The sequence below is a fragment of the Paenibacillus sp. FSL H7-0918 genome, from assembly GCF_038007025.1.
Lineage (GTDB): Bacteria > Bacillota > Bacilli > Paenibacillales > Paenibacillaceae > Paenibacillus_AQ > Paenibacillus_AQ odorifer.
Window position 1 is genome coordinate 865,072 of sequence record NZ_JBBOWJ010000003.1, and the last position, 115,343, is coordinate 980,414.

Annotated in this window: 117 protein-coding genes, 1 pseudogene, 1 riboswitch and 1 other annotated feature (2 of these 120 only partly in view); of the genes and pseudogenes, 43 read left to right on the plus strand and 75 right to left on the minus strand. The window is 43.2% G+C overall.

What is annotated here, in order from left to right:
- The 4 genes in view from MHI15_RS23775 to MHI15_RS23790 are tightly spaced (at most 13 nt apart) and all read right to left on the minus strand, a layout consistent with a single transcriptional unit that may run on beyond the window.
- Window positions 1–249: the start of an ABC transporter ATP-binding protein gene (locus MHI15_RS23775; protein ID WP_076126093.1), read on the minus strand. It extends 453 nt beyond the left edge of the window; the window shows 249 of its 702 coding nt (coding positions 1–249); it begins with the start codon at window positions 247–249; the stop codon falls past the left edge of the window.
- A gap of 13 nt (window positions 250–262) precedes the next feature.
- A complete protein-coding gene (locus MHI15_RS23780; protein ID WP_076101764.1) occupies window positions 263–637 on the minus strand; it encodes a GntR family transcriptional regulator in 375 nt (124 codons plus the stop codon).
- A gap of 2 nt (window positions 638–639) precedes the next feature.
- Window positions 640–1,386, minus strand: a complete 747-nt coding sequence (locus MHI15_RS23785; protein WP_076126091.1) for an ABC transporter permease — start codon at window positions 1,384–1,386, stop codon at window positions 640–642.
- Window positions 1,379–2,335, minus strand: a complete 957-nt coding sequence (locus MHI15_RS23790) for an ABC transporter ATP-binding protein (RefSeq protein WP_341164956.1) — start codon at window positions 2,333–2,335, stop codon at window positions 1,379–1,381. The genes MHI15_RS23785 and MHI15_RS23790 overlap by 8 nt, the downstream gene beginning before the upstream one ends.
- 195 nt (window positions 2,336–2,530) lie before the next feature.
- On the opposite strand from MHI15_RS23790, the gene MHI15_RS23795 reads away from it, so the two are divergent.
- The 3 genes from MHI15_RS23795 to MHI15_RS23805 all read left to right on the plus strand — a co-directional run bounded on the left by MHI15_RS23795 (window position 2,531) and on the right by MHI15_RS23805 (window position 4,363).
- Window positions 2,531–2,902 (plus strand): hypothetical protein, encoded by a 372-nt coding sequence (locus MHI15_RS23795; RefSeq protein ID WP_076126089.1) that lies wholly within the window; start codon window positions 2,531–2,533, stop codon window positions 2,900–2,902.
- 151 nt (window positions 2,903–3,053) lie between these two features.
- Window positions 3,054–3,425, plus strand: a complete 372-nt coding sequence (locus tag MHI15_RS23800; RefSeq protein ID WP_076126088.1) for a hypothetical protein — start codon at window positions 3,054–3,056, stop codon at window positions 3,423–3,425.
- Between the two features lie 101 nt (window positions 3,426–3,526).
- Entirely contained in the window at window positions 3,527–4,363 is an 837-nt protein-coding gene (locus MHI15_RS23805; protein WP_341164957.1) for a sulfurtransferase, read from the plus strand.
- 209 nt (window positions 4,364–4,572) lie between these two features.
- Here MHI15_RS23805 and MHI15_RS23810 read toward each other — a convergent pair whose 3' ends face one another.
- Complete coding sequence (locus MHI15_RS23810) at window positions 4,573–5,265, minus strand: Crp/Fnr family transcriptional regulator (protein ID WP_076126085.1); 693 nt, start codon at window positions 5,263–5,265, stop codon at window positions 4,573–4,575.
- A gap of 171 nt (window positions 5,266–5,436) precedes the next feature.
- Here MHI15_RS23810 and MHI15_RS23815 point away from each other — a divergent pair, with 171 nt between their 5' ends.
- The 6 genes from MHI15_RS23815 to MHI15_RS23840 all read left to right on the plus strand — a co-directional run bounded on the left by MHI15_RS23815 (window position 5,437) and on the right by MHI15_RS23840 (window position 9,505).
- Window positions 5,437–5,775, plus strand: coding sequence for a cupin domain-containing protein (locus MHI15_RS23815; RefSeq protein WP_341164958.1), 339 nt, complete (start codon window positions 5,437–5,439; stop codon window positions 5,773–5,775).
- 16 nt (window positions 5,776–5,791) lie between these two features.
- Window positions 5,792–6,139 (plus strand): cupin domain-containing protein, encoded by a 348-nt coding sequence (locus tag MHI15_RS23820; protein ID WP_076189939.1) that lies wholly within the window; start codon window positions 5,792–5,794, stop codon window positions 6,137–6,139.
- A gap of 13 nt (window positions 6,140–6,152) precedes the next feature.
- Window positions 6,153–6,908, plus strand: coding sequence for a class I SAM-dependent methyltransferase (locus MHI15_RS23825; protein ID WP_076126079.1), 756 nt, complete (start codon window positions 6,153–6,155; stop codon window positions 6,906–6,908).
- Between the two features lie 125 nt (window positions 6,909–7,033).
- Window positions 7,034–8,053 (plus strand): ABC transporter substrate-binding protein, encoded by a 1,020-nt coding sequence (locus tag MHI15_RS23830; RefSeq protein WP_076189937.1) that lies wholly within the window; start codon window positions 7,034–7,036, stop codon window positions 8,051–8,053.
- Window positions 8,025–8,786, plus strand: a complete 762-nt coding sequence (locus tag MHI15_RS23835; RefSeq protein ID WP_341164959.1) for an ABC transporter permease — start codon at window positions 8,025–8,027, stop codon at window positions 8,784–8,786. Before MHI15_RS23830 ends, MHI15_RS23835 begins: the two co-directional genes overlap by 29 nt.
- A gap of 11 nt (window positions 8,787–8,797) precedes the next feature.
- Window positions 8,798–9,505: an ABC transporter ATP-binding protein gene (locus MHI15_RS23840; RefSeq protein ID WP_248548146.1), complete on the plus strand. Its 708-nt coding sequence runs from the start codon at window positions 8,798–8,800 to the stop codon at window positions 9,503–9,505.
- 116 nt (window positions 9,506–9,621) lie between these two features.
- On the opposite strand, the gene MHI15_RS23845 is transcribed toward MHI15_RS23840, so the two are convergent.
- Window positions 9,622–10,089 (minus strand): hypothetical protein, encoded by a 468-nt coding sequence (locus MHI15_RS23845; protein WP_340394158.1) that lies wholly within the window; start codon window positions 10,087–10,089, stop codon window positions 9,622–9,624.
- An 84-nt stretch (window positions 10,090–10,173) separates the two neighbouring features.
- Between MHI15_RS23845 and MHI15_RS23850 the strand changes: the two genes are divergently transcribed.
- Window positions 10,174–10,554, plus strand: a complete 381-nt coding sequence (locus MHI15_RS23850) for a hypothetical protein (protein ID WP_312147788.1) — start codon at window positions 10,174–10,176, stop codon at window positions 10,552–10,554.
- Here the strand turns inward: MHI15_RS23850 and MHI15_RS23855 are convergent, their stop codons facing one another.
- From MHI15_RS23855 to MHI15_RS23865, 3 genes are all read right to left on the minus strand, one after another.
- Window positions 10,555–11,013, minus strand: coding sequence for a hypothetical protein (locus MHI15_RS23855; protein ID WP_076126068.1), 459 nt, complete (start codon window positions 11,011–11,013; stop codon window positions 10,555–10,557). It abuts the gene before it with no gap.
- A 113-nt stretch (window positions 11,014–11,126) separates the two neighbouring features.
- Complete coding sequence (locus MHI15_RS23860; RefSeq protein ID WP_312147790.1) at window positions 11,127–11,312, minus strand: hypothetical protein; 186 nt, start codon at window positions 11,310–11,312, stop codon at window positions 11,127–11,129.
- A gap of 212 nt (window positions 11,313–11,524) precedes the next feature.
- Window positions 11,525–13,480, minus strand: coding sequence for an AraC family transcriptional regulator (locus MHI15_RS23865; RefSeq protein ID WP_341164960.1), 1,956 nt, complete (start codon window positions 13,478–13,480; stop codon window positions 11,525–11,527).
- Between the two features lie 374 nt (window positions 13,481–13,854).
- On the opposite strand from MHI15_RS23865, the gene MHI15_RS23870 reads away from it, so the two are divergent.
- Window positions 13,855–15,918 carry a methyl-accepting chemotaxis protein gene (locus MHI15_RS23870; RefSeq protein ID WP_076280766.1) on the plus strand — a complete coding sequence of 688 codons (2,064 nt, stop codon included), beginning with the start codon at window positions 13,855–13,857 and terminating at the stop codon, window positions 15,916–15,918.
- Window positions 15,919–16,083: 165 nt separating this feature from the next.
- Here the strand turns inward: MHI15_RS23870 and MHI15_RS23875 are convergent, their stop codons facing one another.
- Together MHI15_RS23875 and MHI15_RS23880 are read right to left on the minus strand one after the other, a co-directional pair.
- Window positions 16,084–18,303 carry a M56 family metallopeptidase gene (locus tag MHI15_RS23875; RefSeq protein WP_341164961.1) on the minus strand — a complete coding sequence of 740 codons (2,220 nt, stop codon included), beginning with the start codon at window positions 18,301–18,303 and terminating at the stop codon, window positions 16,084–16,086.
- Between the two features lie 5 nt (window positions 18,304–18,308).
- Window positions 18,309–18,686: a BlaI/MecI/CopY family transcriptional regulator gene (locus tag MHI15_RS23880; RefSeq protein WP_076126059.1), complete on the minus strand. Its 378-nt coding sequence runs from the start codon at window positions 18,684–18,686 to the stop codon at window positions 18,309–18,311.
- Window positions 18,687–18,889: 203 nt separating this feature from the next.
- Here MHI15_RS23880 and MHI15_RS23885 point away from each other — a divergent pair, with 203 nt between their 5' ends.
- The 5 genes from MHI15_RS23885 to MHI15_RS23905 all read left to right on the plus strand — a co-directional run bounded on the left by MHI15_RS23885 (window position 18,890) and on the right by MHI15_RS23905 (window position 23,954).
- Window positions 18,890–20,380: a 4-hydroxyphenylacetate 3-hydroxylase family protein gene (locus MHI15_RS23885; RefSeq protein WP_076280768.1), complete on the plus strand. Its 1,491-nt coding sequence runs from the start codon at window positions 18,890–18,892 to the stop codon at window positions 20,378–20,380.
- 214 nt (window positions 20,381–20,594) lie between these two features.
- Window positions 20,595–21,254, plus strand: coding sequence for a response regulator transcription factor (locus MHI15_RS23890; RefSeq protein WP_076135640.1), 660 nt, complete (start codon window positions 20,595–20,597; stop codon window positions 21,252–21,254).
- Window position 21,255: 1 nt separating this feature from the next.
- A complete protein-coding gene (locus tag MHI15_RS23895; protein ID WP_340394156.1) occupies window positions 21,256–22,629 on the plus strand; it encodes a sensor histidine kinase in 1,374 nt (457 codons plus the stop codon).
- A gap of 60 nt (window positions 22,630–22,689) precedes the next feature.
- Window positions 22,690–23,496 carry a hypothetical protein gene (locus MHI15_RS23900; protein ID WP_340394154.1) on the plus strand — a complete coding sequence of 269 codons (807 nt, stop codon included), beginning with the start codon at window positions 22,690–22,692 and terminating at the stop codon, window positions 23,494–23,496.
- Between the two features lie 80 nt (window positions 23,497–23,576).
- Window positions 23,577–23,954: a PilZ domain-containing protein gene (locus MHI15_RS23905; RefSeq protein WP_076126051.1), complete on the plus strand. Its 378-nt coding sequence runs from the start codon at window positions 23,577–23,579 to the stop codon at window positions 23,952–23,954.
- Window positions 23,955–24,087: 133 nt separating this feature from the next.
- Here the strand turns inward: MHI15_RS23905 and mnhG are convergent, their stop codons facing one another.
- The 7 genes from mnhG to MHI15_RS23940 all read right to left on the minus strand — a co-directional run bounded on the left by mnhG (window position 24,088) and on the right by MHI15_RS23940 (window position 30,672).
- Complete coding sequence (gene mnhG / locus MHI15_RS23910) at window positions 24,088–24,486, minus strand: monovalent cation/H(+) antiporter subunit G (RefSeq protein ID WP_076275808.1); 399 nt, start codon at window positions 24,484–24,486, stop codon at window positions 24,088–24,090.
- Window positions 24,461–24,754 carry a Na(+)/H(+) antiporter subunit F1 gene (locus tag MHI15_RS23915; RefSeq protein ID WP_036686407.1) on the minus strand — a complete coding sequence of 98 codons (294 nt, stop codon included), beginning with the start codon at window positions 24,752–24,754 and terminating at the stop codon, window positions 24,461–24,463. The genes mnhG and MHI15_RS23915 overlap by 26 nt, the downstream gene beginning before the upstream one ends.
- Window positions 24,754–25,227, minus strand: a complete 474-nt coding sequence (locus tag MHI15_RS23920; protein WP_076126047.1) for a Na+/H+ antiporter subunit E — start codon at window positions 25,225–25,227, stop codon at window positions 24,754–24,756. Before MHI15_RS23920 ends, MHI15_RS23915 begins: the two co-directional genes overlap by 1 nt.
- A gap of 4 nt (window positions 25,228–25,231) precedes the next feature.
- Window positions 25,232–26,710 carry a Na+/H+ antiporter subunit D gene (locus MHI15_RS23925; RefSeq protein WP_076189930.1) on the minus strand — a complete coding sequence of 493 codons (1,479 nt, stop codon included), beginning with the start codon at window positions 26,708–26,710 and terminating at the stop codon, window positions 25,232–25,234.
- Window positions 26,707–27,042, minus strand: a complete 336-nt coding sequence (locus MHI15_RS23930) for a Na(+)/H(+) antiporter subunit C (RefSeq protein ID WP_036686402.1) — start codon at window positions 27,040–27,042, stop codon at window positions 26,707–26,709. Before MHI15_RS23930 ends, MHI15_RS23925 begins: the two co-directional genes overlap by 4 nt.
- Window positions 27,042–29,906: a Na+/H+ antiporter subunit A gene (locus MHI15_RS23935; RefSeq protein ID WP_076126230.1), complete on the minus strand. Its 2,865-nt coding sequence runs from the start codon at window positions 29,904–29,906 to the stop codon at window positions 27,042–27,044. Before MHI15_RS23935 ends, MHI15_RS23930 begins: the two co-directional genes overlap by 1 nt.
- Before the next feature lie 127 nt (window positions 29,907–30,033).
- Window positions 30,034–30,672: a universal stress protein gene (locus MHI15_RS23940; RefSeq protein ID WP_232061321.1), complete on the minus strand. Its 639-nt coding sequence runs from the start codon at window positions 30,670–30,672 to the stop codon at window positions 30,034–30,036.
- 345 nt (window positions 30,673–31,017) lie between these two features.
- Here MHI15_RS23940 and MHI15_RS23945 point away from each other — a divergent pair, with 345 nt between their 5' ends.
- Complete coding sequence (locus tag MHI15_RS23945) at window positions 31,018–31,350, plus strand: ArsR/SmtB family transcription factor (protein WP_076280772.1); 333 nt, start codon at window positions 31,018–31,020, stop codon at window positions 31,348–31,350.
- Between the two features lie 51 nt (window positions 31,351–31,401).
- Window positions 31,402–31,938: an SRPBCC domain-containing protein gene (locus tag MHI15_RS23950; RefSeq protein ID WP_340394150.1), complete on the plus strand. Its 537-nt coding sequence runs from the start codon at window positions 31,402–31,404 to the stop codon at window positions 31,936–31,938.
- 63 nt (window positions 31,939–32,001) lie between these two features.
- Here MHI15_RS23950 and MHI15_RS23955 read toward each other — a convergent pair whose 3' ends face one another.
- The 7 genes from MHI15_RS23955 to MHI15_RS23985 all read right to left on the minus strand — a co-directional run bounded on the left by MHI15_RS23955 (window position 32,002) and on the right by MHI15_RS23985 (window position 37,701).
- On the minus strand, window positions 32,002–32,754 hold the full coding sequence (locus tag MHI15_RS23955; RefSeq protein ID WP_312147815.1) for an alpha/beta hydrolase: 753 nt from the start codon (window positions 32,752–32,754) through the stop codon (window positions 32,002–32,004).
- Window positions 32,755–32,765: 11 nt separating this feature from the next.
- Entirely contained in the window at window positions 32,766–33,566 is an 801-nt protein-coding gene (locus MHI15_RS23960; RefSeq protein ID WP_248548138.1) for an alpha/beta hydrolase, read from the minus strand.
- Window positions 33,567–33,585: 19 nt separating this feature from the next.
- The gene (locus MHI15_RS23965) at window positions 33,586–34,590 is read right to left on the minus strand and encodes a FecCD family ABC transporter permease (protein ID WP_076279113.1); all 1,005 of its coding nucleotides are present in this window, start codon (window positions 34,588–34,590) and stop codon (window positions 33,586–33,588) included.
- A 25-nt stretch (window positions 34,591–34,615) separates the two neighbouring features.
- Entirely contained in the window at window positions 34,616–35,623 is a 1,008-nt protein-coding gene (locus MHI15_RS23970; protein WP_438357164.1) for a FecCD family ABC transporter permease, read from the minus strand.
- 22 nt (window positions 35,624–35,645) lie between these two features.
- Window positions 35,646–36,662 carry an ABC transporter substrate-binding protein gene (locus MHI15_RS23975; RefSeq protein ID WP_076310428.1) on the minus strand — a complete coding sequence of 339 codons (1,017 nt, stop codon included), beginning with the start codon at window positions 36,660–36,662 and terminating at the stop codon, window positions 35,646–35,648.
- Between the two features lie 220 nt (window positions 36,663–36,882).
- Window positions 36,883–37,335 carry a hypothetical protein gene (locus MHI15_RS23980; RefSeq protein WP_081392446.1) on the minus strand — a complete coding sequence of 151 codons (453 nt, stop codon included), beginning with the start codon at window positions 37,333–37,335 and terminating at the stop codon, window positions 36,883–36,885.
- Between the two features lie 27 nt (window positions 37,336–37,362).
- The gene (locus MHI15_RS23985) at window positions 37,363–37,701 is read right to left on the minus strand and encodes a winged helix-turn-helix transcriptional regulator (protein WP_076126032.1); all 339 of its coding nucleotides are present in this window, start codon (window positions 37,699–37,701) and stop codon (window positions 37,363–37,365) included.
- A gap of 164 nt (window positions 37,702–37,865) precedes the next feature.
- Here MHI15_RS23985 and MHI15_RS23990 point away from each other — a divergent pair, with 164 nt between their 5' ends.
- Window positions 37,866–38,594: an SDR family oxidoreductase gene (locus MHI15_RS23990; protein WP_340394147.1), complete on the plus strand. Its 729-nt coding sequence runs from the start codon at window positions 37,866–37,868 to the stop codon at window positions 38,592–38,594.
- Between the two features lie 172 nt (window positions 38,595–38,766).
- Here MHI15_RS23990 and MHI15_RS23995 read toward each other — a convergent pair whose 3' ends face one another.
- From MHI15_RS23995 to MHI15_RS24025, 7 genes are all read right to left on the minus strand, one after another.
- Entirely contained in the window at window positions 38,767–40,158 is a 1,392-nt protein-coding gene (locus MHI15_RS23995; RefSeq protein WP_341164962.1) for an alpha/beta hydrolase, read from the minus strand.
- Window positions 40,159–40,672: 514 nt separating this feature from the next.
- Window positions 40,673–41,395, minus strand: coding sequence for a sensor domain-containing protein (locus MHI15_RS24000; protein ID WP_076217792.1), 723 nt, complete (start codon window positions 41,393–41,395; stop codon window positions 40,673–40,675).
- 155 nt (window positions 41,396–41,550) lie between these two features.
- Entirely contained in the window at window positions 41,551–42,690 is a 1,140-nt protein-coding gene (locus tag MHI15_RS24005) for a toxic anion resistance protein (RefSeq protein WP_076279087.1), read from the minus strand.
- Window positions 42,691–42,714: 24 nt separating this feature from the next.
- Window positions 42,715–44,403 carry a VWA domain-containing protein gene (locus MHI15_RS24010; protein ID WP_076279088.1) on the minus strand — a complete coding sequence of 563 codons (1,689 nt, stop codon included), beginning with the start codon at window positions 44,401–44,403 and terminating at the stop codon, window positions 42,715–42,717.
- Window positions 44,404–44,416: 13 nt separating this feature from the next.
- Window positions 44,417–45,160, minus strand: coding sequence for a hypothetical protein (locus MHI15_RS24015; protein WP_076217794.1), 744 nt, complete (start codon window positions 45,158–45,160; stop codon window positions 44,417–44,419).
- A 152-nt stretch (window positions 45,161–45,312) separates the two neighbouring features.
- On the minus strand, window positions 45,313–46,554 hold the full coding sequence (locus MHI15_RS24020) for a molybdopterin-dependent oxidoreductase (protein WP_339190749.1): 1,242 nt from the start codon (window positions 46,552–46,554) through the stop codon (window positions 45,313–45,315).
- 49 nt (window positions 46,555–46,603) lie between these two features.
- Window positions 46,604–47,482: a LysR family transcriptional regulator gene (locus MHI15_RS24025; protein ID WP_036686616.1), complete on the minus strand. Its 879-nt coding sequence runs from the start codon at window positions 47,480–47,482 to the stop codon at window positions 46,604–46,606.
- Window positions 47,483–47,597: 115 nt separating this feature from the next.
- Between MHI15_RS24025 and MHI15_RS24030 the strand changes: the two genes are divergently transcribed.
- Complete coding sequence (locus MHI15_RS24030) at window positions 47,598–48,887, plus strand: adenylosuccinate synthase (RefSeq protein ID WP_340394145.1); 1,290 nt, start codon at window positions 47,598–47,600, stop codon at window positions 48,885–48,887.
- Between the two features lie 142 nt (window positions 48,888–49,029).
- Here MHI15_RS24030 and MHI15_RS24035 read toward each other — a convergent pair whose 3' ends face one another.
- Window positions 49,030–49,218 carry a hypothetical protein gene (locus tag MHI15_RS24035; protein ID WP_036686376.1) on the minus strand — a complete coding sequence of 63 codons (189 nt, stop codon included), beginning with the start codon at window positions 49,216–49,218 and terminating at the stop codon, window positions 49,030–49,032.
- Window positions 49,219–49,337: 119 nt separating this feature from the next.
- Complete coding sequence (locus MHI15_RS24040; RefSeq protein WP_340394142.1) at window positions 49,338–50,579, minus strand: stalk domain-containing protein; 1,242 nt, start codon at window positions 50,577–50,579, stop codon at window positions 49,338–49,340.
- Window positions 50,580–50,746: 167 nt separating this feature from the next.
- On the opposite strand from MHI15_RS24040, the gene MHI15_RS24045 reads away from it, so the two are divergent.
- A complete protein-coding gene (locus MHI15_RS24045) occupies window positions 50,747–51,283 on the plus strand; it encodes a GNAT family N-acetyltransferase (RefSeq protein WP_076275817.1) in 537 nt (178 codons plus the stop codon).
- The gene (thyX, locus tag MHI15_RS24050; RefSeq protein WP_038570515.1) at window positions 51,280–51,996 is read left to right on the plus strand and encodes an FAD-dependent thymidylate synthase; all 717 of its coding nucleotides are present in this window, start codon (window positions 51,280–51,282) and stop codon (window positions 51,994–51,996) included. The genes MHI15_RS24045 and thyX overlap by 4 nt, the downstream gene beginning before the upstream one ends.
- Window positions 51,997–52,049: 53 nt before the next feature.
- Here thyX and MHI15_RS24055 read toward each other — a convergent pair whose 3' ends face one another.
- The 8 genes from MHI15_RS24055 to MHI15_RS24090 all read right to left on the minus strand — a co-directional run bounded on the left by MHI15_RS24055 (window position 52,050) and on the right by MHI15_RS24090 (window position 61,744).
- On the minus strand, window positions 52,050–53,456 hold the full coding sequence (locus tag MHI15_RS24055) for a GNAT family N-acetyltransferase (protein ID WP_081391841.1): 1,407 nt from the start codon (window positions 53,454–53,456) through the stop codon (window positions 52,050–52,052).
- A gap of 81 nt (window positions 53,457–53,537) precedes the next feature.
- Window positions 53,538–55,103, minus strand: coding sequence for an outer membrane protein assembly factor BamB family protein (locus MHI15_RS24060; RefSeq protein ID WP_341164963.1), 1,566 nt, complete (start codon window positions 55,101–55,103; stop codon window positions 53,538–53,540).
- Between the two features lie 700 nt (window positions 55,104–55,803).
- Window positions 55,804–56,787, minus strand: a complete 984-nt coding sequence (locus MHI15_RS24065; protein WP_339248450.1) for an ROK family protein — start codon at window positions 56,785–56,787, stop codon at window positions 55,804–55,806.
- Window positions 56,788–56,803: 16 nt separating this feature from the next.
- Entirely contained in the window at window positions 56,804–57,490 is a 687-nt protein-coding gene (locus MHI15_RS24070; RefSeq protein ID WP_038570497.1) for an N-acetylmannosamine-6-phosphate 2-epimerase, read from the minus strand.
- 8 nt (window positions 57,491–57,498) lie between these two features.
- Entirely contained in the window at window positions 57,499–58,416 is a 918-nt protein-coding gene (locus MHI15_RS24075; RefSeq protein WP_076304195.1) for a dihydrodipicolinate synthase family protein, read from the minus strand.
- Window positions 58,417–58,474: 58 nt separating this feature from the next.
- On the minus strand, window positions 58,475–59,362 hold the full coding sequence (locus MHI15_RS24080; protein ID WP_051491452.1) for a carbohydrate ABC transporter permease: 888 nt from the start codon (window positions 59,360–59,362) through the stop codon (window positions 58,475–58,477).
- Window positions 59,363–59,374: 12 nt separating this feature from the next.
- A complete protein-coding gene (locus MHI15_RS24085) occupies window positions 59,375–60,271 on the minus strand; it encodes a carbohydrate ABC transporter permease (protein ID WP_428323518.1) in 897 nt (298 codons plus the stop codon).
- A gap of 81 nt (window positions 60,272–60,352) precedes the next feature.
- Entirely contained in the window at window positions 60,353–61,744 is a 1,392-nt protein-coding gene (locus MHI15_RS24090; protein ID WP_076183515.1) for an ABC transporter substrate-binding protein, read from the minus strand.
- 262 nt (window positions 61,745–62,006) lie between these two features.
- Between MHI15_RS24090 and MHI15_RS24095 the strand changes: the two genes are divergently transcribed.
- Together MHI15_RS24095 and MHI15_RS24100 are read left to right on the plus strand one after the other, a co-directional pair.
- Window positions 62,007–63,635: a response regulator transcription factor gene (locus MHI15_RS24095; protein WP_340394135.1), complete on the plus strand. Its 1,629-nt coding sequence runs from the start codon at window positions 62,007–62,009 to the stop codon at window positions 63,633–63,635.
- 5 nt (window positions 63,636–63,640) lie between these two features.
- Window positions 63,641–65,446: a cache domain-containing sensor histidine kinase gene (locus MHI15_RS24100; protein WP_076304193.1), complete on the plus strand. Its 1,806-nt coding sequence runs from the start codon at window positions 63,641–63,643 to the stop codon at window positions 65,444–65,446.
- A 2-nt stretch (window positions 65,447–65,448) separates the two neighbouring features.
- On the opposite strand, the gene MHI15_RS24105 is transcribed toward MHI15_RS24100, so the two are convergent.
- Window positions 65,449–67,020 carry an ABC-F family ATP-binding cassette domain-containing protein gene (locus tag MHI15_RS24105; protein WP_341164964.1) on the minus strand — a complete coding sequence of 524 codons (1,572 nt, stop codon included), beginning with the start codon at window positions 67,018–67,020 and terminating at the stop codon, window positions 65,449–65,451.
- A gap of 209 nt (window positions 67,021–67,229) precedes the next feature.
- Between MHI15_RS24105 and MHI15_RS30800 the strand changes: the two are divergent.
- Both MHI15_RS30800 and MHI15_RS30805 read left to right on the plus strand, forming a co-directional pair.
- Window positions 67,230–67,781: pseudogene (locus MHI15_RS30800) on the plus strand (LamG-like jellyroll fold domain-containing protein); the annotation flags it as partial.
- 321 nt (window positions 67,782–68,102) lie between these two features.
- Window positions 68,103–69,479 (plus strand): pectate lyase family protein, encoded by a 1,377-nt coding sequence (locus tag MHI15_RS30805; protein ID WP_445668012.1) that lies wholly within the window; start codon window positions 68,103–68,105, stop codon window positions 69,477–69,479.
- Between the two features lie 1,192 nt (window positions 69,480–70,671).
- On the opposite strand, the gene MHI15_RS24115 is transcribed toward MHI15_RS30805, so the two are convergent.
- Together MHI15_RS24115 and MHI15_RS24120 are read right to left on the minus strand one after the other, a co-directional pair.
- Window positions 70,672–71,793 (minus strand): DUF4179 domain-containing protein, encoded by a 1,122-nt coding sequence (locus MHI15_RS24115; protein ID WP_340975821.1) that lies wholly within the window; start codon window positions 71,791–71,793, stop codon window positions 70,672–70,674.
- On the minus strand, window positions 71,786–72,322 hold the full coding sequence (locus MHI15_RS24120; protein WP_036686352.1) for a sigma-70 family RNA polymerase sigma factor: 537 nt from the start codon (window positions 72,320–72,322) through the stop codon (window positions 71,786–71,788). Before MHI15_RS24120 ends, MHI15_RS24115 begins: the two co-directional genes overlap by 8 nt.
- Window positions 72,323–72,546: 224 nt before the next feature.
- Between MHI15_RS24120 and MHI15_RS24125 the strand changes: the two genes are divergently transcribed.
- Complete coding sequence (locus MHI15_RS24125; RefSeq protein WP_076125996.1) at window positions 72,547–72,930, plus strand: winged helix-turn-helix transcriptional regulator; 384 nt, start codon at window positions 72,547–72,549, stop codon at window positions 72,928–72,930.
- A 150-nt stretch (window positions 72,931–73,080) separates the two neighbouring features.
- Here MHI15_RS24125 and MHI15_RS24130 read toward each other — a convergent pair whose 3' ends face one another.
- Window positions 73,081–73,506 carry a hypothetical protein gene (locus MHI15_RS24130; RefSeq protein ID WP_036686349.1) on the minus strand — a complete coding sequence of 142 codons (426 nt, stop codon included), beginning with the start codon at window positions 73,504–73,506 and terminating at the stop codon, window positions 73,081–73,083.
- Between the two features lie 197 nt (window positions 73,507–73,703).
- Window positions 73,704–73,986 (plus strand) — a binding site (T-box leader).
- A 102-nt stretch (window positions 73,987–74,088) separates the two neighbouring features.
- On the opposite strand from MHI15_RS24130, the gene trpS reads away from it, so the two are divergent.
- Window positions 74,089–75,084, plus strand: coding sequence for a tryptophan--tRNA ligase (gene trpS / locus MHI15_RS24135; RefSeq protein WP_340975818.1), 996 nt, complete (start codon window positions 74,089–74,091; stop codon window positions 75,082–75,084).
- Window positions 75,085–75,153: 69 nt separating this feature from the next.
- Here trpS and MHI15_RS24140 read toward each other — a convergent pair whose 3' ends face one another.
- The 3 genes from MHI15_RS24140 to MHI15_RS24150 form a co-directional block, all read right to left on the minus strand.
- Complete coding sequence (locus tag MHI15_RS24140; protein ID WP_076279805.1) at window positions 75,154–76,386, minus strand: aminopeptidase; 1,233 nt, start codon at window positions 76,384–76,386, stop codon at window positions 75,154–75,156.
- A 104-nt stretch (window positions 76,387–76,490) separates the two neighbouring features.
- Entirely contained in the window at window positions 76,491–76,949 is a 459-nt protein-coding gene (locus MHI15_RS24145; RefSeq protein ID WP_340975817.1) for a hypothetical protein, read from the minus strand.
- 103 nt (window positions 76,950–77,052) lie between these two features.
- Window positions 77,053–77,400: a hypothetical protein gene (locus tag MHI15_RS24150; protein ID WP_076219158.1), complete on the minus strand. Its 348-nt coding sequence runs from the start codon at window positions 77,398–77,400 to the stop codon at window positions 77,053–77,055.
- A gap of 191 nt (window positions 77,401–77,591) precedes the next feature.
- On the opposite strand from MHI15_RS24150, the gene MHI15_RS24155 reads away from it, so the two are divergent.
- Both MHI15_RS24155 and MHI15_RS24160 read left to right on the plus strand, forming a co-directional pair.
- Window positions 77,592–78,689 carry a VanZ family protein gene (locus MHI15_RS24155; RefSeq protein WP_248548119.1) on the plus strand — a complete coding sequence of 366 codons (1,098 nt, stop codon included), beginning with the start codon at window positions 77,592–77,594 and terminating at the stop codon, window positions 78,687–78,689.
- An 87-nt stretch (window positions 78,690–78,776) separates the two neighbouring features.
- Entirely contained in the window at window positions 78,777–80,216 is a 1,440-nt protein-coding gene (locus MHI15_RS24160; RefSeq protein ID WP_076279802.1) for a serine hydrolase domain-containing protein, read from the plus strand.
- A gap of 67 nt (window positions 80,217–80,283) precedes the next feature.
- Here the strand turns inward: MHI15_RS24160 and MHI15_RS24165 are convergent, their stop codons facing one another.
- Complete coding sequence (locus MHI15_RS24165) at window positions 80,284–81,048, minus strand: exodeoxyribonuclease III (protein WP_076279814.1); 765 nt, start codon at window positions 81,046–81,048, stop codon at window positions 80,284–80,286.
- Between the two features lie 191 nt (window positions 81,049–81,239).
- Between MHI15_RS24165 and MHI15_RS24170 the strand changes: the two genes are divergently transcribed.
- The gene (locus MHI15_RS24170) at window positions 81,240–82,385 is read left to right on the plus strand and encodes an MFS transporter (protein WP_076183499.1); all 1,146 of its coding nucleotides are present in this window, start codon (window positions 81,240–81,242) and stop codon (window positions 82,383–82,385) included.
- Window positions 82,386–82,547: 162 nt separating this feature from the next.
- The gene (locus tag MHI15_RS24175) at window positions 82,548–82,835 is read left to right on the plus strand and encodes a hypothetical protein (protein ID WP_076125983.1); all 288 of its coding nucleotides are present in this window, start codon (window positions 82,548–82,550) and stop codon (window positions 82,833–82,835) included.
- Window positions 82,836–82,895: 60 nt separating this feature from the next.
- Here MHI15_RS24175 and MHI15_RS24180 read toward each other — a convergent pair whose 3' ends face one another.
- The gene (locus MHI15_RS24180) at window positions 82,896–83,756 is read right to left on the minus strand and encodes a helix-turn-helix transcriptional regulator (protein ID WP_341164966.1); all 861 of its coding nucleotides are present in this window, start codon (window positions 83,754–83,756) and stop codon (window positions 82,896–82,898) included.
- 127 nt (window positions 83,757–83,883) lie between these two features.
- On the opposite strand from MHI15_RS24180, the gene fabF reads away from it, so the two are divergent.
- Window positions 83,884–85,122 (plus strand): beta-ketoacyl-ACP synthase II, encoded by a 1,239-nt coding sequence (gene fabF / locus MHI15_RS24185; RefSeq protein WP_340975812.1) that lies wholly within the window; start codon window positions 83,884–83,886, stop codon window positions 85,120–85,122.
- A gap of 84 nt (window positions 85,123–85,206) precedes the next feature.
- Here fabF and MHI15_RS24190 read toward each other — a convergent pair whose 3' ends face one another.
- The 4 genes from MHI15_RS24190 to MHI15_RS24205 form a co-directional block, all read right to left on the minus strand.
- Window positions 85,207–86,679 carry a family 43 glycosylhydrolase gene (locus MHI15_RS24190; RefSeq protein ID WP_445668013.1) on the minus strand — a complete coding sequence of 491 codons (1,473 nt, stop codon included), beginning with the start codon at window positions 86,677–86,679 and terminating at the stop codon, window positions 85,207–85,209.
- 184 nt (window positions 86,680–86,863) lie between these two features.
- Window positions 86,864–87,931: an ABC transporter ATP-binding protein gene (locus tag MHI15_RS24195; RefSeq protein ID WP_076135552.1), complete on the minus strand. Its 1,068-nt coding sequence runs from the start codon at window positions 87,929–87,931 to the stop codon at window positions 86,864–86,866.
- 139 nt (window positions 87,932–88,070) lie between these two features.
- On the minus strand, window positions 88,071–88,610 hold the full coding sequence (locus tag MHI15_RS24200; protein ID WP_076125975.1) for an HXXEE domain-containing protein: 540 nt from the start codon (window positions 88,608–88,610) through the stop codon (window positions 88,071–88,073).
- A 67-nt stretch (window positions 88,611–88,677) separates the two neighbouring features.
- A complete protein-coding gene (locus MHI15_RS24205) occupies window positions 88,678–89,640 on the minus strand; it encodes a phosphotransferase family protein (protein WP_076190157.1) in 963 nt (320 codons plus the stop codon).
- A 172-nt stretch (window positions 89,641–89,812) separates the two neighbouring features.
- On the opposite strand from MHI15_RS24205, the gene fabV reads away from it, so the two are divergent.
- The gene (fabV, locus tag MHI15_RS24210; protein ID WP_312147881.1) at window positions 89,813–91,003 is read left to right on the plus strand and encodes an enoyl-ACP reductase FabV; all 1,191 of its coding nucleotides are present in this window, start codon (window positions 89,813–89,815) and stop codon (window positions 91,001–91,003) included.
- Between the two features lie 19 nt (window positions 91,004–91,022).
- Here fabV and MHI15_RS24215 read toward each other — a convergent pair whose 3' ends face one another.
- From MHI15_RS24215 to MHI15_RS24240, 6 genes are all read right to left on the minus strand, one after another.
- Window positions 91,023–91,280 carry a DUF2164 domain-containing protein gene (locus tag MHI15_RS24215; RefSeq protein WP_076125970.1) on the minus strand — a complete coding sequence of 86 codons (258 nt, stop codon included), beginning with the start codon at window positions 91,278–91,280 and terminating at the stop codon, window positions 91,023–91,025.
- Between the two features lie 72 nt (window positions 91,281–91,352).
- A complete protein-coding gene (locus MHI15_RS24220) occupies window positions 91,353–92,339 on the minus strand; it encodes a phosphotransferase family protein (protein WP_341164968.1) in 987 nt (328 codons plus the stop codon).
- Window positions 92,330–93,298, minus strand: coding sequence for a sugar phosphate isomerase/epimerase family protein (locus MHI15_RS24225; RefSeq protein ID WP_076101695.1), 969 nt, complete (start codon window positions 93,296–93,298; stop codon window positions 92,330–92,332). Before MHI15_RS24225 ends, MHI15_RS24220 begins: the two co-directional genes overlap by 10 nt.
- Before the next feature lie 34 nt (window positions 93,299–93,332).
- Window positions 93,333–94,403 (minus strand): Gfo/Idh/MocA family protein, encoded by a 1,071-nt coding sequence (locus tag MHI15_RS24230; protein WP_339248411.1) that lies wholly within the window; start codon window positions 94,401–94,403, stop codon window positions 93,333–93,335.
- Window positions 94,404–94,425: 22 nt separating this feature from the next.
- Entirely contained in the window at window positions 94,426–95,523 is a 1,098-nt protein-coding gene (locus MHI15_RS24235; RefSeq protein WP_339248409.1) for a Gfo/Idh/MocA family protein, read from the minus strand.
- Window positions 95,516–96,283 carry a sugar phosphate isomerase/epimerase family protein gene (locus tag MHI15_RS24240; RefSeq protein ID WP_076125967.1) on the minus strand — a complete coding sequence of 256 codons (768 nt, stop codon included), beginning with the start codon at window positions 96,281–96,283 and terminating at the stop codon, window positions 95,516–95,518. Before MHI15_RS24240 ends, MHI15_RS24235 begins: the two co-directional genes overlap by 8 nt.
- Window positions 96,284–96,560: 277 nt before the next feature.
- On the opposite strand from MHI15_RS24240, the gene MHI15_RS24245 reads away from it, so the two are divergent.
- A complete protein-coding gene (locus tag MHI15_RS24245; RefSeq protein WP_076125965.1) occupies window positions 96,561–97,379 on the plus strand; it encodes an AraC family transcriptional regulator in 819 nt (272 codons plus the stop codon).
- A 105-nt stretch (window positions 97,380–97,484) separates the two neighbouring features.
- On the opposite strand, the gene MHI15_RS24250 is transcribed toward MHI15_RS24245, so the two are convergent.
- Window positions 97,485–98,216 carry a class I SAM-dependent methyltransferase gene (locus MHI15_RS24250; protein WP_339248404.1) on the minus strand — a complete coding sequence of 244 codons (732 nt, stop codon included), beginning with the start codon at window positions 98,214–98,216 and terminating at the stop codon, window positions 97,485–97,487.
- A 61-nt stretch (window positions 98,217–98,277) separates the two neighbouring features.
- Window positions 98,278–98,484 (minus strand): hypothetical protein, encoded by a 207-nt coding sequence (locus tag MHI15_RS24255; protein ID WP_076125962.1) that lies wholly within the window; start codon window positions 98,482–98,484, stop codon window positions 98,278–98,280.
- 162 nt (window positions 98,485–98,646) lie between these two features.
- Here MHI15_RS24255 and MHI15_RS24260 point away from each other — a divergent pair, with 162 nt between their 5' ends.
- Window positions 98,647–99,327, plus strand: coding sequence for a TIGR00266 family protein (locus MHI15_RS24260; RefSeq protein ID WP_036686316.1), 681 nt, complete (start codon window positions 98,647–98,649; stop codon window positions 99,325–99,327).
- Window positions 99,328–99,400: 73 nt separating this feature from the next.
- Here MHI15_RS24260 and MHI15_RS24265 read toward each other — a convergent pair whose 3' ends face one another.
- Complete coding sequence (locus MHI15_RS24265; RefSeq protein WP_036686314.1) at window positions 99,401–99,880, minus strand: Fur family transcriptional regulator; 480 nt, start codon at window positions 99,878–99,880, stop codon at window positions 99,401–99,403.
- Between the two features lie 318 nt (window positions 99,881–100,198).
- On the opposite strand from MHI15_RS24265, the gene MHI15_RS24270 reads away from it, so the two are divergent.
- A complete protein-coding gene (locus tag MHI15_RS24270) occupies window positions 100,199–100,855 on the plus strand; it encodes an S-layer homology domain-containing protein (protein ID WP_339248402.1) in 657 nt (218 codons plus the stop codon).
- Window positions 100,856–100,950: 95 nt separating this feature from the next.
- Here the strand turns inward: MHI15_RS24270 and MHI15_RS24275 are convergent, their stop codons facing one another.
- The 3 genes from MHI15_RS24275 to MHI15_RS24285 are packed head-to-tail and all read right to left on the minus strand — an operon-like array spanning window position 100,951 to window position 103,275.
- Window positions 100,951–101,703, minus strand: coding sequence for an amino acid ABC transporter ATP-binding protein (locus MHI15_RS24275; protein ID WP_076189904.1), 753 nt, complete (start codon window positions 101,701–101,703; stop codon window positions 100,951–100,953).
- 13 nt (window positions 101,704–101,716) lie between these two features.
- Window positions 101,717–102,385 (minus strand): amino acid ABC transporter permease, encoded by a 669-nt coding sequence (locus MHI15_RS24280; RefSeq protein ID WP_036686309.1) that lies wholly within the window; start codon window positions 102,383–102,385, stop codon window positions 101,717–101,719.
- A gap of 53 nt (window positions 102,386–102,438) precedes the next feature.
- The gene (locus tag MHI15_RS24285; RefSeq protein ID WP_076183478.1) at window positions 102,439–103,275 is read right to left on the minus strand and encodes an amino acid ABC transporter substrate-binding protein; all 837 of its coding nucleotides are present in this window, start codon (window positions 103,273–103,275) and stop codon (window positions 102,439–102,441) included.
- A gap of 222 nt (window positions 103,276–103,497) precedes the next feature.
- Window positions 103,498–103,601, plus strand: a riboswitch (TPP riboswitch).
- Window positions 103,602–103,799: 198 nt separating this feature from the next.
- Here MHI15_RS24285 and MHI15_RS24290 point away from each other — a divergent pair.
- Genes MHI15_RS24290 through thiE form a run of 6 tightly spaced genes read left to right on the plus strand, consistent with a single transcriptional unit; the run spans window position 103,800 to window position 108,622 of the window.
- Complete coding sequence (locus MHI15_RS24290; protein WP_175619994.1) at window positions 103,800–104,495, plus strand: ABC transporter ATP-binding protein; 696 nt, start codon at window positions 103,800–103,802, stop codon at window positions 104,493–104,495.
- A complete protein-coding gene (locus tag MHI15_RS24295) occupies window positions 104,476–105,252 on the plus strand; it encodes an ABC transporter permease (protein ID WP_081386295.1) in 777 nt (258 codons plus the stop codon). The genes MHI15_RS24290 and MHI15_RS24295 overlap by 20 nt, the downstream gene beginning before the upstream one ends.
- A complete protein-coding gene (locus tag MHI15_RS24300; protein ID WP_341164969.1) occupies window positions 105,249–106,286 on the plus strand; it encodes an ABC transporter substrate-binding protein in 1,038 nt (345 codons plus the stop codon). Before MHI15_RS24295 ends, MHI15_RS24300 begins: the two co-directional genes overlap by 4 nt.
- Window positions 106,287–106,327: 41 nt before the next feature.
- Complete coding sequence (gene thiM / locus MHI15_RS24305) at window positions 106,328–107,122, plus strand: hydroxyethylthiazole kinase (protein WP_076183472.1); 795 nt, start codon at window positions 106,328–106,330, stop codon at window positions 107,120–107,122.
- Window positions 107,123–107,145: 23 nt separating this feature from the next.
- Window positions 107,146–107,976: a bifunctional hydroxymethylpyrimidine kinase/phosphomethylpyrimidine kinase gene (thiD, locus tag MHI15_RS24310; RefSeq protein ID WP_175623539.1), complete on the plus strand. Its 831-nt coding sequence runs from the start codon at window positions 107,146–107,148 to the stop codon at window positions 107,974–107,976.
- Window positions 107,957–108,622, plus strand: a complete 666-nt coding sequence (gene thiE / locus MHI15_RS24315; RefSeq protein WP_341164970.1) for a thiamine phosphate synthase — start codon at window positions 107,957–107,959, stop codon at window positions 108,620–108,622. The genes thiD and thiE overlap by 20 nt, the downstream gene beginning before the upstream one ends.
- Here the strand turns inward: thiE and MHI15_RS24320 are convergent.
- The 8 genes from MHI15_RS24320 to MHI15_RS24355 all read right to left on the minus strand — a co-directional run.
- Entirely contained in the window at window positions 108,603–109,295 is a 693-nt protein-coding gene (locus tag MHI15_RS24320) for a pseudouridine synthase (protein ID WP_076218199.1), read from the minus strand. The two genes, thiE and MHI15_RS24320, sit on opposite strands and share 20 nt — an antisense overlap.
- A gap of 114 nt (window positions 109,296–109,409) precedes the next feature.
- Window positions 109,410–109,592 (minus strand): DUF3934 family protein, encoded by a 183-nt coding sequence (locus tag MHI15_RS24325; protein ID WP_076218200.1) that lies wholly within the window; start codon window positions 109,590–109,592, stop codon window positions 109,410–109,412.
- Window positions 109,593–109,708: 116 nt separating this feature from the next.
- Window positions 109,709–110,107 carry a hypothetical protein gene (locus MHI15_RS24330; RefSeq protein ID WP_340975798.1) on the minus strand — a complete coding sequence of 133 codons (399 nt, stop codon included), beginning with the start codon at window positions 110,105–110,107 and terminating at the stop codon, window positions 109,709–109,711.
- 123 nt (window positions 110,108–110,230) lie between these two features.
- On the minus strand, window positions 110,231–111,316 hold the full coding sequence (asd, locus tag MHI15_RS24335; protein WP_038570412.1) for an aspartate-semialdehyde dehydrogenase: 1,086 nt from the start codon (window positions 111,314–111,316) through the stop codon (window positions 110,231–110,233).
- 767 nt (window positions 111,317–112,083) lie between these two features.
- Entirely contained in the window at window positions 112,084–112,686 is a 603-nt protein-coding gene (locus MHI15_RS24340; RefSeq protein WP_036686291.1) for a response regulator transcription factor, read from the minus strand.
- Window positions 112,686–113,822, minus strand: coding sequence for a sensor histidine kinase (locus MHI15_RS24345; RefSeq protein WP_076279793.1), 1,137 nt, complete (start codon window positions 113,820–113,822; stop codon window positions 112,686–112,688). The genes MHI15_RS24340 and MHI15_RS24345 overlap by 1 nt, the downstream gene beginning before the upstream one ends.
- A gap of 158 nt (window positions 113,823–113,980) precedes the next feature.
- Complete coding sequence (locus tag MHI15_RS24350) at window positions 113,981–115,045, minus strand: fatty acid desaturase (RefSeq protein WP_076125939.1); 1,065 nt, start codon at window positions 115,043–115,045, stop codon at window positions 113,981–113,983.
- Between the two features lie 143 nt (window positions 115,046–115,188).
- Window positions 115,189–115,343, minus strand: the final stretch of a protein-coding gene (locus MHI15_RS24355) for a hypothetical protein (protein ID WP_341164971.1). It continues 1,042 nt past the right edge of the window; only the last 155 of its 1,197 coding nucleotides appear in the window; its start codon lies beyond the right edge, outside the window; its stop codon occupies window positions 115,189–115,191.

A 115,343-nucleotide genomic window follows, 5' to 3' on the forward strand; every position in this document is an offset into this window, starting at 1 on the left:
CGGCTTATCAGGCATAAACGACACCACCGCTTTACTTTCTGTTCCTACAGAACCCCCAATGACGGATACACGACCAGAGGTAGGTTGTGTCAGTCCAGCGATGATTTTCATAAGTGTACTTTTGCCGCTGCCGTTACTGCCCAGCAGTCCTGTGATCTTACCCGCACTCAGATTAAAAGATACCTTGTGGAGGGCATGCTTGGATCTATATTTTTTTGTAACTTCATGAACCTCAAGTATATTCCCCAACTTGTTTATCCCCCTATTCTTTATCCTTGTTACGGATATTCTCCGCAACCGCCGCTAAAATATCTTCGCCTTGAAAGCCAAGATCCTGCATACCACGAATGAAACGATCTAGCACATCTTTGGCCATTTCTTTTTTGATGGTCAGGATAGTACCTTCATTACTTGTGACGTATCTTCCCATTCCACGCCGGGTTTCCACGATTTCTTCACGCTCCAGTTCCTGAAAAGTTCTTTGCACCGTATTCGGATTAATCTGCAGTTCACTGGCAAGTTCTCGTACTGAGAGTATTTTATCTCCCGGTTTCAGCTTGCCTGTGACGATTTCACCTTTGATGTAATTCATGATCTGTATATAAATCGGCAGGTTGTTATCGAATTCGATTGTCATGATTAAGCAACATCCCTTCGTCTAAAGACGGAGAAACCTACGAGAAGAAAGACAGCTGTGTATAAGACAAGCATCACGATAGAAAAGGTCAGTGTCATTCCAGGCATAGGTGCTCCTCCACCTTCATAAGCAGATAAATTTAAGTTTGGAAACAGAACATATTTGTAAAAATCACGAGAAATAATCAATTTGTCTATCATTAACGCAAACATAGTAGCCCCTATCGTTACTCCCGTTGAAGTGGTCAATATCCCCAGCATAAAAGCAAGTGTTCCATACACAACCGTACTAACGAGATTATACAATAGGTTTGTAAGCATCTCACTCATACCCGCTTCTCCACCACTTAGTCCAAACCACAAAGCTCCTGTTCCAAAAACGGCTATACCTCCGATGACAGTCAAAGTCAAAGCATACAACAGTACAACCACATATTTGGATGCGAGGATTGCTGTACGGCTTCTGGCGCGGATAAGCAGGAACTTGATGGTTCCTTGACTATACTCTTTTGAGACAATACCTGCTGTTCCGATAATCGCAAGAATTGTAATCACTTGCCCAATCCCTTGGGAAAGCAGCATCATTGCTGAAAAATCATAAGCTGATTCAAACAGGCCAGGTGAGACAGAATGAACTATATAACCTAACAGCAGGGATAATAGAATTAATATCAGATATGGCATAAAAAATGTACGTTTTTTTGAGAGCTTGAGCCATTCATTCACAATCAGATTATTAAAGTTACGCAATGCGGTTTCCTCCTGTCCATTTCAAGAAATCTTCCTCAAGACTTTGTTTATTCTCCGTAATCCGAAAAATCCCCACACCTTCATCACTAAAAGTAGATACAAGCTCCGGTACTCTGCTATCAAGCAGACTTACTGTCACTTCAGATCGCGCGCTATCCATAGAGATCAATTCTGCATAATCCAAGCGCTCCAAGATATTTATAGCGGATTCGATTGATCCTACACGGATGGTGAGCTTCACTTGTGCGGTTGCTTCCTGCTCCTCACCAATCGCAGTTACGGTCACCAGCTTACCATTCTGGATCACAATAGCCCGATGGCATATTTGTTCAATTTCAGTAAGTAAATGGCTGGAAATCAGAATAGAAATGCCTTCCACTTCGGCGATGGTACGCATATAATCACGCATTTCCCGTATTCCGGCCGGATCAAGTCCGTTCGTAGGCTCATCTAAAATCAATAACTTCGGCCGATTGAGAAGCGCCTGAGCAATCCCAAGACGTTGGCGCATCCCCAGCGAATAAGCCTTTACTTTTTTATTCATCGCTTCTTGAAGTCCTACCAGTTCTACAACCTCATCTATTCTGCCAGCCTCAATGTTATCCGTCATTCTTTGATACTGCTTCAAATTATCAAGTCCAGTCATATAGGGATAAAACTCTGGATTTTCAATTATCGCACCGATATGGCCAATCGCCTGCTTAAAATCCTTTTTCACACTGTGGCCTTGGATAATCACATCGCCTTCGCTCATCCGTATTAAACCCGTCATCATTCGAATCGTTGTGGTCTTTCCTGCACCGTTTGGACCTAACAATCCAACAATTTCACCCTTACGGATATCAAATGTCAGCTTATCCACAATTGGTCTTCTTTTGATGATCTTACTTACCTCATTCATTTGCAGAACGATTGAATCTTGCATTTCTACACCACTCCCCTGTTTCATGCTAATCCTCCCTGCCAACTAATGTATTGTTCATTTTTTATATTGTGTCAGTGTCATAGTTAAATAGTACACTAATATATTGTTGGAGTAAAGCCCAAAATAATAAATTCATGCAAATAAGGGCTTTCTATTAGACTATCAGCCAAGCCAAAAAGTTATATGAACATAGATTAGATAACAAAGGAGGAATTACAAATGAAAAAAGAAGTTCACATTTCTCAGACTTTCCCTCGCTTGACCGTGTACGATGAAGAAAACTTCAATGGACGCCGTAGAGTATATACTGGCAACCTGGGTATTCGTAATACGGACAACATCCTCGATGGTATTGAGAGCCTTCGGTTCTTCTCTACTAGCAGCAATGCTACACTGGTACTCTTCACAAGAACCCGGTTTAGAGGAAATTTCCGTGTTCTTCGCGGGAACCGCAACATTAGGGATCTGGATGATTTCATTTCAGGTAATGACGTGGAATCCATTATTTCTACTAACCAACGCTTAACCCTCGAACAAATCCGTAATATCCGCAGCAGCGGTAACTTGCCTTCGGGATATCGTTTGATCTAGGAATTGCTTACAACAACAAAAAGGAGTAATCCGGAGCCTAGCGCCCAGGTCACTCCTTTTTCCAGTCGAAACTACCGCATTCATTTATGGTAAATCTGGCGGCGAGTTGTCGAAAACGACAGTTCGTCAATCGAACTTGGAGGGATTAACCATGATTACAAAAAAAGTAACATCTGTAATATATCCTAGGCTAAGAGTGTTTAGTGAGGAGAACTTTCGGGGGCTTCGCAGAACTCTTCGCGGCAACCTGGGCATTGCAGATATAGATTCAGTCCTTACAGGAATAGAAAGCTTGCGCTTCTTCTCCACAAATCCGAACGCTACGCTTGTGTTATTCGATCGTTCTGCCTTCCGCGATAATTTCGTCATTTTGCGTGGTAACCGCAGCATCCGCGAACTGGACGACTTTCTGCGAAGAGGAGATGTCGAATCGCTCATTTCAAGCAATCAACGGCTGACCCCGGCGCAGGTTCGCACCATTCAACGTACCGGCAGCTTGCCATCAGGATATCGTTTGATCTAATTCAATGAGGACGCAGTTTAAGCCATAAGCTTAAGGTGCGCCCTCTTTTATTTTCCGCTATAATGACTCCATACATATTAAACAGGAAAGAAGGCTACTTTATGGAACCGATCGTTTCTACTCGATGGCTGCTTGCTCGGTTATACGAGCCTGAACTTGTTATAGTCGATTGCCGTTTTTTACTTACTGACCCGGAAGCTGGACGTAAAGCCTATACAGAAGATCATATTCCCGGAGCAGTTTATCTACATCTGGAAGAACAGCTCTCCGCTCCAGTAAGCGCACACGGTGGACGCCACCCACTGCCTGAGATCTCGAAGCTAACCACCGTTCTTAGCAAGGTTGGCATTAACAGAGATAGCATTGTCGTTGCTTATGATGATCAAGGCGGTGCCTACGCTTCCCGTCTGTGGTGGATGCTTAAATATTTGGGGCATGAACGTGTGTTTGTAATGGATGAAGGCTACTCTGTTTGGAAAAATGGTAAGTTTCCCGTCAGTGATCATCAAGCCGTGAGAATTCCTAGCCAGTATGAAGCAGATGTTCAGAAGAAGATGCTTGTTAGCATGGAAGATGTGCAAAATGTAGTTAACGACGGTGGTGCACTATTGATGGATTCCCGCGAGTCCCGCCGCTATGAAGGACTTGAAGAACCCATTGATCCGAAGGCAGGTCATATTCCCGGAGCGATCAATAAGTTCTGGAAGGATGTACTGGATGAGCAAGGGCGCTGGAAATCAACTGAGGTGCTGAAAGAGCATTATGAAGGAATTGATCCTGAGCAAGAAATTATCGTGTACTGTGGTTCAGGCGTAAGTGCCTGCCCAAATGTGCTCGCGCTAGGCAAAACCGGGTACAAGAATGTGAAGCTGTATGCAGGAAGCTGGAGTGATTGGATTTCATATGAGGAGAATCCGGTGGCTACTGGAGGAGAGTAAAATACAAGAGCCCGCGTTCGACGCGGGCTCTTGTATTTATGAGTAACTACGATAGATAGCTAAAATCAACAAATCAAAACTCAAGTCAACAGTTAGCTAACTTTAACTACCTCTTTTATGCTGTTTAGATCGGTCAAATCCTTTCCCAATGCGCTTTCTAGCTGATTATTCCCTCTGTTTACTCCTTTACTATGTTTGGAGAAATTATTCTAAAAATCGCTGATCCGCAGCTGATTCTCCGCGTCCAACAGCTCGAATTGATTTCGATTAAACCGGATCAGCCCGTCCTGTGCCATTCGCTGCAGCTCTCTGGACAAGGCGCTGCGGTCAACAGTCAAATAATCAGCCAGGTCGCTGCGGGTAAACGGAATTTCAAAACAGGCGGAATTGTTTTTTTTGGTCTGGAGGGCCAAATAATGCAGGATACGGTCCCGCAGCGATTTGTGGGAGACCAGATCCAGCTTTTGATAGATAGACCGGTTGTTCTCAAGCAGCAGGGCCAACATATTCTCAATGATCCGTCCCCTTAAATGGCAAGTGTCCTGGCCGGGCCGGACGATTTTATTTATTTTGATAAACAGAATCCGGCATTCCGATCCCGCCACCGCTTCATAGCCGCTGTGCTCTTGGACAAGGCGAAGCGCCGTTTCGCCAAAGATTTCTCCATCCCCGAGTTCCGAGAAAATAAATCTCATGCCTGAGATATTATCTTTGCATAACAAAACATTTCCATGGATAATAATGCCCACCGAATCCAGAATATCGTCTTTTCTAAAAACAACCTCCTTCCGCGCAAAATCCTTGATTGTGCCCTGCAGACAGCTCAGTGCTTGCTGCACCTCCCGGTCCGCGAATCCCTTAAACAAAGTGGTGCTCTGTATCCTGCTCAGATATTTCTGCAATTTTCTCAGCCTCCTGTTGCCATGGCAACAGAGTCATGATGAATACTCTGCTACAATAAAATAAATGAGAATAATTCTCATTAGTCATTCTCATTATATCAAATTGCAGGAATCATTCAATCAAGCAATTTGGAAATAATCAAAACACTGTACTTTGAATAGGGGGATCGTATGAGTGGAATTACAGCAGGCAAGGTATTTTTCTTAACAGATATGATCAGCGTCAAGCCGCACCGGATTGCGAGCCGAACGCTGTCATTACCCGTAGCTGCAGCCGAAACAGCAGCACAACCGGAATGGGTATTGTATGCCATGGATCAGGAGGAGACTATCAGTTCGGAGACCTCCCCCAAATCTAAAATCATCCATGTGCTGGAAGGCGAGCTTCATCTGCTGGTGGCGGCAGAGCCCTATCAATTGACAGCCGGCGCATCTGTTATCGTCCCAGCGAGCACATGGCATGATTATTCCGCCCACAGCAGCTGCAAATTTTTGCAAATCAGTATATAAAACGGAGGTATTCAAAATGGAAACAGGTTTATTTATTAAAAAACTGCCGCAATCCGCAGTCATAGATTTGAAAGAAATCATCACAATAGAGGAACAGCAGGTTTCCAGTCTGACCCTTGTACAGCGGCCAAATCTGGCAATGACCTTACTTTCGCTGGATAAAGGCTCGTCGATTGGGGGCCATTCTTCCCCGGGCGATGCCATGGTCAACATATTGTCCGGGCAAGCGGAAATTACAATTGGAGAAGATAACTACACAGTTCATGCGGGGGAGACCCTAGTTATGCCGGCCAATATTCCGCATGCCCTATACGCAACAGAGGCGTTTCAGATGCTTCTGGTTGTAGTCAAGCCGGATAAGTAATGGGGTGAATGCGATGAAAAAAGAAGTAGGCCATAATTTTTTGGCGCGGTTGGGAAAAAAACGTTTGCGGCCCGGCGGCGTTGCAGCAACCAACTGGCTGATCCAGCAAGCCAATCTGAGTACGGACAGCCAGGTTTTGGAGGTAGCCTGCAATATGTGCACCACCTCCATTCAACTGGCCGGGAAATACCACTGTCAAATTACCGGCATTGATATGGACCCGCGGGCGCTGGAAAAAGCAAACCGAAATATTAAAAATGCCAATCTGGAAAACTATATCCATGTCCGGCAAGGCAATGCGATGAAGCTCCCTTTTGAGAATGAGAGCTTTGACGTTGTCATTAATGAAGCCATGCTCACGATGCTTAACCAGCCTGCGAAGGAAAAGGCAGTCGCCGAATACTATCGGGTACTAAAGCCTGGCGGCATTCTGCTAACACATGATATTACCTTTGCCAAGGAAAATATGGAAGAACATCTAGCCGAGCTTCGCCGCACCATTCACATCAATGTCGAGCCGCTGTCTGTTGGGCATTGGGCGGGATTGTTCCACTCCGCAGGCTTTAAGCAAGTAGACAATGCTACCGGTCCCATGTCCTTAATGAGTATCAATGGACTCATTCGCGATGAAGGGGTTATCGGGGCGCTGCGTATTGTGAAAAACGGGCTCAAGAAAGAGAACCGGGAACAGTTCAAAAAGATGTATACCTTTTTTAATACGACGGGTAAAGATCTGAATTATATTGCCGTTTGCAGCAGCAAAAAATAGTTGGGCGCAGGCCTATCATGTCTTATGATAGGTTTTTATTTTCACTGTAATTGAGAATAATTATCAATAGAATTCATCAACATTACCATCTAGCTGTCAAAATAACCGCTTGAAAGGAACTCACGATGAAAGCTAAATCTGTTTATGCCTTGTGCCTCAGTTTACTGTTAAGTTTATTTTTTATGTTAAGTGCCTGTTCGCAACAAAAAAATGAAAATTCGCCCAAATCCGCCGCTCCCTCCGCTGGCCCGGCAGAAACACTGAATATCACGGTCGGCGGCCCTCCTTCTCCGCCTTCTCTGCCTATTCTGAGGCTAATTGAATCCAAGGCATTGGGAGAATCGGTCAACATCGAGTTCAAAACCTGGGAGTCCATCGACACGCTGACCGCGCTGGCTAAGGACAATCAAGTAAGCTTCTTAGCTCTGCCGCTGAACAATGCCGTCGTGATGTATAACAAGGGAATGGATCTTTCCTTGATGAATGTGAATACCTGGTCAGTGATGAGCATGATTACAACAGATCCGTCCATCCAGAGCTGGGCGGATCTTAAAGGAAAAACGCTGTATGTGCCTATGAAATCCTCGCCTGTCGATTATATTACGCAGACCTTTTTGAAGCATAACGGACTGGAGCCAGGGAAAGACATCACATTGCATTACACCCAGCTGGCTGAGGGAGCTCAGCTGTTGTTATCCGGCAAGGCCTCCACAATTGTGAGCATTCAGCCGCAAATTACCGCGATACAAATGAAAAATGATCAGGTGCGCTCGATCGTGGATTACAAAAAGGAATGGCAGCAGGTTACCAAATTAAACACCGATCTGCCCAACGCCGGACTCGCAACCAAGCAGTCAGTAATTGCCAGCCAGCCGGAACTGGTCGCCCGCTTCCAGGAAGAATATCAAAAAGCGCTGCAATGGACGCTGGACAACCCCAAAGAGGCGGCTCAGTTGGCCAACAAGTATTTCAAGCTGGATGCCGGTGTGGTTGAGAAAGCGATTCCGCATATGGCGCTGGATTTCGCCTCCGCTTCCGAGAGCAAGGAGGTTCTGTCAACGTATTACCAGACGCTGATGAATTACAGCAAGGACAGCATTGGAGGCAAGCTTCCCGATGAACAGTTCTATTATCAGCCTAAGTAAAAAAGCCATATCCCTGTTGGGCATTGCCTTGCTGTGGCAGCTTGTAGCTATGCAGATGGACCCTTTTGTCCTGCCTGGCCCGCTGGAGACGATGCGCACGGTCCTGAGCTATTTCGGTGATCCGGAATTTTATTATGCAGTTTATCGCACGCTGCTCAAGCTGCTGATCGGCATGGTCTGCGTTCTGCTGCTGGGCGGCTGTCTGGGGCTGCTGCTTGGACTTTATCCGCGTTGGATGCCTTATCTGGAACCTGTCATCGATATAATGCAATCCGTGCCGCCGATCGCCTGGCTGGGCATCGCGATCATTTGGTTTGGGCTTACGGATCTGCCTGCAATTTTTATTATCGTGTTGTCCACTACACCGGTTTTGGTGGTCAATCTGTACGAGGGATTTGCGGCGATCGATGGCAAATTGATGCGGATGGCCAAGGTCTATCATGTGCCCGGTAATAAGATTCTCCGGCATATCATATTGCCTTCGCTCAAAAGTTATCTGAAATCAGGCATGATCACCTCAGCGGGACTGGGCTGGAAGCTGGCCGTAATGGCGGAGCTGTTGACCTCCGTCGACGGGATCGGCAGCCTGCTGTCCGATGCCAGAACAAATCTGGAGACCGATCGCGTGTTTGCCCTGGCATTGTTTATGGCTATTTTCTGGAATGTGATCAAATCTTGCATTACATTTCTGTTCCGCAGCAGGGTAAGCCTGCCGACGCATTTGAATAAATAAGGGTGGGGCTTATGCTTATTACACTACAAGAAGTTTCCAAGCACTATTCGGGAGTTCCTGTCCTGGAAAAAATCAGTTTTGAAATCCAGATGCCGAAAATCATTTGCATTCTAGGCCCTTCAGGTGCGGGAAAGACAACGTTGCTGAATATCCTGTCACAGTCCGAAAACGCCGATTCTGGCAGGGTCACTGTGCATCCAGAGCTGAAGCTGTCCTATGTCTTTCAAGAGAATTGTTTGCTGCCGTGGTCTACAGTTGGTGAGAACATCAGCTTTGTTAAGGAGGCTTCTCCGACCTCTGCGTCGGAAATCGAAGCATTTTTGGAAGAGGTCGGGCTTGCTGCCTACAAGAATCATTATCCTCATCAGCTGTCAGGAGGCATGCGGCAGCGCTGCTCCATTGCCCGCGCTTTTTATCACGGCGGAAATATGCTGCTGATGGACGAGCCTTTTCACTCCCTGGACTATCATCTGCGGTTTGATTTAGTTCAGAAATTAATCGCATTGTGGGAGCGCAAGAAATGTGCCATCGTTTTTGTGACACATGATATTGATGAAGCCCTGCTGTTGGGGGATGAAATTATGATCTTGTCCCGACATCCGGGCAGGATTGTAAAAATTATTGAAATTGATACTCCACAGCGCAGCCGTTCGCTGAAAGAGCTGAGCCTGCTGAAGATTCGCGCCGAAATTTTGGAGCAGCTGCTGACGGCACAGTAATTGCCTGAATGATGCAGAGCATTTCAAAAACAGGTATATAGAAAACGCGAGTCTGGGCGGCATTGCCCTGAACTCGCGTTTTTGTGCTAAGTGATTCGGTTATGTATTTCTAGCGCCTATTTTGCCGGGTATCGTTTCAACTGCTGCTCAAACACGGTATTATAGTAAAATTTTCGCGGATAGGTATCCTCCTTCAACAACTTGTAAAGCACGGATTGACCTTCTTCATAACGGACCGCAAATTCACATTCATCATAAAAACGCCGGGACAGCTCACGGATATTGTCTTTCTCGGACGAACAGCGCCATCCGAAATAAATCATGTCTAGCTGGTCCAGCGGATCACGGTAAGTGTCGAGGACAATACAAGCGTTTGGTTGCTCTGGATTGCTGTAAACGAGCACATGTCCGGTGTGAACAGGGTTGGCAAAAAAATGTTCATAAATCTCAGCAACGGGTACTGTAATACCCAATTGATCCATGATGATCTGAAAATTCGGGTGCGGAATATAGGTATCACTCTGCTCATCCGGGTACTCCACCAATTCTGTAATGGATGCCATGACCCCAAATTCATACTTCATATAAACATCCTTCCTGTTGATTGCTTGAAAAATATCCCTATGCTTGCTATGATAACAAAATTATTAGGATGAGAGGCGATTTTCATGAAAAAAAAGCTGCGTTCTATCACGCTCAGGGAACTGGAATACAGCTATATATTGGGCATGAGAATCCATGACGAACGGAGTCTGCTTGAATTAAAGATTTATCATAAAAATGTAAAGCTCCACCCCCTCCGCATCCAACTCCTAACATGGGATGATCCTATTGCCGGTTGTCCGCTAAATACAGGCTATCTGCTGCAAAACCATAAAAAGGGTTTTGAAGATGTCTATAATCTAAATCATCCACAGCGTATCCGCGAATGGATCGAATATGGAACGGCTAAAGGCTGGGACGGCACCCGGACAATAGAGATCATAGATGGATTGGATGCTATGCAGGAAATGGGCTATGATATTACTTCATTGCGCACCTCTATATAATCAGTCGAAAACCTGTTCCAGTGCTTGCGGATAATAAGGGCTGATAATTTTATAGGCATTCAAGTGAGGATTGCTTAAATCATTATCATAAATGATCATATGCTGTCTGCTTTTTAAAATAATATCAAATCGTTGCTTGCAGTCAGCCTGAACTATCGTAATATAATAGCTGAAGTTTTTGTCAGAACTGACATTTCGGGCCGATTTCATTAATTGAACATGAGAGAAATCAGCAAAAATCCGCTCAATAACAGCAGGATCAGTAATAATGATGTCTTTCTTTTCACCGGGAACTGAAGACAATCGCGAGATTTCTAGAGAGGCGATTTCTTCCAAACGGATGGTATTGGCTACGATTCGTTTAAACGAAGTATAGCGGCTTGCTGTATAGGCCATCAAAGAGACACCTACCCCTGTCAGAAGCGCACCGACAAGCATATATTTTCTATTTTTATCCATTTCCCCATTCCTCCCAGTAATACGATTAAGTAAACTACAATTATAAAACTATATAGACACCGGTGCAAATTCAGAAACATAAAGTTCAAACGGTACAAAAGGGCGGTGAGCTCCTAATCCTCAAGCTCGTCCAGCTTCGCTTCCAATTCAGCCAGCTTACGATTCGCTTGATCCAATATTTCTTGAAGCTTTGCAGCTTCTGCTCGTTTTATTTCTTTTTTAACGGCCTTAATCTGCTGCTCCAAATAAAGAATATCGGCTTCATTTCCTGAGTTGTTCCAGATCTGTGAGTAAGTCATAGTTAGCCTCCGTTTATCTATGTCGACGATTCAATCATAACCCGCATTCCACTTCTTCAGATTAATCGATGCTACTCTTGGAGTCTAGCTAATCAACAAAAAACAATGACCGATTACTATTCTATATTCAGCACTCTTTACTTTATAAACAAAATAAAGAAGCAGCGAGTTCCTCCTCTGCTTCTTTGTTGCGGATTAACCTGAGATCTCATTTATTTAGCCAGCAGTTTAGGGAACTCATCCAGCAGCATGCTGCTGGTCAACATATCGTCATAATTCCATTTAGTCTCCACAAAAGTAACTTTTCCGCTCTTTACAGCAGGGAGCGAGCTCCACAACGCAGTTTTCATTAACTCATTAAAGGAATTTTCCGCATCAGCATTGGCCGGATAGATGACAAACAAATGGTCACCAATAAGCATCTTATGTATTAGCTCAGGGGAGACCTCAATATAGGGTGCACCTTCTGCCGGCTCGATTTCCTTCACTGCCTCGGACATTTTGTAGCCCTGCGGCTGATACAGCAGTGCAGGAATACCACCAGTTTTCATCAAATACATTGTCTTGTTCCAATAATAAATCAGCACTACCGCTGTTTCTCCTTCGGCAAGTTTGCCTTCCTGACGCAATCCGCTCCACATATTCTCGGCCTTGCGATTATATTCGGACAACAGTTGCTCTGCTTCAGCCCTTTTACCCACTATCTCACCAATGACAGGCAGACGCTCAGACAAGGGTTTACTCTGGTCAAATACAACAGTAGGTGATATTTTGGACACTTCTTCATATTGTTTGTCCATCACATAACCCAGCATTGTCAAATCCGGTTCCAGATCCAAAACAAGTTCCAGATTTGTAGGAAATCCAATATCCTGTGCCGGGGTTGTCTCCTTATCCAAATAGACTGATTCTTCAATAAACCGGCGGTCGACACCGACCGGCTGAATCCCGAGTGCCAGCAGGTCTCCGATCGAATTACCTTGCAGCACAATCCGCTGTGGACGCTCTGGAATATCAACCTCATGCCCCTGACTGTCTTTATATACTCTTGTAGATTTTGAATTGGTGGCTGAGTCCGGTGGACTTGTCTCTGTTTGCACAGAGGATACCGGACTAGGGCCAGCATTCACAGAATTAACAGGACTGTTCCCTGAAGAACAAGCACTAAGCATTAAAACCAGACATAACAGCATCGCTGCTCCCATTGACATTTTTGTATTTCTAACCATCGGTAAATCCCCTTTTCTTCTATATTGATAATGATTATCATGATCATTAACAATATAACTTGGCTCAGCCCATCCTGCATTAGACAATCTTAGCCTGATTTTAGGACGATCTGATCCTTTGGCAGAGCCTAGGGCCAATGACTTAAAATTACCCGGAGTCACACCGGTTGTTTTCTTGAAAATACGGATGAAATAGGATAGGTCCGTGTACCCCACTCCGGCGGCAACCTCCTGCAATGATGCATCGGTATTTAGCAGCAGTTCCTGCGCCTTATCTATTCGCGTCCGAATAAGAAAATCAATCAGACTGGTACCCGTCTTGCTTTTAAACTGCTTCGCCACATAGGCCACACTATAATTAAGCTGCTCTGCAATAGAGGATAAGGTAATAGGCTGACTGTAATATTCTCGTATGTATCGAACTGCTTGCTCCACCAGATCCGGCTTGACGGGATAGACTCCATATGCCTGTCTCTGCCGCTCAACTTCGTAGACAAATTGATAAAGCATTGCTTTGATCTGAATCCGTTCAAGTGAACTTGAGTCCAGCCATTTCCAGTGCATCTCCTTTACTTGTGACAGCAAAGCCACTGGAGCATTCGGAGCAAATTCATATTGTTTTTGAAAAGGACTGTTTCTTTCAAAAAGTCTACGTACACCTGATCCGGACGTTAGCGAAAGTGAGGCTTTATAGAAAATAAAATAAAACTCCATTTCCTCCCTGACCCAATCAATATCCAGTTGCCCTCCTTTTCCGCTGTGTAGGATATGAAAACGTTCTGCAGCATGTTTATTTCCATTGAGCCGAAAAACCACGTTGCCGCGAACCATATATAAAAAACCTGCAGCCGGGAACCTATAGGAGTTCAGCTTGTCTCCTGCCTTAAACAACATATGGCGAATATCAATCAGCCGGATATGTGCATAATCCCAGAGCATCAAATTATCATCAGCGTTTAAAATCTTTACTCGCCTCCTTCCTATCGGAAGTATAATTGATAATCATTATCAACCGCAAGAGCTGGAAGCAATCTACAAACAAGAAGTCTGATAAAGGCAGTTAAGCATCACCTAAAAAAACAACAGTTCGCCTTGAATCAGTAGATGCAATGTGCCAAGCTACAGGCTAATTGTTAAGATCTCCCTCTCCCCCCACCATCTTGAAATCCCGCACCAGTCAAGGATTTATTCTGTGCATCATCCATTTTAATTTAATTTTTTCATTCTCAAAATTACTATTTCGAAAATCTCACTATCTTCCGATATGTTCTTATGAGCTATTTGCTCAGAGACAACTTGGGGGAGATGGTAGCATGTTACAACAACTAAAAAAAAGGCGGTTTGGTTCATCAAGCATAGCAAATACTTTGTCCATTGTACTTTTAGTTATTATTGTTGTCGTCTTCTCAATCTTGGGAACCTTTATGTTTTCCAGCACTCGCAGCATACTTGTGAAACAACAAGAATCTATGCTTCAGACCAAAACACAGGCACTTGTCAGTCAATTTGATGCACTATTTAAGGAAAAGGGTTCACTGGTCAAGCAAATGTCAACGAATAACTTATTCAAACAATACATCGAAACCACCGAAGCTCCTGAAATGGCCAAGACTTCTCCGCATGCCGCTGAAGTAGCAAAGACACTAGCTGACATAGTAAAGGTGGAACCCACTTTTGCAGATGCATGGATTGCGAGTACTGCCGGCAAAGGTTTTTATATCCTCAACAATGGTACGACATCAGATGCTGCTTTTAACATTAAAGAACGGCCGTATTATAAGCCAGCAGTCGAAGCAGACGGCCTGTACTACTCCGATCCTTATATTGACATCACTACAGGTGATATGCTGATGGGTATTTTCTATCCGATAAAAAATGACAACAATACATTAATCGGTTTTGTCGCGGTTGATATAGCGTCTAAAAATATCCCTGAGATAATGGAAAGCTATAAGCTAGGCAGCACAGGTTATTCCATTCTCGCCTCCAAAACAGGTGATATTCTGTATCACCCAGACCAGTCTAAGGTCACAAAGGAAAAGATTAATGAGCTGCCAGGTGATCTTGGGGGAATCGGCAAGAAAATGATCGCTGGTGAATCCGGCGTACATCTGATTAATGACAACGGAGAACGCCGTTACATCGGCTATGCTACAAGTAAAGATACCGGCTGGTCCGTAGGTTTAACTATTTCAGAGCGGGAAGTGCTCTCCGAATTAAAAAAGTTCACCTGGATTACGATTGGCGGGTTTGTTGCAGCGGCGATTCTGCTCGTTCTATTTTCGTATATCACGCTCCGTTATCTGCTCAGATCTATACCGAAGCTGCTTACCAAAATCAAACGGGTGGAAAATGGGGATTTGACGGTTCAATTTGATGCCTATTCCAACAACGAAATTGGACAAATCTCCAACGGAATATTCAACATGGTCCAGAAAATTCAAGGGATGCTCCAAATAGTGGGTACCTCCGCTCAGGTATTAAACCAGTCCTCAAAGGATCTGCAATCTATTTCTTCCCGTACAGCTATAACGATGAACGATACAGCCACAGCCATTAATGAGATTGCGAATGCAACCAACTATCAGTCGATCGAAACGGATACGATTTTGCAAAAAACCGGATCATTATCTGGTCAAATTGACGAAATCGCTAATGATGCCATAGCCATAGAGACGATGGTGCAGGCTTCTGCCGACCAGAGCGAACTGGGGTTGGGTGTGTTGGATCAGTTATCAAAATGGGCAGAAGAAAATCATAACTCCACTCATTCGATATCGTCTGCCATCCATGATATTGATCAAAGCCGTCATGAAATTTCGAGCATCGTGGACACGGTACATCAAATCGCTACGCAAACCAATCTGCTGGCACTAAATGCTTCCATAGAAGCAGCACGTGCGGGAGAACAGGGACGCGGATTTGCCGTTGTTGCCGGAGAGGTTCGCAAGTTGGCGGAGCAGACTGCACAGGCTACACAGGAGATTGGCAGAAAGGTTCATGAAATCGAAGAGAAAACTAGAGCATCTGTGGAATACACAGCCCAAGGACTTGAAATTGCCGAAGAAAATGCAAAATCCGTGCAGGCTACGAAACAGGTATTCTTTAGCATCAACAGCGATTTGGAGGCTTTAAGATTACGTATGATTCAAATCAGCAGCAACACCTCCAAAGTCCATAAACACAAAGATGAAATCCTACAGGCACTCGAAATCATTTCTTCAACTACAGAAGAGAATTCCGCTTCAACCGAAGAAGTTAGCGCAAGTACGCAGGAACAATTGGACAGCATTGAACAGGTTGCCGAACTGTCCCTGCAGCTCAATCAGTTGTCCAAAAAGCTTCAGGACGAATTAAACCAGTTCCAGGTCGAATAGTCCTTTAGTCATCCGTAATTTGCACAGTCGTAAGACTGTCCTCCCTTCTAGAAAAATTAAGCAGCCAGTGCATGCCGATAATCTATCGGCGCGTACTGGCTGCTTTTAGTTTCAATTCGCTAGTAATGGTCTCTTCAATAATACGGTACAGACCTTGAAACTTAACTATTGATACGGGTCAGGAATTTCCTCCCACTGACCAGTAAAGACATCTACTTTAATCGTGAATTCCCTGCTTCCTTGCCTAACATCACTGAACAAATAACCATCCCCGATAAAGCCTGAAATCAAGTCCGTATCTGTTGGCTTGAAACCCTCTGTATCAAAGATTGGTTGGAGTAACTTATACAGTTCCTTCTGGTATTCTGTACCGTTAGAGATGTTCCACAGATCTATCGCTTCTCGGTTTACAAGACTTCTCAGTGGACTGCCAGAAGTTACGTCATGAACCGTTCCGGTAAGCGGATTTATTTTATAGCTATTGCCTTCCCCTACGCCATTCAGTGGATCTATATCCACCCTATACTGATCTCCGTCTTTGCTAAAGGTCCAACCACTTGCCGGAAGCTGTTTTTCCATCATGGACTTGATATCCTGTTCACTGAGTGGTAGAGATATAAACGATCCATAGTACATCTGTGCGCTCTCAAGGGTCAGATTCTTCCCGTAAACGGCAATAACGTCGAGCGGAAACTCAGACATAGACGCCGCACCGGACATATGGGCTACAATTTGGTCATCTATCAGTTCGTATGAAACTATAGAGCCAAATCCGACCTTCTCTCCCCAAGCTCCCTCCGTGTAATCATACACTTTGGTCAAATGCTTTCCGTCCAGTTCAGCAGATACATAAGTGTGGTTATTTCGATGTGTAATGGATGATTTCAGCTTCTGATTCAACGTTTCGATCGGATCTTCGACCACAAGCTCTTCCAAGCTAGCAGGCTGGAGCACATGAATCTCACTCATAGAAAGTCCAGTACCCGTGCCGGTCGTAATGCGTATGAAAATTTCTTTCGTTCCATCTCCGTTCACATCTGCTTCTTCAATCAATGGAGGCCGAGTTTTATCTTCTCCTGCATTCCACAAGAACGTACGGCTTACTTCACCACGCACATCTACCGTGACTTTATGCAAAAGTGTATTCTCCCCAGTGGGATTAGCAAATACCGTGATTCCGTTTTTTTCCGCCAAAAGAGTGCCTTTAACCCCGGAAGCCGTGGTATTTTTATCCTGCACTTCTGCCTGAAAAGTAGCAGGAGCGCTCATTGCCGGAGCTGATGCAGAATTCAGCTTTGCTCCTGTAAGGGTACAGCCACTTAAGATCATAATTACAGCGAGGCCCAGCATTGAGCTTTTTGCCGTAAATTTTTTGTGCCTGGTGATCATAATAATCCTTCTTTCCATTTCCTTTTTACTGCTTGAAATGCCAGCTGTACCTGCCAACCGGATCGGATCGGGTAAGGTTTCTAACAATTTAAGAAGTGTCAAGGCATAACTTCTGTGGCAAGCTGGTTCAAGATGCTTCAAGGCCAGAGCATCACAGGCAACCTCTTGATCCTCTTTCATTTGGCGTACGGCATACCACAACAGAGGATTAAACCAATGCATGGCCAGCAGCAGACCTGTCAGCAGATTTAGCGAAATGTCATGGCGCTTCACATGTGCCAGCTCATGAAGGAATATATGACGGAGTCCGTTCGTCTCCAGAGTGTGTAAAGTAGAGGTGGGCAGCAGCAACTTGGGCCGCATAACGCCAAGTAGTGTCGGTACGGCAATCTGCTTCGTCCCGATCAGCTTGACTGGGCGACGCACCTGCATCTCCTGCTTACAGGATACGAACAACCGTTGGATTTGTGAGGAATGGATCTCCGTTTCCTGTCGAACCCGTGCGGTAAATCGCAGTTGCGCTCGAACCGACATGCCCAGCACCACCGCCGCTCCGCCAAACCACACCAAAACCAGTACATGTATCGGCTGCCATCCTGAATCGGTTTGCGGATTGACTTGTGCCATAACATCCGATGTCGATTCTCCCGGCAAAGGTCCAGTTTTTGCAATTCCAGTAACTGACGGCGGTTCCTTTTCCCCTCCGGTCAACTCTGGGACATAAGTAAAGCCAACTTCCGATTGCGCTGACGGAATAAAGGAACTCTGCGCCGTTTCTTTCTCCAGCGGCAACAGATTAAAAATACTAAATGTGCTTTCAGGTGCCCAAGGTATAGCCAGCCTCACGATCAATGGTATCCACAGAAGATACGTCCAGGTAGGTTTCAGACGATCCTTGAACAGAAAGCGGGTCAATAAGATCAGCAGAGCCAGCACGCTCGCCATGGCAGACAGCGACAATACCTTGACGAACAGATTGTATGCAGCTTCCAGCAAGCGGCTCAGTCCTTTCGTTCATCCAAAATTCTCTTCAGTTCTTCAATATCTTCCCGGGACAACTTTTCATCCTGCAAAAAATTGACCAACATCGGGCGCAGAGTTCCACCGTAGATCCGCTTCAGAAAGGATCTTGTCTCCGATTGGACACATTCCTCTTCCCGCACCAGCGGATAATAGGAATACACCCTACCTGTCTGGTTATAACCAATAGCCCGTTTCTCTGTCAGACGCTTAATCAACGTCCGTACCGTCTTTGGGTTCCAGTCCCTGCTGCCTTCTAGTGCTTCAACAATCTCACCTGCAGTGCGTGGGGCACTTGCCCACAGCACCTTCATCACTTCCCACTCGGCATCCGAGATCTTTGGAGTTTCCGTAGACATCATTCTATCCGCCTTTCTTTCCTCTGTATGACTACACTTGTAATCCAATATCCAAAATATACAAGTCAGCATCGTTTATGTCAACCCTAAACTCCCAGCTCACCACGGTTTATGGACAATGTACACGGAGATTCATGATTACGTACATTAATAGCAATAATACGGCTTTATTAGTCAAAGATGACTTCAAAGAGGTGGAACCTATGCCTATAAAAACAGGTAATCAATACATCGAACGAATCGACCGGCAAAAGATCAATATCTGGTACAAAGGAACACGTGTTGAAGGTCCTTTATCCAAACACCCTGCCTTTCAAGGTCTCTTACAAACACAAGCCGAAATGTATAACATGCAGTGTGATGAACGTTATTTGGCGCAGATGACCTATCCTTCACCTGATACTGGAGATCCGGTTGGTTTATCTTTTCTTCCACCCAAAAATGCTGAAGATTTAGAACGCCGGAGAAAAATGATTGAACTCTGGTCCAACAGACATCACGGATTTTTAGGACGTTCCCCCGATTATATGAATACGGCCATCATGTCTCTGTTCACAGCTGCTGATATCCTTGAGGATCATAATCCGAAATATGCTGAGAACCTCAGAAAATACTATGCCTACTGTCGAGATCATGATATTACCTTATCCCATGCTTTCATCCAGCCTCAAGCCAGCAAAATATCCGGCCAGATTGATGCTACAGAGGATTCTATCGCTGCAAAAGTCGTAGAAATCAATGATCAAGGGATGTTTGTTACCGGTGCTTTTATGATGGCAACACAGGGAGCTACATGCGATGAAATGCTTGTATTCCCAACTCCCTCACCCTCACTTGTGGATGATGATAATCCCTTTGCGTTTGCCTTTGCGGTGCCTAATGATCTGCCTGGGATGACTTTTTTTTGCCGTGAAAGCTACGCTGCCTCATCCACCTACGACCATCCGTTAAGTTCAAGATATGAAGAAATGGATACCCTTGTTATCTTTGACCGCGTACTGATCCCTCATGATCGTATATTTTATTATGGCGATGAGAGGTACTGTTCCCGATTATTCGGCGAGAGTAACTTTCATACGCATATGGCCCACCAAATTATCACCCGCTATATTGCAAAGACCGAGTTTTTTCTTGGTATGCTAGAGTCTTTGGCGGAAGAACAAAATGCTGTCCTTGAGGCCTACACGATTTTGCCTATTTCCAGAATATTAACCTATTTAGAAACTTTCAAAGCCTTAAGACTTGCAGCGGAAATAGGGGCTTCGCTCGACAAATTTGGATATCTCGTTCCAGATAAAGGTCCACTGTTGGCTTCAACCATTCACTTTTCAGAGTTTTATCCAGAGATGGTTGAAATGGTTCAAAACCTCAGTTCAAGCGGGCTCATCATGATCCCCTCTGAAGCCGACTTTACATCAAGCGCTGGTTCGTATCTTTATGAGTATTTGAAGGGAAATGTCTCGGATGCGTGGTATCGAAATGCCTTATTCCGGCTGGCTTGGGAACTAGGAGCGGGTGCATTCGGAGGTCGTCAAACCCAGTTTGAGCGGTTATTTTTCGGCAACTCCCAAACAGTGGCCTGGCGTATGTACAACAGCTATGATAATCACGAATATTTTCGTCAAATCGTTCACGAATTTATTGCCCCTGATGCCCACTTGTCTAAGTCAACAACAGATGGAATTTCCAATTAATCAAGAGTTGCGAAGGTTTATAATGATGTTTTTCAGGATTGATTAAGAGACTGCTTCCGCTCTCTTTTTCAGTCCTTTTTGAGCTTTATCAACAAACCAAATTAGGAAGAACTAGATGCTTTTCCATACCTGCACTGGACAATTCTGTAATAAGTTGTTTATAGTTTATTAGCATTAGGAAGTGATTTGCTAGCTTAGGAGGGAACAATGAACTATGGGCCATATCATAGTCGTAGAAGATGAACGTGCAATCAGTGACTTAATTACTATGAATCTAAAATTAGTCGGACATACCTATAGCAAGGCTTATCGCGGGCTGGAGGTTATTGAACTGCTGGAACGTGAAAAGGCTGATTTAATTCTGCTCGATATAATGCTGCCCGAACTGGACGGTTTTGAGATCATGCAGCGGATTGCTCACTTACAAATTCCGGTGATTCTGATCACCGCAAAAGATTCACTGGCTGATCGCATCAAAGGCTTTGAGCTGGGCGCCGATGATTATATCATTAAACCTTTTGAAATCCTTGAATTGTTGGCAAGAATCAATGTGGTGTTACGCAGGAGCGAAAAAGGCATTTCCAATTTTCTCTGTGAAAACGTTGAGGTACGTTATCTTGAGAGGCTTGTGATGGTGGATCAGATACCCGTAGATTTAACCGCTAGGGAATTTGAGCTGCTTGAGGTCCTTATCCGCAACAGAAATATTGCTTTATCAAGGGAAAAGTTGCTGGAATTAGCCTGGGGCTATGATTTTGAAGGAGATACCCGTACCGTAGATGTTCACATCAGACAGCTGCGCAAAAAACTAGGCTGGGAAGAACGAATTAAAACCGTATTTAAGCTTGGTTACCGCTTGGAAGTTCAGGTCTAGTATGAGATTCTGGCATAAAATTCTGCTGTCAGTCCTCGCTTTCTTCATCGTCGCCCTAGATGTGAGTGTAATCATGATTATGAAAAAAAGCTGGCAGCTGAACATGGACAGCGAAATGCAGCGTGCTTCAAGCGAACAGCTATTAATTGCAAACAACATTTATGAAAATCTTGAATCGATTCAGACCCGTGGGGCCACACTTACCTCTACTTTAATCTCAAGTGTGGCTCAATCCTATGGTGAATTTTATCATAAGCAGGGAATCGGACTACAGCTCTGGGAGAATGACCAGCTGGTTTATCCGAATGTCGGAGTCCCATCAGTCTCAACACCGGAGTCACATTCTATTCAACTCTCTACTGAGCTCCCTGCTCCCTATCAAGCTTTGTCGATCGTTTATCAACGTGATATCAGTGACCTGTATGCTAAGCAGCATGAGCTGAACCGTTTTTTTGTAATGATTAACTGGATTATCGGTCCAATTCTGCTCCTATTACTCTACTTGCTGATCCGGCAGTTGACCAAACCACTTAAACAGCTTTCAAAAACTACAAAAACGATCGCTGAAGGCAAATATACCGAGCGCGTGCAGTTGCGCAGTAAAGATGAATTTGGTGAGTTGGCCCTGAACTTTAACCGAATGGCAAACGCAGTGGAGCAGCACGTGATCGAACTGTCTAATATGGCCGATGAAAAGCAGAGAATGGTCGATAACCTCGCCCACGAACTGCGCACACCTTTAACCAGTATGCAGGGATTTGCTGAATTTCTGACTTCCGCGAATATAGGCCAGGAAGAACAGCAAATGGCTGGTCAATATATCCTTAGTGAAACCTTACGCCTGAAGAATTTAGCCTTCAAACTGCTGGATTTGTCCGTCCTACGGCATCATCCTCTGACTCTGAAACAAGTAGACATATCAGATTTGTTCAAATCGGTTAAACAGATTGAGCAGCTTAAATTGGACGAAGCAGGCATCAAACTAGAAATGGATTATTCCATCCCTGCGGTTTGGGGTGATCATGATCTGCTAACTTCCTTCTTGGTTAACCTTGTCGAAAATTCCATTCATGCCTCTCCGCAAGGGAGCACCATCCGCTTGCTTGCCTATGTATTACAAAATGAAGCCATATTGGAAGTATGTGATTCAGGATTTGGGATGACACCGGAACAGAGCGCGCGTGTTTTTGAACCCTTTTATCGAGGTGAAAAATCGCGCACACGCGAATACGGAGGTGCGGGTCTTGGTTTATCTTTATGCAAGCAAATCGCAGATGCGCATCAAACTAGAATTTCACTGAATTCTACTTTAGGTCAAGGAACAAGTATCCGCATCTTTTTACAACTCCATAACATCTGTTCACCTACTCTATAACATCTATAGTTTAAGGTTAGGAAGATTCAGCATCATCCGAAGCAAATGGAGGATATTCAAGTGAATAACAAATTCCCCACTACTTTAGCTATACTCCTGTTCTCGGGGAGTCTGCTAATCGTCAGTGCAGTCATTCAAAACACCACCCATTTAGCTTTAACCAGCACCAAAACCCCAGGGGTGAAGTTGGAAGCACCAACGCCGGTGTCCACAGTGAATGACGATCTGCAACCGCAGATGAGTCCTAAAGAAATACAAACCATTAACAATTTCATAGACATGGCGGGTCATGAGACTTCTGAATCCAAACGGACCACTGTCACACCGCCTGCTGCAGAGAATTTGAGTCAGACTGATGCCGTTATTCTGGCTGCTTCAAGCGTACGCAAATTATTCGATGTGGACATTGCCAAGCTGCAGATGCGGGTTATTCTGAGTGATACCCGAACCTCGCTGCCGTGGACATGGGCTGTACATTTCAGTCCATATAACGCCAAGACCCTAGAAGGGCAAGGTAAGGAATTCTGGGAATATGATGTACTAATTGATCCCATAAACGGTATGGTAGTGAACACGACCGCGATTAATATTGCTCTGAAAAGAACACCAATTAGCGCTTCTGCTGCCAGCACTATCTATAAAGATGCCCGTTGGATCAATGCGGCCATAACTATCCTTACAGATAAACAAAAAGAAAACCGGAAAATTGCTACAGCAACACTGATCAACACTGACACCAATGATAAACGCGGCATGGTCGCTGTTCAGATGATGCTGGAAGATGGCAGCAGCTACACGGCAGAAATGCGTTATCCTGATCAAAGTCTACGCTGCCTTACCTACGAGACTGCTCAAGTAGTGAAATAAATCAAAAATGGAATCAGCTCTTCACTAATCCTACTTTTATGTCGATAATTTATATTACATGGAAAAGTATGGAGGAGCATATGAACACTAATCGCAGAACCGAACCTTTTCGATATACCCTTAAAGAACCTGTAACATTTGATCTTCATATTCTTACTATTAACGGAATCCAGGTTCCTTCCAAGCCTGTAAGGGCTGTATTGTTCGACATCAGTCGATCGGGTTGCCACTTATCGTTACCCCTCAATATCAACCCAGAAAATAACCTAGTACGCATTGGCATGGAAATGAATCTTACGGATGAATCTATGTACATAGAAGGAATATTGAAATGGAACAAAGAACAACAAGGCAGTTTCCACTACGGCATTCAATTGGACATCCCTGAGAATGATGGTGATCGACTCCCAAGGGTACTTCGCATCCTTGCTGGAGAAGGCAAAATATTAGTTCGTTAAGATAACAAAAAAGAGTAGTTTTAATCTAAAAAAGCAACAACCCCGCGTTTTCATGCAGGGTTGTTGCTTTTTAGCTATTGCGATCCAAACTTATTGTTGTAATCCGAAATCGCAGATCACCATTTCATGGATTTTATTCTTGAGGCACATCCCGTTCAGGGGATGCTGCTACAGCTTTTTCTTTCTCCAGTACCTCTCTTAAATCATCTTGAATTCTGCGATTCCATAAGGGAACCCCTGAGCGATAAGCAGCTCTGCCCGTCAAATGCGCAGATAAAGGTGAGGTCATAAATACAAAGACAATCCCCAGTAGCAGCTTAGCACTTATATGATCTAGAAAAAATGCAAAATATAGAAAGGCCCCGCTCAGAACACATAAAACTCCAAGGGTGGCACTTTTGGCAGCGGCATGTGATCTCAGATAAACATCAGGCAGCCGAATCAGACCATAAGCACTTACAGCACTAAGCAATGCCCCCATCAGTATTAATAAGGCAAACAGCAATTCACCGACTATCTTGATCGTTTCCATGTTCAAGCACCACTCCCCTTTCGATGTATCTGGCAAATGCCGTCGTGCCGATAAAGGAAAGAATGCCTATTAACAAAATAATTTCGATAAAAGCCTGCGTTCGGAGTAAAACAGAAAGAACGGCTACCATGGCTAACAGATTAATTCCAATCGTATCCAGTGCCGCTACCCGGTCGGGCAAAGAAGGTCCCTTCAACAACCGCCAGGCACATACACCAATCGCCAGCGCCATAATCGTAAGCGAGAGCATAAGAATAAAATGGATCATTAACGGGTCACCTCCAATATCGCACGCTCAAAGGTGTCACGGATATTCGCTCTGAACTGTGCGGGATCCTCAACATCCATGGCATGAATATACAAAGTCCGGTTATCATCCGATACTTCAAGTACCACAGATCCGGGAGTAAGGCAGAGCAATGTGATCAACGTAGCCACTTCCCAATCCGATTTCAGCTCTGTAGTATATTTCAAGATTGCCGGACGTATATTAAGCTCCGGTCTCAGAACAGCTTTTACCACTACATAACTTGAAACGACCAGCTCCCGCAGCAGCAACAGGATTAGCTTAATAATTGCCCACACTTTTCCTAGATATAATCTGGGCCAAAAACGTCGCATTCCGAGCAGAATGAGGATACCGATCAAGAAACCAATGACGAAACGTGGCCCAGTCCAGTCATTGTGCAGGAACATCCACAGGAATGCTATCATGAAATTCAATAATAGTTGAAAAGCCATAGTATCACTCCTTCATGACAGCGTTAATGTATAGTGCTGGATCAGCCAGTACAGCTCCGGCTTGGCTGACAAGTCCGTTTACCGTCTCCGCACCCACACCCATCAGAATTACAATTGCGAACAGAACAGCTGCCGGTGCCATCATAGCTTTATAATGAAGTGGTTTGACTTGTTCTTCCCTTTTCTCGCCACCCCAGAACACTTGCTGGAATACCTTGATCAAGGAATATAACACTACGAAGCTGGATGCAAGTGCAATCAGCGCCAGAGCCACGTGATTCTCGCCAAATCCACTCCGCACCATCATCACTTTTCCAGCGAAACCACTAAGGGGCGGAACACCAACCAATGCCAAAGTCAGTACAAAAAACATCCAGCCGGTCCACGGATAACGTCGGATTAAACCACCCATTTCTTTTAAGCGGTCAGTGCCTGAAGCTGAGATAATCATCCCACCCAGAAAGAATAATAATGCTTTGGCAACCATGTCATGCATTAAATAAAACACTACACCATTTAACGAATCCTGAGTCGCGACAGAGATCCCAAAAGCAATAAATCCTACACTGATGATGATATTATAATTAAATATTCGGCCCAAATCGTTGTATGCCAATGCCCCGATTGCCCCAAGTATCATCGTCGCCCCCGCCATCCAGGCAATCAATGTATGGGTGAGTCCCGGTTCTTGAATAAAAATCAAAGTAAAGGTACGAGTAATTGCATACAATCCGACCTTGGTTAGCAAAGCCCCAAACAGGGCTCTAACAGCCAATGGTGGTGCACTATAAGAATCGGGAAGCCAGAAAAAGAGCAGTAAACCTGCCTTAATCGAAAATACAATTAGCAGCAGGACCGCAATGACGTTCATTACACCGCCTTGTCCCGCCTCTGCTACACGCATAGATAGATGCGCCATATTCAGTGTTCCTGTCGCGGCATATAAATAAGCAATCGTCGCCACAAACAAGGAAGAGGAAATCACATTAATTAATACATACTTTAATGTCTCTCGCAGTTGACCCTTGGACCCACCAAGTACGATCAAAGCGTAAGAGGCAACTAACAGCACCTCAAAGCAGACAAACAAGTTAAACAGGTCCCCAGTGAGGAAAGAGCCAAATACCCCGGTTAATAAAAAATGGAAAAACGGATAGTAATAAAACCGTTCCCTGTCTTCCCCAATGCTAGCGAAGGAAAAAAACAGACAAGCCGCGCCAACAATGGCCGCAGTCAAAACGAGCAATGCCGAAAACATATCGGCAACAAACACAATGCCATAAGGTGGACGCCATCCCCCCATATATAAGGTCTGGATACCGTTTGTATTTACCTGATACACAATGAATCCTGCAACAAAGATATTTACAAACACACTGACGGCACTTATGATTCGTTGCAGACGTACTCGTTCTTTCAAAAAAATGAGTATAACTGCCGTAATGGCCGGAATCAGCAGAGGCAGCACTAACAAGTTGTTCATCGTCTCTCCTCCTTGGTTCCTTCCACATCATCGGTACCCGTCGAGCGGTAAGTCCGGTATGCCAAAACAATAAAAAATGCTGTTACTCCAAAGCTAATTACAATAGAGGTCAAAATGAGCGCCTGCGGCAAAGGATCGACATAAGCTTCCGCTTCCTCACCCAGCAATGGTGCAGCACCTGTCTTGAGGCCAGACATTGTCAGTAACAACAAATGAACGCCGTGCGTTATTAAAGTGGTTCCCAGAAGGATGCGCAGCAAGCTTTTGGAAAGAACTAGATAAACACCTACGGAAAACAGTACACCGATCGCCAGGGCAATAATAAGCTCCATTAGCTATCCCTCCCGATCGTAAATATGATATTCATAGTGACACCAATAACAGCCAAGAAAACACCGAGATCAAAGAACATTGCTGTGGTCAGTTCTGTTTTGCCCATAAGTGGCAGTTGGAAATAGCCAAACGCTTGGCTCAGAAAAGGTACATCGAATAAAAACGAACCTATTCCTGTAAGAAAAGCTACAGATACCCCAACCGCGATTAACTTACGATAGTCGATAGGCAATACCTTCTCAACCATATCAATCCCAAAAGTAATGGCGAGCAGTACCAATGCGGCTGATGCCATCAATGCTCCAATAAATCCGCCTCCCGGATTATTATGTCCGGCGAAAAACAGATAAAGCGAAAATATTAGTATCATAACGAAGGCTACTTTAGCTACCGCTTGTAGTAACACATCATCACTTACAGAAGAACGTGGTTTATTATCCTTCACAGCCCGCTTCAGTGGGGCAATAGTTCCATCCGTATCCAACTGCAGTTTGATCATGGAATAAATAGCAAGTGAGGCAAGGCCAAGCACTGTAATTTCAAACATGGTATCAAAGCCGCGGAAATCAACGAGCAGAACATTAACAATATTTTTACCGCCACCCAAGGTATAGCTATTCTCCACATAATATTTCGAGATGGATTCGAACGGACTACTGCCTAAAGCAGCAAGTGCAACCAATGTCATAGTTATTCCCATCCCGATGGAAATAATTAGCTTAGGCAAGCGGGACCGAAGTTTGAGCGGCTCTTTCTCCAGCTTAGGCAAATGCCGAAAACATAGCAGGAACAATGTAACGGATACTACTTCGACAATCATCTGGGTAAGCGCCAGATCAGGTGCCCGGAACAGAACAAAGAGTAAAGTAACCATATAACCAACCATTCCTGTTAACAAAATGGCTGTGATTCTGGAACGAACAAAGGGGATAGCCAAAGCGCCCACAAGCATAACCATAACAACAATAACTTCAAACAAAGAAAACGGAGCATATTCAGTTGTCCCAAGCGTTATTCCATCGGTATACCACACGGCTCCACCAATGGCTACGATCAGAAAAGCGAAGATATACATCAAGTAATGGCGCATGGAACCTGTCATATAGGTGCCAGTCAACGCCCTAGACGATTTCTCGACCAGCCGGATTACTCCGTCATAGACTTGATTTAAAGTGTAGCCACTGCCCCATTCTTTATCGACCAGACTCCAGCGGCCATAGATTCGGTATACAATAATACCAAGAATCACAACACCAAGTGTCATCCATATTTCTGGTGTAAAGCCGTGCCAGAAATGAATATTCACAACAAAGGGTTCTCCGGTCTGCAAGATAGGGTGAATAGCATTCATTGCAGGGATAATAAGTGTTTTGGATAATATATTCGGGAAAAAACCGATAAATATAGACAGCACTGCTAGCAGGCACGGGGCAAGCAGAAGTCCAAATGGGGCTTCATGCGGTTTTTTGTCCAGCTTCTCAGGCTGATATTTTCCGAAAAAGGTGTGGAAAACCAAAATCATACTGTATGCAAAAGTAAACACGCTGGCAATCCAGGCCAAAACCGGGAAGAGCGTAAACAACGAGGGAATAGACAATATATCCAGGTTTCGGATATTCAGAACAGCCGTAAAAAACATCTCTTTACTTAAAAACCCGGAAAATGGCGGCAAACCAGCCATCGAGAAACTGCCGATCATCGCTACCGTAAAGGTAACCGGCATAATGGAAATCAATCCGCCCAGCTTTCGCAGGTCGCGGGTACCCGTCTCATGGTCAACTATACCGACCATCATAAACAAAGAGCCTTTAAAGATGGCATGGTTAATAAGGTGAAAGATAGCCGCTGTTGTTGCAGCAGTGTAAAAGACTGAATCTTCCCCTACATAAAATGCCGCTGCCGATCCCATTCCCAGCAATCCCATAATCAGTCCAAGTTGACTAATCGTTGAATAGGCTAATAGAGCCTTCAGGTCCGTCTGCTTCATCGCCTGGATGGAGCCATAAATCAAGGTGATCAAACCGACGCCTGACACAACCCAGAACCACTCATATTGCCCCGCAAAAACAGGGCTGAAACGGGCGACAAGATACAATCCAGCTTTAACCATCGTTGCCGAGTGCAGATAGGCGCTGACGGGTGTCGGTGCCTCCATGGCATCCGGCAGCCAGATATGAAACGGGAACTGAGCTGATTTGGTGAAGGCGCCTAAGAGAATTAGTAGCATCGCCGGAATAAATAAAGCATGCCCGCTAATATCGCCAACCTCACTCCAAATTTCCCGGATACTAAAGGTGCCTGTCATTACATAAAGCATTAAAAAGCCGGCAAACATCGCTAAACCACCAAATACGGTAATCAACATAGATTTGAGAGCACCATACCGCGATTTTTGCCGCCGATGCCAAAAGGCAATTAACAGAAATGACGAAACACTTGTTAATTCCCAAAAGCCGTATAACACCATCAAGTTATCCGAGAGCACAACGCCAAGCATCGCCCCCATAAACAACATTAGATAAATATAAAAAGGGGTTAACGCTTCTTTTCGCCGGTCCAGATAATAAATTGAATAGATAATTACAAGACTACCCATCCCAGTGATTAGCAAAGCAAACAACAAACTTAATCCATCCAGATGGAAAACCAAATCAATTCCTAGTGAAGGAATCCATGAAATGGTTTCATATCCCAAATCCCCACCTTTAATAACGGGAATCCGGGTTAAGAAATAAACAAACAAAACGAGTGAACCAGGGAAAACAAGCCATCCTCTATGAAGGTTGGGTGCTCTCTTGGACAAAAGTGCGATTACTAAGGCCATTAGAAACGGAACAAGTATGATTACATGCAGCAAAGGCAGTCCTCCTTTTCCACTTGAGCTTATCAAGTTGTGAACTTTAGTACTTACTTTTTTACCAAAAGCCAAAGATCATATGATTGGTAGGGCCTTTTATACAAGGCCCCAAAGTTGATAAGGGCAAGCCCGATTATAAAGAATCGGTCAATGTGCCATCACAAATATGCAGATATCTAGCCTTTCCATCTTCTTGCTCAATTCTGAATAAACCGTTCTCAAATTCTGTGTGTAGTTCGTGAAAGAACTTTCCCTTAAGCGAATACTCTCCCTGAGGTTCATCACTGAGCTGGTACTCAGCCCCGTTTTTGACCAGGTAAGCGATAACGCCTTCCTCATGGGTTTCTTCCAGCCCTGCACGCATCCGCTGCACAGCCACGACATGCAGATCCATCATTTTCATTTTACCAATGAGTTCATTGATGAAATTACGTTTGGTAAGCTCCTGCCACCGAGTTTGAGCAGATTGTCCAATGACGATCTGTGTAACCTCATTCTCTTCAGCAACTTCTACAATAATATCTGTTGTTTTTCGGCCTTCACGTTTCCGAATGATAAACTCTGCGCCAGCTTCATCGGCAAGACGTTTCCAGACCGTCATATACATTTCTTTGCTCTGATTATATTCATCAATATCCGAACTATCGACATTTAATACAAACAATGGCGCCCCTATAATTTCAGATAGTTGGACACCACGCCGGATTAAACGCTCCCCATGCGGACCATAATGAACACAAACCATAATCTTTTCATTGTGTATGACCTTCACCCTCCTGTAACATGGCCAAGAAATACAAAAGGAGCCCACTGGCGTTAGGCCCCTTGCGTAATTCTAAAACCCGATAAGTTATACTTAATTATATCTATTCCTATGTTTTTTGTAAAGTTTGTTGGTTATCATGGAACATATTTCTTTTTAATGCTTGTATCATGCCCTTCTCTAGCAGTTGTCATACAATCGTTATTATATATTCCTTTACAGGAATATTCCCTCCGTGGTATATTATCATCACAAACAGGAAATACCAAAAAGGAGGCGCTATAGAGCCGCTTAACCAGAGTATGTCATAATAGAGATACGAATGAATTTAATGAATCGAAGTGATCCTTGTTTATGAATACTAACGTTATGAGTGCCTTAGCTGAGCCCCACCGCATGCAGATCGTTGAACTATTACGCGAGAATCCTCTAACCGTTGGGGAGATTGCAGAAAGTCTTCAGCTACGGCAGCCTCAAGCGTCCAAGCATTTGCGCGTCCTTAGTGAAGCGGGCTTAATTGAAGTTCAAGCTGTTGCTAACAAGCGCATTTGCAAGCTCCGTCCTGATCCATTTAAGGAAATAGACGATTGGTTAGACTCCTACCGCCATATATGGGAAGAACGATACGATCGACTGGATGATTATTTACAAAAGCTACAGAGAAATGAAAACAATAATAAATCATAGCCTCAGGTCGAAATTGGCAGGAAGCAAACAAATTTGAGGAGGATCTATCCCATGACAAATTCTAACCCGTCCAACCAAGTGGTATCCAAAGTTGTTGATGGCAACACATTAGTATTAGAGCGCGTATTCCAAGCTCCACGTGAGCTAGTATTCAAGGCTTTTTCTGAGGCTGAGCATTTGAAGCACTGGTGGGGTCCAAAAGGTTGGACGCTTCCCGTATGTAATGTCGATTTCCGTCCAGGGGGTACTTGGCATTATTGCATGAAGTGCGTGGATAAGAATCAAGGGGATTTCTACGGTATGGAGTCATGGGGCAAGGCGTTGTATAAGGAAATTACAGTCCCAGAACAAGTCATTTATACAGATGGATTCTCAGATGCAGAAGGTAATATTTCAAAAGATTTGCCTGAAACGCTTGTCCAGCTAGATTTTATCCACCTGGAGGGTCAAACGAAGCTGGTGAATACCGGTAAATACACTTCTCCGGAAGCCTTGCAACAAGTGATTGATATGGGGATGTTAGAGGGGATTTCCCAAACCTTCGATAATTTGGACGCCCATCTTGAGAATTTACAGAAGAATAACTAGAGCAGCTATCACACGATAAGTAGGACGATGCAAGGATACTCTCTCCTGCTCGTCCTATTATGTTTATTTTGCAGGAAATAAGAACCTGATACTATTCGGAAAATATTGCAGGAAAAACGTGTCATTATGCGTGCCCAGCGGATCCGTCTCAAACTTCACTCGCTGATCCGTTCCAACAATCTTCTCTTTTAAAATATCATAAGCACGTTTGCTGTTAGGCACCATGTCCTTCTGGGCGTTTGTCTTGTGGATCCCTTCCTGTTCACCAACATACATATAAATTCTGCATTCCCTATCTAGTCTTGATGTCTCCATGAAATGAATGAAATCTTTAAACCATACAGACGCAGATATCAATATAAAATTTCCAACAGTAGCTTCAGTCTTGTACATCGCATACAGACTTATTAATCCACCTAGTGAAACACCACCCAAAGCCAATTTCTCCGGCTCGTTGGAGATGCGATAGGAGCTTTTGATATAGGGTACAAGATCCTGATAGACATAATTCAAATAATCATCGCCCTTGCCCCCAAAGGACCAATCCTTAAAAAGAGCAGGCATTTCCCAAGGTGTATATTCATCATTCCGCAACTGAGAATCAATCCCTATAAAAATAACCGGTTCTGTTACTCCCTCTTCCATATCTTTCTCTATAGCTGTAATCGCCTCTTTGAACAAAAAATCTCCATCCTGTAAGAAAACCGCTGGGAATAACCGCTCCGGGAATAAATGGTATTCTTTCGGTAAATACACGGTAATCTGACGATCCATATGTTCAAAAAGCACAAGCTCGCCTGCCCTCATTTGGGTCATATCCCCACTCCTTAACAGTTCAGTACTCGAAACGCTCTACTCATAATCGTTGGTACTACAGAAGCGTGATTTTCATTGGGTGCGACATAGTGCTTAACCTCTAAATTAGGCAAAGCATACTCATTCAATTTTGAAAATAATATTGCTGCGTCATCGACCATAAACGACTCTTCACTCCCTACGGTAATCAATAACTTTTGTTTATCGGCCGTCAACTCTTGACCCTTGCTATAGAACTGCTCCGCATACGTCAGGATTTCATGATCATTCCACCAAATGGATGGACTAGAGGCCAAATAATACTGGAATAGCTTCGTACGAGTGAATAACGTCCAGAGGACAAATAGACCGCTGAGAGAGTGACCAAACAAGGCTTGTTTATACTGATCCACATTATATTTCTTGTTGATTGCTGGCATTAACTCTAATTCTAAAAAAGCCAAAAAATTCTCAGCCCCACCATGTGGACCTATGTCAGCATTTTTCAATCGGTCCGGATATACATAATGCTTCGCTGGAGGTGTGAAATCATAAAATCTTCTTTTAGAGACCTCTTCATCTGAACCATAATGTCCAATGCCAATCACAATTGCTGGTGCAATAAAAGTTTTCGGGGCATTTCTTGACTGCAATTTCACAACATCCCGACCCAATTGAAAATATGAATTACCATCGAGCATGTAATACACGGGGAAGCCCTTTTCTGGTGCTGCTTCTCTGGGAAGAGAAACCTTTATATCGTACGTGTAACCCATATACTGAGATTCAAGTTTCCATGATTCTGTGTGTTCGAGCTCTACTTGTGTTGTCATTTTTTCTGTACACTCTCCCCTACACTCTTGACTTTGCTAATAAATATAAGAAATAAGGAATTCCAATAATCGAAACGACTATACCCACGGGTAACTCTGCCGGCTGAAATATTGTTTTGGCAAAATAATCCGAGATCACCAGCAAAAACATCCCTACCACTGCACTGGATAACATAATATAGCGGTGATTAATCCCTACTAATCTTCTGGCGATATGAGGAGCCATCAAGCCTATAAAACTTATAGAACCGGATACAGATACACAAACACTTACGATCCCCACACTGCATAACAGAAAGATCAGCTTTTCTTTTTCTACAGAGATCCCTAAGCTCTTTGTACTGGAATCCTCCAATTGAAAATAATTGAGTAAATAGCTTTTTCGATACATTATAAATCCTAAAATAAGCACCCAAGGTGCGATCGTAATGATATAAGTCCAGTTCGCGCTGTAAATACTTCCGACACTCCAAACCGCAGCCATCTCATAATCACTTGCATTCATTTTCAGAGAAATATACAACGACAACGCACCAAAACCACTGCTAATCGCGATCCCTGTCAAAATCAAGCGTTGCATATCGAGTGCACCATTCCGCCATGAAAAAATAAAGATAATGACAACTGCGGCAAGCCCACCTACAAAACCAAACAGCGGCATGGCTAGTATCGAGAACCAGCTTTCTTTAAAAAAAGTAACTCCCGACATCTGAAAGAAAAACATAAATGCAACGATGGCAGCTCCTGCGCCTGCATTAATCCCAAGGATACCTGGATCAGCCAGCCCGTTACGGGTAATCCCTTGAATGACAGTTCCCGCCATCCCCAGACCTATTCCTACTAATGAGGCAATAATGATCCGTGGTAACCGAAACTGAAAAATAACCAGGTCAAATTTAGCATTAGGATCTATTCGCAGCAGTGTTTTTATCACGTCCATTACAGACATATCAAACACGCCATTCGTAAGATGAAAATACCCGGCCACAAGGGTTAACAGGATAAAAACTAATAGTGTAAGCATATAGCGGCTAAACTGTACTTTACTTCTATCCACGCTGCTCTCCCCCTTTAACCCGAATTAAATAAAGGAAGAAAGGGATGCCAATAAAGGCTGTTACAACACCAATTGGCGTCTCAAACGGAAAGTTAATATAACGGCTTAAGACATCGCAAAACGCTAAAAAAACAGCTCCAATCACCGCTGAGCAAGGAATGATAAAGCGATAGTCTATACCTACGATAAAACGTGTAATATGAGGAATGATTAGACCCACAAAGGCTATCTTGCCGACTAAAGCTACTGCTGTCCCGGTCAGACATATAACAGATATAATACTGACAATTTTCACCCATTTTGTTCGTTGACCCAAGCTAATCGCGGTTTCATCCCCCAGGGAAGCAACCATTACTGACTTAGAAATACTAACCGCCAAGAGCAGTCCAACGATTATAAAAGGAACTGATAATATTAGCATATCTGGATTAACGGTATGTATTTTCGAGCTATACCAGACGCTAACATTTTGTGAGACTTGAAAAAACATCGCTACTGCTGAGGCGATACTACTTAAAAAAGTACCAATTACAGTCCCAATAATAGCTAACCTGACTGGTGATAAACCGTTTTTAACCAATGAACCAAATCCGAAAACCAAACCTGCTCCGATGGCTGAACCCACCATAGATAAAATAATCATCTGAACATTCGATAATCCCGGATAAAACACCATAGCCAACGTAATAACAAATGCCGATCCGTCATTTACTCCCATAATCGATGGTGATGCAAGATAGTTACGTGTAATCCCCTGCATTAACGCCCCTGAAACAGCCAGAGCCGCTCCAACTAATAAAGCGGCGATTACACGCGGAAATCTAGATGTCATAATAATGTTGTGGTCCACATTATTAGCATCGAAGTGTGTAATCGCCTGCCATATTGTCAATATTCCAATATCTTTAACACCATATAAGACGGATACAACCATTGCTAATACGATGAATAATGGAGAAGTTGATAGGATCAATATAACTTTCCAATTTTTTGTATTCATCTTATTCATCGCACCTTCGGTTTTACTTCAACAGGTTTTCAATTGCCGCATCCAGGAATCTTACTTTAGACCAAGCCGTTCCACCTTGTGCCAACGGATCAATTGCATTTACAAACACATGCTTATTTTTGACAGCAGTTACGCTTTTGAAGATCGGATTCTTGAGCAAATCATCAAGTGCTGTTGCATTATCAGTATTCTCACTAGTCTCAAACTGCAAGAAAATATAGTCCGGATTAATATCCGCCAAAGCTTCTAATGAAAGCTCTGCTTGTGCTTCTGTAGAGGAGATCACCTCAGGAATGGCAGCACCCAGATCTTCATAAATAACCGGATTCAAATAAACGCCAGCAGGATACACACACATACTGCCCTGACGAATACGAATGACTAGAATGGATTGATCTTTCAGCTTTTCTCCAATTTCAGCCTTTGCACCCGCAGCTTTAGATTCATAATCACTAATAATTTTTTCTGCATCTGTGGTCTTACCGGATAATTGGCCTAATAAGAGCAAGTTATCTTTCCAGTTTGTTGAAATATGTGAATAAGGAATCATCGTTTGAATTTTATTAAGTGCGCCGGCCACATCTTCCCCAAACTTGGAAGACCCTAAGATAACATCTGGATCCAGTTGCAGAATCGCTTCATTACTTGGAGCAAATTTATCTCCCACTAAGGATGCACCCGCTAGGTCAGTTGACAGATAACCTGGAATAGCATCAGCTATTGCAAGTACACCTACAGGTTTCACTCCCAGTATGGCAGCATCTTCCATAGATTCGAGACTTGCTGCTACAATATTATTAATCTTTGCAGGCACGACATAATCCTTGCCCAAATATGTAACGGTTTGTTCAGTGGCAACAGCCTCCTGAGCCGCATTTCCATTGTTATTTGCAGTTCCTTCTGCTGCTACTGCAGCATTATTTGTGCTTTTTTCTGAAGCTGTCTTATCCTTTTCATTGTTACCGCAAGCCGCCAAACTCAAAGCTAAAACTGCTGATACCCCAGCTAATAAATATTTTTTCTGATTCATAATCAATCTCCCCATCTATATTTTATTTATCATTCTTCAAACTAAAGTAATGATAATGAGAATCGTTATCATATTAAATCATATGAGAATAATTATCAATACTTTTCTTTGATTATATGAAATCTTGTAATTTAACAGTTGCGTTGAATGATTAGTGAACATGCAGAAGAACCCGCACCAAATGCGGGTTCTTCTGCACTATAAATATGAGTCCATTTTTTTAATCAGCGTTATAAAACTCAGATAAGTCACGGAACAATAATCCGCACGCCTCTAGTCTATTAAGTTCCTCATCCACATCAGTGAGCAAATTGCTTTCTCTCTCATGGGCTGTATTGATTAGCCACGGTTGTCCCTGTTTTAGAAAACAAAGATCATCAGGCAGCCTGGTCTGTACCCACGAGTACAAGCTGGTGGAATAGGATAAAAGAATATTGACCGCTTCAGGTGAACAATCAAAAAAATAAACATCTGCATAATGCCCCATAAGCCGAGTCCCCGGCCAATAGTCATCTTTTATGACCTTTTTGAGAAAAGGTTCCAGCTGTTCAAGCAGTTCATATCCTTCTGGCTCCAACTCCATCTGATCACGTTTTACTAGAATAAATTCATCACATACTTCCATAGCTACCTGTACCAGCGTCTTGTAGGTCTGACCCGTTGGTTCCTGCAAAATAGTATGAATAATAATGTACCCCCTCTACTTACTTGTATTATTCAAATATTCTTTATGCATCCTACCCCAGCCACACATGCTATCCAAAACTGTAATTAGGGATTTGCCATGTTCTGAAATACTATATTCCACCCTGAGTGGAAGCTCATGATAACTCACCCGGTCGATAAGCTGATCCTCTTCAAGCTCCCGTAATTGTTTAGCTAACGTACCTTGGGAGACATCTGGGATAATCCGTCTAAGTTCACCAAATCGTTTTGTGCCATCTATCAATAAAATAAATAAAATGAGCGGCTTCCACTTTCCACCGATCTTTTCAAGTGTTGTAAGAACCCCGGTTAATCTCGGCTCCAGCAAATCCATGCGATCCCCTCTTTCGATAGTTATATAACTGTATGTTCGAACCAGCTAGTACGAAAAATCGTACCTAGTACGAAAAAAGTGCGTACTGTGCAGGTTATATTTTATAGCTAATAATAAAAACAAAACTTAATAAGTCCAATTAACTATGAACGGAGAAGATAAATATGTCCACTATTTCATTAAAAAACCAGCGCATCGTCATTATCGGAGGAAGCTCCGGAATAGGGCTTGCGACTGCCAAACAAGCGATTGAACAAGGCGCAGCTGTCATAATCGCTGGGCGTTCACAAGATAAATTAGAGAAAGCTCAACACCTTCTGGGATTCGATTCTGTTGAAATTCATTCACTAGATAATCAAAATGAACAGGACTTGAAGGATTTCTTTGAAAAAATCGGCGTTTTTGACCATTTGTTCACTCCGGGAGCCTCCTATGTTAGAGGACCGATTACTTCTAGCTTGGAGATTGCACACAGTTGCTTTAATGCAAAGTTCTGGCCGCAATATAATGCTGTAAAGCATGCCATCCCTTCTATCAACCCAACAGGCTCCATTGTTCTTATGTCCGGCGCATTCAGCCAGCGTCCACTTGCAGACGGTGCCTCCTATGCAGCTTGTAACGGCGCGATTGAAAGTCTGGGAAAAGCATTAGCAGTAGAATTGGCTCCGATTCGGGTAAATGTCATCTCCCCTGGAACCATTCATACCAACTTTAATTGGGAAGGCGCAGAACAGGAAACTAGAGACAAGGCTTACGACGAATATACGAATATCAATATCCTTGGCAGGGTGGGTCATGCCGACGAAGCAGCGCATACAACGATTTATTTGATGACCAATAGCTATACAACAGGAAGTACTTTATTTCCGGATGGGGGATATATTTTGCGATAAAAAACAGCTGAGTCAATAAGTTGGAAACGCTACTTATTGACTCAGCTTCTTTTAGTTGAAAGAATCAGGGAGAAATTCCCTGATTATCAGCCAGAGAATCATTTCCCCTTAGTTACGATCATAGTAAATTCAAAAAAGGAGCATAATCTCAGTTGAATTTTAATTTCTATGACTACTTCGTATTAAAGATTATACTTATGGAATCCTCCTGAATCTCCTTAATTGTATATATACCGATTTTTTCAGCAGCGCTCACTAACGCTGAGATATACTCAGGAGTTGAATTTAATTTCCGAGCAGAAAGCTTCAGGTTAATGGAGAACTCATCCCCATGCTCGTCAACATCAAGAGATTTCACATAAACTTTAAATACCTTTACATAATGCTCATAGTTAACCAAATGCTCTTCAGTAACACCTTGAAATGAAACATTTACTTTCAAGGATTCCGGCTTCAGGAAGCTCACCTTACCTGCCTTGTCTACCTGCCCTACTTCAGGATTCAACACTTGATATTCAACTCCATCAAGGATTGTAAAATCCATCCCATTATCCATAGTGACTAGTAAATTAAGACGTATATCGATAGCTTCTGGTCCGATTAATGTCAGATAGTCACTTACTTCATGCTTGATCGTTTGTCCAGCCTCTTTCCCGGCGAACATAATCAATGGACTATGTACACGTCTATTCCATGACTTCTCTTCATGTGTACCCAAAGGGTCCATCTGAAAGAATAGATCCTTCCCTAATACAAATCCCTTCGACTTTAGTACAGTCACAAGCGGATCAATTGGCATTCCTTCGGTTACGCCCATGTCGAGCCAAATCTTCAATGCAGGCTTCCCGGACTCTTTCGCCAACTCATCCAATATACGTCCATTGCTTACCCAAGTGGCAGGGGATAAAGCCCCTATCGCTGAGAAGGTCTCCGGGTGCTGATACCCCATCCATAAAGCCTGAATAGCACCGAATGACGATCCCATTATCATCCGGTGATCCCGATCGGGAATGGTCCGGTAAGCACCATCAACATAGGGAATAACTGTATTGATAAAATATTGGGTAAATTCGGCTGCACTCGCTCCATCCGAAGGAATAGACTCATCCGGAAATGGAACATACTCCATTCCCCGTTCTGATCCATCACTTGAAGCGACTCCTATCACGATAACCTTCTCCATGGTTCCATCAGCAACGAGCTGATCAATAATCTCCTCAACTCTCCATTCTTTGCCTAAAGAGCTGGTATTTGTATTGAAAATATTCTGCCCATCGTGCATATACACAACAAGATAACGCTCACTGTCAGCTTCATAACCTGCAGGTAAATAAACAAATATTCTCCGCTCACCTATATTTTCTATGTGCACAGTACCTTTTGCCGCCCCCACATTGGTTGGGTTCTCCGATGCATTAGAAGTATTGCTTATCGTTGGATTGGGGGTTGGTGATGTAGCAACTTTTTCATTTACATTTTCGTAACTGGAACATCCCGAAAGCGCTAACAAAACTAATACTGCAAACCCCAAAAAGCTCCATCTAAATAATCCATTTGAATGCATAGAACCCCTCCTGATTTTTTGTTCAAACGTTTTCACAACTCTTATTATACAGGATTTATATGGGATTATGAACATTTTTTCACAAGTTGGGGAGCGTTATAAAGCGCTCAAGTTTAATTGTATTTCATACAACTATAATCAAACAGAAGGCTCGATCACTGGATATAAGTGTATTTCGTGCAGTTATTTTCTGAAATTACTCCCTTATAAGTAGATTCTCTAGTTTTTAGTTGTATAAAGTACAGTTAAAGTCAGGATTATTCTTTGGGCACTCGAAATAACTGCACATAGTACAGCTATTTCGCACATTCCATCAACATCCATCACCAGTAACCGACACTAAAAAAAATCAATGAAGCAATCAGGCAGCCTCCACTAGCTCATCATTTGCAAAAGCAAACCTCCCCGCAGACCAAAAACACCAGACAGTGATTCTCCACGAACTGAAGGATCATTGTCTGGTGTTTTATTCAGATTCAGTAAGGGTTGTTTGGAGACAATCTCTTCTTTTCAATTAGTACTGTTGTCTTTCCTCGTAGGATACGAACAGCATTCTACGTTGCACATCCATAAGCATACGAATTACCCAACTTGCTAACAAGGCAACAACAAATCCAGCTACTACATAGGAGATATATTGTTGGGATAATGTCCAGTCGATCTGGAACAAAGCAAACACACTATTCTCTAAAATGTTCAAATCCATGGTTTGCAAGAAAATCTGGTGCAGCACAGGTAGTGTAATCAGGCCCAATGCAGCCGCTACTACAGTTACTGTTATTGAAAAGAAAATAATGCTGGATACGAATCGACCCATAATCAGCATGACGTTACGGGCAAACTTCGCTCCATGAAAACCTAACTTCATTCGTTGCAGGAAGCCCGCTCCCTCTAGCTGCATATCCGATCTGGCCTCTTCACTAGGTCTAGGAATATCTAACAATGATCTGACCAGCTCTTGCTCAAATTGTACGATGTAATCCAATCCCTTAGCTACTGCAAAAAACAAAGGAATTCCGATAAATATTGGGGTTAACGCAATGGATAACGTCAGCCCTGTCACCATAAACACGAAATATACAATCGTAAGCGGCAAAGAGATTAAGAAGTATAAAATACTCCGATATGTCTTTGGACTTGCTCCACGTTTGCGCGTTTTAGATTGGGGTTGGGATTCTGCTGGAATATGCATGGAATCAAGAGCTCCCATCGGCATAGTGTATAACTTATCATTCATTTCTATTGTCCTTTCTCTCACGTTTTTCAATTAATCTCATTATACGTGGGAAAAAGAAGGCTCAAAACAGTCTTGGGACTGGAGTCATACCAGACTAAAGGCTAGGATTTGTTGCTTCAAAGCGCATAATTAACCAGATTTATGATTTTGCTAGGCTACAACCCCAACTTATTTCCCTTTTCCAGCCGCACAATCTGCTGTTCGCCATTATCTGCCAGCTCTCTGAACTGATTAATGGTTTCACGCATTTTGGGGAGAGCTTCCTGCTTATAAGTACTGATGGAATCGAGAGCGGATAGCACATCTGTAAAAGCTTGCTTTAATGTATCCACTGAAATACTTGATTCTAACGACTGTTTATGGATTTCCGCCCCTTGGTTTTTCAACATTTTTGAGGTACCGCTGATCAGGCTATCGGTGGTTTGATTTAAAAGTTCGATCTTTTTTAAAACAATTCGTTGATTATACAGCGCACTAGCTACCGTAACCGATATTTTCAAGGCAGACACGGTAACATTTCTAGCTCTGTCCACCCCTCTGATCAGCTCTTTATTATTTCGAATAACCACCTCTATGGCCATAATTCCTTGTTGATTCACTACAAGCATCTGTTGCAAATCCATGACACGCTGCCGCAACGGAAAAAGCACTTCTTCTGTAATGAACCGAACTTTCTCCTCATCCTCATCACGCAGCTTAGCCGCTTCCAGTTGCGTCTCTATCTCCTGATCCATCAGCATGCCGAGCTGAATTTCTTTTTGTAGCTTTTTTGTAAGTTCCCGAAGTGCCTGTTGCTCAAATTCCAGCGTAGTATTATCGTTCTTCAAAACGGTCTTACCCTTGTCTAAAGAAATTATAATATCTGAAATGACAGCATCCGCCTTTTGATATTTAGCAAAATAACTACGTAATGGATTAAAGAACTTCCCAAGAAAACCCGTCTTGGCAAAATCTACTGCACTGGGATCCAAATCCTTCAGCTGGAGATTAAGCTCCGTCAAACCTTTTGCTACTTGGCCGCCTTCATCCCCTGTCTTTGATAAATTCCCCACTGAAACCTGCAACAGGGAGTTTTTGTCCGAAGAGGATCTCATCGTTTCCATACCGAAGCTATCAATGGATTGCAGCACCGCTTTCCGCTTATCCAGTGACTCTAAATTCAGATCCAGAATGGCGGAGACATTGTTTACTGCCAGTGTTTTCAGTTGTGATACTTCCTCAGGCTCAGGTTTGACCTGCTCTTCAATTACTGATTTCAGCTTTTCCTGACTTACGACTTCCATGGTAAACGACATAGAACCCCTCCTATAAAAAATAGCTTACATTTGAACATTGAGCAGGTTGCCGATTTTATAGACTACATCATCTGTATCTGCATTGATGTTGGCCGCTTCATTTATACTCGAAATACTCTCAAGCGCCTTAATATTCGCATTGTAGCCAATCGTGTAAATCGGGATTTTGTAGGTCTCAATAAGACCTCTGATATCATTCAAGGAATGCCCTTCATTGGTCTCTCCATCACTTAATACAAAGATCAACGGCTTCAAATCCGGATTTAGCTGTAATTCCGTTTGAAGCATATGGATGGCTACCGCGATCCCGTCAAAAGTAGCCGTCCCCCCATTTGCTTGTAGACTGTCAATCGCACCAACAAACATGGACTGCTGGTTCGTGTCATATTTTCCAATCGGAAGATTGATTGTAACGTTATCAGAGTAAGAGACAAAACCAATGCTGTTATCCTTGCCCAAGTACTTCTGGCCTGTTAATAAAGATTGCTTTAAGCGGTTCAAGGGTTCCCCGTTCATACTTCCTGAGACATCTGCCACAAATACTGCGGCGATAGGTTTATTGCCATTTTTCTTCTCTTTCCACAGCTTCTGAGCTGAGGATATGAGACTGCCATCCACTGTACTAAGCTCTGATTGGTAATCATTAAGACCATTGAAGCCTTTTTTCTCACCCAGCTCCTGGTATTTATCCTGTTCAACAAACTCAGCAAACTTCTTAATAATATCGAGTTTTTCCTGAGGAAGATCACCTAAAGCATAAAGCGGGCTGTCATGTCTTACACCAAAAGGAGTGAATACATACCCCCCTTTCAAATCTGTTGCATTCAAAAAGATCTGGTATTCTAAGACAAAAGCATCAAGCTTACCGGTTTTTGCAGCCTCTCGCATCTGTAAAGTGGTTGAGGCAATAAAGGGAACATTTGCTTGGAATTTCTCAAAGCCCTGCACCGCTTGCTCACCAAGTAAGTCTGAACCGCCAAACGTCCCAAGCGCTGTTACCAGAAAGTTTAAACCCGTAGAACTGGCAAAAGGGTCGGTATAGCCCATTGATAATTCATTATTTGCTATGGCATCTGTAACCGTCTTGACGTTTAAAGAACCGTATTTCTCTATTAGTTCATCATATTTCGCCTTACTGGTAACAATACCAGCTACATTACCTACAAGACGTTTAGTGATTAGCTGAGTGTTCATCCCGTTTGCTTTTACCATTTCGCCCCACAGCTCATTTGAAGGGGTAAAGGCATCTGGCACATACTTCCCAGATCTTATGTAATCTGTCGCTGTACCTGAAGCAATATTACGGATTTTCACAGAAACATGACTCCCGTTCACCTCAATATTAGAGTTGTTAAAATCTGTAGCAACTTCATTTAGCCAACCATCATTACCCGTTCCTGATTTCTCTGTAGAAGAAAATATCTCTACAAAGCTATCTGTTGTATTGTCTACGGATACAGGAAACTTTGAGATATCTGGTAGTGAATCCCCAATCGCGACAGGATCCAGATCAATCTGGCCTTTGATTTGCTCAGCAGTGGTCACGTTTATGTTCTTATATAGCTTCTCAAGCTGCTTCCCCGCATCTTCGGAAGAAATCTGGGTTTTGGTTTTTCCTATATTAGAAGTCAAGGTGATTCCAAAATACACGAGAGCAAAAACTACCACCGTAATGGTCCCTAAAACTGCTACTGTTTTTCCTTTATTAGCCATACACATCTCCCCTTCATTGCTTATAGAATTTCGTCTGCTTGATCAGCTCATCGATTTCCTTCATACAAGGCATCTCTTCAACATCTGTATAATCTGTACTGTCAAGTAGCGATATTTCCAGCAGCAGCTTATCCAGCTTCAGCAGAATCTCTTCATTTGCCCCAAGATACCCTGTTACGTAGGCTAAATATTCATTGTACAAAGCTGTCTTTTTTTGCACCAGTTTATCTGAGAACTGCGAGGGTCTATGCTGGCTGGAGAAAAGGGTGAACTCTGAGGCATCAAATACACTGAGTTTATTCAGAATCCCTCGAATGTTCAGGTAAAAAAGCTTTGCTACTTCATAACTGACTGCATTAAATTTTTTGAAGCTAAGTTCAGTGGATTCGAATCTCTGACCTAAAACATCTAACAAGGTACTTCTCTTCTTTTCCATCCGGGATATCTGATCTAGAGCAAGCGCAATGTCTTTTTTCAGCACTTTGACATTTTTGTATTGAGTAAGCGCGGCTATATAATCCTCATAAGATTTCAGTGTTTTCACAGCAGGGATAGATGAAGGTTTAAACAATAAAATATAACTTCCGTAAAGAACAACAAGTAGACTAACAAACAACAATGTCACACCTAAAGCTATTTCAAATACACTGGTTCCTCCGATTTCCACCCCTAATAAACCTGGTGACAACACGATAATGTTCAGTAGTACCACACCGAGAATAAGTCCCAACAGCTTTATGGCTCTAACCCCGTTCATCACAACCACCTCCTGCATCCCAGTCACTTCTATTGTATGGAGCAATTTCTGTTATTACGTCTCTTCATTTGCTATATGCTAAAAAAATAAGGAATTAATCAACAAAAAAACCTTAACAGGCAATAAGCCCATTAAGGTTAACGATCCCTATTTTATACCCACGCATCATTTGAATACCCGCGTTGCTCCCAATATCCCGTATGATCGCCTTCGATCAGCTCAATCCGGTTCAGCCACTTCACAGACTTGTATGCGAACATCTTCGGAACGATTAACCGTACAGGACCGCCGAGATCGCTAGGAATCGGCTTTCCATCATGCATTACCGCGACCAGCACATCATCCATGTCGGCTTGTTCCAATGTGAGCGTATCCGTGTATACACCATCACCCGAATAGAATTTCACAGTCTTAGCTGTGGGCTTCACACCGGCCTGACTCAAAAGATCTTTTAGCTTGATTCCTTCCCAGGTATTCTTATAGACTGACCAGCCTGTCACACAGTGAAAATCACTCACCTGAACGGTCCGCTTCAGCTTTACGAACTGTTCCCAGTTCCACTTGAAATTCTGCTCCACAAGCCCATCTATCGTAAAAGACCAATTGTTGTTCGTAAACTCTGGAATCGGAGTGACTGTGTAAACACGGAATTGTCCTTGCGCCCCTCCTCCGAGAGGGGGTGAGGATGCCGCCAGTGGCTGGGGTGCAGGCAACAACTGATTACGATCACTTTCGATCAGCTTATCAATTGTTTCGCTGCCTCCGATATTTCCAATTGAACTGCCGAGCCATTTTATAAACGATGGACCTATAGTTACCGCAAGCCCAACACCAATCGATCCGCGTATGAAAGCTCTACGTGTATAAACCGGCTGCGGGGTTTCCCGATGATTCGAAGGGCTGCCTGTCTCAATGCCACTTTTCACTATCCGCCGGCTCGGTTCTTTAAGCCATTTTACCCGAGTCAAAGAATGATAAATAATATAAGGAAGGCCTATCCAGGTCAATAAGTCATGGACGATCAGAGCAACGTTCGATACATGTGGACCCACCACGCGGAATTGCCAGAGTAGTACTCCTGAAACGAACCAGCCGAGCAGCAATGAAAGTACAACGATTACATTAAAACGTTGCCAAGGCCGCTCCTTCAGTTGTTTCCAATGTTTCCCTGCCAGCAGCAAATAATAAATAACCGGAATGATCGAAGCGACACCGACCACGATATGAAGCCCTTTGATCCATACTCTGCCTTCCCCTAAGAAGCCACGCCAGAAGCCACCTACAAGTACAAGTCCTGTGAGTGTGAGCAACACAACCAGCCAGCCATTCCAGGTATGAAGCGCCCGAAGCTTTTTCCCGTATCCCTTGCGCAGCCGAGCCAGTAAAGGATTCATTACCTTTCCTCCTCTTCACTATGTATGCTCTAATAGCTCTTTCCTGATTCTACTCTAATAATGTTAGAAAAGACTTTGAAGCAGCTGTAAGAGGAACTCCACGCAGGGTAGCAATTCCTATGTTACGTTCTGGCAAAGGTGGGTCCAGAGGAATCTCGACAAGCTCACCTTTCTTCAATTCTTCGGTTACGTAATCACGAATAACAAAAGCAAGGCCAAAACCACGTTTCGCAAACTGAACAAGCAAATCCACACTTCCCAGTTCAAATTCAGGTGTAATCGTCAGATGATTAGAAGCTAAAAACTGATCCATATACTTTCTGGTGCTGCCACCCGCTTCTAAGCATAACAACGGATACTGTTGAATGTCTGCAAGCGGCATGGTCTTGTCCGCCAAATGACGAAAACCTTTGCCCCCTACCAGGCAATCTTGAAGCTGAGTACTTTTGCGAAAATCAATCTGTTTATCAGATGTCGGCAAGCTGACGATACCAAAATCAATTTTCCCTTCTTTTAAAAGCGTAAGTGTTTCTGGTGTCGTACGATTCGTAATATGAATGCGGATATTGGGAAATTGTTCATGAAATTGCTCCAAAAAAGGTAACAGATAATATTTGCATAAGGTGTCACTTGCTCCGATATGAATCTCGCCGCTGTTCAGATTGTTCATATCTGCGATCGCTCTTTCGCCCATGTCTACATGATGAAAGGCTTGCTCAATAAAGCTTAGCAGTACTTTTCCTTCTGTTGTTAAATCGACCCCGCGAGAAGTGCGAAAAAATAACGGGCCGCCCATTTTTTCTTCCAATTGTTTAATCGTGTGACTTACTGCCGGTTGTGTAATATTGAGTCGTTCTGCCGCAGCAGTTAAACTCCCAGTATTCGCTACCCAATAAAAAGAGCGATACCACTCCAAATTAATGTCCATCCCCACGTCATTACTCCACCTTATAATAGATATAACTTATATCAATTTTTCTAATGATTTAACTAGCATTATACTTAGTCCTGTAGCCAAAAACAAGCTTGGGAGGCGAAAACGCGTGACCGTAATTGCAATTGTAGGAGCAAACTGGGGCGACGAAGGAAAAGGAAAAATGACGGATGTGCTAGCTGCACAATCTTCCTTTGTCGTTCGTTTTCAAGGTGGTAGTAATGCTGGGCATACCATCATAAACCAATATGGAAAATTTTCATTGCATATGCTGCCATCTGGGGTATTTTATCCTTCCGTTACAAACATTATTGGACCCGGAACAGCACTTGATACAGAAGTCTTAATAATAGAATTGAAAGCTTTAACGGATAGAGGTGTGCCAAAGCCTAGATTATTCGTATCCGAACGGGCGCAAATCGTGCTTCCAATCCATCGTTTGTTTGATGAACTAGAAGAGGAACGTCTGGGATCTCAAGGATTCGGTTCAACAAAACGGGGAATTGCACCATTTTACGCAGATAAATATGCAAAGCTAGGCATACAGGTAGCGGATTTATTTGATACCGCCCGACTTGAGAAACGTCTTGAACAATTACTCGCTTCCAAAAATATTTTACTTGAGCATTTATATAAGAAAGCGCCGATCCAAATCTCGGAATTAATGATTCAGCTGCAAGAAGAAGCTGCACAGCTAGCGCCTTATGTAGCCAATACAACAGACTTGCTGCAAGAGGCTTATGCTAAGGGAGAGACTATCTTACTTGAAGGTCAGCTTGGGGCTCTGCGTGATCCTGATCACGGTATTTATCCTTACTCCACCTCCTCTTCAACACTTGCCGGGTTTGCACCTGTCGGTGCCGGTCTTCCTGCAGCAGCTATCACGAATGTCATCGCTGTAACCAAGGCCTATTCCAGTTGTGTCGGCGCTGGACCTTTTGTTACGGAATTAGAAGGGCCCGTTGCGGATGAACTTCGTACAAGAGGTGGCGATGCCGGGGAATTCGGGGCTACGACTGGCCGTCCTAGACGTATGGGCTGGTTTGATGCTGTAGCTACTCGTTACGGTTGCCAAATGCAGGGTGCCACTGAAGTCGTGTTGACTAATCTTGACGTGCTTGGTTATTTGGATGAGATTCCAGTTTGTGTGGCTTATGAGCTTGAAAATGGAGAGATCACCGACAAGTTCCCGGCTACGAATAAACTGAACTCTGCAAAACCGATATTCACGCATTTATCTGGCTGGAACTGCGATATCTCTCAGATCACCGACTTCGAAGATCTGCCAGAACAAGCTAAGCTTTACATTGATTTTATTGAAACCTCTATTGGCACGCGTATTACTACGATTTCCGTGGGTCCTAGACGCGAACAGGTCATTAATCGGATAACGAAATAATCATATACGTACTAAATCTCTGTAGAATTTAAAAGAAGCGCCTCTCTTATTAGAGAAGCGCTTCTTTGTTTTATTCATGAGAAGGGCTGCCTCATACGTAGAAAAATCCACTTTTGAGACAGCCTCTTTTTGTGTACTCTTTTTAAATCAACACGGCATCCACTTTCGTCTGCGGAGCCTTGTCACAGCGTTTACAGACCTTAACGACTGCTCCATCCGTTTTTTTCTTGGGATAAAGCAGCTTAATACGGGTGTTCTGACAGATTGGGCAAGTGCCCCTGCCCCTTGATGGTAAATTCCAAAGTGCATGTCCACGTTTTGACTTTGCCATGAATAAACCCCTCATTTCGGCCAACAATAGTCAACACTTTAATTCTGAAAGTGCTTCTCCAAAATGATATGTCGCAAAGACAGGCTCTATGACTAAAGTAACGCAGAAGTTAGGAAGAATTAATTCGTATAAATCATGGAGACAACACCGTTCGTAAAGGTAACATAGTTATAATTACCATACTGCCAGGTCTCCACTTGAATGCCACTACCTGATAATGTGGATTTACTTATTGGCTTACCCCAACTAAACTCCACTTGCTGCTTGGTCATCCCAGTAGCAACTATGCTCTTTTTAATCTTACTCCAAATCGCATCTGACCACTTATAGGTCTTAAATGGATCCGTTGTTAAGAAATATTCTTTATTTCCTAATGTACGGATCAACTCATCCCCCGACATTGTATAAGAGTTAAGAATTTGCCCCGTTGATAAAACCTTAAATGAAATGGCGAATTCACCTTCATAATCAGGTAGAATATCTACAATAGTGACTTTTTGGAACTTATAATCGGAGTCGAATTGATTGAGCCAATATGTTTTTCCAATGAACTTAACGAGGTTTCCTTGTTCTTCCTTCTTAAAAATCTGCGCAGTTTGTTTCGTATAGGCGAACAACTCTGCTTTGCCGAAGTAGATCTCCATCGTCTGATAATTTCCATCCCAAATTAACTCTGCTGACAGTGCAGTTTTTAAAAGCGTGGCAGGAAAAACTGTAGATCCGTCGATCTTTTGCACTTTACCACTCATTTTGACCTTCGCACCATTCACCATTGCAATATCGCTTCCGAGTTGAAGCTGTATTGGCAAATCTCCTAGGCGAATGCTAAAGATTTTAGTTGCTGTATTAACTTGGACTGTTGCTCCCAACGTTTGAAAAACCGATTGAACCGGCAAATACATTGTTCCATTAACAAATGCACCTTGATCAATATCATGGTCCGCACTGATCGAAACTTTTATTGTTTTGGTATCTGATCCTGAAATGACCGTTACGTTCGTTTCTCCTACCGCTAAGGCTTTCATTGTGCCATCGGCTTGCTTTTGCAGCAAATAAGGTTTTTCAATTACGACATTTGCTTGAGCTAACGGAACGCGTTCAGATATGCCATCGGCATCTTTAGCATAGATTTGTACCGGAACATTGTCCCCAACAGTGATTTCGGTCGCATCCATCTGAAAAATCAAATCTTCAACCTGCGGATTGCCTTCATTGTATGATGACGAAACTGAACTGGCACTCCGTAAAATACTACCTTGATCGTAATCGACGTTACGCGTATCTGCCGCCTTCACTGTATGTATTGGACCCAACATAGATACTGCTAACGCTGCAGTGATGCTCCATTTAATAGCTTTCATTTTCCTTACATCCCCCTCTAAATATATAAACCTTAATTACTGTATCACAATTCCACAATTTTACTAGAGAAAAATTTACAGAAATATTTTTTTGTATTTCTAGTGAATTTACTCCGTGATAATTACAGAGTCTTCCATTATAATCATGGATTAGGAGGTATTAACTCATGGAAATAATAGCCGACAGATTGATATTAAGAGATTATACAAGCGATGATTTTTCTTTTTATGAAGAACTGGAACTTAATCCTTTGTCTCACAAATATGAAAACACCGCACCAGATGCAAAACAAATTAAAGAGAACTTCCTTTCGATTCTGACTCAGACTACCAGCGATCCGCGTGAGCATTATGATCTAGCAGTATGTACAAAGCAAAATAGAACCCCCATAGGCAACGTAAGTATAAAGTTAAATTGGGAAGAGATCAGAGAGTGGGAGATTGGCTGGGTCCTACTGCCGGAATACTGGAAAATGGGCTATGCGACAGAAGCCGTCAAAACACTGATAGGCTACGCCTTTAGCTCTCTTAATGCCCATAGAGTCGTTGCCTATGCCAATGCAGAGAATCTTCAATCTGAAAAAGTTATGATTAGAGCAGGAATGATTAGGGATGGAATCCTCAGAGAGACTAGATTTTGCAATCAACAATGGTGTGACGAACTCATTTACTCTGCTTTGGAAAAGGAGGCTACATTAAATTGACAACAATCAAAGTTTTAAATGAAGGTTATGTAAGATTAGTAGATCATATGGGCTCAGATTTAACGGTTGCTAACGCTGCGCGTGTTTCTTATGCAAAACAATCTTTTGAGCTTAGTGATCGGGATATTAAACTAATAAAATTCCTTGCCCGTGAAGGACATACCTCTCCTTTCCGCCATGCCATCACACAATTTGAGGTTTATGCCCCATTAATGGTTGCGAGACAGTGGTGGAAATACGTAGTCGGTTCTGCTCATTACGAAGGTACTGGAGATAGCTTGGAAGCCTGGAACGAATCCAGCCGCAGATACATAACAGAAGAACCCGTTTTTTATCAACCTGCTGCGGGAGAATGGAGATCCAAACCAGAGAATTCCAAACAAGGCAGTGGTGACATCATTGCATGGGAGCTTGGTGAAAAATACACCCGTGAGCTTCAAGAATACACCGAGTTAGGATTATCTAAGTATGAAGCAGCTTTAGCAGATGGTATATGTGCTGAACAAGCAAGACTGTTTCTACCTGCTTATGGATTATTCGTTCGTTGGTACTGGACAGCTTCAGTTCAATCTGTAGCCCATTTTTTAAATCAAAGACTGGAGCATGACGCTCAGAAAGAAATTCAGGAGTATGCAAAAGCAATTTTATCGCTAATTGAGCCACTATTCCCTGTCTCTTTTGATCAGCTGCTGACAACCGGCTCTGTAGATTAATTTATTTCCTAATATAAAAAAGAGCCGCCAAACCCTTGGCGGCTTTTCCCTTTTTACACTACCAACCCTCGTATAACTTCAAACTCGTCCCTACTGACTTCAACGAACCCGAGTGATGTATATAAATTCGTAGCACGTTCGTTTTCGATCCGATGGCCAATAACGATTTTGTCACAATGATGTTCTGCTTTAATATAACGAATTAAGGTATCCATACCCGTTCTGCCTAAACCCCTGTTCTGATATTTCTGGTCAATCATAAAAGCCATAATCCAATAACTTCCATCCTCAGGATCTACGCTATACACAGAGAAACCTACCAATTCTTCATCTGCGTATAAAGCGAGCGGGGTCATACCACAATAAGCTGCTTCTGCTAACCAATAGACCACTGGTACAGGAAAAATAGCCTTTTGCTCATCCGATACTTCTAATTGAGTACAAGCGTACCAGTTTTTTTCAGTGATATCCTTCAGCACTATATGTGCTTGAAAGCCGGTTCGTAATCGGTCACAAACTCTTTCTAATTTCAGTTTAAGCTGTTTCGCCCAATCCGGGAAAATAGAATCATCCGTATTCTCCATACACCGAAGTAATCTAGCAAAACTGTATAAGTCTGCAAATCTTTGAAATTCAGGTATCAACTTCATATACTCATCATCTAGCTGCTTAACCGATCTATATCCATTAATAAAATGGTCAATGTTTCTTCTACTCTCATTATCATCCGATTCCGTCAGGTCTCTTAACGCCGATGTAATATCCATCGCAAACCAGTGATACATAGAGTCATCAAAATCGATGGCACTGTAGCGGGATTCTTCTTGCATATAAAAGATATTATCCATCTCAAAATCATAATGTACGAGCCCAGTATGCCCTACTCCAAAAGGAAGCTCTGATAGCCAAGCTTCAATCCGCTCATATTCCTTAAGCGCCTTATGCTCCTCAGGATGCCTGCTCAATACGGAATAAATAAAATTCAATGAATCGACCCAGCTTTTGCGATAAGGTGTGCTCGGTGCATAGGTTTCCGAAAAATTATGCAGACGTGCAAGCGATTGGCCCCATTGATAAAAATGAGGTTCCTTCATCTCATCAAGTGAAACATATTCACCCTGGGCCTGTTCAAAAACTACCCCGTGGTATCGCCCGTGATCCGTTAACAACGTTTCAATCCAATTGCCAGACTTAGAACGCACTGGAGAGACAGTCTCATAACCTTGTTCTAATAAATACATCATAAAATCCAGCTCTGCCTGGATATTGTCTGGAGAATTATCCTCTTCATGAGTAAACCTTAAATAAAAGCGGTTACCATTCCACTGAAAGGTATAAATAAAATTGCTGCTGGCCCTTACCATCTTTAAGGTTCCAGGCTCATGATTCCAATACTTAATCATCTCTTTAGCAGGAAGATCGTTCTCCGTTCCCCGCACCATGTTCATTAAAGTCATCATTGTCCGATAGTGCCTCCTGCTTCATGACGGATTTGATTCTGGGTTCCCCCATTAACATTATCGGTAAATTATTCTATTAAATCAAGGGAATTTGATAGGCTCTATTATTTCTGAAAAAAGAAAAGTGTTCAGCTTAAACTTCAGTTTGTCATACTTGATTTCAAACTCAGCATGATCTCCGATAGCATGAGAAATCTGCACACTTATCCCCAGCGTATTCTCCGTCAAGTACCACCTTATATCCGCTTCACTAGTATCTGCGTGCTGAAGTGAAGTCAACAATTCCTCATCTGATCTTTCAGTAAGAATATTCTTTTGCTCAATAATATCGGATTGAAGTTCGCTTTGCTTCAGCTCCTTCAAGTTAGACAAAGATCTGGCGCTTTCACCAATCGTTTCCCAGTTGAATTTCTCCCCCAGTACTGTTGTCCAACCTTGGGACTGCCCGATGGAGATTTGCAAATGAAGTTCCCATTTAGGCTCCATCTTAGCCGTCCAATAGGAGGACAGGACGTAAATCACTTCATCATTTGCCAAAATCACCGAATGAATGGAACCTTTGATTGCGGTCTCTGCTAAATGCACTCCTTTTTGGAAAAAAATATCAACAACGGAGTAGCTTTCAATCGAGTTATCCATTAAGCGACTTTGAATAACGTTGCCGCATCGGCCGAGAATTGGCTGAGTTATTGCAAAACCTTTAGTTTCCGCTCTCCATAGCTGTTCACCGTTTCGCGTTAAACAAATGAATTCCCCGCCGGTCAAATTTACGTGTAAATTACCGTCTGCGCCCAGGGAAGGGCTGGTGTCAACGTAGCTTTCCTCCGGTTGGTATATCCATTTCACTTCGCCATCCGGAGCAATGGCATATAACTGGCTAGAAAGACACCCATACATAACCCCATCCTGATCTATGACAGGGGGACGGTGCCCTTCTCCTTGACCCATCGGTTTCTCCCACAACAACTCTCCATCAGGACTAAAAGCATAAAGTTTGGAATTCACATTTTGACCAATATATATGATTTCTTCACGGGAAATAACCGGATCGCACCAAAATATGGACGAGCACTTGTAAACCCATCTTATGGTTCCATCCGCATCAAAAGCATAGAGTCTCCCAATAATTTGTGACTCATCTTCATATGTACACAGGTAAATATACCCTTCGCTGTTTACCACCGGCCTGCCATACGGTACACCATCCACTGCAGTCTTCCAATTTATCTGGCCGTTTTCGTCAACCGAAATGAGCTGATTATCTCGAATGCTATTGGTCGCAACTAAAATGGAGGCTGGGCTGATCAGCAGGGGAGATATAAGGGATGCCTTAGTCTCCAATAGCAGCTCCACAGTGTCAGATTCAAAGCAAACCCGAAACAGTTTGCCGTATTGATGATTAAGCTCGAAATCACCCTGCCCCACAGCCAAAATGGCTCTCCTTTGTTCATTCACTGTAAACGAGCTTAATCCATATGAAAAATCCGGCCGCCCCGAGTCAACAACTCGCTTCAAAACTGAAAGCGATGTTGGAGCTCTGAATCGGGATTGTCTGGTCCAATTCGCCTCAATGGGATGAATGGCTAATGGACGATAGCTGCCTTGTTGAAAACCGCCTATTCCTTCGTTGTTATTATAATCGACCATAATTTTCCCATCCTTTGTTATATAAGTTAAGGGATACAAACTGGAAAATTTGTATCCCTTAAGCCTAATTAAAATCTTGCTAGGCTGGTTTGGTCAAACAAGTTATCCGAGCCGGACCAGTTAAGGTCGAATTTCCCCGAGTCTTTGGACACATTGAATTCGTCGTAGCGATATCGTGTGATATGCTCACATTAATGAATCATCATCATAAATTCAACGTAAAAAGCGAAAAACTGCTTCCCATAACATGGATTAGATGTGTTGATGGTTGAACGAAAGGTTTATTCGGCAGTGGGTACTGGGGCGGGCTATAACTAATAAAAGAAACCACATGGAGTATTATTCACATGTGGTTCTAACTAAATTATTTAAAAATTTAACCAATCCCAAAACACTAATCAATCTTCAATGGTTCAATTGTTTTTACCGCACTCAGGGGAATCTGAGAAATAGAATAAATGTATTCTATACAGTTATTTCGTAGGCGAATGCAATCATTTTGACTTTAGTTGCATTTTCTACAACTAAAAACACGAGAAGCCACCACTAAGGCTGTAAATCAAGAAAATAGCTGTACAAAATACACTTATACCCATCGGCTGGAGGGATTCGAGAAATATAGTTGTACGATGTACAATTAAACTCGCTTCTACGTATTGCTCCCCGTGATTTTCTATACAGATAGATGGTGAATAGCCCCTTATAACTCTGCTCTCTTTACTTTATCGGGACTATACTCCCACATCTGCAGCCCCGCACCGATCATTCCACATAAATTACCATGATAGGCTGCTTCAATACGAACATTTTCCAGCATCGATGGCATTACTCTGCCCTTTACTTCCCTTCTAATGCCTTCAAACAAAAGTTCGCCTGCTTCAGCAACTCCACCGCCAATGACGATGACTTTAGGGTTAAAAATATGGATTAATGAAGCAATCGCGGATCCGAGCGCAGCAATCGTGTCTTCCATTAACGCTGTAGCCAGAGAGTCACCTGCCCGCCATCTCGCTATCACTTCCCGTGAGTCTACATTCTCTGGGGACTGGTTATGTAATAAAAGCTTGTCGCGCATGCGACGTGCGATACTTGTGCCTGAAGCATACTGCTCTAAGCAGCCTGTTCCACCACAAACGCATGCAGGCCCTTTGAAATCTACGGACATATGGCCTAACTCTCCAGCCCCACCCCAAGAACCGTGGACAAGATGGCCGTCTACGACTATCGCTCCACCCACGCCCGTACCAAGGGCAAGACAGATAAAATCTTTTACCTCTTTGCCTGAACCTAAATATTTCTCTGTTATTGCTAATACATTCACGTCATTATCAACGATTACTGGAAGTTGAAATTGTGTTTGAAGCAACTCCTTCAAAGCTGTGCCAGCATAGCCAGGGATAAGCTCCGAAGCGGAGCGGATACGCCCCGCCTCCCAATCCATTTGCCCTGCCGATCCTACGCCAATTCCTTGGAGCTGAATTCCCGCTTGTTGTGCTGTTATTTCATCCATTAATGTCCGAATTGCTAGTATAATACGATCCATTGTTTTCGTCTGTCCAGCCAATGTGCTTAGGCTTACAGTATGTAAAACGTCCCCTTGTGAAGAGACGAGTCCGGCATTAATTTTCGTGCCGCCAATATCTACTCCGATCGCATATTCTATATGAGGATCATACCCTTCCATCGCGGACTCACCTCCGTCAGTCATTGAAATTGCTCACGGCCTTAACATATCTCGAAGTGATCAATTGCGGCCTAGTAATTGCACTTCCTACAACAACATAGGATGCCCCCGCATTCTTAGCTTTTGCTGCGTCTTCCGGTGTCCATATCCGTCCTTCCGCAACAACAGGAATGTTCACTAATTTGCTTAATTGTTGAATTAAGACAAGGTCCGGTCCTTCCTGCTGTGTACTGTATGGGGTGTAGCCTGAAAGCGTGGTACCGATGAAATCCACACCTAATTTCTCAGCGGCAAGCCCTTCCTCAAATGTCGAAATATCCGCCATAACCAGCACACCTCTCAGATGTGCATATTCTATTAATGGCTTTACTGACTCTAAGCGTTCTTCCCGATTCGTTACATCAAGCGCAACAATCTCTGCTTTTGCAGAAACAATCGCCTTCACTTCATCTAAGGTTGGTGTTATAAATATGGCTGATCCGGGAATATCCCGTTTAATAAGTCCAATGACCGGTACATTTACTTCTTTTTTGATAGCTACAATATCTGGAACACCATTTGTCCGGATTCCTATAGCTCCTGATTGAACCGCTGCTCTTGCCATTTTAGCCATTGTATCCCCACCATGAAGCGGCTCATGCTCAAGTGCCTGACAGGAAACAATCAGACCTTTCACCGGAAAGATATCACTTATTCGAGTCATTATTAACCCTATCCTTTCGCTTCAAGAATATAATCTAATATTCTATTGTTCAGAGCTTCCACCCGCTCCTGATCGGAATCCTTAATCGGTAAAAGCGGCATTCTTGGCTGACCTGTTTCAAATCCGCGCACACTAAGGATCGCTTTACACGCACCATATAATGAAGGAAAGGATAGCAATTCAACAATGAGATCATTGATGATAAACTGCCATTTCTGCGCCTCAGCCATCTCTCCTTGCACATAACATTGTTCCACTTTTAGGAATAACTCTGGCATCACCCCATAAGTTCCACCAATCCCGCCATCTGCCCCAATACTGCGGCCCGCCAAATACTGCTCATCAGGTCCATTTAAGACTAGAAAATCCTTCCCGCCTGCGGCTTTAAATTGCTGAAGCTCAAACGTGCTCTCCGCCGAAATTTTCACCCCGATCACTTTATCCTGAGCTGCCATCTTAATCAGCAAGCTTTTCGATAATTGAAAGCCTGTAGTTTGCGGGATGTGATAGATAATAAATGGAAGCGCTGTACTATTAATAATTGCCTGCCAATGACTTTCAACACTGTCCGGAGACAGACGATAATAGATCGCAGGAACAGCCGATACGGCATGTGCGCCAACTTTCTCAGCATGGATAGCTAGTTCAACACTGTCTCTTGTAGATGGAGCACCCACGTGAGCAATGATTGTAAGCTCTTTTCCAACCTCTGCTATAACTGCCTCGAGCATTTGTTTGCGTTCTTCTACAGATTGCAGCATACCTTCGCCAGAGCTTCCGCCAATATAAAGACCTTTTACTCCCGTAGAAGCATACTGACGAGCTAATTTTCGGGCTGCTTCTTTATCGATTTCCCCCTCAGCATCATAACTGGAGTACATAGCAATAATAATGCCTTTAAAGGATTCAAGATCATATGATTTCATAAATTACAGCCTCCATCGTTTAATTCATTACTATTAATTTTCGTTGTTATAAGAATAACTAGCCTTTTACAGCCCCCATAGTAATCCCTTGGGTAAAGGCTTTTTGGAACATTAGAAAAATTGCAATCATAGGAATAGAGGCTAACGCAGCACCCGCCATAAGCAATCCATAGTTTGTTGTGAATTCACCCCGAAGAGTCGCTACCCCAAGTGGTAATGTCATCATTGAAGTCGATCTGGTCATGATCAGCTGACTGAAATAATCATTCCAAGAAGTGATGAAAGTAAAGATTGCCAGTGCCCCTATTGCAGGCTTTAACAAAGGTAAAATGATGGTTCCGAACAAACGAATTTCAGAGCTGCCATCTATTTTGGCTGCTTCAATTAATTCTCCTGGAATCGTCTGCGCGAACTGCTTCATTAGGAAGACTCCAAATGGCCAGCCAATCGCCGGTAAAATAAGCCCTTTATACGTGTTGACCCACCCAAAATCTGCAAGCATCGTAAACAGCGGGACAAGAATAACTTGCTTAGGCAATGCCATAGCGGCAACAAACATCGTAAAGATAATGCCTCGGCCAGGAAAAGACTTTTTGGCTAGCACATATCCAGCACAGGAAGAAACGATACAAATCGCTGCCATTTCACAAAAAGCAATGATGAAACTGTTAAACATCCAGCGCTCAACGGGATTCTTAAATAACTCGGTCCAGTTTTGCAGAGTCGGCTTAGCCGGAAACCATTCCGGGGGGATCGTTGTTGCCACAGTCTGAAGCTTAAATGCCCCTGAAACCACCCAATAAAAAGGGAAGATAAAAAACAACGTTGCTAGAATCAACAGGATGGTCGCTAATATTTTTGGAATCGTCAATTCTTTTTTCCATTTGCTTACTTTCTTAGATTGGCCAATAGGTGCTCTCAGTTCTAACGGATTCGTAGAATTCATGATGTCCCCTCCTTAATACTCAACATCACTGCCAAAGTATTTGAATTGAATGATAGAAATGATCCCGATCACAATCGCAAGGATGACACCCATCGCCGAGGCATATCCAAAATGACCGAGCATAAAGGCTTGTTCGTAAACGCCATACATAACAGTCGATGTGCTATACACAGGTCCACCCGAGGTGAGCAACTGAATTAGTGCAAAACATTGAAAGGTGTTGATCGTGGTAATCACGATAATATATAAGTTCGTTGGCATTAGCATTGGCCATAATATTTTCCGGAAAATCTGCCAAGGCGTCGCTCGATCAATCTCAGCTGCTTCTATGTAAGAAGTAGGAATGTTCCCAATAGATGCCACATATAAAATGATCGGCTGCCCTACAGAGGTCGTTATCAGAACCACAATAATAGCAAGCAGTGCAGTCCTCGTATCTCCTAACCAGGATATAGGCTCCATTCCCAAAAAGCTGGTCAAATAATTTAGAATCCCATAGTTCGGATGATAGATCCAGCCCCAAACGACTGTGATGCTTACGACCGAGGATACAGCCGGCAAATAGAACACTCCGCGGAAAAACGATCTGGCAAACTCTTTTTTCTTATAAATATTCATAGAGATAAATAACGAGAAAATAATAACGATGGGTACGGTGATGAGTACAAGCAATAATGTATTTCCCATCGACTTCCTGAAGTTATCATCTTTTATTAAGGAGATATAATTATCGAGGCCAATAAAGCTGAAATCTCTCAAGGAGTAATCAAAGAAACTAATATAGACCCCTTTCACCATCGGATAAGCTACAAAAAGCAGGAAAAACCCAAATGCCGGCACTAAAAAGAGATAACTCATCATCCAGTCACGAATCACATAACCTTTTATTTTGCGAACCGTTGTCCCCACAGTCCTTCCCCATTTCTTCGATGATTTAAAAAGAAAAGAGTGCTTCCCGCACTCTATTCTTTTGGACACCATTCACTTTTTTTATTTCATTGCAGCCTTTGCTTTCGTAATCGCTTCGTTTGCTTTTGCAGCAAAGCTGTCCAAAGCTTCTTTACCGGTTGCTCCTCCAGTTAAAGCACGTTGTAATTCAGGGAACCAGAAGGTACGAATATCAGCATATCCATCGGCAATGGTAGGTGCATCTGTTGTGAATTTACGAGCATACTCAGCGTATTTGTACTCTGCATCATCATAGAGGCCTGTAATCGAATTACGAACAGACAAACCACCTGTTTGAATCAAGTTTTTCTTCCCCCATACAGGATCATTAGCAATAAAATCAATCAGCTTCTTAGAAGCTGCAATCTTAGCTTCATCACCATTATTGAATACAGCCATACCGCCGAGGTAAGGTTCAAGCTTAGGTTCCGATCCATCTAAAGTAGGGAATGGAAGCAGAACATCTTCGAATTCAACCATTTTTTTAGATACGTTCTGAGCTTTAAGTACTGCAGAATAGTTGAGTGTAAAGGCTAATTTCCCTTGTAAAAATAAGTCGTTCACGTCAGCAGCCGCAAGGGAAGCCGCACCAGAAACGCTAAGTTTATCTTTTGTAGCTTGAACGATCCAATCCAACGCTTTTGCAGCATTATCAGTATTGATAGCGACTGCGGAATTATCTTCATTTAGAAATCTGGATACACCTAAGTTAGCAAGATATGCACGAGTTCCTTGATCTCCAGCCTGGCTCTTCGCGAAGAATCCGGTAGGAATAACATCAGGTGCTTTTTCTTTAACAGCTTCCAGCGCTTTCTTATATTCTTCAAACGTCCAAGTTCGGTCTTCCTTATCCAGAGGAAGCAAATCTAGCGCGCCAATCTTCTCAAAAACGGTCTTGTTTACCGCCATCATAAAAGGAGCTGTATTGATCGGATACATAAAGATCTCTTCGCCAACACTAGACTGTTTCCAAAAGGCTTCCGAAATATCATTTTTCACTTCATCGGTCACCATATCATTAAGAGGTGCTAATAAGTCCTTTTTACCCCAGTCAATAATCCGTCCAGGAGCATCATAAATTACATCAGGTGCGGTATTCGAAGCAATTGCCACATTCAGTTTTTCAGGGCCGCCTTCAAAGGTGATCATCTCAAGGTTGACTTTAATTTCCGGATTCTTCTCATTAAAAGCTGCAATGATTTCCTTCTCATATTTGCCAACTTCACCATCTAAAGCTTGAAAGCTCGGAAAATTCCACCATGTTATTTCTACTGGTTTAGCAGCAGTCTCAGTGGCCGCGGGCTCACTCTTATCAGTATTATTACTTGGTTCATTAGCGGAATTCGCTGTATTCGTATTTCCGCATGCAACTAACTGTGTACCTAAAAGTGCGACACCAACAATGCTCATTAGCCCTTTTTTCATTGCTCTCATGTGCTACCCCCTATTATTTTTGTGGAATAGAATGCTTTCTCATTCCTTGCGCTAATCATAAATCAATTATAAATTCAGGAGAATCCCACTCCTTTTACATTTAGGGTCGTATTCTGACCTATACCTTCTTTCAGCCCCTCTTCAATGTTATAATACATTACATATTTCACCTATAATTATTTTAATTTTTAGCTTATAACTTACATTTGATGATATCGTTGTTGAAAAATCCACTATAAATCTAGTCTTCCGGAGGGATTTCATGTACAAGCTTATGATTGTAGAGGATGAACCGTTAATACGGACGGGATTAAAACATTACTTTTCGTGGCAGGAGCTTGGTGTTCAGAGTATTGTTGAAGCGGAGAATGGAAAAGAAGGCGTCGCTACCGCACTACGTGAGCAGCCAGATTTAGTGATCACTGATATTCGCATGCCCGAAATGGATGGTCTTCAGATGATAGAAGAGCTTCGCCAATTCCTTCCTGATACTTTGTTTATTATTTTGACAGGATTTAATGATTTCGAATACGCTCAACGAGCCATTAAACTTGGGAGTGTGCATGCTTTTTTGCTCAAACCTCTGGAATATGAAGAAAGCCTAACCGTGATTCAAGAATGCATGAACAAGCTGCAACTTAAACAACAAGAACAAAGGATACGTTCTACTCTGGAAGGCTCACAACTTATAAAGCTACTACTCGAAGAAGAACAACCTGCAATTGACACTAATTTGATCGCTGAATTATGTAATTTTAAAAGTAAACATTATCTGTATCTCCCTTTTGTTTTGGCAGGTTTCCCTATCAGAGAAACACCTTCACCATCCACAAGGTGGATGCGAGAACAGGCGACTAAGTTCATACATCTTGCAACGGAGGCCTATCTCCCGGCGAGTCTGCCACGATCTATTTTTACATATGCTGCTAAATCCAAACTCTACGGGCTAATAGTCATGGGATCACAGACTGCAACGAGCATTGTCCCTTTTGAGACCCAAGTACTTACTGAACTCGATCAGCATTTGAACAAGCTTACGTTAGAACGTCATCTTGCCCTTTATCTTGCCATAGGTACAGTGACGAACGAACTGTCTCAAATCACTTCATTACTTCACGAGTCTGAAAAGCTGTTATATCAACGCTTCTATCAGAATGAACAGAATATATTCCATATCTCTTCCATAAAGGCAGGCGCCACAGCTACTAAACCAATGCTTATCCAACTAGATGACAACGATAAGAAACGAATAATCTCCTGCATCGAAAATGCCAATAAACAAGAAATTCTACAATTAATGCAACGATTGGCACAAGATATTTTGCATAAAGCAGATTTCCCTTCACCTGATCTATGGCTTGCGTATGTACAAGAAATCATAAGTGTCATTATCCGCTTCGCTAATAAAAACCACATTCATAGGGATGGTGTGTACAGCGATAAACTATTAAACCTTACTTTTGTTGAGGATTTTCACTCCCTTGAGGTCATGTTCGAGTGGCTGGGGAATTGGATGGTTCATCTGGGGAACATATATACCGAAGGTCTGACGGATAACCATCAGCAGGATGTGATTATCTTTGAACATATTAAATCCTTCATTAGAGCTAATATTGATCAAGATATTACTCTACAAATGGTAGCGGATCGCTTTTTCTATAACCCTTCTTATTTAAGCCGTCTGTTCAAAAGAAAACTCGATAAGAACTATATGCGATTTGTAACCGAAATCCGTATGGAATACGCGCAGGAATGCTTAAAAAAACCGGAAATTCTAGTGACCGATGTCTGCACAATGTGTGGTTACAAGAGCTATAAGCATTTCGTTAAAACGTTCCGGCTCTTCACCAACATGACCCCATCAGACTATAGAAAACAATCGGGGTGGTAAGCAAAATGATGCAAATAAACCAGCCAAAAAAACGCTATCGGATGCGGCATGTCAATCGGCAGATTTTTGTGCTGATGATCCTGACCATTACTATTCCTTTGCTGATTATATCCGCGATTATCTATATTTTTTCAAATCAAGCCGTCAAAAATGAATATCAAAGCAGCTCTAATCTCATCCTTAATAATCTTTCTTTCAACATCGACCAGTATCTGCAAAGTATTGAAAAAGGGACCCTTAATGCCCAGGTAGATAGTCAATTACAAACCGCTCTCGAGCATTGGACTATCAACAAAGATAATATCGGGAATGATCTAAGTATTCAGTATGGAAACACGATTGAACAGTTCATCAGCGGGATTGAAATGACGATTAAAAATGTCGACAGTGTGCAGATTTTCGCGGGGTCACGTGTATTCTACTCCGCCAATTTCAATCGTGCGGATTATGATGTGAAGGACTACACCCAAGAGGATTGGTATTTACAGACGCAGCAAAAAAAGGGGGGCGTAATCCTGTTTGGAAGTCATCTCCCCTTCTATCGCACCAATTCCAAACAATCCGTCATCTCCATCGCCAGAGTCATTAATAAAAAAGGAAGCAAGCAGCCCTTAGGTGTCATGTTAATCGATATCCGGCTGGATTCATTACGGGAAATCTTAAAGCTGTCCGAGAATAGCAAGCGGAAATTTATTATTTTAGACGATAAGGGGGGCAACGTTTACAGCTCAGATTCATTGGAGACGAGTCCTTTAGAGCCAGTCCCTATCGACAAACAGGCGCTTAACACTTTTATGAACAATGACGCCGGGAGCTTATATGGTACTTTTGATGACAAGGATTCGTACATTAATTTTGTTACCTCTCCTTACTCCAACTGGAAGGTCATTCAATATATTGATGAAAAAGAGATGACTAAGCAGGCTTCTTTTCTTGGCAAAATCATTTTAACCTTGGCGCTCTTATCGCTTGTCACTGCACTCTTATTTATGTATATCCTCTCTGAACGCGTAACCAAACCTATTATTCTGTTAAGCCGGAAGGTGAAGCTGGTGGGGATGGGGAATTTCGATGTGGATTTGTACAGTAATCGTCAAGATGAATTTGGGGTTCTATATAATGGAATTCGTAAGATGGTTAAGGATTTGCAAAACTATATTGAGCGATCTTCGATGGCCAAGGCTCAACAAAAAGTAGCCCAGTATGGTGCGCTCAAAAGCCAAATCAATCCGCATTTTCTGGCAAATGTCCTTGAATCTATTCAAATGAAAGCCATCATCAATGGACAAAGAGAGATTGGCGAGATGGTGGGGATCGTGGGCAGATTGTTTCGGATTCATATCCAGACTGGGAAAATCACCGTTACCCTGCGCGAAGAACTTGAGCATGTCCGGCTATATGTGAAGATTCAGCAGTTGCGTTTTGGGGATAAATTACAGTACATGGAGCAGCTAGATCCGCAATGCGAGATCGTTAAGGTCATGCACTTCTCCTTGCAGCCCATCGTAGAGAATGCTATCGTACATGGCCTAGAAAGCCGCAGTGAACCAGGTCTGCTTGAGGTATCCTCGGTGATATCGGGGGAGGATATGCTGATTATCGTTAAAGATAACGGCATTGGCATCGAGGAAGAGAAACTTAAGCAGCTGCGTTTCCGTCTCTCTCAACCCTCAGATACCTTAGATGAAGAACATATTGGCATTAAAAATGTTCATGATCGCATTCAATTTCATTTTGGCGAAAAATATGGAATTGAAATTTCCAGTTACGTAGGTGAAGGAACGACAGTGATCATCCGACTTCCCGTGTAATCCTAGACATTTTGCTCAGTAATGCCTAATTCAGGATCAAAGGTGAGCATTTTCGTCGCTATTTTATCAATAAAAAACCGATCATGACTAACTGTTACTACAGCGCCAGGAAAATGAATCAACGCCTGCTCCATCACCTGAATACTGGTTAAATCCAAATGGTTAGTGGGCTCATCTAAAATAATGACAGCAGCTCCGGAGAGAAGGCATTTCGCTAAAGCCACTCTGGCCTGCTGTCCGCCTGAAAGGCTGCCAATCGTTTTACTCAGATCCATTTCCGAGAATTGCAGCATCGCTAGAAATTTATTCACCTTCTTCCGCGGTGCGTCCAGTCCCAGTCCATAAACATTTACGGCATGGCTGACGGTATCTTTATGATCCAGCTCATCCCACATCTGATTAAAGTACGCATAACCGCCCCCGCGTTCCCAAGTCACTTCCCCCGATTCCGGTGCTTCTTGTCCAGTCAGTACTTTGATTAGTGTCGATTTTCCGCTGCCGTTCGGACCTACGATAGCTATCCGGTCTTCCTTTTGAATATCGAAGCTAATGTTCTGGAAAATGGAGCGGCCATCATAACTTTGTCCAATCCGCTTCACTTCCCCCAGCTTGTCAGGAAAACGTAAATTACTATAAATATCAGTGATTAATACGTTAACTGGATGAGGTTCCACTCGTTTTTTCATATCCGTTAGCTTACGGGATAGACGGTCCTTAGAAGACTTCTTACTACCACGGTTTTCAATGGCCTCGGACTCCATAAGGAGAAGTTCTTCTTCCCACTCAAATTGCCGATCGAGCACTTTTTTACGCATCTTCTTTTTACGAACGTAATCGGTATAATTGCCTTCATATTCCTGAAAATGATAGTTCTCGATTTCTATCGTCCGCGTGACCACTCTGTCAATAAATTGCCGATCATGAGAAACCAGAAGCATCGCCCCATTGAAACGGTGCAGCCACTGCTCCAACCATACGATCCCTTCCATATCCAAAAAATTAGTAGGCTCATCGAGCAATACAACATCGGGCGCTTCAATTAAGACTTTAGCCAGTGCCGCGCGGTTCCTCCAGCCTCCGGATAACTCCTCTACAGGTTGATGCCGCGATCTCTCATCGAATCCTAATTTAGTCAGCACCGTATTGATTTCCACAGATACATTCCAGCCATCCAAATGCTCCATTTGTTCAAAAAGCTCAGCTTGGCGCTCTAAAAGTGCATTCATCTGGACATCATCCGACACCTGCCCAAGCTGTTCTCCTATTTGGTTAAGCTCCTGTTCAATGCGTGCTACCTCTTCGAAGCAAAGTTCTAACTCTTGTTGTACAGACAAAGACCCGGAAAGCTCCGAAAATTGAGAGAAGTAGCTGATCTTCACATTGGGATCTAATTCTACTTTTCCTGCCGTTGGCTCCTCTTTTCCCATGATTAGCTTAAAAACAGTAGATTTACCTGCTCCATTTCGTCCGATTAAGCCAATACGTTCGCCCTTGCTCACACGAAAATAAATATCTCGAAAGATCAATGTATTCTCATATTTCTTAGTTACGTTCTCCATTCGGATTACGCTCAAGTCTATCACTCCTAGTTCGTATAGATCAGAATTCATCGTTGAATACCCAAAAAGCTATTATAGCACTAATTAAAAAAAGGACTTTATAATCATATTATTACTTATATTTATTTCCGATATATGTATTTATATTAATATAAATTTATAAATACATAAGGAGGATTACAATGAGTTTGCTAAAATCATTCAAGAAAAATGCTAGTGTTATTATGTGCATTACCCTGCTCTTTTCTCTTTTTATTGTGTATCCGGCAAGTGCTTCTACCTTCTTCCAAGACCGCTTTGAAGAGGGCGATAATCTATGGACGTCCACTAGTGGGAATTGGACTATTGTTGAGGACGAAGGCAACAGCGTATATTACCAGTCTGCCACAAAAGAAGGACGTACTTCTGCAGGTGATCCAGCCTGGAGCGATTACACTGTGGAAGCGGATGTAAAAGTTGTTGATTTTAATGGCTCAAACAGAACTTATGTTGCGGGCAGATACATAGATGGAAATAATTTTTATGCAGCTTCTTTGTATAATAATAATGATGGCATGCTGGAAATCAGAAAGAAGGTTTCTGGATCTACTACAACTTTGACCAGCAAACCTTACGCTCTGCAAACAGGAGTTTGGTATAATGTAAAACTCGAAATGAGCGAAAATACCATCAACATGTATGTAAATGATACGCTGGAGCTCTCAGCTTCCGATTCCAAATTAAAAAAAGGTGCAGCAGGGCTCGTTACCTTTAAAACTATTACGATGTTCGACAACGTGACCGTTTCTGACACCATTGGCACTACACCGACACCAACACCTACTGCTACGCCGACTCCGACTGCTTCACCGACTCCGACTGTTACACCAACACCGACTGCTACGCCGACTCCGACTGTTACACCGATACCGACTGCTTCACCAACGCCTGCTGCTTCACCGACACCTACTGCTACGCCGATACCGACTGTTTCACCAACACCAACTGCTACGCCGATACCGACTGCTTCACCAACACCAACTGCTACGCCGATACCGACTGCTTCACCAACGCCTACTGCTACGCCATTACCGACTGCTTCACCAACGTCTACTGCTATACCGACACCGACTGCTTCACCAACGTCGACACCGGTTCAGGTTAGTGAATATGATTTGGCTGGGTTTGCCACAGGAACAACAGGTGGTGGAAATATCCAAGAAACCAGTCCACTCTATAAAAAGGTATATACCGCAGAAGATCTTGCCACTGCACTGAGAAAAGGATCCAAAATAAAGGTTATTGAAATTATGAACGACTTGGATCTGGGATGGAATGAAATTTCTGATGCAGCAAAGATCTCCCCATTTAGCGCTCATAACAATGCTTTAACACATCCCGTATTAATAGAGACTGGTGTCAGCAAAGTGTCTATGGACAACTTCGACGGTTTGACCATTTTCTCTGCTAAGGGTGCAACCATTAAACATGCCGCTTTTACCTTTAAAAGAAGCTCTAACGTCATCATCCGCAACCTTGAATTTGATGAGCTGTGGGAATGGGATGAAGCAACCAAAGGGAATTACGATAAAAACGACTGGGACTACATCACCATTGAAAACAGCAACAACGTATGGATCGACCACTGCACCTTCAATAAATCTTATGACGGAGTTGTCGATGTTAAAAAAGGCAGCAACGGCGTCACCATTTCATGGTCATCCTTCTTAGGGGATGATAGAAACGCAAACAGCTGGGTTACTCAGCAAATTAATGCTATGGAAGCCAACAAGGCTGCCTATCCCATGTACGCTTATTTAAGAAGCAGCTCAGTTGGCCTAAGTAAAGACGACATCATTGCGATTGCCGCTAGTCAAAAAAAGGGCCACTTAATAGGCGCAACAGAGTTTGCAGCTGATAATGCGCTTCTTTCTGTAACGCTCCATCACAACTACTATAAAGATATACAAGACCGCATGCCCCGCCTTCGTAGTGGTAATGCGCATGCCTATAACATTGTAATGGACAACGAAGATACCAGATTGGCTAAAAAACGTCTAACCTCCGCTATGGAAAAAGCGATCTCAAGCAAGGGGTATCAATTCGGGGTTACAAGTAACGGAGCCATCTCGACAGAAGGAGGAGCTGTATTACTTGAAAGTTCTGTAATCATTGATGTAGTGTATCCTCTTCGCAACAATCAAGCGGATGTAAATAATAGCAAATATACGGGTGCAATCGCAGCTTTAGATACGATCTATTCACTTGATGGAGCAACATTCAGAGGAGACAGTACAGCAAAGAACAGCCCTCTCTCCCCTGCACCCGCTGCCGTTAAAGCATTTGCATGGAACGGATTCACAACACTACCTTACAGCTACACTTCAGAGGACCCAGCTAGTCTAAAATCCAGACTTACCGCTGTTGACGGCTCAGGGGCAGGCAAATTGTCCTGGTCAAACGAGGAATGGTTGAAAACAAATTACAGCAACTAACTCGACTAACTAATTACTGAACACATATCCCATTACTACAACGAGAAAAGTTACTAACTTAGTTGTCACACTAGCGCCACCTTTGCAACAAATTAGCGACATATTAGTGCTACTAACGCCATATTAGTGCTACTACCGCCATATTAACGCCACATTAGCACCACATTAGCACCACATTAGCACCACTTTTGTACCGCCGAAATTGCTCAGACGCTCAGACAGTGATTTTACAGTTTAGAGTGTAATATTTACGAGGTCAGACGACGATTTTAGTTTACAGTGCAGTATTTACGAGGTCAGACGACGATTTTACAGTTTATAGTGCAGTATTTACGAGGTCAGATGGTTCGGACTCAGGAGCCCTTATTTCGAAGAATCCGGGCATTTCGCAGTGCTATCGGACTCAGATGCAGCTATTCAACCCGATATGCTCAATTTTGGTGTGGATTTAGACCAATAAGAGCTATGCAGTCCGAAAACTAAGCAAATTGGTCCAAAAAGCGAAAATAGCTGCAATACGGTCCGTTAGGAGTGTTAAGCGCCTGAGGAGCGTTATAAATTAGTTGCCACATTAGCAACTCTTTTGTACCGCACTAATGCCACATTAGCACCACTTTTGTACCGCCGAAATTGCTCAGACGCTTAGGCGGTGATTTTACCGTTTACAGTGCAGTATTTACGAGGTCAGATGGTTCGGACTCAGGAGCCCTTATTTCGAAGAATCCGGGCATTTCGCAGTGCTATCGGACTCAGATGCAGCTATTCAACCCAATATGCTCAATTTTGGTGTGGATTTAGACCAATAAGAGCTATGCAGTCCGAAAACTCAGCAAAATGCTCAAAAAAGCTAAAATAGCTGCAATACAGTCCGTTAGAAGTGTTACGCGCGTGAGGAACATGAGAAACCTGTGAAACGTGAGGAACATGAGAAACCTGTGAAACGTGAGAAGCCTGAGGAACATGAGAAGCCTGAGGAACATTAAGCGCCTATAGCCCCCGTGAGGAGCATTATGCACATACAGTCCCGATAGGAGCATCAGGAGTTTGTTCTCATTTAACAAGTGGCGTGTTTGGTGTTAAAAGGTAACTCGCAAAGTTAGTATAATGTCCCAACAATAACAAAAAGGCCGCAACCTGCGGCCTTTTTCTATATTACAACTCCCAACGCATATTCACTAATATCGCTTACCGCTCATTTTTTCAGAATATCAATATACTCTTCTTTCTCTCGATCTGCCCCCGCATTAAGTTTCAGTCGCAGTGACTTCGGGTGATCCAACACATTACTGCTGAAGTAACTTATAAATCCATCATCAGATCCACTACCAGAATTCGGATTAATTTTAATGTCGTGCTTCCCAACCTGCGCTGTTAATTCATAGGGGAGCTTTTGAAACAGTTCATTTCGGATGATCCAATCCGTTTTCAATTCCTCATTTATCGTAAATTTGAGCGCTATGCTTAACGGAGAAAGCTCGACTTCGGCTAGTTTTACTTCCTGTCCGTCAATTTTGAAGGGGTGGTCTACAACTAATGTCTCCGTCTTCAGCTCCCAAAACTTAGGATCAATAGAGAAGTTCACTTTTAAACGATCAGAATACCGCATGTCGGATAAAACCGTTCCTGTTTTCGGTTTACTTAACATTCCCGGGTCTACAGAGGCAATCTGAAAATCCGCCACTACGTCTGTTGGCCTTGGTTTATTTCGGTCCAGTGAGAATACAGTTTTACCGAGCCAAGTATATATGGTTCCCTCTGCGTGTGCTCCCATTCCGTCCCTATTCCCATTCTCCTCCATTACGTCTCGTCCAGTTTCAGCTTCTGTCAGCTTCACACTATTTACACTGTACACTTCCTGACCATCACTTGTTGTCCCTGTATACAGCAGCATGATTTTATTTTCATCAGCAAGCACAGCATTTAGAGTAATTTTATATCCATTTGATTCAGCACTCTTATTAACGATTTGTACATAATCATTCCGGATTGCAGACTCTAGTGTAAGAGCATCAATATCAGCTGCAGCCAATGTTTTAAAAGGCTCCAATACGCCCCAATCGAACGTATCAACACTCGAAGTCCCTTGCTGTGGCAACAGCTGGGTTGGATTGAAGAACAGCAAGCCCGCTATCATCACTGCAGCCGCCAGCACAGACATCGCGCTTTTTGTGAATATTAACCTTCTGCCACGTTTCTTGCCTAATTCCAAACCTGCTTGGATCGCATAGATCTGAGCGGCTGCATTCTCTATTTTTTGTTCTTGTGGGATACGTTCGGCATCGCTTAACATGGCAAGCTCCTCTTGACTACTCATTGTTCCATTCACCCCGATTCTTTATGATGGTTCGCAACTGCTTGAGCCCCTTATGCTGCCAAGTCTTAACCGTCCCCTCGGGTTTATTCATAATGTTAGCGATCTCAGTCAAGGTCATATCATTGTAGTATTTTAGCAGCAGCACATGGCGATACTTGGGCTTAACCTGCTCGAGTGCCCACAGCATTTCCATCCGATGATGGCCAATGTGTGTGACCTGTTCTCCTATTCTTTCATCTACCAGCGGCATGGAACGTTTTCTTCGTCTTTGTTCATCTATACAGACATAAATTAGAATTCGAATAATCCATGATTTGAATGCTTTGGGGTCCTTTAAAGTTTTTCTTTTAATCCAAGCCCGGCAAGTCATTTCCTGCATCGCTTCCAGCGCATCGTTTCGGTTCCGCAAGTAACTATAAGCAATACTGTACAATTGTTCTCTATGTACCAATATCGAATCGTAAAAATCCGTCTCGCTCCGAGTATCAAGAATCGTTACTTTTTTCATTTCTGCATTAGTCATCGTCATGTCCTTCCTTAGCCTCCTCTCTTCAACCTTTCATAGATTAAGACGGGGGAGGTATAGAAACGGTTTTTATTTCGTTTTGCTTTTTTTGCCCAAAGCTCTCTAAATTATAGCATTCTATAAAAATTGAACGAAAAATGTTATGATGAGTTAAATTGGACATAATTAATAGTACGCACTCAAAAGTGCCATAGGTGCTAAAAAGTACCCATACCTTGGAGGTTATCATGACAACAACATCTACAACAACTGTCAAGAAAAAATACAATATTTCTGTTGAAGCCACCCTAGAGGTCATCGGAGGGAAATGGAAATGCGTAATTCTATGTCATTTAACTCATGGCAAAAAACGCACCTCCGAGTTAAAACAGTTGATGCCCGGCATTACTCAAAAAATGTTAACCCAGCAGCTACGCGAGCTTGAGGCAGATGGAATCATCAACCGAATTGTTTATAATCAGGTTCCACCAAAAGTAGAATACGAGCTTAGTGAATATGGGGATAGTTTAAGCGATATTTTGACTGCATTATGTAATTGGGGAGAACAACATATCATTAAGCAATACGGTGATAAATACGCTGTTTTAGAGGATAACATCTTAAATAAATAAACCGCTATATCAAGGTAATGGTTGGAGATTTATGCTGCGAGAGTTGGACTTCAATTATACACCCACGAAAAAAGGACAGCTGAATCAGATCGATTCAACTGTCCAAAGCTTTGATTCACCCGTCCCTTAAATGGCGCACAGAGACATAACTTAAATTACGCCTTCTCCTCCTATAGCAGTTGCTGTGAATGATATGGGTCCAAATAGATTGATAGGCAAGTTGCTATCATTCTGAATTACCAATTCATAGTTGTGGACTCCAATATAAGCACCATCGACCCACTGAGCACTTAATTGAATATCAGTAATTGTAGTAAAACGATAAAAGGATCTATAAATATCGACTCCAGCTCGTCGGATGATAACAAGAAATTGGCTATTAGCAAGTGCAGTAAGACTAAAACTACCATTTAACTCGACTCTACTGGAGAAAGAAGCCGGATTAGCCGGACTAATATTTACTTGCGCTGTGGCTAGACCCGCTCCAGCTCCAGGAATCCCTGCAACCGTTATAGCAGTAGTAAACGGATCTAACGGGATTTTTGCCTGTGACCCATAACTTATTATTGTCGCCATTTATCATCACTCCATTTCAAGGTTATAGAGTAGTATATTGTGAATCCACAATGATAGATTGGACTTAATTCCTGATGATTATATACATTTAAGGTATACTTTGCTAGATCATATAAACCTAGATACCTCGTCAATCACCATACGATTTCTACTCATTGACAACACCCCTGTTCAGAATTACAATAATTCACATATCATGAACAACGATGACAAAGGGTAAGTAGACAGACGAACATGGTCTTCAGAGAGCCGGTGGTAGGTGCGAACCGGTGACCAGCGTATGCTCGAATGGCCTTTATAGTTGTTTTTCCGAACTATCTTAATGGATGCAGTAGGGAAAACCGGGGTTCCCGCCGTTATCAAGGGACCTGTATCGAGAATAAATTCAACCTCTCCGTACAGGTAAGAGAAGATCGAAAGCCAAGAATCGTAAGGTGACACGATCATTTAAGGTGGTACCACGACAACTTCGTCCTTATTGGATGAGGTTTTTTTGTCATTTAAAGGAGGTGATGGCCATGGATGATGGCTGGTGGTGGCGACTCGAGTGTAACCAAATGCTAAATAACAGGAGGAATTTATATGATGAACGAACGTGTCTTAACTGGAGATCGAGTGACTGGAAAGCTTCACCTTGGCCATTACGCCGGCAGCTTGCAGACCCGAGTAGCCCTTCAGGAGCAATATGAAACTTTTGTGTTTTTAGCGGATATTCAAGCCCTAACGACCCATTTTGATCGTCCACAGCTGCTGGGTCAACATCTGCATGAGATCACACTGGACTATTTATCTGCGGGTATAAATCCGGAGAAAACAACTATATTTATTCAATCGATGATCCCTGAAATCGCAGAGCTGACCCTCTTGTTCTCTATGTTTGTTACTGTGAATTCTTTACGGCATAATCCCACGATTAAAGCCGAATCGAAAAATTCGAGCTTAGATGAATTGTATTACGGTTTTCTTGGTTATCCAGTTAGTCAAACTGCTGACATAACATTTTGTAAAGCAACGATCATTCCTGTAGGGGAAGACCAACTCCCTCATCTGGAATTAACCCGCAAAATCGTCCGCAGATTCAACGAGATGTACAGCCCGATACTGGTGGAACCCAAAGCGCTGATCAGTGAGACGCCGAGGCTTGTGGGTACGGATGGCAACGCTAAAATGAGTAAAAGCCTTGGCAATGCCATCGAGCTGGACTCCACTAAGGAAGAGATTATCTTTAAGATACGAAAAGCCACAACCGATCCAGCGCGTGTGCATAAAAATGATCCTGGACATCCAGATATCTGTCCTATTTTTGCTTATCATGGTGCTTTTCGCTCAGCGGGGGTAACCGAAATTCGTGAAGGCTGTGAGCGGGGTACCATGGGTTGTTCTGCTTGCAAACAGTTGATTTCGACAGCTCTAGATCAGCTTATAGAACCGATGCGAGAGCGTCGTTCCTATTATGCTACTAAGCCCAAGCTTGTGCAGGAAATCTTAATCTCTGGAACACAGCATGCCCGCAGCATTGCTCAAGAAACAATGGCCGAAGTACGTGAGGCTATGAGTCTTAACTATTTTTCAATCTAAAAATGACCAATATAGGCACTCAAAAAAAGCCGGAATCTCATTGGAAGAGATCCGGCTTTTTTCTTCTCCTTACAACACCCAATTTCCCTTACGGAATACGGGTTCAATCGTGCCGTCCGCCAGCTCTCCGTCAATATCCAGCTCTGCTGAACCGATCATAAAATCGACATGAGTTAAGCTGACATTAGCTCCTCTAGCCACAAGCTCTTCGTTCGTAAGCTTTGTGCCGCCTTCAATATTTACAGGATAAGCACTTCCTAGCGCGAAATGGCAGGAGGCATTCTCATCAATCCCTGTATTGTAAAAAATACGGTTCAAGCGAGAGATTGGAGAATCATGCTGCACTAAGGCTACTTCTCCTAGATAAGATGCACCTTCATCCGTTGCCAGCAGTGAGGTTAAATGTTCGCGTCCGGATTCAGCTTCATAAGCTACGACTTTCCCTTTTTCAAAAGTGAATGAAATTCCTTCAACTAACCGTCCATTCAAATTAAGAGGGAGCGTGCTTCTAACTGTGCCATTAACGCCAGTCCGATGGGGCATGGAATAAATCTCTTCCGTTGGCATATTAGCTACAAAATATACGCCTTTATCATTCTCACCGCCACCCCCGCGCCATAAATGGCCTTCCGGAAGCTCTACATGCAGATCCGTTCCCGGAGCACGGTAATGCAAGCTTTTATAACGTTTAGCGTTCATTCTGTCCTGACTTTCTTTCAACTGACCAATATGCTCTCTCCAAGCAGCTACCGGATCATTGCTGCCCACACGATTCATCTGGAATACAGCTTCCCACATCGCCTCTACCCGCTCTTCTTCAGGAAGATCGGCAAAAACCTTGTTCGCCCAAGCACGTGTTGGCGCTTTGACCAGAGACCAGCTGATTTTGCTGTTCCGAGTATATTTGGAGTAGTTCTTGCGAGCAACAGCCGCTGCTTTGACTGCTCTAGATACCTTAGAAGAATCAATGCCATTAAACAGTTCAGGATCAGGTACTTTAATATGTAAGATGGCACCATTCTCTTCCGCGAATTTCTCCATCATCTCAGCCTGCCACTGTGGATAGTAATCGAAAGAATCCTCTGGGGCTTTTTCATAACGGATCCGTGTAGTTGCTTCATCGTCCCAGTCAACAATTACATATTTAGCTCCCGCTTCATAGGCTTTCGCTACAATCAAGCGAGTAAGTTCTGCGGTTTCTATCGGTGCATGTACCATAAGGACTTGTCCAGGCTGTACATTTACTCCTACTTTTACAACTAGGTTCGCATATTTCTCCAGCATTACTTCAAAATCTTTCATGAATTCTCTTCCTCCATCTCTAGGGTTGCTATAAGGACTCGGTCAGCTTCACTTCTTATTTTAACGCAAAACGAGGATAGTTGCGATTCGATTTAGATTCTCAGCTACTTCACTTCAGGTATTTCACCTGTATAGACACCTAGATCATTCTTATGAATCTCTACATTGGACGTTCCGATCTGCTTATCATTATGGTAAGCAATCACTGTGATCTTGGTATCCTGAGGTTCATCTATTTGCTTATTCCCCCCATCCATTGGACTCCAATAAATTTGATCTCCAGATTTGATTTTCAGCTCAAGACCTTTGTTATGCACCTTGTAGTCAGGGGGAGTCCATAACAATAAATTGCCGGATGTAGCCTGTATCTTAATAACATCCGCCCCTTCAGCAGTTATAAGCATAGGTAATCCTGGAGCACTACTATCAGTCACCCTGTATTCCGCTGTTGGGAACATAACATCCGGTTTTACCTCAAGTGATTGATTATTATGCCGCAAAATAAAGAAGAAAAAAAGTAAAATCGTTAAGCCCATGACGCCTGCGATGATTATTTTTTTCACTATTCAACCTCCCTTCCACCCTAATACTGTAACATATTTCCTTAATTTGGACAGTTATGAGCCAAATAAAGCGGCTCCCGCGAGGAACCGCTCACTTCAATCCCTATTTTTTATCCACCTGTAACAGTGTCACTGTCTTCAAAGCATAAGTATGCATGATTTTATCCTCTGAAATTACATTCAACTTGGTCAAGCTTGCCACCTTTGCCGGATCTGATTTGGAGAGCAAACGCCACACTTCGGGGTCTGATAAGGTCTCATATAACTTTGCATCATCATATTCTTTGCGGTTTTGCACGACCAGCTTCACTTTATAGCGGCCAATTTCAGTCTCGTTAGTTTCCTGCTCACTACAATAATTTAAAATATCCTGACGAAGCTCGGCCAATTCTTTTTCAATATCCTTTTGTTTTTGCTTGAGCCGATAATACTGCTGAACCTTTTTCTCCATCCACTTCACGCTCCTTCATAGACATATGTATGCCGGAAACGTTGGATAAATTAGTTGAGTTCCCTATCATAAAAACTTATAATGAGCCGGGGATAGCTAATTTCCAAGTAGAGTCAAATTTCTTATAAAAACAATTCCACGGCAGGTGACTTATGTTTCATTCGTACTTTTTTCCAATTTCGTATGCGTTCATGATGTTTCCAATAGCAGCGCTGGTCTTCACACTACCTTTTCTTATCGTACAATACCGCAGACATGGCTATATACATAAGCTTAGAGCTTTAATCCTATATCTGCTGCTGCTCTATCTGATGAACGCTTATTTTCTTGTCTTGCTTCCTTTTCCATCCTCCCGGCACAATGCTGCACCTTCTGGGAGTGTCGTCCAATTCATTCCCCTTCAGTTTATTCAGGATATTGTGGATGGATCGTCAATCATCCCTGAACAAATCTCGACCTACTGGTCATTACTGCGTGAGCCTGCATTTTTACAGGTCATTTTTAACGTTGCATTGACTGTACCGTTTGGAATGTTTTTGGGCTATTATTTTCGTACACGCTGGGTCGTGTGCATTCTACTATCCTTTGCCTTTTCCTTGTCCTTTGAGATCACGCAGATTACAGGAATTTATGGTTTCTTCGATCATCCTTACCGTCTTTTTGATGTCGATGATCTCATTACCAACACAATCGGAGGGATTTTTGGATTTCGAATTTCCATTTGGATCTCCGGGCTATTGCCACGTATAGAACAACTGGATACAAACATTGACCGCTCTGCCAAAAGAGTCTCCTATACCCGCAGAGGAATAGCTTTTCTAATCGATAGTATGGTGTGGAGCATCGGGTTTGGGGTACTCTTCGGATTCGATATAAAAGCTGCCTTCTGGATTGTAACTGGTATTTACTTCATGCTTGTTCCGGCTCTCACGGGCGGACGGACCTTAGGGAAATGGATGGTGCGGATTCGGGTGAAGAGCAGCGGGAATCATGCTTTTTTCTGGGCTCTGATGATCAGATATGGCCTGCTATATTGGGTGCTGCTTGGGATTCACGCTCTTTTGCTTGATTCCGCCCTTCTAGGGAATCTTTCCTCCGTATGGAATATGCTTATTCATCTGTTTGTTCTATTGATAGACTTGGCTTTCTTTATTCATTTAGTCATTAGTATATTCAAAAAAGAAACTCAGCTAATATATGAGAAACTAAGTCGAACTTCTCATGTTATTTCTTGGCCAGAGAAACGGCTCCAATCTGATGTATCCAGCAACAGCCCTGTAGAAAGCTAAACTAGTTATTTTTTAAATGGTATTTTTACATTGGAAATTATTATAGAATTAGGAGGTGAGCATTCTCAAAATTTAGGAGATGAGCGTATGGAAACTACAAGCAGCTTGCAGTTATCTAGAAGTCTTCCAGAAGAACAGGGGATTTCATCAACCGCAATATCCTGCTTTATTAGTGCAGTAGAAGAACAAAATTTAGGCCTGCACAGCTTTATGCTATTACGACATGGTTATGTGGTCTCTGAAGGCTGGTGGGCTCCTTACAGGTCCGTTCTTCCGCATATGTTATTTTCCCTTAGCAAAAGCTTCACCTCAACCGCAATCGGGTTTGCTGTTACTGAGAAACTTGTCACCCTCGATGATTCTGTCCTCTCCTTTTTCCCTGAAGAGGCTCCTTCGATTATCACGGAGAATCTATCCAATATGACAATCAGACATCTATTGATGATGGGTACCGGGCATGTCGTGGATACTATGGACACCCTTCGCAAAAGTACCGACGGGAATTGGGTGAAAGCTTTCTTCTCCGTCCCCGTCGAGAAACAACCGGGTACACATTTCCTATATAATACCGGTGCTACTTACATGCTGGCCGCGATCCTTCAACGGGTTACTGGCCAAACACTGCTAGAATATTTAGAACCGCGCCTCTTCGTTCCTCTGGGCATTCACGGTGCAACGTGGGAGTCTTGTCCACGTGGAATTAACACAGGGGGATTTGGCTTAAACATTACAACCGAGGATATCGCTAAATTCGGCCAGCTATACTTACAAAAAGGAATCTGGAATAATCAACGGGTTCTGCCTGAAAAGTGGATTAATGAGGCTACTTCCAAACATATTTCCAATGGCGAAGGTGATCATGACTGGGCAATGGGATATGGGTATCAGTTCTGGCAATGCCAGCACGGTGGCTACCGGGCAGATGGCGCCTTCGGTCAACTCTGTGTTGTGCTTCCGGAGCAAGATGCCGTAATTATTACTACTGCTGCATCAGACAGTATACAAGGAATGTTGAATGCTGTGTGGGAACATCTGCTTCCCGCGATGAAGCCAGCTCCCTTGCCATTAGAGCCGGCTGCTTCTGCCCACTTGGTTGAAAAATTAAAGAATTTATCTATCCAACCGCCACAACTGCAGCCCTCTTCATCACAAGAAGAACGAATAAACGGCTTAACCTATAAGCTCGATGACAACCAATTTGCCTTGGACACCTTCTCTATCTCTTTCAATAACAACGAAGCTGCAGTTACTTTACAATTTAAGACTGGAGAGGATTCTGTGATCTGTCTTGGTCGAGGGAAATGGCTCGAAAGCTTCGCACAGGTCATTGATGCTTCCTTGAACCGAATCATGTCCAGCTTTACTTGGGTTGCTGATGATCAGCTACAGCTTACTTTATTGTTTATTGAAATGCCTTTCTGCATAACTCTTGAAATAATCTTACTAGAGAATCAGCTAATTCTTAAACAAAAGTTTAATGTGAATATGGGACCGACTGAATTCCCTGAGATCATTGGCAGACTATAATTCTTAATGAATACAAAAGACCGCTTCGTCCTTTAAAGAGACTTAGCGGCCTTTTAAATATTCGATTCTAATCTGTGAAATCAGCAAGCTTGAGGATGACCGGACAATGATCGCTCCCCATAATGTGGCAATCGATTTGGGCATCCAGCAGATTAGGTGCAAGTCTAGAAGAAGCTAGGAAATAATCAATCCGCCAGCCTACATTCCGTTCTCTCACCTTGGGCATATAAGACCACCATGAATAAACACCTTCAAGCTCTGGATGAAAATATCTAAAGGTATCTATGAAGCCGGACTCCAGCAGCGTACTCATTTTTCCTCTTTCTTCATCGGTAAAGCCAGAGTTTCCGCGGTTAGCTTTAGCATTTTTGATATCAATATCCTGATGGGCTACGTTCATATCGCCGCATACAACGACTGGTTTTAGCTTGTCCAGTTCCAGAAGGTAATTGCGGAAACGGTCCTCCCATTCCATTCTGTAATCCAATCTAGCCAGATCTCGTTTGGCATTTGGTGTATACACATTCACTAGATAAAAATGTTCGAACTCCAGCGTAATAATCCGGCCTTCCGCTTCTTCATCCTCTTCCATTCCGTATCTCACAGAGATCGGCTTGATTTTGGTGAATATAGCTGTGCCTGAATACCCTTTTTTCACTGCATAATTCCAATATTGATAGTATTCTTCACCCTGTTCCAGAACAATCTGCCCTTCTTGCAGCTTCGTCTCCTGAACACAGAAAATATCTGCTTCTACTTCCTTAAAATAATCATCAAACCCTTTTTTAACACAGGCCCGAAGACCATTCACATTCCATGATACCAACTTTATCATTAACGTTTCTCCTTGCATTTTGCTTTAATAGTAACCAGTTTATCATATTACGGCCAGAAATTTATAGAGGGTTAGGGTCATCTTGAGCAGTTCCGCGAATAGATTTATATCCTAATCATTTATTATCCATGATACAATAGCAAAATTGACTCTATACAAATTTTCTAACACGTGAGGTAAAAAAACTTATGAATGCACCAAATCTTTTACGAGGGTTTAACTTTTTGTATTTTGCTCTGCTAGCCATGTTTATTCCCTTTCTGCCAGTCTATCTAAGTGAACAAGGTCTAAGCCCATCGCAAATCGGCTTCATTATTGGAACTGGTGGTTTTGTTACCATCGTTGCCCAGCCTTTATGGGGGATGATCAGTGATAAAACAAAAACCATCCGCAAAGTGCTGTTAGCTCTGCTGTTATGCTCAGCGGTAACCGGATACTTTTTGTTCGATTCCAGCAGTTACGTTGTTCTCATTCTTTTTGCTATGCTGCTGTATTTCTTCTTGATGCCCATTGATCCGCTGACAGAAAGCTTGAATTTCCGAGTCTCTGAGGCGGCTGGAATTAGCTATGGTTCTATCCGTACATATGGTGCGCTAGGTTATGGTGTAATGGCTCTGATTACTGGCTATGTGCTTGGTTTTTTCGGCTCTCATGGAATAGCTCTTCTGTTTGTTGCCATTTGCCTTATAAGCTTTATAGTAAGCTGGAACATGCCAGATGCCCCCGTCACAGGTAAGCCGGTCACGCTGGATAGCCTCAAGCACTTTTTTGGCAACAAAAAGACATTGATGTTTCTGGTGCTCATATTTATTAGCTCTGTACCCGCACGAATGAACGATACATTTATTGGAGTTTATATTCGTGAGCTTGGTGGCAGTCCTCAATTGGTAGGCCAATCATTTTTCCTCGCGGCAATAAGTGAAATCATTGTCTTTGCATTAAGCTTCTGGTGGTTGCGAAAAGGAAAAGAACTGATCATCATATCGATTTCCGGAGCCTTCTATTTCCTTCGTTTCTTGATTTCAGCTTGGATCATTGATCCACACTTGTTAGCGTATTTGCAGATTCTGCAAATTCTTACCTTCCCTGTGTTCTACTCGGCTGCTATTCAATACCTGTACAGCATTGTACCCGAGGAATGGCGTGCTACAGGGCAAACCGTCCTTGCACTATTGTTCTTCGGTGTATCAGGTATCCTGGCTTCTTATGCTGGTGGGGCATTATATGATGCCTTTGGGGGTAAAGCTCTTTACTTAACGATCTCCGCAATGTCGTTTGTCGGCATGCTATTCGGATTGATACTGTATCTGATTTATCGTAAAAAAACGGAATAAGCGTACGAAAATAAACCGGGGATGTCCCAGCCGCTTTCTAAGTGGCTATTGGACATCCCCGGTTTTTTCTATTAAAAAGTGCTAATTCACCATGGCATTCGCTCTAGCATTAATAGATTTTCAACATAGAATATCCTATCAAACGAAAAGGAGGTCGTTACTATGGCCATCGTATTACCGCTTCAATATTTCAATTTAGCCCCTGTCATTGGTAAATCTTATTATGAAAACCTTGCAGGTGGAATTAACGCTGCTGTTACTGTGAACAACAACTCCAACTTCCCAGTAGATTTAGTAATCACTCGTGTGAATGCTCCAGTTATCACATACACGATTCCAGCATTCAATAGCCTTACGCTTGCAGTTCATGCCCTTTTGGTAGCTGCACTCTTAAGTACTCCTGCTGGCACCACATTCGGAACTATTGAAATTTCAACATCAGATTTCTAATAGTGTAGCATTAAGCATCTCTAGCTGGAAGTTCAGCTAGGGATGCTTCTCTATGTGAATCTAGCTTAATCCTTCTATTGTATGCTGCTCCATAAGCTGCTTCAGCTTGGTTTCAGTATTCGAATCTCCCGCAGGAGTATAGATGCTGCAGCGTAAATCTGCACTGCCATGAACCTGCAAAGAGGTTAGATGAAATAACATTTTTCCCGCCTTGGCATGTCTGAATTCTAGTAACACATCCGGGGCCGAGCTAACCCGACTTTGCTCCCACATCTCATTAAAAGCCGGATGCAATTCTTTCAATTCCTCTATAAATTCATCATACCAATGATCCTCTACATACTGTCCGTAATACGCTCTGAAGATAGAAAGATAACCGCTGACGAATTGTTCCCAATTCACTGCTAAGCGCCTAAACTCCTTACGAACAAATAACAATCGGATCATATTCCGCTCTTCGATAGGCAGCTTTGAGAAATCAAGAAAAACATGGGCGGCAGCTTCATTCCAACCGACGATTCCGCAACGTCTATCAGAAATAATCGTAGGACAATATTTAAGTTCCTGTAAAATTTTCTGCAGCGAAGGACTAATTACGGAAGATTCATCTTGCGGATAGGGTGTGGTTCTGGTTCCAGTTTCTAAAGCCAGTGCAAAAAGATACTTCCGCTCATCTTTAGTCAGCCTAAGTGCAGTGGCAATACAGTCCAAAACAGAGGACGAGACTTTTATATCTCTGCCTTGTTCAAGCCACGTATACCAGGTACTGCTTACCCCTGCAAGCTGTGCAACCTCTTCCCTGCGGAGTCCTGGCGTTCTTCTGCGTGTGCCTTCTGGCAAGCCTACAGAGCTTGGTGAAATTGCCGCACGACGTGCTTTCAAAAAATCGGATAATGCTTGTAATCTTGTTTGATTAGCCATAAGCTACCTCCACTTTGGGATTTCTGTTCCTTTAGTATAGTACAAATTATACTAGGATAAACGATAACTTGTAATAGGATAAATAAAGTGGAAAAATACTAGTATACACTAGCTGAGGAGGTTCATTATGGAACGCGTAGTGATTACAGGCATGGGCTTAATCTCACCACTTGGAAATACAATCGAACAATTTTGGGATCGGCTAATTTCTGGTGAATCGGGTATATCCCCGATCACTTCATTTGATACAACAGGTTTTAAGACGAGAATTGCCGGCGAAGTACGTGATTTCGATGCAGAGGGCAGATTTGGGCGTAAAGAGGCACGGCGAATGGACAGATTCAGTCAGTTTGCCCTCGCAGCTACTGAAGAGGCTTGGAAACATTCTGGCCTCCAGCTTGATAAGATTGACAAGGAGAGACTTGGCGTTTATGTAGGATCTGGTGTTGGAGGAATTCAGACCTTGATGGATCAAGGTACGGTCCTGAAAGAGCGTGGACCTGATCGAGTCAGCCCTACCTTAATTCCCATGATGATCTCCAATATGGCTGCGGCGATGATCAGCATTAAATTTGGAGCTCTCGGCCCGACCATGTCTCCAGTAACAGCTTGTTCTATTGGAAATACTGCAATTGGCGAGGCCTTCCGTTTAATTCGTTATGGCGGTGCGGACATCGTTATAGCCGGGGGTTCTGAGGCTGCTATTACTGGAATCTCGCTGGCCAGCTTCGGGAATGCCACCTCTTTATCTACACGAAATGAAGAGCCTACTAAAGCGAGCCGCCCTTTCGATGGAGGACGGGATGGCTTTGTAATCGGTGAAGGTGGCGGCATAGTCATTCTTGAGTCACTCTCCCATGCTCAGCGTAGAAACGCCAAGATTCACGGTGAAGTGATCGGGTATGGTGCTAGCTCTGATGCTTATCATATGGTTGCCACTCATCCAGAGGGGATTGGTGCCTATCAAGCTATGAAGTTAGCGCTAAATGAAGCTAATCTCCAGCCCCACAACGTAGATGTAATCAGTGCGCATGCGACAAGTACAGTAGTAGGAGACCATTCTGAAACCCTAGCGATTAAAAAATTATTTGGCGAGCATGCCTACCACATCCCCGTAACCGCTAATAAGTCCATGACTGGACATGCTTTAGGGGCCGCTGGCGGCTTAGAAGCCATCGCTTTAGTTAAGAGTATCCAAGAAGGGATCATTCCTCCTACCATCAATCAGGACACGCCTGATTCCATCTGTGATTTAGATTACGTACCTAACAATGCACGAAAAGCTAATCTCGAAATAGGCATCTCTAATTCATTTGGCTTCGGCGGCCATAATGCTGTTATTGTGATCCGAAAGTTCGTAGACTAATCCTACATTATAAAAGGGGTTTCAACTTAGCCATTACACATGACTAGTTGAAACCCCTTCTGCTGTTAATCCTTTTAAACTATCTTATTCCGAAGGTGATACATGACTTCCCCAGATAGAGATCCCTTCATTAGAAACCGCGGTGAACGTCATAACATTACTGGCTGTAGCTTCATTCCACTCTTTCAGGAACACACCCTTATAAGTAGAACCACCTATCGTTAACTCTGCAGTATGATCGTCGATAAGCTTCCACTTGCCCTTTACTGCGCCTTTGATTTTACCACTCTTCGTCAATTGAATTAGCTCCGATTGCACGATATCTGCCGTAATTTCTTTATTATGATTCACATATTTGTATTCGCCTGCGATTTGCTCTTTCGTATATTTATCAATGGTCTCGCCACCATAACGGTGTGGTGCGACCACCGGCCAGCCATCAGCGTTCATGAACATCTGGTGTACTCTAACCTCATGCTTTTCACCACGATTCGGGAACCGTGTATGGAAGATCAAATAATACTTGCCAGTCTCTTCATCGTAAAATGCGGAGTTATGTCCTGGTGATACATATCCTTCCCCACTTACTGGGAGCTCATCGTCATTATTCAGGAATTCGAAATTCCCCATGAGTTTAACTCCGTAAGGAGCATAAGCAGGATCATCAAACAATACGCCAGCTGTGCCCTGTGAATCGATCATATCCTGGCCCTCAGAATCTTCAAATGGTCCATCAGGTGTCTTCGAGCGAGCTACACGGATGTTATATCCGCCATCAGCAGCCAGCCCCCCGTAGGATAGGAACAGGTAGTAGTAATCCGTCTCAGGACTGTACAGCATATAGGGAGCTTCTATCCGCGCATGATTTGCGCCTAGAAGCTTTTTGCCATAACCTTGATCTGGCAGTGGGAATCCTGTGCTTGTATCCAGTTCCATAATAAAAATACCACCGGAATAAGAACCATACACCATCCACAATCTTCCTTCTTTATCAAAGAACACATCCGGATCTACAACATTCGGCTTTTGTGTGGCATCATAAGTTTCTCCGTCATCGCCTACGCCCACCATACCTGACTTTAAGAAGATCCCTTTGTCCTTATAAGGTCCTTCAATATGGTCTGACACGGCTATACCAAGTGCTGATAATGGGGAATCACCTTTACACGCGTTGTAATACATATAATATTTACCATCCGCCAATTGAATGACATCCGGTGCCCATAAAGTGTCCGTCTTTCCCCAGGTTAAGGCCTCTTTTAATTCCTCTTTGACATTCGGGATGAGTACGTTTCCATCAACAACTCCAGAGGACAATTGAGTCCAGGACATCAGGTCGTCGGATTTAGCAGAAGCCAAATGCGAGCCAAACACATAGTACTTATTATCAGCCAAAATAATGGAAGGATCATGTACAGAAACATTCTTGAAGACAGGCTGAACAGGCTCAGGTCCGCTGTTTGTGTTGCCAGAATTAGCCGTGTCGTTGTTGCACGCGGTTACAGCTAATAATGAAACGCTAAGTAAAGTAGTAATAATTATCTTCTTCATCGTTATACCCCCTATGTATGCCTTTTCATTTTGAGATGAAAACGATAAATAGTCAACCCTTTTATTTAATTAAGTTCGTATTAATTCATATTTATTTAAATAATATTGAACATTGTAGAAAATAAAAAAAAACGCTAAGCCAACTAAATGGCCTAGCGTTTCCTCTTATTATTTAGTTAAAACAAGTTGCTTACTTAGCGCCTTCTTGCACTAAAACTGGCTCTGGATAAGCGTTCTTAAGTATACGTTGTCTATTCTTAACGACTGTTGGTGGTTCCACCTTAGGTGCCATCGGATGCATTAACCAAGACTTCACCATATGGGTATCCGAAACCTTATACATTGGAGGCTCTTTCTCCATATCGATTTGCATAGCATAGGTGCTGCGAAGTGCGAAGGCATCACCCTTAGGCGGTTTGATCAAATCTGGAGGGGTACCAGGAATAGCGGTAAGCAAAGAACCTTTGCTCTCTAAACTTGGCATGGATGCAAGCAATCCCCAAGTGTAAGGATGTCTTGGATCGTAGAAGATCTCTTCTGCAGTTCCCATTTCAACAATTTGTCCGGCATACATTACCGCTACACGATCCGCCATTCTTGCTACAACACCAAGATCATGGGTGATAAAAATAATCGCCGTATCAATCTTTTTCTGCAATTCCTTCATCAGGTCAAGAATCTGTGCCTGAATGGTAACGTCGAGCGCTGTAGTTGGCTCATCCGCAATCAGAAGCTTAGGGTTTGCTGCAAGTGCCATTGCGATAACGACACGTTGACGCATACCGCCACTGAACTCATGCGGATATTGATTGAAGCGGCGCTCTGGTGAAGGAATACCTACTAGCGTAAGCAGTTCAACCCCACGTTTATTGGCAGCTTCTTTGGAGATTTTCTCATGTTTGTGCAGTACTTCAGTAATTTGTCTGCCGACCTTCATCATCGGGTTCAAGGAAGTCATCGGATCCTGAAAAATCATACCGATCTCTTTACCACGAATCTTCTGCATTTGCTTCTCAGTCTTACCGATCAAATCTTGTCCATCAAATAAAATTTGTCCACGTTTATATTCTCCTGGCGGCGTTGGAACTAGCTTCATTACCGCTTGTGAAGTTACACTTTTACCGGAACCGGATTCCCCAACTATCGCTAGAGTTTCACCTTTATCTACATGGAAGCTAACACCACGGATCGCTTGTACTTCTCCACCGTGTGTTTTGAATGATATCGCTAGATCTTTTACCTCTAAAAGGCGCTCCATCTTGTCACCCTCTCATTTCCTCGTCAATTATGATAATGATTCTCACCAAGTTGTAAGCAATAAGTATTATTTTATCTAGTTCTAAGGGTTCTAGTCAAGATTTTTCTGAAAAAGATATGGCCAGCAGCAGCCTTATGTACTAGTTCTGTTTAATGCGAGTTCTATTCTTCACTAACAACCACAATATTGGCGGAAGCAGCAAAAGAACTAACAGCAGAGACCATCCGATATCTCCAAGGGATACCAAGTTGTCATTCAATAGTCGATAATACGCATAAAGAGAATAGGGAAGAACTACTAGTACTGCTGTAACTACCCCTGGTGTATATATCTTTAAATATATCGTCTGTCCTAGATGAGTAAATACATGTAAGAAAAATACCGCAAGCACTGCCAAGTACAATAAGTAATTAGAAAAGAATACTGCAATACAAGTTACCGTCACTATAAAAATATACACGAATAATACGTCCATTGCAAAATTACGTGTAGTCATTTGTAACATCGAATGATACGTCTTGCGCATAAACGAAGGAATTGCGTCCTCTAACCTGGTTCTATACTTTGCCCCCCATGCTTCAATCGTTAATATTTCTTCAAAATCATGAAACATAAATAGGATCGGCAACAGCCACAGCAAACTTACGATATCAATATGTACACTTAGCCACTCAAACATGAGAATCCTCTCCCTTCTCCTGCTCAGCCTCCTTACCTTCTTATGTTGTAATCTTGCTGAAAATGTCCTAACCCATGAAACGTTCCCAACCTTCCAGCAGATTATCCTGTGCCCACTGGAAATGGCCTTGGCTATCGTATTTACGCGAATAACACTCAATGAAATAAATTAAATCGATATATAAGTCGTAGAGCTTTTTGCGTGCACATTCATTAGGGCTATCAAAACTGTCCCCATAACCTCTACAGAAATGCTCAGAATCCTCAATATAGCGAAAATAATATTCCATAAGGTGATCGCCCCATAACGCCCGTTCCCAATCGATTAAGGCAACAATGCTTCCCTCTCGCACAAACACATTCCCATCCCATAGATCCCAGTGAACTAAACGTGGCTCAGTGACCACATCCATCACATGTATACGGCTGTTGATCTCCGCCTCAATCTTTTCTAAAGGAATGGGCATCTTTGCCTCTAAGCGCCGAGCATCATCAAGGAGGTTGCCAATCAAATTTTGAAAGGTTTCCCGCCAAGAAGTCCCCTTTATCTTCGAGGATACATTAAATAATCCGAAATGATCCCCTTGAATCTCATTGATAATCCGGCTATAACGACCTAATTCTTCCTCAATACAACTTCTTTGCTGCGGACTAAGCTCTTCCTTAATTTCATTATAGGGCTGGCCGATTATTTTCTCCATGAAAAAAAAGTCACTCGATATTAAATTTCTGCTGTTATCATAAGCGTATACCTCAGGCACAGGTACCGTTCCTTTAGACTTCATTAGCTGCATTGCCGCAACCTCTGTAGCCATGATATCGTGCTCGTAACTTAGCGTGTCTGTCTCATCGGATGGCGATATTTTAAGGATCGTAGCTCTGCCATCTGACAATAGGAGGTCATAAGCTGCGTTGAAATAACCTCCCGTCAATTCCGTACTTTGAATGATTTTCACATGGCTTCCAAAAGCAGCACCCACCAGGATGTCCTGCTGCTCAACCGTCAATTTTGTTTTAGTCTGACTTTCCAAGACTTCACCACCATACAGAGTTAAGTAAAAATCCAACCTCATAAAAGCCCGGGATTCATTGTATTTGATACAAGAAAGATAAACAATCCTTCTCCATTGGAATGAAAATTGTTAAAATTAGAAATAACACGTATCATTAGCTGCTTTTCATGAAAGAGAGGAAACTATTATTATGATCATAAAACCTAGAACACGTGGCTTTATATGTACAACCGCACATCCGCAAGGCTGCGCTCGTCAAGTCAAGCGGCAAATTGAGTATATTAAGGCACAACCCGCGATCAAAGGACCCCGGAAGGTGCTTGTCATTGGCGCATCCACAGGCTACGGCCTCGCCTCACGGGTTACAGCCGCCTTTGGGGCTGGAGCCAGCACAGTAGGCGTATATCGGCCGAGCAGCAGCAATGGAGCCCGTACAGCCTCTGCTGGGTGGTACAATTCCGCCGCCTTCGAACAACTTGCGGAGTCTGCAGGCCTGCAATCCTACAGCGTTACCGGAGATGCTTACTCCAAAGAGACCAAAGAAAGAACGATTCAGCTGATTCGCAGCGAATTAGGACAAGTCGATTTGGTCATCTACAGTGTTGCTTCTGGGCGCCGTACAGACCCGGAGACAGGTGAAGTATATAACTCTGTTCTCAAACCTATTGGCGACACCTTTACCAACAAAACTGTAAATTTTCATACGGGTGAAGTCACTCAAATCTCCATCGAACCCGCGACCGATAAGGAAGTTCATGATACCGTACGGGTGATGGGCGGTGATGATTGGCAGTTATGGATAGAAGCACTCCAGCAAGCCGGAGTATTAGCTGATCACGCAACCACTATTGCTTATTCGTATATCGGATCAGAGCTTACTCAAGCCGTATATCGCCAGGGAACGATTGGACTTGCTAAAGACCATCTCGAAGCTACGGCAAGAACACTTAACGAAGCGTTAGCTGTTACTCACGGTAGAGCTTATGTAGCGGTCACAAAAGGTCTTGTCACACAGTCCAGCTCGGCGATTCCTGTCGTGCCCCTCTATATTTCCGCCCTTTACAAAGTCATGAAAGAGCACGGTCTTCATGAAGGTTGTATTGAGCAAACCTATCGGTTGTTTGCTGAACATCTCTACGCAGCGAAAGGAACTCCTGTGGATGAAGAAGGGCGTATCCGTATAGATGATTGGGAATTGTCTCCGGCAGTCCAGCAAGAAGTAATAGAAATCTGGGACCAGCTTACTTCAGACAATATCTACGACCTAACGGATCTGCATAGCTATAAACAGGAATTCTTCCAGCTATTTGGATTCGAGACTGAAGGTGTAGATTACGAAGCTGATACTGATCCAGACGTAACTGTTATAAATCTGCGCTAAAATTAATCGTGTTTTTGGATTATCTTCTGCCTGAGGATAAGGGTTGTTCGAGAGCATAAATCTCCTCTTCCAGAGAAATCATCTTTTGCTCAATCATTTTTCGTGCATCTGCCAACGCTTGATTGTAAATATAAGGCGAAAGTTCTTTGAGCATAAAATCGAGAAGGTTCTCGCTGGCTAATTGCCCAATTTCACTGGACAGCTCTGTGTCAAAATATTCTTGAATACTAGCTGTAATCTGAAGCTTATGTTCTCTCGGTATTTTTAACGGCTGCATGGTAATCCTCCAATCTAGTTAGATACAGGAAAATGACGTGCTTTCGCACGTCATTTTTCACACCTATAACCTTCATTCACTGCTGCCTTTAAAACGGTTCCAACCCTCAGTCAAGTTATCATGCGTCCAACGGACATAACCTTCGTCTGCATATTTGCGTGAATAACATTCGATAGTAAGAATAAGATCAAGATAAAGATCATAAAGCTTCTTCCGCTGAATCTCGTTCGGACTGTCGTAGGTTGTTCCGTACCCCTTATAGAAACCGGCAGAATTCTCAAAATGCCTAAAATAATACTCCATCAGCACATCGCCCCATAGGGCTCTCTCCCAGTCAATCAGCGATACGATGACTCCATCCTTCACAAATACATTCCCATTCCATAAATCCCAATGCACCAGTCGTGGCTCGGTTACGGCATCTAATGCAGGGAGATACTTGGAAACCTCCTGCATAATCTCTTCACAGGACGCAGGTAGCTTTGCATTCAGCCTCTTGGCATCAGCAAGTACACTTTCCATCAGGCATGAAAAGGTCTCTCTCCACGAGGCTCTTGGCTCCTCTGAATCCGTTCCAAAAATGCCAAAACGTTCTCCGCGTATCTCATTGATTATGCGATTGTAACGCCCCAGCTCCGTTTCGATAGCGTCTCTCTCCGGAAGCGAAAGACTCTCCTTTACATCACTGTAGGGCTGGCCCTCCACCTTCTCCATAAAGAAATACGGAATAGGAATAAGCAGCAGACTTTCATCATAATGGTAGACGGCAGGCACGGGCACAACACCCTTATCTGCAACCATACGGAGAGCTTCCACTTCAGTTCGCATAATGTTCTTCTCGTAACTTAACGTATCTGTCTCTACAGCAGGGGCAACCTTTAGAATGACAGATTTCCCAGTGCTGAGTTCCAAATCATAGGCTGTATTAAAAAAGCCTCCCGTAAGTTCTGAACTAAGGTTAACCGCAGTTTCTGAACCGAAAACCGCTTTCACCAAAATATCCAGCTGTTCATCATTTAATTTAACTTTCGTGAAGCTCTCCATTTCGTTTAAACCCACCACATTTCTGTCAGTGGCTCCTCAATCAATACTTGTTGAAGGTTACTTACAGCTTTGGAGAAACCTTCTTCAATAGACATCAGCCCATCTTCATGCTCAATACTAACCACATAGTCATACCCAACCAAACGAAGTGCACTAATAATGTCAGCCCAAGTCTTAAGATCATGTCCAAAACCGACAGAACGGAACTGCCAAGCACGGTCAAGCATCTTGGTATACGACTGCATATCAGTTAATCCGTGCATATTGACATTCACAGGATCAATAACGGTATCCTTCGCATGGAAGTGATGGATTGCACCTTGGCGTCCCAAAATATGAATCGCTTGCACAGGATCAATTCCTTGCCACCACATGTGACTCGGATCAAGGTTCGCACCGATCACTTCACCTGCTGCTTCTCTCAGCCGCAGCAGAGTACCTGGTGTGTGTACAGAGAATCCGCCATGCAGCTCAAGACCTACCTTTACATCATGCTGAGCGGCAAAGGCACCCCATTCTTTCCAATAAGGAATAACCTTGTTCTCCCATTGCCAGTCCAGAATTTCTTGATAATCATTGGGCCATGGAGCTACAGGCCAGTTCGGATATTTAGCACCCTCATGATCTCCAGGACATCCAGAGAAGGTATTCACAACCGGAACCCCTAGCTTCTGCGCCAATTTGACCGAGTTTACGAAATCCTCATGATCCTTTTGAGCAAGTTCTTTTTGCGGGTGCAATGGGTTACCGTGGCAGCTCAAAGCACTGATTGTAAGTCCGCGAGATTCCACGGCATGTTTGAATTCTTGTAAGGCTGTTTCATTCTCCAGCAGCATTTTAGGGTCGCAGTGGCTGTTGCCAGGATTGCCTCCCGTACCGATTTCTACCGCCTTTAGCCCTTTGGATACTACGTAATCAAGAGCATCCTCCAGCTTACGACCTCCAAACAAGACCATAAATACTCCAAGTTTCATTGTAGGCCACCTCCTCTTGGAAATAGTTTACTTATTATTTATCGTAGATATCAAAATTCTTCACCACTTGATTACTCTCAGCAGCTTCAAAAATAACTTCTATCAAATTCTGTACCCGCATAACCTCAGCGTTCTTAACGATAGGTTCTGCAGTTCCCTCAATGACAGCAGCGAAATTATCATAAAAGCTAGAGCTTAACTCCGACGGCTGAGGTAATTCCTCAGTGATCGTTGCCCCCTCCGATGGAGGTGCCATAGTTTTAGTTAGTCCTACACCTGCACGAATCGGCTTCGGTTCGATTTTTTCACCTGCGTTATTTCTGGTCACCAATCTTCCAGTTAAAGACCAGTCTTCAATAATTCCAGTGCCTTCGATACCCTTCACATACCATCTTGGCAAAGTAATAAAGTTAGTCGTGCCAACCTCTACGATCGCTTTAATTCCATTCTCAAATTGCAGAATAGCTTCAAAACCGTCATCGACATCGTTTCCTAAAATAAAGCTTAAACTACTGCTCACACTGGTAATTTTGCTATCAATCATGAATAATAGCTGGTCCAATAAGTGAACGCCCCAATCCAGCAGCATCCCTCCGCCTTGTGCCTTAACATGACGCCAGTCTCCAGGAATTCCGTTCGCTCCGTGCACGCGGGATTCGATCTGGAATAGGGATCCAATCGTCTCCTCGTCGTACATTTTTTTGATAGTTAGAAAATCTTCATCCCAACGTCTGTTCTGATGCACCATAAACACACGTCCGGCTTCATCAGCCGCCGCCAGTATTTCTTGAAATTCAACCTTTGATAGAGCAACTGGCTTCTCACAAATGACATGTTTGCCAGCTTGTAATGCACGAATCGCAATTTCTTTGTGCACATCGTTCGGTGTGGCAATTAGAATAATTTCGACCGAAGAATCTGCCAATACTTCTTCATAACTTTGGTACGCCTTGTAGCCAGCGTCGTTGGAATTGGTACGACGTGCTTCAAGCACATCGTACGTTCCAACTACGATTAAGGTAGAGGTCTCTTTTATCAATCCTGCGTGATAACTTCCCATTCCTCCAAAACCAACAATGACTACAGAATGTCTGTTTGAACTCATGAACTTCACACCTGCTTCTCGTTTAGTTATCTGATGTTCCGTCAAAATACACAGCACGACCTGTACGGGAAGATTCGTAAATAGCCTCCAAAATTTGGGTAACGACAAGGGCTTGTTCAGGTTTAACTACTGGTTCTTTATCTTCCCGAACTACTTCAAGCCACAAGCGAGCTTCACGATCGGATTCACTCTCTTGTCCTCCGTTAAAGAAAGCTACTCCCCCTGCGGACAAGTCAATTTTAGTCTCGTATAGACGGCCACCACGGTCACCATTTAAGCGTAACCCGTCCTTCATATCTGCACCACCCTCTGTACCTGCTAGGAGCGTCTTCGCTTCTCCAAATTCAGATACATTAAGAGCCCAGCTTGATTCCAGTACAATTGTAGCACCATTTTCCATGGTAATAAATCCAAATGCTGAATCTTCTACTTTAAATTGTTCAGGGTCCCATGGACCAAAGGCATTTCCGCCGTTTTTACGGTTACCAAGCTTATGGAAAGTCGAGCCCATAACACTACGCGGTTTATAATTGTCCATCATCCATAATGTTAGATCAAGCGCATGCGTACCGATATCGATCAGTGGACCGCCGCCTTGCTTTTCTTCATCCAGGAATACGCCCCATGTAGGAACCGCACGACGACGAACGGCAATCGCTTTTGCATAATAGATCTCACCAAGCTCACCGTTTTCACAAACGTCTTTAAGATATTCACTATCCGCACGATAACGGTTCTGATAAGCTACAGACAATTTCATGCCTGTACGTTTGGCAGCCTCTAACATTTCCTGTGCTTGAGCTGTAGTCTTCGCCATTGGCTTCTCACACATTACATGATTGCCAGCTTCCAATGCTGCGATTGTGATCACGGAGTGACTGTCATTCGGTGTACATACATGCACGATATCGAATCCTCCGGCTTTCAAAAGCTCTTGATAATCTGTATATACAGCCGCGCCTTCAGCACCATAGGTTTTTGCTGCTTCCTGTGCACGTTCTTCGACGATATCACAAAAGGCTACCATTTCAGCGTTTGCTTGACGTGACAAACTTGGCATATGTTTTCCATTAGCAATTCCACCGCAACCGACAATAGCAATTCTCAACTTTTTAGACATGAACATTTCCCCCTTGATTAGCGTATGCTTTTACCCATTTCAAACTATCTTCTACACTTCCTAATGGTGAACGGCTGCAATAATCCTGCTCCACTACCGCCCACTCTACCTTTGCCTGTACAGCCGCATCAAGAATTGCTGTAAGGTTTACTTCTCCTTCGCCTAGAACAACCGTTTCCGGTGAACCATCCTCATGTTTCTTCAAATCTTTCAGATGGATGATTGGCAACCGGCCAGCGTATTTATTGATATACTCTACGGCATCATAACCTGCGTGATGTACCCAGCATGTATCCATTTCAACTTGCAGCAAATCAGCCGGCACCTCTTCAAACAAACCGTCAAACGCTGTACGGTCACCATATCGATCAGTTAACTCAAAGTCATGATTATGGTACAAAAGAACCGCTCCACGCGCCTTACACTTTTCTCCAATAATCTTCAGATTCGCAGCAACTTCTTCATAGTTACGTTGTTCTTCTGACAGATACGGCACAATTAGATGATGATTTCCAATCTCCAGGTTGTACGCGATCTCTGCCTCTGTATCATTCAACAACGCGTCATAGGGACGGTGTGCGCCCAGCGCTACTAGTCCAAGTTCATCAAGCAATTGTTTGACTTCTGCTGCGCTACGGCCGAAGTAATGGAAAAACTCCACACCTTTATAACCAAGGGCTGCTACTTTACGCAGTGTCCCTTCAAAATCCTGTTCCAGTTCTTCTCTGAGCGTATACAATTGCAGGCCTATCTTCAGCATTTTCGAATCACTCCAATTGGATTTAAAGTTAGCTTTCTGTAGTGACAATCACTTGAACAATAATGCTGTAACAGAATTGACTAATCTGATTCACATCAGTTTCCTTAAACTGTCATTCTTGTAAGCACAGCTAATACCGACTGTTTCTAGCGTTGATGGTCGATTTCTTTCTTTATTGCTTAGCTACATAGTAATATGAAAGCGTATATATTAAAATGAATAATATGATTAAAACATGAACAATCTGCTTATCATTTCAATACACCCAGGAGGACCTATGACTCATTCTGCTACCTGTCACGTATTATCAGCCGGATTTTCTTTTCATCGCAAGCCTTTTCATATGTCTCAAAGTCAAGGGAACCAGAACTTTCTTATACGTCTGCAAACAGAAGGAAGGAGCCGTGCATTGATCGATGGTGTAATGTCACCTGTGGAAAGCGGGGATATTATGTTATTCGCTCCAAATGATCCTTACTATTTGATCATAGATAAAGAAGAGTACCCTGTGGGCAAGCCACGAATTGAAAGCGGAGATTATCATATCTTTTGCGGAGGAACATGGATTGATGAATGGTGGCAACGTTCACAAAGACCCACTCGCCTAAGTGTGCCGCTTAGTGAGAGTTTTCTTGGCTTGTTTCGCCAATTGATTCTGGAGCACCGTCGACTTTCCGACTTCTCTCCAGAAATATCTGCCTGCTATCTGCAAATTCTATGTATGGAAATCGACCGGCTAATTACAGATCAGCCAGCAATTACTCCAAAAGGTTATCTGGCATACCGAATGAAGCAATATGTTGAGGAGCACGCAACCCTACCCTTTCTATTGGAAGATGTAGCAGGTTTTGTGGGTATATCCGTCTCGCGGGCCGTTCATTTATTTAAGGAAGCCTTTGGGACCAGTATTATTAAATATGTAAACGATGTCCGACTGGAAATGGCCAGAGAACGGATAACCTTCAGTCCCATGCCGCTGGAGCAAGTAGCAGAAACTTGTGGTTTTGCGAACTACACCTATTTTCACCGGGTCTTCCGAAGTCGTTTCGGGATGTCACCAAGAGAATATCGTGTGCACAGCAGAGAACAGGTGTAAATGAAGAAAACCCGTTTCATTGCAAAAGGGTTGTCCCTTAGTAGAAAAGGCTACTTTTAGGACAACCCCTGCCTCTATATTTGAACATAACTCGTGAGCATGAGATTATTCTTTTACAGCCGAAATGATCAGGAACATCGGTCTACGCTCCTCATCCTTCATCCATAGATCATTACTCATTTCTGCTGAAGGCTTTGGTTCTTTAACCGCTTTAATAGTAAAGCCAGCTTCAATCAGGTCATTGAAATAGGTGGAAATCGTGCGATGGTATTTAATCACATTTTCTGTTAAGAATTTCGTTTCACGAAGTCCTTCTGATTGATAATGATCTACGGGCCAATGCAGGCGGTTTCCTTGTTCATCGGCATACCAGTCTTGCTCTTCACGTGAAGTAAAGATTGGATGCTCCACTGAAAAAATAAAACTCCCGCCAGGCTTAAGAAACGAATGCACCTTTCGGCAGATGGCTGCAAAAGATTCAATATAGTGGAAAGCCAATGAACTGAGAACCACATCAAATTGCTCGCTCGCAAAATCAATGTCCTCAATCGGCAGCTGGATATAAGTTATAGCAGGATCGTTCGTTTTTTCACGCGCCTGTTGCAGCATTTTTTCAGAGATATCCACACCTATAACTGAACTCGCCTGCTGCTCACGGGCATATAGGCAATGCCAGCCAAAGCCGCAGCCCAGATCAAGCACACTTTTATTATGTAAGTCTGGAAGAAGCGCCTTTAATACATGCCATTCTCCTGCTGCTGCAAGCCCTCCAATAGAACGGGGCATTTGCTGGTAGGCAGAGAAGAAATTCGAATCGTCATATTTATTTTGTTTCATCAGGGATACATCTCCTATATATTATTTCTTCAATTACTATACGCTGAGCGATGTTCTCTTATCAAATAGCCAATAAAAAAGGAGCATCATCTTGGAAGATCTGCCCCTTATATCTATTCTTATTCAATTGTTCCTGCTTGCTTGGTGTTAATCGTACATGCTGTGAAATGGCTCCATAATCACTATTCAATCTACGACTCTGTGCTGCGCACCAGGCTCCGGAGCGCTCTGCCTTACGCAAGGCTTTTTGTGTCTTGGTTCGTGCCATGTGACACCACTCTCCTATTCATGGGTGAATGATTATTGATCTTACATCTATAAGACAACTTCATTTTAACATATTCCAGACTATGAGCGAAGCAAGAATTCCGTTACACTTAGAGCAAAGCTAGTATTCTATCTTATCTAAATAGATGCGGAGGTTTAAAGGATGAATTACCAGGTTTTGTATGAAGGTGCTTTTGCTATGTTAAAGGTCCAACTAAATCCCGGTGAAAGCGTAAAGGCTGAAATGGGCGCAATGGTCGCGATGTCACCTAACGTAGAATTAAAAGGAACCGTGGATGGTGGTTTAATGCGCGGTCTCGGGAGAATGCTGAGCGGTGAGAAATTCTTCTTTCAAGAACTTAGAGCGACCCGTGGTCAAAGTGAGGTATTGCTGTCACCTGGCTCACTCGGCGATATTCAGGCGATAGAATTAGACGGATCGTATAAACTGTTAGTTCAAAAAGACGGATTTCTCGCCGGAACTGAAGGCATTCAAGTAAATACCAAAATGCAGAATTTAACCAGAGGGCTCTTCTCCGGTGAAGGCTTCTTCATTGTAGAAATCAGTGGCAGAGGAACGGTGTTCCTGTCTTCCTTCGGTGCTATCCATGCAATAAATTTAGGACCTGGTGAAGAAATGATTATCGATAACGGACACCTCGTAGCATGGCCAGACTATATGGACTACAAGGTGGAAAAGGCAGCCTCTGGCTGGCTTAACAGCATAACCAGTGGTGAAGCACTTGTCTGCCGCTTCCGTGGAGAAGGTGTAATTCTCGTTCAGAGCCGTAACCCTGGCAGTTTCGGAACGTGGATCAAATCCTTTGTACCTACTCGAAGCTAGACTTCCTAGAACGCAGTAATCAAAAAAGACACAGGCTTAGAGAAAGCCTGTGTCTTTAGGTTAGAAAGCAATCTTACGAGACTGCTTTATCTGCTTCTGCTTTTGCTTTTTTGCAGCCAGTACGTTTACATGTTCCATAAGTACCCTTGAAATCAAGGCGGTGATCCGTGACGTTAAAGCCATATTCACGTTCCACTCTTCTCTCCAGCTCCACAAGCCAGTCGTCCTTAATTTCCTCCAACCGACCGCATACGCTGCATATCAAATGATGATGCATATGCGAATGATCGTTCCCGCGCAAATCGTAACGGGCAACTCCGTCTCCGAAGTTCATCTTCTCTACAATGTGTAGCTCACATAAAAGCTCAAGTGTACGGTATACCGTTGCCAGGCCCAGATGTGGATAGCTGTTCTTAACAAGCATATATACTTCTTCTACGCTTAAATGATCCTTCTCATTGTCGAGCAGAACGTTCACTATAGCTTCACGCTGAGGCGTTAATTTATATTTTTGCGCCGCAAACAATTGACTGATATTTGATATTTGATCCATTTGGTCTCCTACCTTCCCGGAACGATTTAACATCCGTACCCTCTGAGACGCTCCTATTTATGCAGTTAAGACAAACCATAAATAGTAATCGTTACGATATAATCATAACAAAATTAACCACGAATGAAAAGAGCCTGACATCATTATATCATTTCATGCCACTTATCCAAAGTACTACACCCCAATCTGGCCTATATTTCTATTAAAATCTACTTTTTCGTGAAATAATACAGATTAGACCGCAACCTTTCCATAATTTACAACGTTAAAGGAGTGACAAAGGCTAAGGAGCCTATCCATACAACGAGGTGAAAAGACATGAACATGAAAAAAAGCACACTAGCAGTAATCACAACCGTAGCCATTTTCTCCTTTTCTTTGGGTGGTCAGATGTTTGCAGCTGGGAACACCTTTAAGGATATTGATAACATAAACGGCAAAGAAAAAATCATTTCTTTAAAAAATCAAGGGTTAATTAAAGGTGTCAGCGAATCTCAATTTCTCCCTGGCTCTAAGGTAACTACAGCCCAAGGGATTCAGTTTATCTCCGGCGGTCTTCAGCTCAGCCTCGCAGCCATTGACTTTAACAAAGCTCCTGTTGCCAGCGGCTTGTTCACAAAAGTAAAAGACAAAGCCTGGTACGCTGAAGCCTTTATCAATGCTTATTACAATCAAGTTAAGCTACCAAAAGACATTGATCCTAGCCTAATTATGACCAAAGAGCAATTCACTAACTATCTAGTGCAAGCGATCGAAGGCGTAGGTAATCTGCCGATGATCAATATCGTTCCAGTAGATATCGCTGATGAAGCGTCACTGACCCCTGCATATCAAGGCAGTATTCAGCGCTCCCTGAAATACAAGATCAATACTCTAGACGCTAACGGAAAGTTTAATCCAAAAAGCGAACTCACCCGTGCCGAAGCTGCGATTATGCTCTACAACGCTTTGGAGTTCCTGAAAACTGGAGTATAAGCCAAATTTCAGTTACTCTTCTCATTTGAATAATCTACACACGAAAAAGCAGCTCCGGATGATTCCCGAGCTGCTTTTTCATATATATTGTCTTTCTACTCTTCTTCACCATTCAGTCTATTCAGAAATTGCAGAGCCCGGGGATTCTTCGGATGCTCCAGCACTTCTTGCGGAGTTCCTTGCTCTAAGATATGACCGCCATCCATCAAAATGATCCGGTCCGCTACATCGGCGGCAAATTTCATCTCGTGGGTCACAATCACCATAGTCATACCTTCTGCTGCTAATTGTTTGATGACCTTAAGCACTTCCCCTACCAGCTCGGGGTCGAGCGCCGAAGTGGGCTCATCAAACAACAGCACTTCTGGATCTACTGCCATAGCCCGGGCGATGGCCACTCTCTGCTGCTGTCCACCTGACAGCTGATGTGGATAGTTATCAGCTTTATCAGCCAAACCCACCTTAGCCAGCAGTTGAAGGCCCCGCTTACGCGCTTCTTCCTTGGTTCGTTTCAAGACAGTTACCTGTCCCTCCATCACATTGCCTAGCGCAGTCATATGCGGAAATAAATTATACGATTGAAAGACCATCCCTGTTTTCTGCCGAAGAGCTAATACGGAATTCTGAGGAATTTTCTTATGATCTGTAAAATTGATGGTGATATCCCCGAGTGACAGGCTGCCTTGATCCGGGATTTCCAACAGATTAAAACAGCGCAGCAGTGTAGTCTTTCCGGAGCCGGATGGCCCAATAATGACAAGTACCTTTCCATGCTCCATTTTCAGATCAATACCCTTTAACACTTGGAGTGCGCCGAAGGATTTATGCAAATTAATGATTTCAATCACAAGTATCTCTCCTTTAGGTCGCAGAGTAACGATCGAGTCGTTTCTCCAAGTAATTTTGCAGCGCCGACAGCACAGAACAGAACACTAAATAAAACAATCCTGCTTCGGAGTATACCAGCAGAGGCTCATAAGTGGTAGAGGCTACCTGCTGAGCAGTTCTAAACATCTCCGTATAGGTGATGATCGCTGCAAGCGATGTATCTTTGACCAAGCTAATAAAAGAATTGGATAACGGCGGTACAGAAACGCGTGCAGCTTGTGGCAGAATTACGCGGCGCAGAGCCTGCCCACGAGTCATCCCGACTGAGAAGGCAGCTTCCCACTGGCCTTTATGTATCGACAGGATAGCAGCGCGTACGATTTCCGATGAATAAGCCCCTACGCTAAGGGTAAATCCAATGGTGGCGGCAATGAAAGGGTCGAGTACAATACCAACAGCCGGCAAACCATAAAATATAATAAATAGCTGCACTAACAACGGGGTTCCCCGAATGACCCATACATAAAAACGGGCGATTAGCTTCGGAATTACCCACGGTGAAAGACGTGCCAACGCGGTTAGGATCGCCAAAATCAATCCAAGCACAAAGGAAAGTAGAGCCAACGGAATGGTAAAAGCCACCCCGGCTTTAAGCAGGGGTAGCAGTGTATCTAAGAAAATTTGTATTTTGCGGTCATCCATTATTCAGACATCCTTTTTAGCTTCTAGGCTTAATTAGCCTTGCTAGCCTTGTATTATTTTGAAACGTCAGCTCCAAAGTATTTCTCGGAAATTTTCAAGTACGTTCCATCACTTTTCATCTCTTTAATCGCATCACTGACCGCATTCACCAGCTCATCATTGCCTTTCAGGAATACCGCAGCACTTTGTGAGCCTTCAGGAATCTCATCAACCACTTTAATTTTTGCATCTGGTTTTTGTTTTTTCAGATCCAGATAAGACAAGCCATCATTCACAGTTGCATCAATACGTCCCGAAGTCAGCAGATCCATCGCTTGATTGAAACCGTCCGTAGCTACGATTTCAGCACCGTTCTCACGAGCGATGTCGGATAAGTTACTGGTCAGGGATTGTCCGGCTTTTTTACCCTTTAGATCAGCAAAGGTCTTAATATCCTCATTGTTTTCGCTCACGATCAATACTGCCTTGGATACAATATAGGGTTCAGAGAAATCATATTTCACTTTGCGATCTTCGTTAATGGAAACTTCATTAAAAATGACATCAAACCGTTTCGCATCCATCCCAGCAAAAATACCATCCCACTGAGTTTCAAAAAATTCAGCTTCAACACCTAAACGTTTGGCTACTTCTTCGGCAATTTCCACGTCAAAACCCGTCAATTTCCCCGCAGTGTCATGATAAGTAAAAGGTGCATAAGTCCCTTCTGTACCTATCCGCAATTTGCCGCTGGCCTTCACAGCCTCCAAACTGTTTTGCGCTGAAGATGCTGCTCCACCATTCGTTCCAGCTGTTGGTTCAGCAGCCGTATTGGTATTCGAATTATTGCCGCAAGCCGCTACAAGGACCACGGTTAACGCCAATATAATAGTTAAACTCCATTTTTTCATTATTAAATCCCCTCTCTCTATCCGGTTTTTTTCCGGTAAATTGAATAGTACACTGCCATCACATGATCGTCAATACTTTTTTCCGATTATATACATCGGAATTGTAATATTAACTAGATTTCTACTTATATCTTACCCAATCTTGGATTAATCCTTCACTTCTTTCTCTCTTTACTTCTCAGAAAGATATGGTATATTTATAAACAAATTAATATGGACCTGTTATTTCACTAGGGGAGTCGGCCGACTGAGACGGAGCTTCAAGCTCCGGACCCTTGGAACCTGATCTGGATCATACCAGCGGAGGGAAGTGGAGCAGAATTTTCATCAAGCATGTTAAGTGTTATTATGCAGAATGAACTTTTTGACCCATTCATTTCCTCTGGAAATGGATGGGTCTTTATTTGTTTAGGCGCTCCACAAAAATATTAGGAGGTTAGATCATCACGACCATTTTATCTATTCAAGGCCTAACCTACTCTTTTCCGGAAACTGAACAACCCCCTGTATTCGCAAATCTATCCATGGATATCAGGCAAGGGGAATTCGTCTCCGTAGTAGGTGCTAGCGGATGCGGGAAAAGCACATTTTTCAAAACGGTTGCCGGTTTACTCGAACCTACTCATGGAAAAATAAAACTCCCTACGCTCCCCTCAACCGCTAGTCGTTTAGGTCAGATCGCTTATATGCCTCAGCAGGATTTATTGCTGCCTTGGAGAACAGTGCTCGATAACTGCCTTTTGCCCTGGGAGATCAAGCCCAGATTTAGTAAACAGAAAACGATCACTCAGATTCGGGAAATGTTGGCCCGCTTCGGCTTAACAGATGTAGAGAAGGCTTATCCCCATGAACTTTCGGGAGGTATGAAACAGCGAGTAGCATTTCTGCGCACCTTAGTGGCTGGAGGCGGAAGTGGTCTTATGCTGCTGGATGAGCCCTTTGGCGCTCTCGATGCCATGACCAAACGTGAGATACACCGTTGGCTGTTGGAGTTATGGGGTGAACTGAATCAGACGATTATGCTCATCACTCATGATCTGGAAGAAGCCCTATTGCTCAGTGACCGGATTTATTTATTATCTGGCGGTGCGCACAGCGAATTACAGGAGATCGTTGTCGATCTACCAAAACCAAGACATTATAAGATGAACTATGAACCCCGGTTTATAGCACTACGGGCAGAGTTGGAGCGAAGATTGCATGCAACCTATACCTTTTAAAAAACATCTAGACAACTATGGTCCCTTCCTTCTTCTGGTACTGCTCATTCTTGTAATCTGGGAGTCAGCTGTTCGCCTTCACTTGATTCCAGCCTTTATTCTCCCTGCACCTTCATCTATTGGCATCGCATTGATCGAGCACAGGCAATTATTATTTGGACAGCATTTATTGGCGACGTTACAGGAGATACTGGTGGGTTTTGTCCTTTCTGTGATTTTTGGTGTATTGCTGGGCATTGGAATGTTCCTGTTTCGCCCCGTAGAAAAGGCCATCTATCCCTTCCTTATCATTAGCCAGACGGTCCCATTAATTGCGCTATCCCCCATTTTTATTATGTGGTTCGGATATACGCTGTGGAGCAAAGTGGCTGTGGTGTTTTTGACGGCTTTTTTTCCAGTCGTAGTGAGTACATATGATGGACTTCGTACAAGTGGCCAGACTTACAAGGACTTATTATTAACATTTGGTGCAAACCGCTGGCAGCTGCTTGTCAAAACCCAAATTCCACTGGCATTGCCTGCTTTTTTCTCTGGCTTAAAGCTGTCCATAGTATACTGCGTCATCGGAGCTACTATCGGGGAATGGCTCGGCGGCAGTAAAGGACTCGGTTACTTCAGCCGCAGAATGGCCGGAAATATGCAGAGCGATGAAATGTTCGCGGCTGTATTTCTGCTGTCCGCGCTTGGTGTTGTGCTTTTTCTGGCGATAGCTTTACTCGAACAATTATTTTTAAAGAAAAGAGGATCTAACCAATGAATCATTTAAAATCACCACAACGAGGACTTATTTCTGTATTTCTAGTATGCACACTTTTGCTCTTAAGCAGCTGCGGGAAGGCAGACAAGCTAAATAACAACTCCCAAACCGGTTCCTCCAATTCCGAAAATAAACAGTCACACAAGCTGACGATTATGCTTGATTGGTATCCCAATGCCGTTCATTCCTTTCTATACGCTGCGCAACAGCAAGGTTTTTTCCAAGAGGAAGGTTTGGATGTCGAGATCAAAATGCCTGCGGACAGCAATGACGCCCTAAAGCTTGTAGCAGCAAATCAAATTGATCTAGCGCTCAGCTATCAGCCTCAGGTACTTATGGCACGCGGCGAGAAAATTCCTGTACGTTCGATTGCAGCTATCGTGCGGCATCCACTGAATCATCTGATGGTTCCTCAGGCAGGCAGTATTCATAGTCCCAAAGAGCTCGCAGGAAAACAAATCGGCTATTCCTCCATTCCGCTCTATGAAGCAATGATTCGGACAATGATCCAGAGTGATGGAGGCGATCCTTCATCCGCCAAGCTGATTGACGTAGGTTTTGACCTTATCCCTGCGATCTCTACAGGACAAGTGGACGCAATAATGGGCGGGTTCATCAACCATGAACAACTGATCCTTGAAAAAGAGGGACATCCGGTCACCTCGCTTAATCCAACGGATTACGGAGTACCTGACTATTATGAGCTTGTGCTGGTGGTCAGCGAACAAGGATTGCAAAATTCTGAAGCCTACTTCAAAAAATTTCTAAATGCCATAACAAAAGGACAGATATTTGTGGAGCAGAATCCTAAACAAGCCCTGGATTTACTGATTGCACATGAAGATGCAACTTCACCGCTCGACAAGGAGATTGAGAAAAAAAGTCTTGAGATTCTACTGCCGCTGATGAATGCTGGCGATCAATCTTTTGGTTATCAAGACCCGACATCTTGGGAAAAGGTTCAGCTGTGGTTATCCACCAACGATCTTCTACCAGAAGATATTAAAGCACAGGAAGCTTTTATCAATCTGTAACGTTTAGTTAGTTATTCATACAAGCTTGAGGAGGAATTATGATGAGTTACTTAGCCAAAGTACGGGAATCCAACCCCTTGATCCACAACATCACTAATATTGTAGTAGCCAATTTCTCAGCCAACGGTCTGTTGGCGCTGGGTGCCTCTCCCTTTATGGCGGATGCCCACGAAGAAGTGATCGACATCGCCGCTATGTCGTCTGCTGTAGTTCTAAATATAGGCACACTCAATGACTACGCCATTCAATCTATGTTGCTCGCTGGTAAATCCGCTAATAAACACGGGGTTCCCCTAGTGCTTGACCCGGTAGGTGCAGGCGCAACTTCTTATCGGACCGCTGTCACTCAAAAGCTAGTGAATGAGATGCAAATCACCGCACTGCGGGGGAATGTAGCTGAAGTCGCTAATGTCATTGGAGAGAGTTGGTCCATTAAAGGGGTGGATGCTGGCGAAGGTGAAGGCGATGTAGTCCTTTTGGCTGAAGCTGCTGCGAGGAAGTTAAGCTGTGTGGTCATCATAACTGGAAAAGACGATGTGATCACGAATGGAAAAAACACTTATATTGCCAGCAACGGTCACCCTATTCTCACGAAGGTTACAGGAACTGGCTGCTTGCTCAGCGCTGTTGTGGGTGCATTTCTCGCGGTAAGTGGAGGTGCCTCGTTGGAGGCTGCAGTAGAAGCCCTCTCCTTCTATGGAGTAGCCGCTGAAATCGCCGCTGAACTAACAACTGGTCAAGGGCCGGGAAGCTTTCAGGTTGAGTTTCTAAATCAACTGACATGGGTCACGCCAGAAGTCTTCCTAGAAAGATCTAGTATCAAACAGCTCAGTTAATGACCCTCAAAGGAGTGAAATCGATGATTATATCCAAAGCTCTAACCATTGCCGGCTCCGATAGCGGCGGTGGAGCTGGCATTCAGGCCGATCTAAAAACCTTTCAAGAGCTTTCTGTCTATGGCATGTCCGTCCTCACAGCTGTGACAGCGCAGAATACGTTGGGTGTCCAAGGGGTTTATCCAGTGACTCTGGACGCCATAATTCAGCAGCTTGATTCTATAGGACTTGACCTGCAACCAGATGCCGTAAAGACCGGGATGTTATTTAACAGCGACATCATCCGCATTGTGGCAGATAAAATTAAGTATTACGGCTGGTCTAATCTTGTAATTGATCCTGTGATGGTCGCTAAAGGAGGGTCCACACTGCTGCTGCAGGAGGCGGTTCAATCCTTAATCAGCCATCTGCTGCCCTTAGCATTGGTGACGACACCCAATATTCCCGAAGCCGAAATGATCACAAAGATGACGATCTCCACCATCGAAGAACGCAAAAAAGCAGCCAAAATCATTCATGGCATGGGCTCCAAATATGTAGTGCTAAAAGGGGGGCATGATACCTCAACCACAGCCGTAACCGATCTTCTATTTGATGGTCACGAATATACCTTATTGGAGAGTAGCCGGATTCAGACCAGACATACGCATGGTACAGGCTGCACCTATTCAGCAGCAGTTACCGCCGAGCTAGCCAAAGGCAAATCCGTAGCTGAGGCCATTCAAACTGCCAAAGCATTTATACAAGCGGCGATTGAGGACGAGCTGGGCATAGGGGCTGGGCATGGACCAACCAATCATTTTGCTTATCAGAACAGACTGCGAGGGATAAACAATGCAACGAATGAACAGTGAACATCTGCGAGATCTATTAAAAGTCTATTTCATTATGGGTAGCGTAAATTGCCGTAAAGCTCCTGTTAAGGTGCTGCAGGAAGCGGTTGCTGGAGGCATAACCATGTTTCAATTCCGTGAAAAGGGTACCGGATCCTTAAGCGATAAGGCACGACTTAATCTTGGCAGACGACTTCAAAAGATCTGTCATGCCAATGGCGTGCCCTTTATCGTGAATGACGACATTGATTTAGCGATCGCGCTTGATGCGGACGGAATTCATGTAGGACAGGAGGATACACCTGCATTGGCGATCCGCCAGCTACTTGGAGAGAATAAAATCATTGGTGTATCCGCTCACTCCTTCGCTGAAGCTCAGCAGGCGATTGCCGATGGAGCCGACTATCTGGGTGTGGGTCCCATTTATCCTACGTCATCCAAGGAGGATGCCAAAGCTGTTCAAGGCACTGCGATGATTGAAGAACTAAGAAATAAAGGCATTACCATCCCATTGGTTGGCATTGGGGGAATCACGCTGCAAAATGTTGCACCAGTATTAACAGCTGGTGCGGATGGGATTTCTGTTATCTTAGCGATTGCCGGAGCTGAAGATATTACCACAACTGCCAGAGGCTTTGTTGACAAAGTCAGTTTAAGCGGGACATAAGCTCATACAGCTCTTCACTGCTTAAATGCCGCCATTGTCCCAGCTCCAAGCCGTCTAATGTAATATTCATAATTCTTATGCGCTCCAGCTTTAGTACTCTATATCCTAACTCCTTGCACATTCTGCGTATTTGCAGATTAAGACCTTGAGTTAGGATAATTCTAAACTGACATTCTGTGATCCGATAGACCTCACAAGGTTTCGTTGTGACTCCAAGAATGTTCACGCCGCTAGACATCTCTTGTAAGAATTCTGACGTAACCGGTTTGTCTACATGAACTACATATTCTTTTTCATGCCCATTCTCGGAACGCATCATTTTATTTACAATCTCTCCATCGTTGGTTAACAAAATGAGGCCTTCCGAGTTTTTGTCTAATCTGCCAATCGCAAAGATCCGTGAAGGATACCCTACAAAATCAATAATGTTCCCAGCCACATGTGGGGCTGCTGTACAGGTAATGCCTATCGGCTTATTCAAAGCGAGATACACTGGCTCCCCTTTACTGCTTGTTATCGGCTCCCCATCGATCCATACGATATCCTCTGGCTCTATAAGAATGTTCGCCTCACAGACAATACCGTTTACAGCGATTCGACCTGCTGCAATTAATCGTTTGGTTTCCCTTCTGGAACAAAAGCCTGTTTCGCTTATATATTTATCGATTCTCACTGCTGATCCTACTTTCATTCTATATACTTACCTTACCTCTAGTCATAAAAAAACACCTGATTTTAACGATCAAAATCAGATGTTAACCTTCAGGAATAACCCAGTTTAAGGGAGCTATTTGGTGCTTCCGCTTTTTTTCACGTTACTGCCCTTGCTTCCACTTGCACCTTTAGCACCTGGACCCGTCGTTGGATCACTTTTAGCAGGTTTAACTGGTTTTGCTGTTTTGTTCCAGCGTGTCCAGCCTTTACTCCCCGTACCTCTGCCTGTGCCGCCACCTTTACTTTTTGCACCCATCATATCACTCCGTCAGTCATTCAGAATTCGTATAGTTTATACACTTTACCTATCTTACCACACTCTCAACCTTTCTGTTTAAGTAATAACAAATGCTTCATCTAACTAGCCACTGTTTAGAATTTAGCATCTTTATTCATTTCATGAATATCAAAGGTATCCTGATGTATTTCGATGGCGATGACGGTGTCCTTTTTTTCAAAAAATAGCACATGCCCTAACCGCTTGTCCTCCAGCTCTATCCATCCAGCATCGTTTAATTTATTAAAATAGCCGTCAGGCCGATAAAGACCTTGTTCTCCTCCTATATTATCCAATTCGTACTTTACACCTATTTTTATATTGGGGTTACTTGAAGTTGTTGTCACTTCGATTTCTTTGGCATTCTTCGGAATAGGAATTTCGGCATTTATAGAGGACACTCCATACTCTTGTTCCTCTTGAGCTGATGATGTACATCCAGTTACAAAGATTGATAATGACAACAAAATAAAAGTAAATAAGTACTTCTTCAATTAAATTCCTCCTTCTCAGATGATAACTTATTTTACCAAATCAATCCATTAAAAAACACCCCACCAAAGACTAAGCTTTGATGAGGTGTCTATTCACATCAGCTTTGCAGCTCATGCATGGACTTATTTCGGTTGAATATAACCTTCTGCTTTCAGAAGCTCAGCGATCAACACAGCACCGCCAGCTGCTCCGCGCAGGGTGTTATGGGAGAGACCTACGAATTTGTAATCATAGAGGGCATCTTCCCGAAGTCTGCCCGTCGATACGCCCATTCCGTTCTCGATATCACGATCCAGCTTAGTCTGTGGACGATTGTCCTCTTCAAAATAGGTAATGAACTGTTTAGGTGCGCTAGGCAGTTCAAGCTCCTGAGGACGTCCTTTAAAGCTCTTCCAGAGATTCAGAATCTCTTCTTTGGACGGTTTCTTCTCAAAAGAAACAAATACAGCAGCCATATGTCCATCCGCTACAGGCACACGGATACACTGCGAAGTAATCGTTGGCGCTTCACTCTTTACGATACCCTCTTCTTCAACGCTTCCCCAGATCCGCAAAGGCTCTTGCTCGCTTTTCTCTTCTTCGCCACCGATATAAGGAATCACGTTGTCCAGCATTTCTGGCCAATCTGCAAAAGTCTTTCCTGCACCAGAAATGGCTTGGTAGGTGGTGACCACCACTTTAGATGGATTGAAGTCTTTGAGCGCATGAAGTGCAGGCACATAACTTTGAATGGAGCAGTTAGGTTTAACCGCAATGAAACCTGTCTCTGTTCCCAGACGTTTTCTTTGCTGTGCAATAACCTCAAGATGCTCCGGATTAATCTCAGGAATGACCATAGGCACATCAGGCGTCCAGCGATGCGCTGAGTTATTGGAGATTACTGGCGTTCCGGTGCGAGCATAAGCCTCTTCGAGCGCTTTAATCTCATCTTTTTTCATGTCTACAGCACAAAAAATCAAATCCACGTCCGCAGCAACTTCTTCTACCTTAGAAGCATCTTGGACCATAATATTCTTTACGTTCTCAGGCATTGGAGTAGATAACTTCCATCTGCCCTTGGCCGATTCTTCATACGTTTTTCCAGCAGATCTAGCACTGGCAGCAATCGCAGTTACTTCAAACCAAGGATGATTCTCTAGAAGGGCAATAAAACGTTGTCCTACCATACCTGTGCCGCCAACTATGCCGGCTCTTAGCTTTCTTGACATCAGAAAATACACTTCCTTTTGATTAACTGTCCTATTGTGGATAATAGGCCGATAATTAATGATATACGGCGCGGGAACATTTGGCGAGTGTTAACATCAAAATAACATTAAAAATTTTATTTTTAGCGGATTATATTGAATTTCACTAATGCTAATAAAAGAAATAGCTGCACTCAGTACAATTATAAGTATATTTTCTGCTTAGACAACTCTTTAACTGCATTCTCTACAACTATTTCCCCGAAAAATAATGGAAATGCCCTCTAAGTGAACTTTTAGATGTAAGAAATGCAACTAAATCGCATCTGCAGAGCATTTTATAGCATATAGTTGTAGGAAATACATCTATTTGCGATTGGTGAGCATAAATCAGGAATCTGCGATCAGCGATTAGCGATTAGCGTTCAGCGATTAGCGTTCAGCGATTAGCGTTCAGCGATTAGCGTTCAGCGTTCAGCGATTAGCGTTCAGCGATTAGCGTTCAGCGATTAGCGTTCAGCGATTAGCGTTCAGCGATTAGCGTTCAGCGATTAGCGTTCAGCGATTAGCGTTCAGCGTTCAGCGATTAGCGATCAGCGTTCAGCGATTAGCGTTCAGCGATTAGCGTTCAGCGATCAGCGTTCAGCGATTAGCGTTCAGCGATTAGCGTTCAGCGTTCAGCGATTAGCGATCAGCGTTCAGCGATTAGCGTTCAGCGATTAGCGTTCAGCGATCTGCTATTCGCGTTTACAAGCTGCTTCAACCAACTAAGCGTTTCTTACCCCCGCTCACTTAAACCAACCCTTTTCTTTAAATCGAGTGATTGCCTCGATGCGGTTACCTACATCCAGCTTATCTAGTATAACTGAGATGTAATTCCGGACTGTTCCCGTGGTAATGTACAACTGGCTGGCGATCTCTTTTGTATTTTTACCGTCGGCAATGAGTCCAAGTACTTCCTTCTCCCGCTGAGTCAGAGGATTTACTTCACCGCTGTAGGCTTCATCCATTAGCTCCGGTGCATACATGCGTCGGCCTGCCATCACATTACGTATCGAAAGTGCCAGTTCTTCGCTAGGACTGTCTTTCAGCAGATAAGCATGAACTCCCGCCTTGAGCGCACGTTCGAAATATCCCGCACGGGCAAAGGTGGTTAATATCATCGTTTTGCAGCCGCTATTCTTCAGCGCTTCCGCAGCGTCGAGACCACTCATCGCTGGCATCTCAATATCCATAATACAGATATCCGGCTTATGCTGCTGAACCATCGCTACAGCTTCTTCCCCGTTGCTTGCCCGGCCCACGACCTTCATATCCTCTTCTAAATCCAACAAAGATGCCAGCGCTCCAAGGAGCATTCGCTGATCCTCAGCGATTACAATCTTAATCATTATACGGTTACCTCCTGTTCCGGATGCTTAAATGCATTTGGGACCTTAATCACTATCGTAGTCCCCTCATCTCGCACGATATCCATACAGCCATTTACAAATTCAAGACGTTCCCGCATACCTTGCAGCCCATGTCCTTTAAAATAAAGATCATTGCCCGGGATGCCGGTTCCATCATCTTTCACTTTAATGATGAGATCTGTGCGTGTGGGTTCAATGATAATTGTGCAAGATTGTGCATTACTATGCTTCACAACATTTGTGACAGCCTCCTTAATACACATGCTGAGCACATTCTCCGTAATCAATGAAGTATTAGACAGTTTAGGATTGCCTTGCAAAACATAGTCGATCTCCGCAGCCGCAAGAAACTGCTGAATATGAACGAGTTCGTCCTCAAGCCGAATGCCGCGCATTCGCGTAATCATCTCCCGGACCTCTTTCAGTGCACTTCTTGCCGTCTGGCGTACATCATTGATCTCGGCTTTGGCTTGCGTCGGATTACTGTCGATAAGCTTTCCTGCCAAATCACTTTTCAGACCAATTAACGAAAGCTTCTGACCTAATGTATCGTGAAGATCACGTGAAATCCGCTGGCGTTCCTCGAGCTTAACTAATTCTGAGATACGCTTATTAGCATCCTCCAATTGGTCTTGCAGCTTCCCTTGATTATTGCGGTTATAGGTACTGATTGGCAGCAGGATCACTGCAATCATACTGACAAGCACAAAGGGAAGCTGGCTGATAAATACGGGATTACGCGACAGCAGCTCATAATTGATCGTAATAATCGTAGTCAGCAAATGAATGGAGTACAGGGTGAAGAACCCTACTCGATTCTGGATATTCCCAATAAAAAAGGCTAAAAAAAGCGCAAAATACATATATCCAAACAACAACGTCATCGTTATAGAGACCAGTATCTGCACGCTCGTCCAAAAATAAACTAACCAACCCTTGGAGACAAAAGAAAGCACATAACAAACAAAAAACACAGCGATCATCAAGATTCCCGAAACTACCTGGTAGGGAGAAGAGGACCGAAAGATGAAATAAAACGGTAGAATATAAAATACGACCCATACATAAGGGCTAAGACCTGTACTTTTATGAAAAATATGATGCCACTTCTGCATGTTCGCTCTCCTTTTTGCCATATGCCACTCACCTTATTCTAGCATAAATCCGGTAAAATCCGGTGAACCACAACGATAAAGAGAAAAAAGATTAGAGCGCGAATGAGTTCTCCGGCTCTAACCTTCCATATTGCTGCTATTTGATTACAATGTAGCCATTATTCTCCCTGGAGTCTGGGCTTATGAACTTGCAGGACCTCGCCTGCAGTTTTCGGTTTATTTAATATGGACTTCATCTCTTTGAAGCTGATGAAACGTTTATTTTCCTCATCCCAAAGACGGAAATTAAGAGCCTTCAGGCTGGTACCAATCGTAATTGTTGTTGCTTTTTGTAGCGGTGGCGTCGCGTTATGCGCTTTTTCCAAATTATAGTTTGGCACCTTTGGACTTAAATGATGCACATGGTGGAAGCCGATGTTGCCCGTAATCCATTGCAGCACCTTCGGCAGCTTATAATATGAGCTACCTTCAACCGCGGCCATCACATAACTCCATTCAGATTCATTCTCGAAATAAGAGTCTTCAAACTGATGTTGGACGTAGAACAACCATATGCCGAGAAACCCTGATACAAATGCTACAGGCAACTGCACCATAAGAAATGCTTGCCAGCCAATCGCCCATATTAGCAAGCCATAAAGCGCTGCGATTGAAATATTCGTCAAATAGGTATTCATCCGCTCTTTGCGTCTAGCACCTTTAACATTGAAACGATACTGAATCATAAAAACAGCAATCGGTCCAAGACCAAACATCACGATTGGATTGCGGTAAATCCGGTAATATAGACGTTTCCAGAAGGAAGCTGCTGCATATTCCTCGACCGTCATAATCCAAATATCGCCGATCCCTCTTTTATCGAGATTACTGGAGCTGGCGTGGTGAATGGAATGACTATGTTTCCACTGCCGATAAGGAACCAGTGTCAGTACACCTGTGATCGTTCCGATAATATCATTCGCTTTACGATTCTTAAAAAACGATCCATGTGTGCAATCATGAAAAATAATAAAAGTTCGAATTACAAATCCTGCTGCAGGAATAGCTAACAGAAGGGTGAGCCAATAGGAAACGGATAAAGAGAAATAAGCTCCGCCCCATAACAGCACAAGTGGTCCTAAAGTATTGATGAGCTGTCTTATACTTGCGTTGCGGTCATTTTTCTCGTAAGGGGCTACACTCTTTTTAAGGCTGGAGAGCTGTGATGTCTGTTTTGTAGTCATCTATATCGTTTCCTCCTTGATGTGTCCGGCTAAGGATCTTTTCATCTACTCTAAGTATAGGTGATGAAGTGTCATCCTATAAGTCATAAACATCAAGTAGAGAGTATGACAAATGTCATACTCTCCTTCTCATTTAAATTACGTTAGCATTGCAGCCAACATCCATCTTCCTTCACTTCGTATTGACCTTTGATCTCACCAATTCCATTAAGGATTAACGAATCTTTATTAAAAGTTGGAGGTTCATCTAGTACGAGGTGCAGTTTATTAATATTTCGAAGGTCAGCTGTATAGTAGC

Bases quoted from the DNA above. Each gene is read 5' to 3' on its own strand.
- MHI15_RS24300 (WP_341164969.1), top strand. From the start codon at position 105,249: ATGAATCATTTAAAATCACCACAACGAGGACTTATTTCTGTATTTCTA.
- MHI15_RS24015 (WP_076217794.1), bottom strand. From the start codon at position 45,160: ATGAACGGGGTTAGAGCCATAAAGCTGTTGGGACTTATTCTCGGTGTG.
- MHI15_RS24075 (WP_076304195.1), bottom strand. From the start codon at position 58,416: ATGAAATCATATGATCTTGAATCCTTTAAAGGCATTATTATTGCTATG.
- MHI15_RS23895 (WP_340394156.1), top strand. From the start codon at position 21,256: ATGAGATTCTGGCATAAAATTCTGCTGTCAGTCCTCGCTTTCTTCATC.
- MHI15_RS23960 (WP_248548138.1), bottom strand. From the start codon at position 33,566: ATGACAACACAAGTAGAGCTCGAACACACAGAATCATGGAAACTTGAA.
- MHI15_RS24070 (WP_038570497.1), bottom strand. From the start codon at position 57,490: ATGACTCGAATAAGTGATATCTTTCCGGTGAAAGGTCTGATTGTTTCC.
- MHI15_RS24000 (WP_076217792.1), bottom strand. From the start codon at position 41,395: ATGAATGATAAGTTATACACTATGCCGATGGGAGCTCTTGATTCCATG.
- asd (WP_038570412.1), bottom strand. From the start codon at position 111,316: ATGTCAAGAAAGCTAAGAGCCGGCATAGTTGGCGGCACAGGTATGGTA.
- MHI15_RS23870 (WP_076280766.1), top strand. From the start codon at position 13,855: ATGTTACAACAACTAAAAAAAAGGCGGTTTGGTTCATCAAGCATAGCA.
- MHI15_RS24350 (WP_076125939.1), bottom strand. From the start codon at position 115,045: ATGACTACAAAACAGACATCACAGCTCTCCAGCCTTAAAAAGAGTGTA.
- MHI15_RS24195 (WP_076135552.1), bottom strand. From the start codon at position 87,931: ATGGAGCGCCTTTTAGAGGTAAAAGATCTAGCGATATCATTCAAAACA.
- MHI15_RS24235 (WP_339248409.1), bottom strand. From the start codon at position 95,523: ATGTCTAAAAAGTTGAGAATTGCTATTGTCGGTTGCGGTGGAATTGCT.
- mnhG (WP_076275808.1), bottom strand. From the start codon at position 24,486: ATGGAAACGATCAAGATAGTCGGTGAATTGCTGTTTGCCTTATTAATA.
- MHI15_RS23880 (WP_076126059.1), bottom strand. From the start codon at position 18,686: ATGTCTACGGAAACTCCAAAGATCTCGGATGCCGAGTGGGAAGTGATG.
- MHI15_RS24230 (WP_339248411.1), bottom strand. From the start codon at position 94,403: ATGAGTTCAAACAGACATTCTGTAGTCATTGTTGGTTTTGGAGGAATG.
- MHI15_RS23845 (WP_340394158.1), bottom strand. From the start codon at position 10,089: ATGAAGTATGAATTTGGGGTCATGGCATCCATTACAGAATTGGTGGAG.
- MHI15_RS23925 (WP_076189930.1), bottom strand. From the start codon at position 26,710: ATGAACAACTTGTTAGTGCTGCCTCTGCTGATTCCGGCCATTACGGCA.
- MHI15_RS23780 (WP_076101764.1), bottom strand. From the start codon at position 637: ATGACAATCGAATTCGATAACAACCTGCCGATTTATATACAGATCATG.
- MHI15_RS24200 (WP_076125975.1), bottom strand. From the start codon at position 88,610: ATGTTTGAGTGGCTAAGTGTACATATTGATATCGTAAGTTTGCTGTGG.
- MHI15_RS24255 (WP_076125962.1), bottom strand. From the start codon at position 98,484: ATGGCACGAACCAAGACACAAAAAGCCTTGCGTAAGGCAGAGCGCTCC.
- MHI15_RS24340 (WP_036686291.1), bottom strand. From the start codon at position 112,686: ATGATTAAGATTGTAATCGCTGAGGATCAGCGAATGCTCCTTGGAGCG.
- thiE (WP_341164970.1), top strand. From the start codon at position 107,957: ATGCAACGAATGAACAGTGAACATCTGCGAGATCTATTAAAAGTCTAT.
- fabF (WP_340975812.1), top strand. From the start codon at position 83,884: ATGGAACGCGTAGTGATTACAGGCATGGGCTTAATCTCACCACTTGGA.
- MHI15_RS23905 (WP_076126051.1), top strand. From the start codon at position 23,577: ATGAACACTAATCGCAGAACCGAACCTTTTCGATATACCCTTAAAGAA.
- MHI15_RS24160 (WP_076279802.1), top strand. From the start codon at position 78,777: ATGGAAACTACAAGCAGCTTGCAGTTATCTAGAAGTCTTCCAGAAGAA.
- MHI15_RS24180 (WP_341164966.1), bottom strand. From the start codon at position 83,756: ATGGCTAATCAAACAAGATTACAAGCATTATCCGATTTTTTGAAAGCA.
- MHI15_RS23950 (WP_340394150.1), top strand. From the start codon at position 31,402: ATGACAAATTCTAACCCGTCCAACCAAGTGGTATCCAAAGTTGTTGAT.
- MHI15_RS24090 (WP_076183515.1), bottom strand. From the start codon at position 61,744: ATGAGAGCAATGAAAAAAGGGCTAATGAGCATTGTTGGTGTCGCACTT.
- MHI15_RS23915 (WP_036686407.1), bottom strand. From the start codon at position 24,754: ATGATCCATTTTATTCTTATGCTCTCGCTTACGATTATGGCGCTGGCG.
- MHI15_RS24125 (WP_076125996.1), top strand. From the start codon at position 72,547: ATGACAACAACATCTACAACAACTGTCAAGAAAAAATACAATATTTCT.
- MHI15_RS23815 (WP_341164958.1), top strand. From the start codon at position 5,437: ATGAGTGGAATTACAGCAGGCAAGGTATTTTTCTTAACAGATATGATC.
- MHI15_RS24100 (WP_076304193.1), top strand. From the start codon at position 63,641: ATGATGCAAATAAACCAGCCAAAAAAACGCTATCGGATGCGGCATGTC.
- MHI15_RS24155 (WP_248548119.1), top strand. From the start codon at position 77,592: ATGATGTTTCCAATAGCAGCGCTGGTCTTCACACTACCTTTTCTTATC.
- MHI15_RS23840 (WP_248548146.1), top strand. From the start codon at position 8,798: ATGCTTATTACACTACAAGAAGTTTCCAAGCACTATTCGGGAGTTCCT.
- MHI15_RS23975 (WP_076310428.1), bottom strand. From the start codon at position 36,662: ATGAATCAGAAAAAATATTTATTAGCTGGGGTATCAGCAGTTTTAGCT.
- MHI15_RS24080 (WP_051491452.1), bottom strand. From the start codon at position 59,362: ATGAATTCTACGAATCCGTTAGAACTGAGAGCACCTATTGGCCAATCT.
- MHI15_RS24130 (WP_036686349.1), bottom strand. From the start codon at position 73,506: ATGGCGACAATAATAAGTTATGGGTCACAGGCAAAAATCCCGTTAGAT.
- MHI15_RS24215 (WP_076125970.1), bottom strand. From the start codon at position 91,280: ATGCAGCCGTTAAAAATACCGAGAGAACATAAGCTTCAGATTACAGCT.
- MHI15_RS23860 (WP_312147790.1), bottom strand. From the start codon at position 11,312: ATGACTTACTCACAGATCTGGAACAACTCAGGAAATGAAGCCGATATT.
- MHI15_RS24120 (WP_036686352.1), bottom strand. From the start codon at position 72,322: ATGACGATGACTAATGCAGAAATGAAAAAAGTAACGATTCTTGATACT.
- MHI15_RS23835 (WP_341164959.1), top strand. From the start codon at position 8,025: ATGAACAGTTCTATTATCAGCCTAAGTAAAAAAGCCATATCCCTGTTG.
- MHI15_RS24345 (WP_076279793.1), bottom strand. From the start codon at position 113,822: ATGCAGAAGTGGCATCATATTTTTCATAAAAGTACAGGTCTTAGCCCT.
- MHI15_RS24260 (WP_036686316.1), top strand. From the start codon at position 98,647: ATGAATTACCAGGTTTTGTATGAAGGTGCTTTTGCTATGTTAAAGGTC.
- MHI15_RS23800 (WP_076126088.1), top strand. From the start codon at position 3,054: ATGATTACAAAAAAAGTAACATCTGTAATATATCCTAGGCTAAGAGTG.
- MHI15_RS23850 (WP_312147788.1), top strand. From the start codon at position 10,174: ATGAAAAAAAAGCTGCGTTCTATCACGCTCAGGGAACTGGAATACAGC.
- MHI15_RS24055 (WP_081391841.1), bottom strand. From the start codon at position 53,456: ATGATGACTTTAATGAACATGGTGCGGGGAACGGAGAACGATCTTCCT.
- MHI15_RS23795 (WP_076126089.1), top strand. From the start codon at position 2,531: ATGAAAAAAGAAGTTCACATTTCTCAGACTTTCCCTCGCTTGACCGTG.
- MHI15_RS24265 (WP_036686314.1), bottom strand. From the start codon at position 99,880: ATGGATCAAATATCAAATATCAGTCAATTGTTTGCGGCGCAAAAATAT.
- MHI15_RS24040 (WP_340394142.1), bottom strand. From the start codon at position 50,579: ATGAAAGCTATTAAATGGAGCATCACTGCAGCGTTAGCAGTATCTATG.
- MHI15_RS24065 (WP_339248450.1), bottom strand. From the start codon at position 56,787: ATGGAAGGGTATGATCCTCATATAGAATATGCGATCGGAGTAGATATT.
- MHI15_RS24115 (WP_340975821.1), bottom strand. From the start codon at position 71,793: ATGAGTAGTCAAGAGGAGCTTGCCATGTTAAGCGATGCCGAACGTATC.
- MHI15_RS24095 (WP_340394135.1), top strand. From the start codon at position 62,007: ATGTACAAGCTTATGATTGTAGAGGATGAACCGTTAATACGGACGGGA.
- MHI15_RS24225 (WP_076101695.1), bottom strand. From the start codon at position 93,298: ATGAAACTTGGAGTATTTATGGTCTTGTTTGGAGGTCGTAAGCTGGAG.
- MHI15_RS24045 (WP_076275817.1), top strand. From the start codon at position 50,747: ATGGAAATAATAGCCGACAGATTGATATTAAGAGATTATACAAGCGAT.
- MHI15_RS24290 (WP_175619994.1), top strand. From the start codon at position 103,800: ATGGATATCAGGCAAGGGGAATTCGTCTCCGTAGTAGGTGCTAGCGGA.
- fabV (WP_312147881.1), top strand. From the start codon at position 89,813: ATGATCATAAAACCTAGAACACGTGGCTTTATATGTACAACCGCACAT.
- MHI15_RS23820 (WP_076189939.1), top strand. From the start codon at position 5,792: ATGGAAACAGGTTTATTTATTAAAAAACTGCCGCAATCCGCAGTCATA.
- MHI15_RS24170 (WP_076183499.1), top strand. From the start codon at position 81,240: ATGAATGCACCAAATCTTTTACGAGGGTTTAACTTTTTGTATTTTGCT.
- MHI15_RS23985 (WP_076126032.1), bottom strand. From the start codon at position 37,701: ATGGATTTGCTGGAGCCGAGATTAACCGGGGTTCTTACAACACTTGAA.
- MHI15_RS24270 (WP_339248402.1), top strand. From the start codon at position 100,199: ATGAACATGAAAAAAAGCACACTAGCAGTAATCACAACCGTAGCCATT.
- MHI15_RS24285 (WP_076183478.1), bottom strand. From the start codon at position 103,275: ATGAAAAAATGGAGTTTAACTATTATATTGGCGTTAACCGTGGTCCTT.
- trpS (WP_340975818.1), top strand. From the start codon at position 74,089: ATGATGAACGAACGTGTCTTAACTGGAGATCGAGTGACTGGAAAGCTT.
- MHI15_RS23865 (WP_341164960.1), bottom strand. From the start codon at position 13,480: ATGCTCTGGGATTATGCACATATCCGGCTGATTGATATTCGCCATATG.
- MHI15_RS24250 (WP_339248404.1), bottom strand. From the start codon at position 98,216: ATGAAACAAAATAAATATGACGATTCGAATTTCTTCTCTGCCTACCAG.
- MHI15_RS23830 (WP_076189937.1), top strand. From the start codon at position 7,034: ATGAAAGCTAAATCTGTTTATGCCTTGTGCCTCAGTTTACTGTTAAGT.
- MHI15_RS23970 (WP_438357164.1), bottom strand. From the start codon at position 35,623: ATGAATACAAAAAATTGGAAAGTTATATTGATCCTATCAACTTCTCCA.
- MHI15_RS23855 (WP_076126068.1), bottom strand. From the start codon at position 11,013: ATGGATAAAAATAGAAAATATATGCTTGTCGGTGCGCTTCTGACAGGG.
- MHI15_RS24005 (WP_076279087.1), bottom strand. From the start codon at position 42,690: ATGTCGTTTACCATGGAAGTCGTAAGTCAGGAAAAGCTGAAATCAGTA.
- MHI15_RS24245 (WP_076125965.1), top strand. From the start codon at position 96,561: ATGACTCATTCTGCTACCTGTCACGTATTATCAGCCGGATTTTCTTTT.
- MHI15_RS24175 (WP_076125983.1), top strand. From the start codon at position 82,548: ATGGCCATCGTATTACCGCTTCAATATTTCAATTTAGCCCCTGTCATT.
- MHI15_RS24060 (WP_341164963.1), bottom strand. From the start codon at position 55,103: ATGGTCGATTATAATAACAACGAAGGAATAGGCGGTTTTCAACAAGGC.
- thiM (WP_076183472.1), top strand. From the start codon at position 106,328: ATGAGTTACTTAGCCAAAGTACGGGAATCCAACCCCTTGATCCACAAC.
- MHI15_RS24025 (WP_036686616.1), bottom strand. From the start codon at position 47,482: ATGGACATTAATTTGGAGTGGTATCGCTCTTTTTATTGGGTAGCGAAT.
- MHI15_RS23920 (WP_076126047.1), bottom strand. From the start codon at position 25,227: ATGGCTTTTCAACTATTATTGAATTTCATGATAGCATTCCTGTGGATG.
- MHI15_RS24140 (WP_076279805.1), bottom strand. From the start codon at position 76,386: ATGAAAGATTTTGAAGTAATGCTGGAGAAATATGCGAACCTAGTTGTA.
- MHI15_RS24280 (WP_036686309.1), bottom strand. From the start codon at position 102,385: ATGGATGACCGCAAAATACAAATTTTCTTAGATACACTGCTACCCCTG.
- MHI15_RS24010 (WP_076279088.1), bottom strand. From the start codon at position 44,403: ATGGCTAATAAAGGAAAAACAGTAGCAGTTTTAGGGACCATTACGGTG.
- MHI15_RS23825 (WP_076126079.1), top strand. From the start codon at position 6,153: ATGAAAAAAGAAGTAGGCCATAATTTTTTGGCGCGGTTGGGAAAAAAA.
- MHI15_RS24295 (WP_081386295.1), top strand. From the start codon at position 104,476: ATGCAACCTATACCTTTTAAAAAACATCTAGACAACTATGGTCCCTTC.
- MHI15_RS23805 (WP_341164957.1), top strand. From the start codon at position 3,527: ATGGAACCGATCGTTTCTACTCGATGGCTGCTTGCTCGGTTATACGAG.
- MHI15_RS23790 (WP_341164956.1), bottom strand. From the start codon at position 2,335: ATGAAACAGGGGAGTGGTGTAGAAATGCAAGATTCAATCGTTCTGCAA.
- MHI15_RS24240 (WP_076125967.1), bottom strand. From the start codon at position 96,283: ATGCTGAAGATAGGCCTGCAATTGTATACGCTCAGAGAAGAACTGGAA.
- MHI15_RS24150 (WP_076219158.1), bottom strand. From the start codon at position 77,400: ATGGAGAAAAAGGTTCAGCAGTATTATCGGCTCAAGCAAAAACAAAAG.
- MHI15_RS23885 (WP_076280768.1), top strand. From the start codon at position 18,890: ATGCCTATAAAAACAGGTAATCAATACATCGAACGAATCGACCGGCAA.
- MHI15_RS23995 (WP_341164962.1), bottom strand. From the start codon at position 40,158: ATGCATTCAAATGGATTATTTAGATGGAGCTTTTTGGGGTTTGCAGTA.
- MHI15_RS24325 (WP_076218200.1), bottom strand. From the start codon at position 109,592: ATGGGTGCAAAAAGTAAAGGTGGCGGCACAGGCAGAGGTACGGGGAGT.
- MHI15_RS23945 (WP_076280772.1), top strand. From the start codon at position 31,018: ATGAATACTAACGTTATGAGTGCCTTAGCTGAGCCCCACCGCATGCAG.
- MHI15_RS24020 (WP_339190749.1), bottom strand. From the start codon at position 46,554: ATGAATCCTTTACTGGCTCGGCTGCGCAAGGGATACGGGAAAAAGCTT.
- thiD (WP_175623539.1), top strand. From the start codon at position 107,146: ATGATTATATCCAAAGCTCTAACCATTGCCGGCTCCGATAGCGGCGGT.
- MHI15_RS23890 (WP_076135640.1), top strand. From the start codon at position 20,595: ATGGGCCATATCATAGTCGTAGAAGATGAACGTGCAATCAGTGACTTA.
- MHI15_RS23955 (WP_312147815.1), bottom strand. From the start codon at position 32,754: ATGACCCAAATGAGGGCAGGCGAGCTTGTGCTTTTTGAACATATGGAT.
- MHI15_RS23930 (WP_036686402.1), bottom strand. From the start codon at position 27,042: ATGGAGCTTATTATTGCCCTGGCGATCGGTGTACTGTTTTCCGTAGGT.
- MHI15_RS23965 (WP_076279113.1), bottom strand. From the start codon at position 34,590: ATGCTTACACTATTAGTTTTTATCCTGTTAACCCTTGTGGCCGGGTAT.
- MHI15_RS24035 (WP_036686376.1), bottom strand. From the start codon at position 49,218: ATGGCAAAGTCAAAACGTGGACATGCACTTTGGAATTTACCATCAAGG.
- MHI15_RS23990 (WP_340394147.1), top strand. From the start codon at position 37,866: ATGTCCACTATTTCATTAAAAAACCAGCGCATCGTCATTATCGGAGGA.